Raw genomic sequence first — 115343 nt, forward strand, 5'->3', positions numbered from 1 at the left:
TCACCCATCCGGCTTGCCTTGCCGGCAGCGAGAATGACGATCGCGACCGACGCCTTAGGCATAAGCCACCAGTCTTGCCGCAGCGACATCAGCCAGAACCGACAGGGCGAGCGACGTTGCATCCCGCGTCGGGCCGAACATCCCGATGGGCGCCTTGATACGAGCGATGTCGTCGCGTCTGAAAGCCAGGGCTCTCAGCCGCTCGACACGCCGACGATGCGTCCGGGTGCTGCCGAGCGCGCCGATATAAAAGGCGGGCGAGGCAAGGGCGGTCTCGAGTATGGCAGCTTCGGCGTCAAGCTCATGATGCAGGAGCACGACGGCCGTGAAGGGGTCGATGATGTCGGCAACCGGCCGGACCCCGCCCGGCGCCACGGCAATCACGTCGTAGCCGGAAGCTTCGGCCAGTCGTGCGACGGCCTGCGCTTCGATCGTCTGCCCGGAAAGGAGGACGCGGGTGCGGGGACGATAGACGGTCAGGAAATCTCGCTCGAGCCAGCACGTCCGTGGCATTGGGTCTACCGGTTCGAGCGCCCGGCGCTCTGGCGAATATGCAAGGCCGGCTGCCTGCCTGCGTTCGAGACGCTCCACAACATGCCGCAAAGGTCCGACATCTTTCAGGACATGGATTGCAACGGAGATTCCGCCACCGCAGGGAAGGACGATGTCGAAGAAGGGCGAGCCGTCGCCGAACTTGACCATGCGGTCGCGCCCTTGCGCCATTGCAAGAAGCGCTTCGGAAGCGACGGCGGCTTCGACACATCCGCCGGAGACATAGCCGCAGAACCGCCCGTCTGCGGCAACCGCCATATGAGCGCCGAGCGCGCGTGCAGCCCCGCCCCGGATGTCGACGAGGGTGGCAAGTGCCGCCGCGCCACGACGATGGGCGTCCATCGCGAAGCGAAGCAGTTCCACAGGGTCGTCGGTGGACGAGGCTCTGACGGGAATTGGCGCCGTGATGGGCGCGAGTGTCTGATCCATCGGAAATCCTACAGGAAGCGACGGCGGTCCGGGCTTGAGACCGCGGTAGTACAAGATGTCTCAATTCAGCGAAAGCACAGTGCGGCCCATCCACTTGCCGTCTTTGTTGCGGAATAAATCCGCATCACGGCGACGGCCTGATAGCCCCACGTTTGAATCCTGTTGCTTCCAAACGTTCGCAAGTTTCAGTCGACCCGCCCGCGAAGCGACTGGCTCAGCATCGCGGCCGGAAACCCCTATGTCGGTCAAGCCGCGATCGTAGCGAAATCGGGTGCTAGCCGTCAATGGCGTGGCTGGCCTGCTTTAACACCCGCCTTGAAGGCGGTTTGAACCGCGGAGCCGGTTACAAGTCGCAGTGAGGGCATCATCCATGATCAGAGAGAGATCAACCAACGCCCTATATCGTCAGCATCCGTCACGTCTGCGTACTTCTGATGCATGTCGTAAAGATTGGCCTCATGCGGCGCCTGGGCCCGATCAGCGCAGCAATCGGCCGGGACCAGCACGTTGAAGCCTGACTGCACGGCATCAACGACGGTTGCCCGGACGCAGCCTGAGGTCGTCGCACCGGCGACAACCAGCGTGTCGACGCCGGCACCGGTGAGAAGGGCGGCAAGAGACGTCCCATGGAATGCGGATGCGCCCTTCTTGGTGATCACAGGGTCGCCGGGCTGGATACCGGTGGCCGCATCGATCTCCACAAGCCGGCTGCCCTCGATCAGCGCCGCCATGCCGGTTGCCTTGCGCAACCAGGGCAGTTTGTTCAGTTCACCCGGATGATAGGCAATGGTCGTATAGATCACCGGCATCCCCCTGACGCGGGCAATATCGGTGAGCTGCCGTGTGGCAGCAATAGCCGTCGTCATGTCGGCAGCCGTCGGATAGGTCGTGTCGGTGAACCCGTAGGTGAAATCAACCACGACGATTCCCGGGCGAATGCCCCGCGGGACGGGCTGCCCGAACCCCGCGGTCTTATAGGTTTCCTGCTGCGACATGTGTTACCCCTCAGGCTGGAAAGAGTGCTCGTCAGCCACGCACCATCTGGATTTCCTTCACAACAATGTCGCCGTCGATGACGACCGGTTCGTCGTCTAGGAACAGCGAGCATCCGCGCATGGGAATATCAAGGTGGCAGGCCGTATCGTTAGGGCCACCCAATTCGTTATTGGGGCCGGTGGAGAACATGACGTTGCCATAGAAGCTTCGCGGTTCCATGCCCATGCCGCCCGGGAAAGCGCCGGGGACCAGGTTGTGCCATTTCGCATGCGGATTCATGCCCCAGCCGACATGGCTCATGCCCATGCCACGCGGATCGTTGAAATCCTCCATGTAGGATTTGACCAATTGCGCGTCGAGCCCGCCACGGATGTCAGTCACCCAGCCCTTCTCGATGGTGTAGACGATCGGATCGCGGACGTAGATGTTCTGCGGCAGGAGAATGTCGCCGGGTGCCACCACGATCTGACCGTCCACGCCATCGTCGTCACCACCGGTGAAGACGAAGCCTGACGGCCAGTGGTCCCAACGGCCGGGCTCGTCAGTACAAGCATATTCGGTGATCGTCGGATAGGTGTTGAGTTTGTAGCTAATGTCGGTTCCATGTGGCGAGGTGATCCGCATGACCTTGGCCTTGGCCAACATGACACCGGCGATTTCAACCTTCTCGCGGATCTCCTTGGTCGGCAACATGCGAGCCAGCAGTTCCGGTGGCTCCACAGCGGTCAGGATGCGCGTTCCCGCCGCCTGGATTGCCATCTGCTCCGGCGAAAACAACAGGAAGATGCAGTCGATCAGCATATCGCAAGACTTCAGCGCTTCGACCGCATCGGGCATGGCGGCAAGGCCGGTGACGCCGACATTCCAGCCGCCAGTCGGCAAGGGAGCCGGCAGCCGCATATGATACATCAGAGCGCCAAGGCGCTGACCCGCTGCCATGAAAGCGTCGGCATATTCCAGACGGTCATTGCCCTGGGTGAGGACAATGAGTTTTTCGCCTTCACGCACGCCAGACATCTTCAGCTGGTGCAGGCAAATCTCGGTGAAGCTCGTGTGGTCCATTTCAAGGCCCTTTCGGTTCGGGTCGCGTTAGGGGAGGAATTTCATGGTGGCGGCAAGAAATCCCTCAAGGTCATCCCAGGGGATCATATGGCCCGCCTTCTCGACAATCCGGACATCGATGGTCGGAGCCAGTGCCCTGATTTCATCGATATCCTCCTTGGCGATTACGGCCGCACCGCCGGCGACAACGAGGCGCATCGGCAGGTTCAGATGCGGCAAGTCGGCGTGAATATCGTCGTTATGGAAGCCATCATAGGCGGTGCGGATCGCATCGAGCTGGCAAGTGTGCAGCCACTCGGCACGCAGGGCATTTTGCCCATCTGTCCAGCTCGGACAAAAACTGAGCATATCTTGTCCCGAACAGCCCTTCTGCGCCATCCGGATGGAGTCCTCGTACCAGTTCCAGGCGGAGGGATAGGGACGCCGTCCCGGGCCTGAAACCGGAGGATCGACGAGTATCAAGCCCGAAAATGCGTCGGGAGCCTGGCGGGCCGCACGGATAGCCGTGCGCGCACCCATTGAGTGGCCAAGCACGACCGGACGGCTGATCCCTGCCGTCGTCGCCAATGCCACGACGTCCGCTGCCATGGCATCCAGCGAATAATCAAGGTTGCCCGCCTCACTTAGTCCGCGACCGCGCACGTCGAGGACGTGCACATCGAATGCCGCGGCCAATCTCTCGGCCACAAAACCCCAGGTGATGGCGGGCGAAGTAATGCCGGGAACCAGCAACATTGTCGGCCCCTGCCCCGGGAAATGCAGGAGATGTTGGCGGATTCCATTTGCATGAAGATGATATCCCTTTGCCATCTGTCCGCCCTCCTCAATAGGCGCCGGACAGCAGGGTGCCGCCGCCCGGTACCCGCCTATTTAGATCAAGGGCCTGCAGCATCTGCCAGGTGGTGGCAATGGCGGCCGTCAGAACCGGCTTGCCCGTCATCGCCTCGACCATGGAAACGGCTGGCAGTGACGGCATCTGGACGCAAGCCGAAAGCACCACGATATCCACGTCGTTGGTTTTCATGCCCTTGACGATTTCCGGCAGGTTCATCGGGTCATGGGCGGCCACAGCCAAGTTGTCCGGGATTTCCAGCGCGCGCCAGTCGGAGACTTCGATCCCTTCGTTGCGAATGTAGGAAACGACCAACTCCGTGAGCGGCTTCATGTAAGGTGCCACCAGCGCGATGCGCCTGGCGCCGATAGCCTTGAGGCCGTCTACGAGCGCTCCGGCAGACGTCACCACGGGCGCCGGATTGCCGTTCGCGACCGTGAGGCCATGCAGGCGCGCCTGGCTTTGGCGATGATATCCGAGCCCCATCGCCATGATTGCCACCAGACAGGCATAACCCATCACATCGACCCGGGCATCGGAAAGTTCCAGCGCGCAGCGGTCGCTGTCTGCATCCATGGCCGCCAACTCCTCCTTCGTCACGTGCTTCATCCGCATGCGCGAGGAATGAAAGGTGAAGCGTTCGGGCGCGATCATTTCGCGTGCACGCAGCAGCGCCGGGATTTCCGTCTCCATCGTAACGTTCGAGCTCGGGACGATCTGGCCGATCCGATAGGTTCTCATTGCATGGCTCCATCGATCTGATGGAGAGATGTTAATTATTCATTTGAATAATAACAAGCACAAATTTTCGGCTGGCCTAGGATTTGGGCAGCCGCCGGCCGGTTTCTGTCTTGTCTAGACGGGTGCGCGCAGCCCCGCTGCGAGGAAGCGGACGAGCTGGTCGAGCATTTCGTCCTTGCCGAAGGATGTCAGGTGACCTTCGGTGAGATCGCTGATGCGCCCCAAGTCGTTGAGCATGAAAAGATATGCGCCGACAAGAAAGGCCATACGCACGCTGATGATGTCCTTGGGAATCTGCGGCAACACCTGTGAAAGCGCCGATATATAGCGCTTGACCGAAGCGTCGTAGACTTCCCTTCGAAGACGTAGCGCATGCTCCTCAGGCTCAGCATGCAGCCGCGCCTGCATCGCGACGAAGGCTGCGCCATTGGGTCCCGAATACTTCATGTCCCACTGCGGTTTGAGGTAGGCAAAAACAAGATCCTCCACCGATGGGTTTTCGCTGATCTCCAAAAGCCGATCCAGGTTGACGTGTCTATGTCCCGCCAAAACTCCGCCGCGCCGCCTGAAGCATTCATCGAAGAGGTCGGCCTTCGAGCCGAAATAATAGCGGATCAGCGCCTGATTGACCCCCGCAAGAGAGGCGATTTCCCGCAGATTGGCACCTTCGAAACCCGCTTCCGCGAACGCCAATTCGGCATGATCCAAAATACTGTCGCGCAAATCCGAGGCCTTCCCAAAGCTATCGGTTCTCGGAGGTCGCCCCGGACTGCGGTTTTTTGTTTTGAGCTTTTGCTCGACCACGCGATCGTCCTCGTCAGGCGCTTGCGCGCTTTTTCACTGGCAGTGTTTAGACCGTTTATTATCTTAATGTATAATTTTATATCAGACGTTTCAGCAACTGCAGAAGTTGCTCCCTTTCCGAAGGCGCTAAAGGGGCAAGCGTAGTCTCGCTGCTGCCTTTCACGTCCGGCAGCACTGCATCGAGCAGCCGGCAGCCGGTGTCGGTAATGAAGAGCGTGTAGCGTCTTCGATCTTCGCTGTCCTTCTCCACATGGATCAGATCTCTCGCCAGCAGGCGCGACACCACGCCCTTGGTGGTGGCGCCATCCATCCCGACAAGACGGCCGAGAGCGTTTTGCGAAAGCGGCTCCGACGCCTCACGCAGCCGGTAGAGTGTGGAGAATTGCGTCGGCGTCAATCCGCCCGTCATGCGCTCCATGAAGAGGGCCATATGCCTCTGATAGGCGAGACGCAGCAAGAAGCCGACCTGCTCGTCAAGGACGTAACTGTCGTTCGGGTCGGTCATGGGCGACTTCCAGTGCTTCTGAAGAAACAAGGTCGAACTGCAACATCCCAACGTCTGACGTCAAGCCGAAATCCCGCATGCGCTCTCGATGAAACGGCGGCTGGCGCAGCGAAGGCAATCCCGAGGCAGAGTCTGCTTAAAAATCCAACAACCCAGCTTATTGCCTGCCGATTATGCAAATAATCCGCACGCGCCGCGCAAATTCGTTTGCATACAAACGAGTTTTCTGCTGAATTCCCGACAAGGGTCAAAAAGAGAGCCCGAGGGAACCGATGATGAATACGCTCGAACTGACGGTGAATGGGACAGCGCGCCTCCTTCAGCATCCCGGGGAACGAACACTTCTCGACGTCTTGAGAGATGAGCTCGGTCTCAAGGGGGCAAAATATGGCTGCGGCAAGGCGCAATGCGGCGCCTGCACCGTGCTCATCGACGGTTCGCCGGCACGGGCTTGCGTGCTGCGTGCAAAACGTGCCGTTGGACATGACGTTACCACCCTCGAAGGCCTAGCCGATCCTGTGACCGGAGCTCTTTCTTTGGTCCAGAAGGCCTTTCTCGAGTGCGAAGGCGCGCAATGCGGATACTGCCTGAACGGAATGGTCATGACCGCTTCCGCTCTCCTGCGAAATAACCCGTCACCGACGCGGGAAGACATTCGCGCGGCTCTTCGCCACAATCTTTGTCGTTGCGGAACGCATCTGGAGATCATCGCTTCCGTCGAACGCGCGGCTGAGCTGATGCGTGGAGCCCAGCATGACTGAAAGTCTTCCCCCCGGCAGCCTCTCAATCTATGACGAATTCTCTGCCGGCCCGGCCGTCTTCCTGAGATTGGACGAGCGTGGTGTTGCCACTGGTTACAACGGACACGTGGATCTTGGCACCGGCATCGACACTGCGCTTTCCCAGATCGTTGCGGAGGAACTGGACCTGCCGTTGAGTGCGGTGCATATGGTGCTTGGCGATACGGCTTCGACCCCGGACCAGGGGCCGACCATCGCGTCCGAAACGATCCAGGTCGCCGCCATTCCGCTGCGCCTGGCAGCCGCGCAGGCACGCCTCTTCCTGGTGACGGAGGCTGCCCGTCGCTTCAACGCCCCGATAGATGGCATCGCGATCGAGGCAGGCTGCCTTGGCTGGCAAGACAAGTCCTGTGGTTATGGTGACCTGATTGCCGGACAGGATATTGCGCTCAAGCTCGACCGGACAACTCCTGTCAAGCCTCCGGCGAACTATCGCATCGTCGGCCAAAGGACCGGACGCCGTGACCTTTCGGACAAGCTGCGCGGGACACATCCTTACATTCATGATGTAGACATTGCGGGTATGGTGCACGGCCATGTCATCCGGCCGCCTTATGCCGGACGCGACAGCGGAGCCTTTGTCGGACACAGCCTCATCCGTTACGACGAGGCCGCCGTGCGAAACCTTCCCGGTTTCATCGCAGTCGTCCGCCACGGCGATTTCCTTGGTGTGGTGGCAGAGCGGGCCGACCAGGCCCAGGCAATCGCGGAGGCTCTGCCGGCGCATTGGCACCTGCCGCTTGACATCCCTGACATGGCCGATCTGCGCCAGACGCTGAAGGATCATCCCTCCACGCCGCGCAGTCTTGATCGTGCCGGCGATTTTGGCCGGGCTATTGCCGAATGCGACGTGGCCCGGCAACGCACCTATGTCTGGCCTTATCACGAACACGGTTCCATCGGCCCGTCCTGCGCCATCGCCGACTGGAACGGCGGCACGCCTCTCGTCTGGTCCGGCACGCAGAACCCGCACATGCTCCGCGATGATCTGGCCGTCCTTGCCGGAGTGCCGACTGAGCGGATCGAAATCCGCCGCTATCAGGCTGCCGGCTGCTACGGGCGCAATTGCGCCGACGATGTTTGCGGCGACGCGTTGCTTCTGTCGCGCGCCATCAGCCGGCCAGTCAGGGTCCAGCTCACCCGCGCGCAGGAGCATCTTTGGGAGCCCAAAGGCGCCGCGCAACTCATGGAGGTGAACGGCGGACTAAAAGCCGGCGCGCTGCATGCCTATGCCATCGACACCTGGTATCCATCCAACCGGGGGCCGAACCTGTCGCTGCTGCTGACAGGCCGCACCAGTTCGGAGGCGCGACCTTCTGACATGGGCGACCGCACCATCATCCCGCCTTATCGGGTCCCTCACAGACGCATCACGGTGCATGACATGGCGCCGATCGTGCGGGCTGCATGGATGCGCGGTGTTTCCGCCCTGCCCAACACCTTTGCCCATGAGAGTTTCGTGGATGAAATGGCTTACGAGGCGGGCGAGGATCCGGTTGCCTTCCGGCTGCGTCATCTCGACGATCCGCGGGAGGCCGATCTTGTCCGCCGCACGGCCGAACAGGCAGGATGGGCGGAGCGCGTCGGTCCGCGTCTGCGTCGCGAAGGTCGTATGGCCTTCGGTCAGGGTTTTGCCTTCGCCACCTATGTGCATGGCACCTTCCCCGGCACGGCGGCGGCTTCCGCCGCCTGGGTGGTGGATGTCGCTGTGGACACGGAAACCGGTGAGGTCGCGCTCACCCGCATCTTCATTGGCCAGGATCAGGGCCTCGTCATCAATCCGGACGGCGTGCGCCAGCAGATCCATGGCAACGCCATTCAGACGGCAAGCCGGGTGCTGCTTGAGGAAGTCACCTTCAACGAAATCTCTCCCACACCGCGAAGCTGGGCGGCCTATCCGATCCAGACTTTTCCCGCCGTGCCCGAGATCGAAACCATGTTGATCGCGCGGCCGGAGGATCCTCCCCTCGGCGTTGGCGAAAGCGCGGCGGTGCCGAGTGCTGCGGCCATCGCCAATGCTATTTTCGACGCAACCGGCGTGCGCATGCGCGAAGTGCCGTTTACACCGGAGAAAATGCGCGCAGCGCTCGCAGCTTCGGGGACCAAGCCCGCCCTCGCCGCTGCGGAGGCCCGCCCGCTCAGGAGCCGGAGCCCACTGCGCAAGAAACTGCTCGGGCTTGGCGCCGTCATCGGCGGCATGCTTGCGATGGGTACCATCGCCCTGCCGCTCAACCGGTCTATTGCTCCTTCCGCTGCGCCTGCGTCCGGCACGTTCTCCAAGGAGACACTCGAAAGTGGCCGCCAGGTATTTGCCCTTGGTAACTGCGCCACATGTCACACCGCCAATGATGGGTTGCCCAATGCGGGTGGACGCCCAATGGTCACCCCCTTCGGCACGGTCTATTCCACAAATATTACTCCCGAGCCGGAAACGGGTCTTGGCCGCTGGAGTTTCGAGGCGTTCGAGCGTGCGATGCGTCATGGCATCAGCCGCGACGGCCATAACCTCTACCCGGCCTTCCCCTACACCTCCTTTGCCAGGATCAACAGCGAGGACATGCTCTCGCTTTACGCCTACATCCAGACGCTGACGCCCGTGCGCCAGGAACCGCTACCGTCACGAATGATCGCGCCGACCAACCTGCGCCCGGCCCTCGCCGTCTGGAACTGGCTCTATCACGACGCCGCGCCTTTCACGCCCGATCCGGTCCGTAGCGAAGCATGGAACCGCGGCAAATATCTGGTCGAGGCGGCGGGCCACTGTTCCGCCTGCCATGCCCCCCGCAATATCGCCGGCGCAGAACTGCCCGAGCTTACCGGAGCCATGATCAAGGGCTGGTATGCCCCGGCCCTTGCCGGGCCGCTGGCCGCCGCCCGCGGCTGGAACGAGGACACGCTCTTTTCCTATCTGCGCCGCGGGCATTCCGAAGCAGCAACGGCATCCGGCCCGATGGCGGAAGTCGCCGCCAGCCTTACCGCCCTGCCCGATGGTGATATCCGCGCTATGGCCATGTATCTGGCCTCATTGAGCGGAATTGATACCGCACCCGCCGTGTCCGTTCCTGAGGCCAGACTTGCACCCTCGCGGGCCAGCCGGATCTACGAAAGCGCCTGCGCCGTCTGCCATGAGCCCGCGCTTGCCGGGACAGTCACGGCGGCTCTTGCGCCGATCAGCCGGTCCGCGGCACTGCGCGCGCCCGTGCCCGATGCTCTCTTCTCCGTTCTGGACGAGGGTCTGAAGGCGCCGGACGGGCTGGATCTGCGCGACATGCCGTCCTTCCACGGCGAATTCACAGACACGGAACGGGAAGCCCTCGCTAGCTATCTGCGGCAGCGCTTCGCCCCCGATTTGCCACCCTGGTAGCGCCGGAGGACCGCGATCGCGCTGGGTTCCCGGCTGATCAGGGTCCACTTCCGACGACGACAACGGCCGGTTCGCATTCGCATTGTTTGTTGGCCAACAATATGCCTGACAGAAGAAGGACAAAACCATGAGCATGAACATTGAGAAGGTCGAGATCGCGGTCATCGGAGCGGGCCTTGGCGGCGCTGCGGCAGCAGCCCTGCTGGCCGGCGCCGGGTTCTCCGTGCATAGTTTCGAACAGGCCCCCGCCTTCACGCGTCTGGGCGCCGGCATTCACATTGGCCCGAACGTGATGAAAATCTTCCGCCGCATCGGCATTGAGAAGAAGCTGGAGCAGATCGGCTCCCATCCGGATTTCTGGTTCTCCCGTGATGGCATGACCGGCGACTATCTCTCCCGCATTCCTCTCGGCGATTATGGCCGCAAGGAATACGGTGCCTCCTACATCACCATCCACCGCGGCGACATGCATGCCGTCCAGATAGACGCGCTGCCGCAGGACAAGGTCCATTTCGGCCACCGCCTGACCGGCATCGAGGAGCGCGAAACCGACGTGCTGCTCACATTCGAGAACGGACGGCGGGTTGCTGCCGGTCTTGTCGTCGGCGCCGACGGCATCAATTCCATGATCCGCGATATGCTGCTCGGGCCCGAAAAACCGCGCTTCTCCGGCTGGATCGGCCACCGCGCCCTCGTCAACATGGACAAGCTGCGTGGTTCCGGCCTCGAGTTCGAAACTTGTGTCAAGTGGTGGTGGGAAGCCTCTCGCCACATCATGGCCTATGCCACCAAGGGCAATGGCAGCGAATATTATTATGTCACCGGCGTGCCGGTGGACGGCTGGGAGCATGAAACCAGTTTCGTCGACAGTTCGCGAGAGGAGATGGAAGCGATATTCGGAGGTTCGCATCCGATGGTGCAGGCACTGGTCGATGCCACCGAAACCGTCACAAAATGGCCTTTCTGGAACCGCGACCCCTTAAACCTTTGGAGCCGTGGCCGTCTTGTCATGCTGGGTGACGCATGCCACCCCATGCGTCCGCATATGGCGCAGGGCGCCTGTATGGCCATCGAGGACGCAGCAATCCTGGTGCGATGCCTCGAAGAAAGCGGCATGGCTGATTACAGGGACGCCTTCTCGCTTTATGAGGCTACACGGCGTGAACGGGCCACCAAGGTGCAGACCATATCCAACGCGAACACTTGGCTGAAGCAGCCGGAAGATCCTGCTTGGGTCTATGCCTACGACCCGCTGACCGCCCCCCTTGGCTGAACCAGCGACCGTTCGCACTTGCGAAACAAGGCGCCGAGCGGGCCTGCCGGAAATAGTCCGGCGGCCATGCAGCTGTCTTCTGGTTCGGAGCGATGGCACGGGCATCAGGCGTTTGCGATAAACTCGACTTTTCCATCCACGACCAATTGCATGTGAGGGGCGTCCGGCCGCTCGATCTGACGCACCAGCCCCTCGACCAGGCTGCGCCCGACGGCCACCATATCGACGGTATGGGCGATGAGAGGGGCGGACAGGTAACGACACATATGCGTGCTGTCACGAACGACGATGTGAAAATCGCGACCAACGGTCAGGCTTTTTCGGCGCGCAGCACTCAGCGCTCCGAGAAGGCCTAGTTCGTTGGCGCAGACCAGGCCTGTCGGCGGTTCCGGAAGATCCAGCAGACGCGTGACCCAGCGTTCACTCGCCTCCATGGTGAAATCCTCGTGCCCGATCAGCTGAGGATCGATTGAAAGCCCCGCTCCAGTCATGGCCTTGGCATAACCGGCCATACGCACGGTGCTGTATTGGTCCTCGCGGGTCAGCAGTTGAAGCGCAATGCGCCGGCACCCTCGTTCGAGCAGCATGTTGACGGCTTGGAAGGCTATGCCCTCGTTATCGACATCCACGAAAGCGTAGTCGAGCGCACCGCCGCTACGGCCGAAGGCGATGAACGGAATGCTGCGGCCGAGGAGAAACGGTATGCGCGAATCTTCCGAGACCATTCGGGTAATCACTATCCCATCGGCACCGCCGGCATGGATCAGTCGACTGAGATTCTCCTGCGGATCTTCCTCAGGTGTGGTGGAGTATATTGAGAGACTATACCCGTGTTCTCGTGCGGCGAGCGTCAGCCCTTCAATCAATGGCAGTTTCGCGATGTCCGACAGGTAGTCGCGCGTTTCCATCGGCAGTATTGCGGTCAGCGCCTGTGTCAGGCCTGTGCGCAAAGCCCTGCCATGGAAGTTCGGGACATAGCCCGCAGCGTTGGCGACAGCCTTTACACGCTTGATGGTGTCTGGATGAACCTCCGGTCCGTCCTTCAATGCCCTGGAAACTGTCGTCACCGAAAGACCTAGCTCTGTCGCGATCTGCCTCAGATTGGGTCTCAAATTCACTGCCATCGCGTCTGTCAATCTTCTGTGGTTCGCTTTTTCAATACACTGCCCTTTCCGCCGGAAGATTGGAAGTGGGATGGTTGAGGAACAAGATTCCGCTTGACGAAGGCGCCGACATCTATCAATCGTAACGTTACGATTTCGGAAAATCGGGCATCAGACCCCAAGAATCGTCATTCAGAGGTGAACAAAGGAGATATCGAATGTTTCGTATGCTGCGCCTATCCGTGGCTGCTATCGCCATGACCGCCGCCGGCCCGCTGGCTGCACAGACACTGACCATCACAACCGCCGGCGGGGACTATGGTGCCGCCATGAAACAAGCAATGTGGGAACCTGCGGCCCGCGAGCTTGGCCTCGACGTGCGTGAAGAAACCCAGAGCGACGGCTTTGCAGCACTCAAAATGCAGGTCACTTCAGGTGCAGTCACGACCGACGTTATCCACCTCGGGTCGCCGGAAGGTGCGCAGGCTGCCGCCCAAGGACTGCTGGAGCCGCTGGACTATTCCGTCATCGACGGCAAATCACTGCCAGCAGGCGCGCAATCGGAGTACTGCTATCCCTTCAGTTCCTACGGCACTGTGATGGCGTGGAACACAAAGACCATCGGCAACAATCCGCCGAAGACCTGGGCCGATTTCTGGGACGTCAAGGCATTTCCCGGAACCCGCGCGCTACGCGCCAATGCGCAGGATCTCATAGAGATCGCCCTTCTCTCGCAAGGGGTGGCACCAAATGACGTTTACAACGTCCTGAGCGCATCAGGGGGACTGGAGCGTGCAATCGCCCGTCTCGAAGAGCTGAAGCCAAATGTTGCGATCTGGTGGACGTCGGGTGCGCAATCGGCCCAGATCCTGAAGGACGGCGAAGCCGACCTCGTCGTCACTTGGAATGGTCGCGCCCAAAGCGTCAAGACGGACGGCGGTGCTGCCGATTACAGTTTCAAGGGCTCGGTCATCGGTACGGACTGCCTTGCCGTTCCGAAAGGCGCGGCAAACAAGGATGCCGCCATGAAGCTCATCGCGGCGATGACGAAGCCAGAAAGAGGCGCGAAGCTGACGGATTTCATCGCTTATGGACCGGTCAACCCGAAAGCCTATGAGGGTGGATTGATCCCGGCGGAACGGATGCAACTCCTCGCCACCGCTCCCGGCAACGTCCAGACTTCCGTTTTCTCCAAGGCCGACTGGTGGCTGAAAAATGGTGAAGCTGCCCAGGTCGCCTTCGACGAAATGATGAACCGTTGACGGACAGGGAGCTGGTATCAAGATGGCCATAACCTCGCTTCCCATAACCATCGACACCGTAAGGAAAGTCTTCGGTTCCTACGTGGCGCTGAACGATGTTTCGCTGGAGGTTGCTGCTGGCGAATTCCTCACCCTGCTCGGTCCTTCTGGATCGGGCAAGACAACGCTGTTGATGGCACTTGCGGGGTTTGTCCGTCCGGATAGCGGCTCCCTAACCATCGGCGGCCGGGATGTCACCCGGCTGTCCCCGGAAAAAAGGGAAATCGGAATCGTCTTCCAGAATTACGCGCTCTTCCCACACATGAGCGTGCTTGCCAACGTAGCGTATCCTCTGATGCTGCGTCATGTCTCAAAGGTCGAGGCTCGCGAGCGGGCAATGGGCGCCTTGGCTAGGGTCGAGCTATCAGGTTACGGCGACCGCAACATCGCCGCCCTATCGGGCGGCCAGCGGCAGCGCGTTGCACTGGCGCGTGCCATTGTATTCGAGCCGCGTGTCATGCTGATGGACGAGCCCCTCTCCGCGCTGGACAAGAACCTGCGTGAACACATGCAGTTCGAAATCCGACGCCTGCACGACGATCTCGGTATCACGACGATCTATGTGACGCATGATCAGAGGGAGGCGCTGACGATGTCCGACCGAATTGCAGTCATGGATGCCGGCGAGATCCAGCAGATCGGCGCCCCCTCCGAGATCTATCATCATCCGACCAACCGCTTCGTCGCGGAATTTATGGGCGAAGCCAACATTCTTCCCGCAGCAAGCCTGACGCGGATGAACGGATCGACGCAAGCCCCTCAGGGATTTGCAATGATCAGGGCAGAAAGTTTCCATCTTGACGCCGCCGACGCGGAACCTGACGCGATCGCGATCACAGGCAGCCTCTCCGCCAAGGCTTTCCGCGGCGAGAATTGGCTTCTCAATGTGGAAACCGAGGCCGGCGCACTAGTCATGTTGAGCGTGCCCGCGACCCGCGCTGCGGGCTGCGCTGAGCTGAAAACCGGTCAGGCGATAACCGCCTACGCGGCTGCCGCAAGCGTGCATAGATTGCCCGAGGGGGCCGGGAAATGAACACTGCAGCTCTTTTGCAGGACGTCCGGCGTGAACGCCGCTTCTTCCTGTCGCTTGCCGTGCCGGCCTTGGTGCTTGTCGGTCTGGCGGCTATCCTGCCGGTCATATGGATTCTGCGCCAATCGTTCCTGACCATGGCGGGTGACTTATCGACCGCCAATTACGAAAAGATCCTTTCGAGCGGTCTCACCTGGTCCGCGGTCGGCACCACCCTCGCCTTGTCTGGCGCGACGCTGGTCATCTGCATGGTCCTCGGCATTCCTTTGGCATTGACGTTGGCCAGCACTAAAACACGCATCGCAAACAGGGTCCTGATCCTGATCATGCTGCCGCTTTGGACGTCCATCCTGGTCCGCACCTATGGATGGCTGGTACTTCTGCGGCGTGACGGTCTCGTCAATTCCACCTTGCAGAGCCTCGGCCTCACGGATACGCCTTTGCCGCTGGCCTACAATTTCACGGGCACGCTGATCGGCATGGTTCACTACATGCTGCCGCTCTTCGTTCTGCCGATCTATGCCGCGATGCGCGATATCGACAACAACGTGATCCGCGCTGCCGCCAGTATGGGTGCGAGCCTCTGGCATTGCGTGCGAACCATCATCCTGCCGCTTTCGGCGGGCGGAATCCTGTCAGGCTCAACCATCGTATTCATCTATACGCTTGGTTTCTTCATCACGCCTGCCATTCTTGGGGGCGGCAAAGTCAACCCGATTTCCGTCCGCATCGATCGCACCCTCTCGACATTTCAGGACTGGGGTTCGGCCAGCGCGCTTGGCGTCCTGCTCCTTGTTCTGGTGCTGCTAACTGGTGGCATGCTGTTCGGCCTCCGCTGGTTTCTGATGAAGGGTGCGCGCCATGCTTGACGCCTATTACGGCAGCCGACTGACCAGGGCGGCCCTTTGGATCTTCTCAGCACTCGTTCTCGTCTTTCTCATGCTGCCCACTTTGATCGTGGTGCCACTGTCCTTCTCGGCCTCGGATCTCCTGGAGTTTCCGCCGAGGGCCTGGTCACTTCGCTGGTACGATGCTTTCTTCTCGTCGGCCGTGTGGATGGCTGCGTTGAGAACCAGCCTGCTTCTGGCTGTGCTCACGGCCGCGATTGCGGTGCCGATCAGCTTTCTGGCATGTTTCGCCATCAACAGGCTCGGCGGGCGAAGCGCAGGAGCGATCTACGGTTTTCTCCTGTCTCCGTCGGTGACGCCCGGCATCCTGCTGGCGATCGGGCTCTTCTTTATCCTGGCGAAGCTCGGGCTCGTGGGCACCCTTACCGGCGTGCTTGTGGGACATGTGGTTCTGGCAATTCCGGTGGTGGTGATCGTGCTCTACCCCGCCATCAATCGGTTCGACTGGGCTCAGCCCCAAGCGGCCCGCAGCCTTGGGGCGGGCTGGTTCCGCACCATGGGGGGCATCATACTGCCGCAGCTGGGCCTCAGCTTAATGACCGCCGCATTGATGGCGTTCCTGACGTCCCTTGATGAGGCGGTCATCTCGATCTTCGTGGCCAACGGCCCAAGCAGCACCTTGCCAAAGCTCATGTTCATGTCCCTGCGGGATCAGATCGACCCCACCATTGCCGCCATTTCCACCTTTTGGACTCTTCTGATCTCCGTTGCGCTGTTGTTTTTCAACTTACGCGAGCGCCGTCAGACGCCGTGAAAGATAATCCATGACTGATCCTGCAATCACTCCCGTCATTCCAAAGACCGAGCTGGCGATCATCACCGGTTCAGCCAATTGGGGCCTGGCCTTTCCCGAGGATATCGCCATGCCGGGCGTTCGCGTGCTCGCCCGCGACCTATCGTTCGACACCCCCTATGGTGTGTCAGAGAACTGGAAACTCCTGGAATTCGACGCAAGCATTGTGCAGGATCGACAGAGCAAGCGCGCGCTCTGCATGTATTCCCATGGCAATCCCCGCGATCGTATAGACCACTCTTGCCATCAACGCGCCTTCTGGGTCCTCATGGAATCTGGTGTGCGTCACGTGCTGTCCTGCTCGACGCTTGGTGCTGTCAACAAGGCCATTCAGCCCGGTGATATGGTGATCAATGCCGACATCATCGAGTTGACCCAGACCCCATACTCGCTTCTTCCTGGCCGGCAGCGTTTCGATTGTTCCGGCAAACAGATCGTCTGCCCGAATTGCGCCGCCGTCTTGGCAGACACGGCCCGCAGCCTCTGGCCCTCATCCTGCCGCGTCCATGGCATCGAACAAGGGTTGGTTGCGGCGCACGCCTATGGCCCACGCCTGACAAGCCCCGCGGAGGCGCTGGCCTTTCGCTCGATGGGCGCAGATGTGATCAACCATTCGATAGCGCCCGAAGCGACGCTTTCCCGCGAGATCGGCGCGTGCTTCGTGCCGTGCGCATTCGTCACAGCCGGATTTAATGACTATATGGATCGGAGCCGCGGCACATTGCTCCAGGAAGGCGTGCTGCCTAGCTTGTCAATGCTCGCCTCGCGTGTCGCCCTGGAGACCGCGATACGCCTGCCGTCAGACTCGTCTTGCGGCTGTCACATGCTGAAATCCCCCCAGCCTGAAGAACGTTACATTCGCTTCTGAACGGTGCCTAGTGGTGATGGGCCATCAGATGAGCAACAACGGTTTCTTCAAGGTACCCATGTCCCATCAGATAGCGCGGGCGTGAGCGGCTCGGATTTTGACGAGCACTCAGGGATAATGTCGACACCACAGTGTCGGATAAAAGTCACTGCAATCGTGACGACAATGACGGATGCGGCATCCGTACCGAGCGCGGTCAATGCTGACCGCCGCACGAGCGGCACGTCGTCGAACTCGGCCAGCAGCTTGTGTTTCCCGCCCTTACCCATCCGGCTTGCCTTGCCGGCAGCGAGAATGACGATCGCGACCGACGCCTTAGGCATAAGCCACCAGTCTTGCCGCAGCGACATCAGCCAGAACCGACAGGGCGAGCGACGTTGCATCCCGCGTCGGCCCGAACATCCCGATGGGCGCCTTGATGCGAGCGATGTCGTCGCGTCTGAAAGCCATGGCTCTCAGCCGCTCCACCCGGCGACGATGCGTCCGGGTGCTGCCGAGCGCGCCGATGTAGAACCCGGGCGAGGCAAGGGCGGTCTCGAGAATGGCAGCTTCGGCGTCAAGCTCATGATGCAGGAGCACGACGGCCGTGAAGGGGTCAATGATGTCGGCAACCGACCGCACCCCGCCCGGCGCCACGGCAATCACGTCGTAGCCGGAAGCCTCGGCCAGTCGTGCGACGGCCTGCGCTTCAAGCGTCTGTCCGGAAAGGACGATACGGGTGCGGGGACGATAGACGGTCAGGAAATCACCCTCGCGCCAGCACGCCCGTGGCAGTGGGTCGACCGATATAAGCGCCTGCCGCTCCGGCGAGTAGACAAGACCGGCTGCCTGCCGCCGTTCGAGACGATCGAGAACATGCCGCAGAGCGCCGACATCTTTCAGGACATGGATTGCGACGGAGATTCCGCCACCGCAGGGAAGGACGATGTCGAAGAAGGGCGAGCCGTCGCCGAACTTGACCGTTCGGTCCCGTCCTTGCGCCATTGCAAGAAGCGCTTCGGAAGCGACGGCGGCTTCGACACATCCGCCGGAGACATAGCCGCAGAACCGCCCGTCTGCGGCAACGGCCATATGAGCGCCGAGCGCGCGTGCAGCCCCGCCCCGGATGTCGACGAGGGTGGCAAGCGCCACCGCGCCACGACGATGGGCGTCCATCGCGAAGCGAAGCAGTTCCACAGGGTCGTCGGTGGACGAGGCTCTGACGGGAATTGGCGCCGTGATGGGCGCGAGTGTCTGATCCATCGGAAATCCTACAAGAATTAACGGCGGTCCGGCTTTAGGACCGCCGTCGACGTGATCAGGCCACGTCCGGCAAGCCGCCGATGAGCTTGTCAAGCGTCAGCGGGTAATGCCGAACTCTGACGCCGGTCGCATTGTAAACGGCGTTGGCGATCGCCGCCGCGACGCCGCAAAGGCCGAGTTCGCCGACGCCCTTGGCTTTCATCGGCGACGACATCGGATCGGTCTCTTCCATGAAGATCACCTCCTGGTGCGGAATGTCGGCATGCACCGCCACTTCGTAGCTGGCGAGATCGTGATTGACGAAGAACCCGCGACGGGTGTCGACCGCCAGTTCCTCGGACAGCGCTGCGCCGGCCCCCATCGTCATCGCGCCGATGACCTGGCTGCGGGCGGTGATCGGGTTGAGGATGCGGCCCGCCGCGCAGACTGCGAGCATCCTGCGGATGCGGCTTTCCCCAGTGGCAATGTCGACGGCAACCTCCACGAAGTGCGCTCCGAAAGTCGATTGCTGATGGGTCTCTGTGAGCTCGCCCCACTTGATAGTGTCCTCGCCGACAAGACCATCCGGACCGGCAGCCTCGGCAAGAGGCACCGAACGATTGCCCGAGCGGACCTCTCCGTTCTCGAAGACGACGTCTTCGGAGTTGAAGCCGAGCTTCTTGGCGATGGCCTCACGCAGCTTGACGCAGGCGGCGTAGACGCCAGACGTGGAAGAGTTCGCACCGAACTGTCCGCCGGAGCCTGCCGAAACCGGAAAACGCGAGTCGCCAAGCTGGACGGCGATCTTATCGATCGTGGTCCCCATCATCTCGGCGGCCGTTTGAGCGATGATCGTATAGCTGCCCGTCCCGATGTCGGTCATGTCGGTTTCAACAGTCACGACGCCTTCCCGGTCGAGCTTCACCCTTGCTCCGGAAGGAAGCACGAGGTTGTTGCGGTAGGCGGCGGCAACGCCCATGCCGACCAGCCAGTTGCCGTCACGCCTGGATCCGGGCCTCCCCCGTTTATCCCAGCCAAACCGCTCTGCACCGAGGTTGAGGCAACCGACGAGATTACGCTGGGAAAAAGGCCGCTCCGGCTTCTCCGGATCGACCTGCGTGTCGTTGACGATGCGAAATTGCACTGGATCCACACCAACTTTCTCAGCAATCTCGTCGATGGCAATCTCGAGCGCCATCAGTCCGGGGGCTTCGCCCGGAGCGCGCATGGCATTGCCCTCGGGGAGGTGAAGCGTCGCCAGCCGCATCGCCGTCATGCGGTTCGCCCCGGCATAGAGAAGACGAGTCTGGTTGACCGCTGTCTCCAGGCCTCCGCCCGGAAGGTCCCCGGACCAGCTTTCGTGGGCAATGGCGGTTATCTTGCCGTCACGCTCGGTCCCGATGCGGATCCGCTGGATCGTCGCCGGCCGGTGAGTGGTGTTGTTCGGCATGAGCGGTCGTGGAAGAGCAACTTTCACCGGCCGCCCGACCGCCTTTGCTCCGAACGCGGCAAGCACGGCGTCGGCTCGCAGGAAGAGCTTGCCGCCGAACCCGCCGCCGATGAACGGCGACATGAGATGGACCTTTTCCTTGTCGATGCCGAGCGTGGTCGCCAGATCTGTGCGCCCCCAGTCGATCATCTGACTCGAGGTCCACACCGTCAGTTCGTCGCCGCTCCAGGCGGCGATGGAGGCATGCGGCTCCATCATGGAATGGGATTGGTCGGGCGTCGTGTATGTCGCATCCAGAGTGACGGGCGCTGACTTGAAGGCAGCCTCAAAATCGCCGACCGCGGTATCGGGCTGCTGCGATTCATCCGGCTTGACGGCTGTATCCTTTGCCTGGCTCAAGTCGTAGACACCCTTTTCTTCGGCGTAATCGACCTTGACCAGAGCGGCTGCGGCACGCGCCTGCTCGAAGCTCTCGGCAACGACCACCGCAACTGTCTGGTGATAGTGCTGAACCTCGTCGCCGCCGAAGAGGTTGGCGGTGTTGAACTTGCCCTTCTTCCGCTCGCCGACGTCGAGCGTCGTCACGACGGCAAGCACACCAGGAGCCCTCTTGGCAGCAGAGACGTCCATGGACGTGATGCGGCCCTTGGCGATGGCCGCGCCGAGGGGATAGCCATAGGCGTAGCGCATGTTCGGATCGTGCCACTCATAGGCGTACATCGCCCGGCCGGTCGTCTTGAGCTGGCCGTCGATCCGGTGGATCGGCTGGCCGACGAGCTTCAGATTGTCGATCGGATTGGTTGTCGCTGGCGTATCGAACTGCATGGCTCAACCCCTTGCTTCGGCAATGACCGCGCCGAGCGTGCGCTCGACCAGGTCGACCTTGAAACGGTTCTGTTCGGTCGGATGGGCGTCGGCAAGAAGCACGCCTGTCACCGCCCGCGCGCCTTTCGGCAGCTCGGCTTCGGCTGCCTCGATGCGCCACGGCTTATGGGCGATACCGCCGACGGCGATACGTCCCGTACCGTCTGGCTGGATCACGGCTCCGACCGAGACGAGCGCGAAGGCATAGGAGGCGCGGTCTCGGACTTTACGATAGATGTGCTTGCCGCCGATCGGGGGCGGCAGCAGGACCGCCGTGATGAACTCACCGCGCTCGAGAACGGTCTCCAAATGGGGCGTGTCGCCGGGCAACCGGTGAAGGTCGGCGATCGCAATCGAGCGACGACCGCCGTCGGCCTTGACTGTCTCTACGGCGGCATCGAGCGCTCGCATCGCGATGGCCATGTCACTCGGATGAGTGGCGATGCAGCTGTCGCTTACCCCGACCACTGCATGCTGGCGACTGAAGCCGCCGATTGCGGAACAGCCGCTACCTGGCTGCCGCTTGTTGCACGGCTGGTTCGGGTCATAGAAATAAGGACAGCGCGTGCGCTGCAGAAGGTTGCCGGCCGTCGTTGCCTTGTTGCGCAGTTGCCCGGAGGCACCCGCAACAAGCGCCCTGGAGATCAGGCCGTAGTCGCGGCGAATGGTTTCATGAGCTGCAAGATCGGTGTTGCGGACCAAAGCGCCGATGCGCAGCCCGCCCTGCGGCGTGGGTTCGATCTTGTCGAGACCGAGGCCGTTGACATCGATCAGATGCGTTGGCGTTTCGATCTCCAGCTTCATCAGGTCGAGGAGGTTGGTGCCGCCGGCGATGAACTTGGTTTCAGGATTTAAGGCAGCCGCCTTGGCCGCGGCCTCGACGGACGAGGCACGTTCATAGGTGAAGGCTCTCATGCTTTTATCCCCGCGACTTCCGAAATGGCATCGATAATGTTGGAATAGGCGCCGCATCGACAGATATTGCCGCTCATGCGTTCGCGGATCTCGGCCGCAGTGACGGCCGCCTCAGCCGTAAGATCGCCGGTGACGTGGCTCGGTATGTTCGCCTTGATCTCCTCGAGCACCGCCACGGAGGAACAGATCTGTCCCGGCGTGCAGTAGCCGCACTGGAAGCCGTCATGCTTGACGAAGGCCGCCTGGATCGGATGAAGGTTTTCAGGCTGGCCGAGGCCCTCGATCGTGGTGATTTGATCGCCTTCGTGCATGACCGCCAGCGTCAGGCAGGAATTGATGCGGTGGCCGTCGACGATGACGGTGCATGCACCGCATTGGCCGTGGTCGCAGCCCTTTTTCGTGCCTGTGAGATGCAGGTGCTCGCGCAACGCGTCGAGCAGCGACGTTCGGTTGTCGACCTCGAGATCGCGCTTCTCACCGTTAACCGCGAAGGAAACTTTGGATGTGTAGGCCATGTCATTTCCTGGGGACTGTGCCGCCGCGGGCGCGACGGCTCCGGTGACCGCAATCGTTGCGGCCGACGAGATAAGTAGATCTCGACGGGAAAGTTCCAGTTGTATCTGGCTTGTCATGAACTGTTCCACCTTGCTCGTTGGACATGGGCGCGCGTCAACGCCGTCTGCTGACGTAGTGCAACTCCGCTTCCTGATTAGACCCCTTCCGTTGCATACGGTTATCGATCTGGCTCATGAATTCCCCGAGCCACAACTTCAATGAAGTTGCCTTGGACGCGGAAGCGTCGGCGGAGTAACGCCCGACGATGCGCGCGAAAAAAAGCAGCGCCATGCGCAAAAAATGATGCTTTTCGGGCTCATCATTATTCCCTACCCCTATCGAAGCAGGTGACGAAAGGGGAAGACCGCATGCCCACGCCGTTTTACTGGAACGAGCTCAATACATATGATTTTGCCGGCCTCTCCCCCGAGACCACGATTGCCGTTCTGCCCATCGCCTCGACGGAACAGCACGGCCCGCATCTGCCGATCGCAACGGATGTCGCCATCGCGACCGGCATGCTGGCGGAGCTGAAGAGGCAGCGGCCGGAGGATCTGGACATGCTGGTCCTTCCGACACAGGAGATCGGCAAGGCCAACGAACACATCTACGGCCCTGGCACGCTGTCGCTCGGTGCCGAGCTGCTCATCCCCGTCTGGACGGCGATCGGCGCAAAGGTTGCCGAAGCCGGGCTGCGGAAGATGGTGATCGTCAATTCCCACGGCGGCAATGTCGACATCATGAGCATCGTCGCGCGCGAACTGCGCGTGCGCCATCAAATGGCGGTGGTCTCCACGCAATGGGGTCGTTTCGGCCATCCGGAAGGCATGGTCAGCGATCACGAGAGCAAATACGGCATCCACGGCGGCGATGTCGAGACGTCGTTGATGCTGCACTTCCGCCCCGAGCTGGTGCGGATGGACAAGGCGCAGAACTTCGCCTCGAAAGCCGAAGGGATGCGGGAGCAATCCAAATTTCTTCAGCCTCTACCGCCGCATTCGCTGGCCTGGATCGCGCATGACCTCAATCCCTTCGGCGTGGCCGGCGATGCCTCGATCGCCACGGCCGAAAAGGGCGAGGCGATCTGTCGCCATCAGGTCAAGGGGTTTGTCGAACTGCTCCAGGATCTCAAGGCCTATCCGCTTTCGAATCTCTATGTGAAATAGGCTCAGCCGCGGTTTTCACATCCGGTGGGATATGACCCTTGGTCTGCAATTCCTGCACCAGGCCGAGCAGTTCAGCGAGCAGATATTCGACGAAAAGGCTGGTGGCCGCGTCGAGGGGCGCGCGGGCACGGGCAAACAGCTTCATCTGCTGGTAACGCGCATGCGGCTCTGCGATCGGCCGGAAGACGAGTTCACCGCGCCGGCATTCGGTGATGACGTCAAGCGGATTGAGCAGCGTCAACCCGGTGCCGCATTTGACGAGCTGTTTCAGCATCTCCGATGCATTGGTTTCCAGCACCGGCTCGACCGAGATGGGCAGGCGCGCAAAAGCAAGGTTGATCACCTCGCGCAGGCTGGTGCCCGGCTGCGCCAGAACCAGTTTTTCCTGGGTGACATCGGCAAGGTTGATCGGCCCGGGGCCGATCAGCTGATGCCCCGGCGGCAGCACGACACCGATCGGGATATCGAAATTTCCGAGCGTGCGGATGCCGGGCATGGCGGGGATGTTGAAACCCAGACCGATATCCACCTCACCTGATACAACAGGGCTGGCCGTCGTGCCGCCGGTATCGTTGCGCAGCTGGACGAAGACGCGCGGATGCTCTGAAAGAAAGCGCGCGATGATTTCGGGCAGCGGCCCGGCGGCAAGCCCAACCGTCGTTACCATGCGCACCTTGCCTGCCTGCTGCATCTTGAGGCTGCGGATGCGCCCCTCCAGGCGCTCGTAATTCTTCAGCACGTCCCGAATATGCTCGATGCAGAGTTCGCCGGCAGCCGTCAACCGCAGGCCACGCGGCAGCCGCTCGAAAAGCGGCGCCCCGATCTCCTCCTCCAGCGCTAAAATCTGCCTGTTGACCGCCGACGACGCCACGTTGAGGCGCGCGGCCGCCTTGCGGATCGAACCGCAACGGGCGATCTCGTTGATGTAAAGAAGGCGTCTGGAGTGCAACATGATCTCTCCGATGCATAAATTTTGCGCAGGGCGCACAAATTATCTTCAGCTTTCCCAGAGATGCCGAAAAGGCATCAATGCGCACGAATTTTGATGCTTTTCAAAGCGCATGGCAATGGCTCAAATTCCCTCAAAAGGGAGCCGAGCAAGGTTTCCCTCGGCCACAAAAGGGGAACTGCCAACCATGTTGAAAGCACAGACGAAGATGCAATTCCTGGGCTGCCTCGGCCTCGCCTCGATGCTTGCCGCCGCCTCGCCGGCGCTGGCCCTCGACAAGGTGAGCTACGGGACGAACTGGCTTGCCCAAGCGGAACATGGCGGCTTCTATCAAGCCGTCGCCGACGGCACCTATGCGAAATACGGCCTCGACGTCACCATCGTCCAGGGCGGCCCGAATGCTGCAAACAGCGCGCTGCTGATTTCCGGCAAGCTCGATTTCTACATGGGCGGCCCGCAGGGCGAGATATCCGCCGTCGAACAGGGCATTCCGCTGGTCGATGTCGCCGCGATCTTCCAAAAGGATCCGCAGGTGCTGATCGCCCATCCGGATAACGGCGTCGACAAGTTCGAGGATCTCGCCAAGCTGAAAACGCTGTTCCTCAGCAAGGACGGCTACCTCACCTATTTCGAATGGATGAAGGCCAACTTCAAGGGCTTCAAGGACGAGCAGTACAAGCCCTATAACTTCAGTCCCGCCCCCTTCCTTGCAGACAAGGACTCCGCCCAGCAGGGGTATCTGACCTCCGAACCCTACGAAATCCAGAAACAGGCAGGCTTCGAACCGAAGGTCTTCCTGCTCGCCGACAACGGCTATTCGCCCTATTCGACGATGATAACGACGACGCAGACAATGATCGACGGCAAGTCCGACGTCGTGCAGCGCTTCGTCGATGCCTCGGTCGAAGGCTGGTACAACTACCTCTACGGCGACAACACCAAGGCGAACGAACTGATCAAGAAGGATAATCCTGAAATGACGGATGGCCAGCTCGCCTACTCCATCGCCAAGATGAAGGAATATGGCATCATCGAATCCGGCGACAGCCTCGAGAAGGGCATCGGCTGCATCACCGATGCGCACTACAAGACGTTCTTCAACGAGATGGTGGCGATCAAGGTCTTCAAGCCGGAGACGGATTACACCAAAGCGTTTACGACGAAGTTCGTCTGCAAAAGCACCGGCATGGCACTGAAGAAGTAGGCCGACTGACGGCTCTCTTGGTCCGCCATTGAGGACGTGGCGGGCCGTATCCTCCCGCATGAACGAGACAGCAATGCTCCCAGCAAACGCCCAGGCGGTATTCCCGAAAGAGACGCGCAAGCGGCCGCTTGTTGTCATGCAGTCGGTCTCGAAGGTCTTTTCCAGCGGCACTGCCGCCCTTTCGAACATGTCGCTCACGGTCGAAAGCGGCGAGTTCGTCAGCCTGCTCGGCCCTTCCGGCTGCGGCAAGTCGACGGCACTGCGTATCATAGCCGGTCTCGGCGATGTCACCTCAGGAACGATCGACTGGCCGAGTTCGCGCATCAATTCCAGAGGTCTGCCGGAGGGCGATATCGGCTTTGTCTTCCAGGAGCCGACGTTGATGCCCTGGAAGAACGTGTTCGACAATGTCCATCTGCCGCTGAGGTTGAGGCGCGTTTCGAAGGCAGCCGCGCATGATCAGATCATGGAAGTGCTGACCACCGTCGGCCTTCAGGATTTTGCCAAGGCCTATCCGCGCGAACTTTCCGGCGGCATGAAGATGCGCGTCTCGATCGCCCGTGCGCTGGTGACGAAGCCGAAGCTGCTGCTGATGGACGAGCCTTTCGCCGCGCTCGATGAGATCACCCGCCAGAAGCTCAACGACGACGTGCTGCGGCTGTGGAAGGCGAGCGGCATTACGGTGATTTTCGTGACGCATTCGGTCTTCGAGTCCGCCTATCTCTCGAACCGCATCGTCGTGATGAAGGCAAGGCCCGGGCGCGTGCATGCCGACGTCCCGCTGGTCACCAGCCTCGAACGCGACGCGCATTACCGCACCTCGGAAGAATACCGAAAGGCCTGCGAAACGGTATCGCATTCGCTGATCGGGGCGATCAATTCGGCAGGGGATCATTGATGAGCGACGAAACAGACACATCGCCGCTGCTTGTTAAGGGTACCGCAAGCGCAAGGCGCCGCGATCTTGCGCTGCGCATCGCCATCCCCTTCCTCGTCATCGCCCTGATGATCCTCCTCTGGTACGCCTATGTGAAACTGTCGGGCGTCCCGCCCTATATCCTGCCAGGACCGGCCGCTGTGGCAAACGCCTTCGTGACGGATTGGGGTACACTTGCCCCTGCCCTCTGGGTCACCACCAAGATCACCTTCATCTCACTGATGCTGGCGCTTGTCGGCGGCGTCGGTTTTGCGATCTTTCTCGTGCAGTCGCGCTGGGTCGAGCTTGCCTTCTATCCCCTTGCCGTCATCCTGCAGGTAACGCCGATCGTCGCCATCTCGCCGCTGATCCTGATTTACGCGCCCTCCACGCAGGTAGCGCTGCTGATCTGCGCCTTCCTCGTCGCTTTTTTCCCGATCCTGTCGAATATGGTGCAGGGCCTGAAGAGCGTCGACCACAATCTGATCAACCTCTTTGAGCTCTACGGCGCCTCGCGCTGGCAGACGCTGCTCTTTCTCAAACTGCCTGCCGCCCAACCCTATTTCATGACCGGTCTTCGCATCGGCGGCGGCCTTGCGCTGATCGCCGCCGTCGTCGCCGAATTTGCCGCGGGCTCTGCCGGTGCCGGCTCCGGTCTCGCCTTCCGCCTGCTGGAAGCACAGTACCGGATGAACATACCGCGGCTCTTTGCGGCGCTGTTGATGCTCTCCATGCTTGGGGTGGCGATCTTCGGCCTCACCACCTTTATCGCCTGGCTGAGCCTTCATCGCTGGCATGAAAGCAGCATCAAACGGGAAAACTGATGTCCTATTCCTTCATATCCCCGCCGAATGCGGCCCGCTTCGTGCTGAGCAATGCGACAGTGCCCGCCGTCACCGTCGAGCATGTCGACGTGCCGGTCACCGAAGGGCTGGCCACGGTCGATATCGTCATCAGCGACGGCATCATTGCCGCCATCCGGCCGGCCGGCGCCGCACCCGCCGACTATGCCAGGACCGATCTTAAGGACGGCATGGTCTGGCCGTGCTTTGCCGATATCCATACCCATCTCGACAAAGGCCATATCTGGCCGCGCCAAGCCAATCCCGACGGCAGCTTCATGGGTGCGCTCGATGCCGTCAGGGCCGACCGGGAAGCCAACTGGTCAGCCGCAGACGTCAAGCGGCGCATGGAATTCTCGCTCCGCTCCGCCTATGCCCATGGCACCAGCCTGATCCGCACGCACCTGGATTCGCTTGCGCCCCAGCATCGCATCTCCTTCGAGGTTTTTGCCGAAATCCGAGATGCCTGGAAGGACAGGATTGCACTGCAGGCAGTTGCCCTCTTCCCGCTGGATGCCATGGCAGACAGCACCTTCTTTGCCGATCTCGTCACAACAATCCGGCAGAACGGCGGCCTGCTTGGCGGCGTCACCAGGATGGGGCCGGAGCTTGTTTGGCAGCTCGACACGCTCTTCAGGACTGCCGCAGAGCATGGCCTGGATATCGATCTGCATGTCGACGAGACGGATGATCGCGGCGCCGAGACGCTGAAGGCGATCGCCGAGGCCGTGCTGCGCAACGGGTTCGAGGGCAAGGTGACTGCCGGTCACTGCTGCTCGCTCGCCCGGCAGGACGAAGACACCGCCGCGCGCACCGTCGAGTTGGTCGCCAAGGCGGGTATCGCGGTTATTTCACTGCCGATGTGCAACATGTATCTGCAGGATCGCTACCCCGGCCGCACCCCGCGCTGGCGCGGCATCACCCTGTTCAAGGAACTGGCCGCCGCCGGCGTCGCAACCGCGGTCGCATCCGACAATACCCGCGACCCCTTCTATGCCTATGGCGATCTCGATCCGGTGGAGGTCTTCCGCGAGGCCGTGCGGATTCTGCATCTCGATCACCCCCTCGATACCGCCGCCCGTGTCGTCACCACCTCGCCCGCCGCCATCGTCGGACGGCCGGACAAAGGCCGTATCGCCGCCGGCGATCCCGCCGATCTCGTGCTGTTCAGCGCGCGGCGCTGGAGTGAATTCCTGTCCCGTCCGCAGTCTGACCGCGTCGTGCTTCGCCGCGGCAAGGTGATCGACCGCAGCCTGCCGGATTACCGTGAACTCGATAACGTCGTTGGAGGCTGACATGGCCGATTATCAGAAGATCAAAAAGGAACTCGAGGGCATCGCCGTTGAGGATAATCCGGCGCTGGTTCGCCAGAAGAGCCGGGATTTCTACTGGTATTCGCCTGTACTCAAAGCTCAGCTCGACAATGTGACGGCCGATCTCGTCGTCGCGCCGAAGACCGAGGAAGAGGTCATCCGGACGCTGAAGGTCGCCTATGCCCATGGCGTACCGGTCACGCCGCGCGGTGCCGGCACCGGCAATTACGGCCAGGCCATGCCGCTTTCCGGCGGCATCGTGCTGAACCTTGCCGCCATGGACAAGATCAAGGAGATCCATCCCGGCCGCGTCATCTGCGAACCCGGCATCGTGCTTGCCCAGCTGGACAAGCAGACCAAGGCCCATTCCGGCCAGGAGCTGCGTTTCCACCCCTCCACCGCGCAGACGGCGACGGTCGGCGGCTTCATCGCCGGCGGCTCGGGCGGCGTCGGCTCGATCACCTGGGGCGGCTTGCGCGACCTCGGCAACATCCTGCGCCTGCGCGTCGTCACCATGGAGGCCGAACCGCGTGTCCTCGATCTCACCGGCTGGGATCTCCAGAAGGTGAGCCACGCCTACGGCACCAACGGCATCATCACTGAGATCGAGATGCCGCTTGCACCTGCCTATGACTGGGTCGATGTGCTCGTCGGTTATGACGACTTCATGGAAGCGGTGCGCTTCTCCGACGCACTGGCGAAATGCAACGGCATCCTCGTCAAGGAGATCGCGCCGATCGCCGCTCCCATTCCTTACGACTATTTCACCCGCCACAAGCCCTACATCCGTCAGGGCCAGTCGATCGTCGTGCTGATGATCGCGCCGCACTCCATGGATGCTTTTCTTGCCTTCACGGCGGCGCAGAAGGGCGAGATCATGTTCCGCTCCGACAGGGTGGAGAGCATGCGCGGCATCCCGCATGCCTATGAGCTTGCCTGGAACCACACGACATTGCGTGCGCTGAAGGTCGACCCGAGCTTCACCTATCTGCAGGTGCAGTATCCGGGACCGGATCACGTCGCCAAGGTTCGGAAGATGGTGGAGATCTTCGGTGACGAAGTGCCGGGGCATCTCGAATTCATCAAATTCGACGGCCAGATCCAGTGCTCCGGCCTGCCGCTGGTGCGCTATACCACCGAAGAGCGGCTGGAGGAGATCATCAAGATCCACCAGGACAATGGATGCCCGATCTTCAATCCGCACCGCTATACACTTGAAGAAGGCGGCATGAAGCGCACCGACGCCGTGCAACTCGCCTTCAAGCAGGAAACCGATCCGCAGGGCCTGCTCAACCCCGGCAAGATGATCGCGTGGGAAAATCCTGATTTCGATTTCAACGCCGGCAAGAACTATCTCTTCCCCGGCCTGGCGGCCCTGATGGAGGCCTCATGAGGGTTCTCGTCCTCCACTCTCACCCGGTCGAGGAAAGTTACGGCAAGGCGCTTTACCGGCAAACCGTCGAGAGCCTTGAGAAGGCCGGGCATACAGTGGATGGCTGCGACCTCTATGAAGAGCGGTTCGATCCGGTGCTCTCACGCCACGACCGGCTCGTCTATCACGACTATCCGGAAAATCTGAAGCTGGTGGGATCGCATGTCGAAAGGTTGAAGGCGGCCGAGGGGCTGGTGATCTGCACCCCGATCTGGAACTTCGGCTTTCCGGCGATCCTGAAGGGATATTTCGACCGAGTCTGGCTGCCGGGCGTTTCCTTCGAGCTGGTCAACGGCAAGGTGGAATCGCGGCTGCGCCACATCCGCAAGCTCGCAGCCGTCCTGACTTACGGCGCAACGCCCTTCCGGGCTTTCGCCGCCGGCAACCCGCCGAAGAAAATCGTCAAGCGCGTGCTGAGGGCGCAGATCAATCCGCTGAGGCCGGTGACGTTCCTCGCCCATTACGACATGAACAATTGCACGCCGGAGACGCGCGCAAAATTCCTCGCCCGCGTCGGAAACGCGATGGAGCGATTCTAGAAGATTTTCGCGGCCGTCACTTCCACTTCGACCAGGAACTCAGAGCGCGTAAAGCCGCCGATGACGAGCAAGGTGGAAACCGGCTTCGGATCGAGCGTATAGCGATCCCGTACAGCCATATAGGCCGGGAAATCCTCGCGGCGGGTGACGAAGCCCGAAATGCGGATGACATCGGCAAAACTCATCTCCGCCTCTTCGAGGATCGCCTTGATCGCCTCGAAGCAGAGTTCCGCCTGAGCAGTGATGTCGCTCGGAACAGTATCGTCGAGACCGATACCAAGCTGGCCCGACGTGACCAGGAGCGATGCGCCGGGCGGCACCAGCAGGCCGTGATTGTAATTTCCAAAAGGCCGGCGCACCGAGGTCGGATTGAAAGTCTTCTTCATCGATCGCTCTGAAATTTCCTATAGGTCCGTAGATGCCGCGACCCTACAGGATGCGGCAGGATATGAGAATATCGCTGCCGCTCATGATGCCTTGCGAGGAGTGATGTGGGACAACCGCCTTGGAGGGATCGAACCGACGATCGTCCGGGCGCCAGTTCGATATCTTTCGGTATTTGATCTGACGTCAGTCGCGCCTCATCTTTGCGTCACGCGCCGCGAAGCGACCAAGTGGATGGGCCTGTTGCCTTCGAAGGCCCGTCCGCTGTGCTGGCCGTCCGCCCCGCTTTTGTCGCCGTCCAATTGAAATTGGTTGACCAGATCTCGCAGGCGGCCTGCCTCGGAGGACAATGAGGCTACGGCAGCCGTCGACTGCTCGACCATCGCCGCATTTTGCTGGGTCGCCTGGTCCATTTGATTGACGGCTGTGTTGATCTCGGCAAGTCCAGTCGACTGCTCACGCGCCGATGTGGCAATCGCATCCATGAGCTGGTTGATCTGCACGACGTACTCACCGATCGACTTGAGAGACGTTCCGGTTTCGAGAACCAGTTTCACGCCATTTTGCACATCAGTGGATGACTTTTGAATAAAGCCTTTGATCTCCTTGGCCGCTTGAGCAGCACGCTGGGCAAGCTCACGGACCTCCTGGGCGACAACTGCAAAACCCTTGCCCGCCTCACCCGCGCGGGCAGCCTCAACGCCGGCATTCAGCGCCAAGAGGTTTGTCTGAAAGGCGATTTCATCAATTGCGCTAATGATATTCGAAATCTGCTGTGAACTGTCCTCGATGCGTCGCATGGCCTGTTCCGCCTGCGAGACCACAGTTGCCGACCGCTGAGCGCTGATATCGGCTTCCTTGGCCACATTGCGCGCCTCGTCGGTGCGTTTGGTCGACATCGTCACATTCGAGGTGATCTGGTCCAAGGCTGCAGCAGTCTCCTCGAGAGAGGCTGCTTGTTGTTCGGTACGCTTGGAAAGATCCTGCGCGGCAGATGCAATCTCACCTGTACCATTATCGATGCTGTGCACCGTCTCGAGCACTGCGCCGATCGTCGCACCCAATTGCCGGAGCGAGGCGTTGAAGTCTTCGCGCAACGCTTCATACTCGGCCGCAAATTGCTCTGAAAGCTGGAAGGAAATGTCGCCTGCTGCAAGCCGGCGGAGACCTTCGCCCAATGTCGTAGTCGCGAAGCGCAATTGTTCCGCCTCGCGTTCGGCGCGCTGCTGGGCTGCGGCGCGCGTTGCCTCGCTCTCGCTGCGGGATTCGGCCGCTTCCTTCTCCAACCTGACGATATTGAGGGCGTTGTTACGGAAGATTTCAACCGCACCGGCCATTTCGCCGACTTCGTCGGCGCGACCGGCATAGGGAATATTACTGTCAAGATCACCATCCGACAAGCGCCTCATGGCGGAGGCGATGCTTCGGATTGGGTTGGCGATGCCCGATATCGCAAAGAAGATGCCGGCTACGGCAAGAAGCACAGCCAGCGCTGCGATGGCGGCCGTCAGCATGAAAGCCGATTGTGCGGAATCACCGCTCGCAGCCACGAAGCCTTCGGCCTGGCTGAGAATGAAAGCGACCAGATCCGCCACCGCCTTGTTCACCAGCTCGGCTTGTGGCTCCATATTTTCCTTGAAGAGGCGGATTGCTTCAGGCGTCTTCCCGTCATTTTGAAACGCGATCATTTGTTCTGCCAGCGCGCGATATTTGGCGAGTTCCGGCTTGATCTGATTGATCAGTTGGCGTCCCCGCTCCGTGCGGACGCCTTTTTCGTATTCGCCGACAACCGTGTCCAGAGCAACGCCAGCAGCGTCGATCTCTTGCTGTCCGGCCATCTTTTGCTCCGGCGTGTCCTCCAGGAGATACTGGGCATAGACCAATTTCAGGTCGAGGAAGTTATCCTTGATCTCACGAGCCGTCACAAGCCGCTGCATCCAGAAGGTCCCGATCTGCTCAGTATTGGCACGAAGTGCCGAAATCGTGCTCAACGAGACATAGGACAGGCCAATCATGAACAGACTGATGATCGACAGCTTTAAGATCAGGGCTTGCTTGATACTCGGGCGTTTCATGCGGGTCTCCTCGAAGGTAATGGGACGACCGGTGTGCCGGCTGATGCAAGATCTCGCACCAGATTCAATAATTTAGTATTAACTAAACAATGATCCCGCTCTAAATCCCGAGATCTTCTGAGCCGACCCATACTTCCGCGATCAATTAAACGCCATGCGACTTAGAGTTCCTGGAAATCAAAGGAAATAGCAGCCACGGCGAGCGCAAACATCAACGCCATCTGGTCTCGATAACAAGAAGTGGATCGGTCGACATTGACCCGACTTTGGACATTGAGATCGGCACGATCTGGTCATCTTCGCCATGGAAAACGAGTCCTGCCGTCTGCGAGATCGGCAAACGCCTGCAGGCTTGCCAATCGGTCCACGGAACACATACTGGATCCATGCAGCAATCTGAAAACCAACCTGCCGGCATTGAAATCGCGCTCTGGCAGTATTCCGGGAACGAAGGCGACTGGAACCGCTGGATGCAATCGCTTTCATCGGATGAACGGGATCGCGCCTCGACCTATCGGTTTGAACGAGATCGGGCCACGTTCATTGCCGGTCGCTATCTCTTGCGGCAACTGTTGAGCGCGCATACCAGGACATCGCCGAGCAAGGTCCCATTGTCTCCAGACAAGCACGGCAAGCTGAGGCTTGAGGGTGATGACAGGCTGCAGTTCAGCCTCGCCAATACCGATGGGCTTGTGGCCGTCGCTGTCGCTCCAGGATGTGATCACCTGGGAATAGACTGCGAACGCGCCGACACCGAGATCGAAGCGGCGGCAGTGGATAGCTATTGCAGTGCAGACGAACGGCGCTGGCTCGCGGAATTGCCTGCGCGTGAACATGCGCGTGCGGCCATTGCACTTTGGACCCTTAAGGAGAGCCATCTGAAGGCACTTGGCGTGGGGCTGCGCGAGGATCCCCGCAACGTCGCCTTTTCCTGGAAGGATGGTATTCCCGTCATGGTCGATGGCGGCAATCGCGTTCGCCGATGGCATCACCGTCTGGTCGAAAGCGGCAGTCAGCACGTCGTCGCGCTGGCTGCTTGCTCTCAATCCGGGCTCCCCGGCATTTCGACACGACTATTTCAGGACGATAGCATGCCGTCCGAATAGCCGGCTCGGAGCTGATGAGGTATTGCGGAAGCGGTCTCCGTCGCCCAGACGAGTTGCCCATTGTCGGGTTCCGCATCGAAATGCTGCCGGCCGAGAAGCGAATTAACGATGGTTGCGCTGCGCCAGGCCATGAGGCTGAGCTGAGAGTCGGCGATACCGTGCGAGTATCGCCCCGCATTCTGCGCAAACAGCCGGCTGGCCCTCGGACCCGTCCACTGCATCGTGTAGTCGTCATTGAGAAGCGGATAACCGTTTCTGTCGAGCGTTATCCTGTCGCCCAGCGAGCCGAGAGCATCCGGCAATCGGAACCGGTATCCGGTTGCCAGAACCACCGCATCCGCATGAAGCACCTCGATTCCGCCGTCGAATTGGTTCCTGACGATGAGCCGATAGGCATTGCCGTTCCGCTCCATCTGGATCACATCGCGATTTGGCGCCAGAGATGCATTGAGCGTGCTCGGTTCGAGATAACGCAGCGCATAAAGGCGGCGATAGATCGAATGAATCGTCGAAATCGACAGGCCGTCGCTGGTCAGGATCGAGCTCCTCAACGCGGCCTGCTTCTGCTCGCCGCTAAGCTTCAGATAGGCCTGCACGTATTCCGGTGAGAAGACCTGGTTTGAAAACGGTGTATCGTTGATCGGCTCGAAATTATGACGCCGGCTGATCCATGTCAGCTCCTTCATGGAACCGGGATCGGCAAGCAAGGCTTCGACGACCTCGCCGCCGCTTTGACCGCCGCCGACCACGACGATGCGGGCGGCGCCGAGATCGCTGAGACGCGACTTGGCCTCGCTGTTATGAAAGCAATCGGCACCCAGGAACGGTTTTGCCCAGTCTGGCACGAAGGGCGACGACCCCGTGCCGATCACCAGGTTTCGCGCCTCCTCCTGACCGTTGTCGAACCGCAGGAAGAACCGGTCGTCGCGGTGCTCGACGTCGCGGATCTCCGTTCCAAAGCGCAGGCCGTCCACGCCGTTAGCGACCCAGGCGAGATAACGTGCAAATTCCTGCCGGGGAACGGCGTCATAATTGGCGTTCAGGAAGGCGTAGAGCCTCTTATGGGCAACCAGATAGGAGACAAATGACCAGCGGCTGGTCGGCAGAACCGGGGTGACGAGGTCTTTCAAAAAGGACGACTGCAGTTCGACGCCGGGCATCATCATGCCGGGATGCCAATCGAACGATGGGCGCCGCTCGAAGAAGCAGCTCCTGATCTCGGGCACCGACTCGAACAGGCAGGCGAGGCTCAGATTGGAGGGCCCGATACCGATGCCGGTAATATCGAGCGGCTCGCTCACGGCATCCCTGCGGGCAAAAGCGACGGTCATGCGATATCCTTCTCTGTTTCCTTGAGACGCAGGGCAAGCCTTGAGTGGAAGGCGGGAGACCCGATCATATGCAGATGGTTGGTGCCGGTGATGATTTCGGCCGCATGCGCCCGCGGCGACAGGCGGCGCCAATCGATTAGGTTGAGGCCGCGGTTGAGGCTGTCGTCGGCAGCCCAGGGATAGATCGGCACATCGTGAGGAACGAGCCGATGCTTGCGGAAGATCAGGGCATTGTCGATCAGCACCCAGAAGGTATGCTCCCGGCTGCTGATATCAGGCCCGTCGTTCGGAAGCGGGTCCTTCTCGTCGCCGACGAAACGCAGGAATTGATCGTAAGTATCCGCGTCCATCGTTGACAGCAGCCGGTCCCATTCGGGACGCATCGCCGTTTTTCCAAGCCACGCCTCTACGTCTCGATGAAGCTCGTCGCGCTCGCCCGGCCGGAACTTCGGCTTTGCGCCGATCGCGAATTCCGATCCGAGATCGCAAACGTCGACCATCGCCATCATCCTGACGTCGACCTCGTTGCCGAGGGTGCGGGCAGCCTCGTAGGCCAGCAGACCGCCCCAGGACCAGCCGAGGAAATAGCAGGGTGCTCCCTGACTATGTGTCCTGATATGGTCGACATAGCTCTCGATGATGTCTTCGATCGGAGCGCCAACCTCCTTCTTCTCGGAAAGCGAGTGGCAAATGAAGCCGGTCGCCGGCTGATCTGCCCCGAGATAGTCGACGAGTTTGACATATTCGCGGGTGCTGACGAGCAAGCCCGGGAAGCAATAAAGCCGCGGCTTGGCGCCGGAAGCGCGCAGCACGATCACCTCCGACAGATCCCGTTGGTCTCCCTGCTCCATCACGCCCGCAAAGGAGCGTATGGTCGGGTTGTTGAAGATATCGGCGACAATGAGCGGAATTTTCGGCCGGCGTTGCCGCAGCAGCGAAAGGATGCGGATCGCGCCGAGCGAATTGCCGCCGATCGCGAAGAAATTATCCTCGACGCTGATTGCTTCCAGCTTGAGAACCCGCCTCCAGACATCCAGCACCTCCTCTTCGAGCGCGGTCGCCGGCTCGACGATTGTGCGTTTGACCGGTTGTGGCGCTGGCAGCGCAAATCGATCGAGCTTGCTGTTCGGATTGGTCGGCATTTTCTCCAGTTCGACCACGGCCGCCGGCACCATGTAGGATGGCAGGCTGCGCTCGAGGCCGGCGCGGATCGTCTCGACGTCCAACCTCTCGTCTTTCTTGGGAACGACGTAGGCGACGAGCGCCTTGTCGCCGCTGGCATCGTTATCGCGCAGGACGACCAAGGCTTCGCCGACGCCGGGCTGCTGGAGCAGAGCCGCTTCGATCTCGCCGAGCTCGATCCGGTAACCGCGAAGCTTCACCTGATGGTCGACACGACCGACGAATTCGACGGTTCCGTCATCACGCCAACGCGTCAGGTCACCGGAGCGATAAAGCCGGCCGCCATCGCTCGAGAACGGATCGGGAATGAAGCGGTCTGCCGTCGTGTCCGGCTTGCCGAGATAGCCGCGTGCGATGCCTTCGCCGCCGATATAGAGCTCGCCCGTCACGCCGATCGGGCACGGATTGAGATCGGGGTCGAGCACATAGACGCGCCTTAACCCGACAGCGCGACCGAGCGGAGCATAGACCCCCTGGAATTTCGTGCCTGCCCTCACCTTCCAGACCATCGGCGTCATGATGGTTTCGGTCGGCCCGTAGCCGTTGATCAGCCATTCCGATTTCAGCGCCCGCGACAGAAGATCGAAGGTCGGCTGCGCCAGCCCCTCGCCGCCGAAGGAGTAAAGTCGCATCGGCGGCGCGCCGTCGGTTATGTCGGCCCATTCCGCCAGTTGCTGCAGATAGGTTGTGGGAATGCTGGCATTGTTGGCGCCGTGCTTGCGCATGGCGGTCAATGTCTCTTCCGGTGTCCAGAGCGGCTGGTCGGGAAGAATGATGCTGCCGCCCTCCATCAGCGGGTTCATCCATCGCTCATGCCCCCCATCCGAACTGAAAGGCAGGAACGGCAGCTCACGGGAGGCCGAACTCATGCCGTAGACACGCGAGGTGTTCTGCAGATGGTGCGTCAGCGGGCCGTGCTCGACGGCGACACCCTTCGGCAATCCGGTCGATCCAGAGGTGTACATGACATAGGCGAGCTGATCCTTGTGAGTGGGAATATCAAGCAGCGTATCCGGCTCGCCGTCGAGGTCGATCTTGTCGAGTTCGAGAATAATGGTGTCGAGCTCTTCCGGCAGCCGATGGCGAAGCCAGCTATGGGTCAGAACGATCTTGACGCCGCCGTCGCGCAGAATGTGATGGTTGCGGACCGGTGGATGGTCGGGCTCGACCGGGATATAGGCGCCGCCCGCCTTCAGCGTCGCGAGGATTGCGACGATGGCCTCCGGCGATCGCTTGATGAAGATGGCGACCGTCACCTCGGCGCGAACACCCAGATGCCGCAGCCGATGTGCGAGGCGGTTGGTGCTGGCTTCCAGCCAGCCATGGCTCCATTCCTCGTCACCGTAGACGATCGCCGTCTTCTCCGGCGTCTGGCGCGAATGGGCCGATATCAGTTCGTGGACCGGCCTGTCATCGTTGACGACCTCGTCTTCGTAGGGTGCCGACAACTGGTCGAGTTCGTCGCTCCCCACGAGTTCGATGTCCTTGATCCGCACGTTCGGCTGTGCGACGAATTGTTCGAGCACAAGGGTGAAATGCCGGGAGACACGGGCAATCAGCGCGCTGTCATAGAGATCCTGTGCATAATCGATCAGCCCGGATGCGGCCCCATCCAGGCCCGCCTCGATCACCAGGGATAACTCGCTGTCGGCGCGCGCCCCCAGCGGCTCCAGATTGGTTGCGTGCCTGGGGACCGGATACGGCTCCCGGAATTCGAACAGGGCCTTGACCACGGCTTCCTGGGCAGCGGCTTCGTCGACGACCAGTTCCTGCGTGATGCGCTCCAGCGGGACGAGCCGGGCAAGCCCCTCCTCCGTTGCCGATGAAATCGCTGCGATGACATCGTCGAGAGAGCTTCTTGATGTCAGCGACAAGATGAGGGGAAGGACCTGCTCGGCACGGCCGCGGTTCGCAAGGTGTTCCTTCTGCGGCCGCGCGACCAGGAGCCCGGTCAGCAAAGCATAATTGCCGCTGTAACGCGCCAGCAGCGCGCAAAAAGCGGCATGAAGCACGCGCTCGACCTGATATCTCTTTTGCTGCGCATGTCGATCGAGCTTTTCCCAGAGATCGGGCTCGATCGAAAATCGATGCTGAGCGCGCGCCACGCCTGCCAGCCCGCCGCTGTTGAAGCGGGTTGGAAAGGTCGAAGCCGCGTAGTCGAGACCGATCGTGTTTCGCCAGTATGAGAGGGATTCCTGCGCCTGCTCCGTCTGCAGCCACTCAGCCTCCCGCGCTCCGGCCAAGATCTCAGTCAGTTGCGTGTCGCCGGCGGGTGCGCCGTCGAGAATTCGCGTCAGGGAGCCGGCAAGAATAGACTTCTCGCGATCGTCCGAGATCACAGGATGAAGCATGATCGCCAGAAGCGACTGGCCATCAGCAAGCAAGACAATCTGAACACGCGCCGGCGGGCCGCTGAGGAGATCAAAGCGCGTGTCGCGGAAGGCTTTCTGGGCGGCGAACGCATCGGCCTCCGCAACAGCAGCGCCTTCACCGACAATCTCGATCGGTACCGCGTTCAATGCGCCGCTGTATTGCTCGACGCGGCCGCCCGCCAGCCGGCGGAAGCGAGTGGCAAGGGACGGATGTTGCGCCACGAGCGTCCGGCAGGCGCCGGTAATAGTCTTGACGTCGACGGCCGGGCTTAATCGCAGCGAAATAACCTGGTCGGGAAACACCGTGTCATTGCCGATCTGCTCCAGCGACCAGATACGCTTCTGCGCGATTGTCAGCGGGAAGCTCTCGAAGACCGCGTCCGTCGCGACATTGGTCGGGTAGGCATCTGCGAAGTTTGTGATCTGTTTGTTCATCCGTGCCATCCAGCCGTTTTCAGAGACGCGCATCGCCGGCGATTGCCGAGCGCAAGGAGAGGGGGCGCGGATCCGCCCAGACGTCAGCGATATGCGCTAGGCATTGCTGGCGCGAACCGGCAAAGCCCGCCGGCTCCCAGCCCAGGGGAATCCGCTTATCCTGCGGCCAGACCGAGTAGCGACGCTCGGTGTCGATGACGGCGATCCAGAGATCGTCGTGAGGTTCAAGATTGTCCATTCGCAGCTCCTGCGGTGATGATGGTCATGCGCAAGTGACGGATCCGGCAGTCTGCAGTTTAGAAAATTGATGAGAATTTTTTTCTTTGCTTACCCCTAAACCCAGCGGGAGATGGATCGTCATTCTACTAAATCGGCGCGGGAGCACGCTTCATGCTCGCAGCGCCAAAAGCGCGACCGGACCTCGACCGGCCAAGGAGAACATCATGGATTTCGACGCCGTCAAACAAAGGCGCGCTCTTCAGTCGCGCAGCTACGTCAGCCTCGCCCCCAATCTCATCCACCTCAAGACCGCTTACGGCCACCACGAAGCCGCATTCGAGGTCGATGCCGGCATCGCGTCGGTCACCTTCTACCATGGCGATCCGGTGCAATCGGCAGAGCTTCTCATGGCGGCCGCGGAAGCCGTGACGGCAGAAGATCGCTCGATCACCTCAGTCGTCTTCGAAGGGCATCAGACAAGCCTTCCCAGACACATTGCGGATGCAGGCGGAAGGCTCGATTCGGCGATCCTGTGGCAATGGCCCTCGCTCTGGCTGCCGCAGCTGTCCTATCCGCTGCCGCCCGTGCAGGAGATGACAGCGGGCCGCTATCATCCGCGCCGGCCGGCAAAGCCGAAGGGTACGGTCTACAGGCGTTTCATCCCCTGGCTGGAACGGGAAATCGCCTTCACGGTGGCCGATCCCGAGACCGATCTTGCAGCATTTCATCGCTGGATGAACGACGAACAGGTCAACACGATCTGGGAGGATGCGGGTTCGATCGACAAACATCGCGAGATCCTGGAAGAAAGGATCGCAGATCCGCATGTCCTGCCGCTGATCGGCAGTTTCGCGGACATTCCCTTCGGCTATTTCGAAGTCTATTGGGCGAAAGAGAACCGGCTCGGCCCCTTTTACGACGCCGACGACTATGATCGTGGATGGCATGTGGCGATCGGCGAGCCCGGCTATCGCGGCAAGAAATGGATCAGCGCATGGCTTCCTTCGCTGATGCATTTCATCTTCCTCGACGATCCCCGCACGCAGCGCATCGTCGGCGAGCCGCGCGCCAGTCACGAGCAGCAGATCCGCAACCTTGATCGTTCGGGTTTTGCCAAGGTCAAGCATTTCGATTTTCCGCACAAGCGGGCGCTCCTGGTAATGCTCGGCCGCGAACGTTTCTTCGGCGATCGTCTTTGGGTGCCTGCGTCATGAACGATATGAGCGACGTCAGCGGCAGCTTCCGGAAACGGCAGCGCCTCGGCCCGGAGGACCTTGCCAGTCCTGAGCTTCTCAGGCTGCTGCTTCGGCTCGGGCTGCCGGCCATGTTCGGGCTGTCGATCAACGCCGCCCATCATACGATCAACATGATCTTCGTCGGGATGATCGGTGAAGACCAGATCGCGGCGATCATGATCGTCCTGCCGATCCTCATGCTCATAGCCGCCTTCGGCGAGGGGATCGGCGTCGGTGTTGCAACGGAGGTCGGACGCACGCTCGGAGCCGGCAACCGATCCCGGGCCGGCGCCATTGCCTCGATCAGTCTTGCTGCCGGCGTCGTTTTCGGCGCGGCAAGTGCCATCGCAATCATCGCATTTCCAGATTTTTTGCTGTTCGGCGCCACGCCTGCCCTTCAGCCACTCGCGCAGCATTATCTGATGATCATTGCGGTCTCGGTGCCGCTGACGATAGCGCAGATCATTCTCGATTTCCTGGCGATCGCAGAGGGCAATGCCCGCTTCAGCATGTGGACGCTGGTCGCCTGCTTTGCGCTGAACATGATCCTCGACCCGATCATGATCTTCGGCTTCGGCCTCGGCCTGCAGGGCGTTGCAATCGCAACCATCCTGTCCCAGCTCATCGCGCTTTGCATCTATGCTGCCTACCACGCCAGGCGACTTGGGACGGTCCGGCTGACGTTTGGCTGGCGGTGGGGAGATATCGGCTTTCTCAGGCCTGTCCTTGCTGTGGGCGCACCGACGACGCTGACCAGTCTCGCAACCGCAGGCGCGATTGCGGCAATGGTATCGCTCGCCGGCACCTATCACGGAGAAGCCGGCATCGCCGGCGTCGGAATTGCCTTGCGGCTGCTGGCAATCGGAACACTCCCCGTCATCGGCATCTCACTCGGAGCCCAGTCGATCCTGAGCTTTGCCTGGGGTCGGGGCGATACGGCCCGGATGCTGTCGGCAGCCCGCATCCTCACAGTGGTCACAACTGCCGTGAGTGGCGCCTATGGATTGGCCGCGCTCGTTTTCTCCGAAGAACTTGCCTCGTTCTTCACCGACGATGCGATGGTGATCGGGATCGCAGGGCAAGCGATCATCGCGACCCATCTTCCCCTTCTGCTGTTCGGCCTACGGCAAACGGTGCTGATCCTCTTCCAGGCCCAGGGCAGACCGAAAGCGGCGGTTGCCATCGGTCTGGCGCAGAATGGCTATCTTCTCTTTCCGCTGCTTGCTCTTCTCCCGCCGTTCTTCGGCTTTTCAGGCTTGCTGGCAGCCATGTTCCTGGCCTCGGCCCTGACCGGCTTGCTGTCAGCCGTCTGCCTGATGTGGGCACTTCGCGCGCTGCGACAGCGTTCCGCCGACCATCTGACCTCCATCCGTCCATATTCCAGCTTTTGTCCATGAGAGGATGACCATGAACCAGTCGATCAACCCGCACGACCTTGGCGCCCATGCGGTCGCTGACGATCTCTTTACGCCTGTCGATCCGGCGGCATTCAACGCCGTGTCTCCGCCGATCTTCCAAACGTCGCTCTTCACCTACGACAGTTACGAGGCGATGGAGGATGTCTTTGCCGGACGCACGCGCAACTATATCTATTCGCGCGGCGACAATCCGACGGTCCGCGAATTCGAACTGCTGGTCGCCCGCCTCGAGGGCGCAGAGGATGGGCGTGCCTTCTCCAGCGGAACGGCTGCCATTACATCGACAATTCTCAGTCTGGTGCAGGCGGGCGACCGCGTCGTTGCGGTCCGCCATCTCTACAACGATGTCTACCGCCTTCTGGTGAAGCTGCTCGGCAGGCTCGGTGTCGCGGTGGATTTCGTCGATTCCGCCGACCACGACGAGGTCCGCAAGGCGCTGTCGGGCGCCAAGCTGCTCTACCTTGAAAACCCCACATCCTTCGTCTTCGAGCTGCAGGACATTGCGGCGCTGTCGGCCATGGCAAAGGAGGCCGGCGTTACCACAATCATCGACAATTCCTGGGCAACGCCGCTCTTTCAAAAACCGATCCAGCATGGCGTCGATATCGTCATTCATGCCGCCTCGAAATATCTCGGCGGTCACAGCGATACGGTCGCCGGCGTCGTCGTCGGCTCTAAGGAGGCCATCGCCAGGATCAATTCAACATCCTACCCCTATGTCGGCGCCAAACTATCACCGTTCGAGGCCTGGCTGCTGCTGCGCGGCATGCGCACGCTGCGTGTCCGTCTCAAGGAGCATGAGCGCAGCGGGCTTTTGCTGGCCGGGCGGCTGAAGGAGCATTCTGCGATCGCACGCGTTCGTCACCCGGCATTCCAGGAGCATCCGGGGCAGGCAACGCTGATGGGTTATGCCGGGCTGTTTGCCTTCGACCTCAATCCCGATATCGATGTCGCACGCTTTGTGAATAACCTTCGCGACATCCGCCTCGGTGTCAGCTGGGGGGGACCAGAAACGCTGGTGGTCCCCGCCAAGGTCGCGCTGCAGATCCCCGACCGGGTGACCTCCTTCATCCGGTTCGGCGTGAGCGAGCAGACGGTTCGTTTCGCCGTTGGCCTGGAAGAGCCGGAACGGTTGTGGAGTGATTTGCAGCAGGCGTTGCACGCGGCGAAACGGTAGGCTCCTGTCGGCGTGCATGATCGGAGCGGAAGGCAGGTTCGGCGATCGCCAGATGGCAATGTTCCTCCGCCGCCTTGATCATGAAGTTGACGAGGGTCCTTGAGACGCCGAGCTCGGCTGCAATATCCTTCTGCGGCACGCCGTTAAGGCGATGGCGAATGAAGGCGTCGTTGGTTCGCTTCGGCAGCGCCTCGAGCGAGGCAAGCACATTGCGCAGGGTCTCGGCAGCGACAAGCTGGTCGAGCACGGTGGGGATGGGGGCGGTGATCTCCTGAACCTGGTCTATCGACCTATGGTTGTTCATCTTCTGACGTCGCCGACGGCTCTCATCGAGTGCGAGATTGTAGACCATCCGGAAGGCGTAGCCGATCGGGCAACGAATGTCGTCGGTTTTGACCCCATAGGCCTTAATGACTCCATCCTGAAAGATATCTTCGGAAGATGCCTTTGATTTGATAACACTTTCAATCGTTTTAAGGAGCTTGTCCTTGTTTTCGATCATGGCGTTGACCACGGCATTTCCGTTCACATCACGATGCAATGTGTGCATTGTCCTGTACCCTTTTTACAAATGGAAAATCAGGCTCTGTCGTTGCTGGCTGGTTCGGTCTTGGCGTTCCCTTTTCGGGGAAAGTACACGATTTGATTGCAGTGTCTATTTTAAGATGACAACAAGAGTCAAGTTTAAATCGACCTGATGAAAGCGAGAGAAATGGGAAAAACAGTTGAGATCCTGACCGGCAAGGCAGAGCTCTGCCGATCGATCATGGGGGCTTTGCCGGACTGGTTTTCAGAACCTGAGGTCATCGAAGCGAGCGCCCAGGCGATCGAAGACCTGCCGGTGTTCGGCTATATCGAAGCAGATATCGTGACCGCGTTGATGGCCTTGAAGCCGCACCCGCCCGGCGCCGTCGAGATCGCGCTGATTGCGACACGACCCGAACATCACGGTCGTGGCGCCGGACGCCATCTCATCGATGCGGCCGAACGTTTCGGCCATGAATCGGGTGCGCGGCTGCTGACGGTCAAGACGCTCGCCCCGCGCGGCCTCGACGAACCGCAGTTCGAGGCGACTCGGCGCTTCTATGACCGGAACGGCTTTGTGCGGGCGGAGGTCTTTGCAAAGCTCTGGCACGAAGACCATCCATGCCTGTTCATGGTAAAGCCGCTCGCCGACGCCGAGGCAGCTGAGACCGCGCTTTGAGACGACGGGGCTTTCGCTTGGCGCGTCGGCATGACCAACGCGCTCCATCGGAGCGGTCCTTCTCGTCATCGGCGACTGCCATCCATAGTCTCTTCAAGACTTGGCGGGCCGATAGGAGCTAATGGCGCCCGTCCGGCAGCGGACAGGCTTCGCCGCAGCCAGCCACGCCCGGGAGATTATAGCGCAGGCAGCAGATTTTTCGGCGAGCGAACTCGAGGCCGCACTGCTGGCGCGCAATGCGGATCATGCCGAACATCCGATTGTGCCGGCCGCACGGCCATGCGGGCTCTTCAAGCAGCACCAGGCCGCCTTCGACGAGGCTGGGCTCTCGTGACGATGGGCGATTTCCTTGAGGGTCCAGGAGAGATATGCCGCAACACTGTTCCAGAGAAGCTTCGGAGCAACGCCGGCATTGGCAGCGATCGCCGCGATGACAGGCTCGGCGTAGTCGCGCATCAGCCGGTGAAGCTTAGCAGCGGCAATAGGAGAACGGGCCGTCGCCCACCAGACTGTCGAGGTCGACGGCCTGGTGGGCGACAGGATGGTCAGCGATCAAGGTCGGGCGCTGGAACGCCCCCGTTTGTCTCCATTGCCGTGCCTTACCACCGGTATTTCAGGGTGCCGGTCATGTTGCGGCCCTGGCCGAGATAGCAAAATCCCTCTTCGCAAACTGTTTCGCGCTCATCGGCGATGTTGCGGATGGCGAAGGCTGCCGTCAGGCCCTCGTATTTCTTGTCGACCGCGCCGAAATCATAGGAGGCGGACGCATCGACATAGAAGGTTGCAGGATTCTTCGAGGTATTGGCCACATCCGTCCAGGTCTCACCGATGTAGCGCGCGCCCGCGCCAACCGACAGACCGTTGAAGGGATTGCTTTCCTGGAAAGTGTAGTTCGCCCACAGGCTCGCAATGTGGGTCGGGGTGATGGCCGGAGTATTTCCGACGTTGTCGCCCCCGGTAACTTCGGAGTCGTTGTAGGTGTAGGCAGCAATGATATCGAGACCGTCGGCGATTGCCGCGCGGGCTTCAAGCTCGATACCCTTTCCAGTCACCTCGCCCTGGGAGTCGTAGGCAAAGGTTAGCGGATCGGCAAGCCTCGGCTTATTCTGCTCGACGATGTGATAGGCAACGGCCGATAGCAGGATGTCGGAGCCGGGAGGCTGGTACTTCACGCCGAGCTCGTATTGCTCGCCCTTCGTCGGCGGAAGAATTGTGTTGGTGGCCGATCGGTTGGTGACTGGATCGAAGGAGGTCGCGTAGGAGACGAACGGCGCGATGCCGTTGTCGAAGAGGTAAAGGGCGCCGGCCTGTACAGAGAAGGCATTCTTATCGACCGCCTCCGAGCTGACCGAGGGCAAGGTCGCATCTCGCGTCTGGTCCACCCAGGTCTGTCGGCCGCCGAGGTTGAAACGCCAGTTTCCGACCTCGATTTGGTCCATGGCGTAGATGCCGACCTGCCGCAAATCGGCATCGGAAGCCAAGAAATTATAGTCCGGCGTAGCGCCCGAGACTCCATAGGTCGGGTTGGCGATATCGAAGTCGAATGCCGGATCGGCGGCTCCGAGGCCATAGCCAAAGCTCGACTGCAGATTGGTGTAGTCGAGCCCGAACAGCATCGTGTGGGCAAGCGGGCCGGTATCGAACTTCGCCTCGAGCTGGTTGTCGACCTGGAAGACGTTCATCTCGTCGCGGATCGAATTCGGGTACCGATGCGCAACAGTGTCCGTCCAACTCAAAACGCCGAGGTAGCGAGCCCTGAGATCGAGATGCGAATAACGCAGATTCTGCCGGAACGTCAGGCCGTTGTCGAATTCATGCTCGAACTGATAGCCGACCTGCTGCTGCTTGACCTTCTGGTAGTCATAGTCGGGATCGCTCGCCCTAATGTCGAGGATCCTCCCGTCCGAGATCGTGATCGCGCCGACATTAGAGTCGGTCTCGTCGGCCTGCACCAGACCGTACAGCGTGAAGGTCGTGCCCACGTCAGGCTTCCAGGTAAACGACGGCGCCAGGAAATAGCGATCGTCGGCAATATCGAAATTGGTGTCGCCGCGCCGGGCAAGGCCGACGATGCGATAGAGGAAATCGTCGTTGTCTTCGCTGATCGGCCCGCCGAAATCGAACATCGCCTGAGCTCGATCCTTGGTGCTGTATGAAACACCCACCTCGCGGATCGGCTCTTCGGTCGGAAGCTTCGATATCTTGTTGACGAGACCGCCCGGCGAGCCCGAGCCGTAGAGCACGGACACCGGCCCCTTGATCACCTCGACGCGCTGCAGTTGATAGGGATCGGTGCGGAACATGCCGTAATTGATGTAGGGCTGGCGCAAGCTGTCACGATAGTCGCCGACCGTCGTAACGTTGAAGCCGCGAATGAAGATCTGGTCGAAGCGCGGATCGAAGCCGTTCGGTCCGGTCGTCACGCCAGCCGAATAGCGCACAGCCTCGATGATGCTCTGGGCGCCACGCTGCTCGATTTCCTTCTCGGTGGTCACCGAGACCGAACGCGGCGTCTCGACGAGCGGCGTGTTGATCTTGGTCGCGGCCGAACTGTTCTTGGCGGCAACGGACGTCCGGTCAGTCTTGCTATCGGAGGATGCGCCTTGGATGACGATCGGTTCCAGCGTTGTGGCACCGGCATCTGCGGATGCGCTCTGGGCTGAAGCCGGCGATGCTGCAATGCCGATCAGGACGATCGCTGTCGTGACAAATAGGCTATCTCTATAAATTCGCGGTACATTATTAGAAACATTCAAAAAAACACTCGCCATTGCTTGGTCCCTACGTCACGGATGCGGGCGGAACCTATGGAGCGAAATTGGCCCTGTCAACATAAGATGATTATTTCAGTCACCTTTTAATCGATAAAATTGCTGCGTTCGACGCTCCCGAATAGGTTGCACCCAGCAATCGAGCCCATAACGTTCTGTTCGGGTAAATTGCCAACGGAGCGGTTCTCTCGTGCGAGAGACCAAGTGCGGTCCGAGACGACTGTCAATCTGCCGGTTTTGATGGGAATCAAGCTGACGATTCCGCATTGCTGAAGGTGCAATCGATAGCTGCTTCACAGGACCGCTCGGCAATCATCTGACGCTTTGTCGCAGCAATGTTGGTGCGTACCAAGGGTTGATAACGTTAAGTCCTACGACTTCGAAGGGATTAGCGTCGCGGGTGGCGACAATAAATCCGTTGGATCATTCGAAACTCATAGGTTCCGCAGGCGCCTTATCTCGGACGAGCTGCAGACTATCCACGTCGTTGTTGGAAAGCCCTGCCTCGCGAATTACGGGATGAGACCGGTGGTCCGATAGGCTCGTATTGTCCGGTCATAGATGCCGATGTCCCGGCAACCGCGCGCCACCAGCTGCGCGCCTTCGATAGCAGCAAAGATCGCCATCGCGCACTCCTGCAGATCTTGCTCGCCCGTCGAGGGCCTTGCGCGTGAGAGGATCTGAGTGAGCCATCCCACGTTCATCTGTGCGAATCTATCGACCTCGGTTCTGACCTCCGCAGGAAGGTCGTCGAGTTCCGCGCTCATAATGCCGCACAGGCACATGCGATTATCGTTGGCCAGGGCAGCGCGAAAGATCGCCGCATATCTGTCCATACACCAACTCGCATCGTTGGAAGTGGCCAGCAGCTCCGCTAGGTAGGCTGCGCCCTCCTCCGTATAGCGACGCGCCAACGCGGCGCCGAGATCGCCCTTGGTCGGAAAATGATAGTGCACGCTGGCGCTTTTGATCCCGACTTCTTTCGCGAGTTCACGAAAGCTCAGCGCATTGTAGCCATGCGACTGCACCGTCGCTTTTGCGGCGGTCATGACCGCCTCGCGCATATCCGTTTTGGTTTTTGCCATCATCGATCCATACCTATCACTCGATAGATAGTTATTGACGGCCGAAAAGGGAAGAGATATCCGTGAATCGCAATCTATCTATCGATAGACAGATATAGGAGTCTCTCATGAAAATCTTCGATCGCCCCGGCTTTCCCAATCCGGCCCGCATCCGCGTCGTGCTCGCCGAGAAGAGCCTCGAACCGCAGGTCGAGTTCGTCTCCGTCGACCTCATCGGCGCCGAACATAAGCAGCCGGCTTTCCTCGATAAGAACCCGTCTGGCGTCCTGCCGGTTCTCCAGCTCCACGATAGCACCTACATCAGTGAGGCGACCGCTATCACCGAATATCTCGACAATCTCGACGGCGATCCACGGCTCACCGGCAAGACACCGAAGGAAAAGGCCGTCATCCACATGATGCAGAAGCGGGCCGAGGCCGAGCTGCTCGATGCGGTCGGCAACTACTTCCATCACGCGACGCCCGGCCTCGGCGCCGAGTTGCAGGTGTTCAAGAGCCCCGAATGGGCCGGCCGTCAGGACTGGGGCAACCGCCAGCGCGATAAGGCGCTAGCCGGCATGAGGTATTTCGACACGGTGCTGCAGGACAGTTCGTTCGTCGCCGGCGATGCATTCTCGATGGTCGACATCACGGTGTTTGCCGGGCTGATGTTCGCGGACGCCGCCGGCATTGCCATCCCTGAAGATCATTCCGCGCTGAAGTCCTGGCGCGTAAAAGTCTCCGAGCTGCCGAGCGTCAAGAATCGCAGCGGCCAGATGTTCGTCGCCGAGGATCTACGCAGGCTCGGCTTCTAATCCCCCCGCACGAAAAGCGATGCAAACACCGCACCGACGCCCAACCACAGTCGCCAATCGCGCCGCCCATGCGGCATAATTCTCACGGAGTTCTTCATGTCTACGATCTCAACACCCGACAGCGCTTCCCGGCGCAACCTGCTGAAAGGGGTCGCCGGCGTCGGACTGGCGGCGGCCGGTGTCAGCGCGAACTCGGCGGCAGCAAAAACGCCCGCGTCAGTCCATACCGGGAAGCCCATAGGCGACCGCCTGGTCACAAAAGACGGCACCATCCTCTACTTCAAGGACTGGGGCACCGGTCCGGCCGTGGTGTTCAGCCATGGCTATCCGCTCTCGTCCGACGCCTGGGAAGACCAGATGTTCTTCCTGCTGCAGAACGGCTATCGCGTCATCGCCCATGACCGTCGGGGCTTTGGCCGGTCGAGCCAGCCGTCCGGCGGTTACGACTACGACACCTTCGCCGACGATCTGGCGCAACTGGTCGAGGCGCTCGATCTGCGCGAGGCAACCTTCGTCGGCCATTCGATGGGCGGTGGCGAGGTCGCACGCTATGTCGCGCGTCACGGCCAGAGCCGCGTCGCCAAGGTCGCCTTCGTCTCCTCGGTGACACCCTTTCTGCTGAAGACTGCGACCAATCCGGACGGCGCTCCCAAGGAGCTGTTTGATACGTTCCGCGCCGCCGTGCAGGCAAACCGGTCACAGTGGAATCTCGACGTCACCATGCCGTACTACAGCTTCAATCGTCCGGGGGCGCATGTCTCGGAAGGCCTGCGGGAGAGCTACTGGCAGCAGGGACAGACGACAGGTTTTCTTGCCGCCTACCATGCGCTCCGGGCGTTTTCGGAAACCGATTTCCGCGACGACCTCAAGAAGATCACCGTTCCCGCGCTGGTGGTCCACGGCAGCGACGACCAGATCGTGCCGCTGGAAATCTCCGCGAAGGTAACCGCGGAGCTCGTTCCACATGCCAAGCTCATTGTCTACGAAGGCGGCTCCCATGGGCTGCTGCATGTCGATAAGGACCGCTTGAACGCCGACCTGCTGGCGTTCCTTCGCGACTGACGGCGTGCAAAGGCGGGGGCTGGCCGTAGCCCGCCCCCCGGGCTTTGCGTGCGATCGAATGCGGCTTCTAGCAGTGAGCCTCGGAACCGGGATGTGGCGAGTCTGCTATCTTGTCGGTCGAACGTCGAGCTTCGGACTTGACACTGTGCAATTGCACATTTACATGTACGCCATGCCGACACCCACTGGTCCCCATCTCTGTTACGCCCTTGCCGCCCGCCAGAACGCGCGGCATCTGAGCCGACTTTACGACAGTCATCTGGCGCCTGCCGGACTGTCGGTCTCGCAGTTCTCGATTCTGTCGCTGCTGCAAGCCTATCAAAGTCTCAAGATCACCAGTCTGGCCGAAATGCTGAGCATGGAGCGCACGACGCTCGTTCGCGCGCTGAAGCCACTGCAGGCAGCCGGATGGGTTGTCGCCGGCAGGGCCGACAGCGGCCGCTCCTTCGACGTCACCCTCTCTCCCTCTGGCGTTGCAAAAGTGGTGGAGGCCGTTCCTCTTTGGGAAAACGCCCAGGCCGCGTTTGAGCGGGAGGTTGGACAGGACCGCGCCGTGCGCATGCGCGATCAAATTCTGGAGCTGAACCTCGGCGGCTAGCTCCCCTTTTTTTACCGACAAGTGTGTAATTACACATGTTATGATCCAACTAGACAGGAGATGAAAATGACCGACACGTTCCTCGTTACTGGCGCGACTGGTGAAACCGGCCGCTACACGGTCCAGCGCTTGCTTGAGAAGGGCCACGCTGTCCGTGCGATGGTCCATAAGGAAGATGAGCGCGCTGACGCGCTTCGCGGCCAAGGCGCGGAGGTCGTGGTCGGCGACCTCTTCGAGCATGACGATGTAATCCGCGCCGCGGCCGGCGCCACCACCGCCTATTTCTGCTATCCCGTCCGTCCGGGTATCATCCAGACGACGGCATACTTCGCCGATGCGGCCAAGCGCGCCGGGCTGAAGGCCGTGATCAACATGTCGCAGATCTCGGCGCGCGAAGATTCCAAGAGCCATGCGGCGCGTGATCACTGGATCGCCGAGCGGATCTTCGACTGGTCGGACGTTCCCACCATCCACCTGCGACCGACCTTCTTCTCGCAATGGCTGCTCTATCCGTTTGCGCGCAAGACGATTGTCGAGCAGAGCACAATAGATCTGCCCTACGGCGCTGGCCGTCATGCCCCGATTGCGGCTGAAGACCAGGCCCGCCTGATCGCAGCGCTGCTGGCGGAGCCGGCCGCCCATATTGGCAGGACCTACACGCTCCATGGGCCGACGGAACTTGACCAGCCGGGCATAGCCGCGGCCATCAGCGAGGCGCTCGGTCGCAAGATCAGCTACCAGCCGCTGACCATCCCCGCCTATCGTGAGCGCCTGGAAAAGTTCGGCCTGCCGGAATTTCTGATCCAGCATTTCTGCGCGATCGCCGTCGACTACCAGAACGGTATCTTCTCGGGCGCCGACAAGATCATCGCGGAAGTGACGGGCGTGCCGCCGATGACCGTTCAGGACTTCGTCACCTCGCACCGGGCAGCCTTCAATACGCTGGATGCGGCGGCGTAAGCCGCTCCGGAGCCGACAGGACATTGGCAGCACCAGCTCGGAAGCGCCTGCTCGGTCCAACACGCTGGTGGCGGCGCGATGAATGCGCCGCCCGGTCAACCTTCCATGAGAAGCAAGTTGAACATCGACCTTTCAGGTAAAGTCGCCTCGGTTAGACGCGCGGCATTCTGGACGCGGAGGGACTTTCCCGACAGAAGCCAGGAGCCATTCTGGACAACACCGCGCGCGGAGAGCTGCTCGACGATCTCGATGCGCTCGAAGCCTCACTGCGAAATGGCCATCTCGCGGCGGCGGCAATCGACACATTGGCGCAGGAGCCGCCGTGCGATCATCCGCTGCTGACAGCATGGCGCAACAGAGATGAGTGGCTTGAGGGGCGGCTGGTGATAACGCCACACAACGCCTTTTACTCCGATCATGCAGCCATCGAGATGCGCCACAACGCAGCGCAGACGGTCAAGATCCTGCTCGACGAGGGCCGGCTGCGAAATCAGGTCACGGCGTGAGCCGCCGTCATTCGGAAACCAGACGCCAGTCGGGCGCTTGCTATCCCGCTCTGACCGAAGCGCAAATCACGCGTCGGTCGACCGACTGAAGGGTGATCGCCTTGAAGGGAATCGAACCTGGGGCCCATTTTCATCGACACCGTCGAATTTTCAGGAATGCTCGGGTCTGGAGACTAAAGCGAATTTCCCAGGCGCTAATGCCACAACGCCGAAATTGGCACGGCGGATAGGCGTTCGCCGAATGGAATCACCTTGTTATGATCGTACAAGACAATGCCCGAAACAAATTGTTCTCCGCATGCTTCGGCCAAAATTCTCAATCCGGAAAAATCGGAACTCGAGACGGACGCTGCCGCTTTTATCTCGATACCGACAACCCTCCCTCTTCTGTCTTCGATGACGATATCGACTTCGTTCTGCTGCTTGTCACGAAAATGCGAAAACTCGAAGCGGGTATGCCCGCCGCTGGCGAGTTTTAGGATCTCCCCAAACACGAAAGTCTCTAGCAACGCTCCGAACTGACCCCTGTCGTCGCGCAGGCGGTCGAGAGAGAGGTCCCGAAGAGACGCGAGCAGACCAGAATCGAGGAAATGTATTTTCGGTGTTTTGGTCAGGCGTTTCAGTTTGTTGGAGAACCAGGGCTGCACGGTTCGAGCGAGGAACAGGCTCTCGAAGATGCCGACATATTTTTGCGTTGTGATGTGGTTCATACCGATGGCCGCGCCAATTCCGGAATAGTTCACGAGTTGTCCCGAATGCTGTGCCAGAATGCGTAGCAGGCGCGGCATTTGAGCAATCTGCTCGATTTGCGCGACATCGCGAACGTCGCGTTGAACGATCGCCTGGATATAATCCGCATACCAGTCCTGCCTGCGGCTCAGGGTTTTGCGGCCCAATGCCTCGGGATATCCACCGGCCAGAACCGCCGCCATCAGGTCGTCTCCGACGATTGGTTCTCCGGCCTTGGCTTCGTTTTGAAAGGCGTCGCGCAGGAAGCTGCTGCCGGCTGTCCTGATCTCGCTTTGCGCAAGCGGGAGCAATCGTACGACCTCCATGCGCCCTGCGAGCGAGTCTGCCACGCGTGGCAACGTCATTAGATTGGCTGAACCGGTCAGGAGGAAACGCCCTGGGCGCTGGTCGGTATCCACGCTTTCCTTGATGGCCAACAACAGCTCGGGAGCGCGCTGAATTTCATCGATGATGGCGCGATCCATGCCTCTTACAAAACCAACTGGATCCTGTCGCGCTGCGTCCAGGGTCGTCGCATTGTCCAGCGTGTAATACTCCATCCCCTTGTTGGCCATCTTCTTGGCCAACGTCGTTTTCCCTGATTGTCGGGGACCGACGATCAGTACGACTCGTGTGTCTGACATGGCGTCGGCAACGCGTTGCTCAACGAGTCTTGGATACAGCGCCACAGCTTCATTCCTTGAATGACTGTTTGAAACTACGGTGATGACCAATTGAAAGTCAAGGCGTGACCACTTGAAATCCGCATGGCGGCTGATTGAAACGAGAAACCAAAAAGTGGGTAGCATGCCAGATTGCGGCATGAGGCAGGCGAGAGGCCACGCAGGCGCTGCTGAAGCTTTCGCGGCGGTCACCGGAACTGACCTGGCTGATCCTCAACGTAGGGGTACCTGTTCAGGAGGGAAGCGAAAGCAAATTTGCCAAGCCGACCAGCTTCTAACAAACGGAGGAATGCATTGCGGGTGAAAGGAATCGAACCTTAGGCACGCATTACCAGGTGAGCAAATACCTGATATGAAATCGAATTCACGCAGCATCGGGATCAAGCGAAACTCATCGAGAGAAACGCACCAGCCGGCGGCGGATTTCAGCTGCTGGCAATCGGCAACGCGGTTGATTTGCCAAACGACTTGAGCCCGCATACTAGTGGTCGAATTCCACATGATCGCCATCGGCGAACTGATCAAGTACCCAGCACACCATCCCCGAAGCAAGCCCCAACCGCGGGCCTGTGCTACTACACCTGCAAACGTTCCAGGCACGTAAGAGCGGGCGTGAGCCCGGCTCTGTTAACGAGCATGAAGTGGCGCGAACGTTTCAGTGTGCGGCGCCTGGTTCCTCGTGTGCCCTCACGATGGCGTCCGCTTCCTTGCCGTATAGCTCCTCAAAATGATCGAAGGCCTTGGAAAAATAACCAATGCCCTGCGTCGCCGAGCGCAGCGCCCGCGCCAGATCGTCAAGTGCGCCGCCCGGAATGAGTGCCCGGAAGATATCCCATCCCTTGGCGGTTTCATCCCGGTCGAAGCCGAGAACCTGCCCCTTGAGAGCGGAGACGATCTGGACGAGGCTGCCTGAAAAAACCGACGGGATGTGAATTTCGCTGCGGAAGACCGGTTGCATTAAAACGGCCGCCCCTTCGGAAAGCGCCTGTCGCACTCCCATTTTCGACGCAGTCCGAAAGGCGTGTTCCGAACTGTCGACGGCATGGTGCTGACCATCTAACAGCGTTACGCCGACATCGATGACCTGGAAGCCTAGCGGCCCTTTCTCCATCGCTTCGCGCGCGCCTGCTTCCACAGCAGGGATGTAATTGCGCGGAACAACGCCACCCTTGACGGTTTCGCTAAAGGTGAAGCCCCGGCCGCGCTCATTGGGGCGAATGCTCAGCTTCACATCCGCGAACTGTCCGGCACCGCCGGTCTGTTTGCGGTGACGGTAATGAACCTCCGAAGGTTTCGCAATTGTCTCGCGGTAGATCCGGCTGGGCATTCGATCGGTTACGTCGATGTGAAACACGTCGGACAGGGTTCGGCAGAGATCGCGCAGATGCACCGGCCCCTGGGCGCGGACGAGTTGAGCCCCCGTGCCTTCCTCCTGCAAGACTTTGAGACCGCGATCCGTCTCGGAAAGTTTTGCCAGCGTTTCGGAAAGCTTGTTTTCATCGCGCTCGCTGACCGGAACTAGGATCCTTTCAAGCATCGGCGTGGGTGGTTCCGTCCACTCAGGCGGGGCGACCACCGCGGCGGGGGTCAACAGCGAAGGGACGGACAGGTGGTCCGACTTGACCGTCGCGAAGACATCCCCCGGCGCAGGCACGACAGCCGAATTGGAGCGCCCGTTTGCGAGATTTTGTACGGCGCCGAGGCTGGAGCCGCCCAGTGATGCACCCTGCCGCAGTCCCTCGCCAAGTGCGCGCACGAGCACCGTCTTGCCGACATTCTGGCGATGATAGGCATGGAAGCTCACGGCGGCCAGCTTGTTTTCATCGACATTGCCCGCACGAGCCAGGCGCTGTCGAAGAACCCCGATCGGCGGCGCCTCGTGGCGAAGCGCCTTCATCAGCCTCATCATGCCGTTGCCGTGACTTGCGGCACCGATCAGGACTGGAATAATCCTGTTTTCCCTGAGAATCCGTGATGAAATGGCATAGAGCGCGTCGCTGGGCGGCTCGCGGTCCTCGATCAGTTCCTCGAGAAGCCAATCATCGAATTCGGACAGGTGCTCCAGGAGTTCGGTGCGCGCTTCGTGCTCACGCTCGGCGGCGCTTTCGGGGATCGCGATCAGCGCCGAAGTCTGGCCTTCCCGGTAGCGCCACGCCCGTTCCGAAATCAGATCGCAACTGCCTACGATCCTTTCCCCCTCGCGGATCGGGACCTGGCGAAGCAAAAGGGTGTGGTTGGCGTAGTCTTGAAGCGCTGCGATCACATCTCTCAGCCGCCCTCTCGGTTCGTCCATCCGGTTGACGAAGAGGATGCAAGGCGTCCCCGAGGCCTCGATTACGTGCAGATAGGGCGCGGCGAGCACAGCCTCCTCGGGTGCCGATGAAACGCACAGGATGCAGGCGTCGCTGGCAAGAAGCGCGTGCTGTGCATGCGCTAACGCTTCATTGGGTCCTGGCGCATCCAGCGCACACCACGCCTCGCTTCTAAAGGTGAATTCTGTGAGGTTCAATCCATAAGGGGAGCTGGATTTTCTCGGCGCCCCCTCCAGGGAGCCGAGCTTTTCCACGACTGTCGATTTTCCGGTCTGCGAGGGTCCAAGCACGGTAAAGCAGCGCATCGGCATTCCTCCAACTGCGATAAACACAACTTTCAGCCATCATAGGATGCCCTGAACCGCTGCAAGGCGCCAGAGGTGTTCAGTTTCACAACGCTTGATCTGGACTTGCATTTGAGGCTGATCCATTCAGTGGCTGAGAACGCATCGACGAATTTGCGACATCGACGTCTATGCGCGACGAACCACTGCCATTGTTTGCAGCCGCGGCCGAACAGATTGCTCAGGAGCGATTCCGGGAAACGTTTCTACGTGCGGCCGATGAGGCCGGTATTGCTATGTTGACCGTGGTTCACCAATGAGGAGGAAGCGCGACTAATCGTACTCATCTTGACCTTTGAACATCAGCGGTCTGTTCGCGCCGCCTGGGGTGGCCCACGCTGCGAACCGACTCAGATTGCTTTGCTACATTGATCGCCTTGACAGGAATCGAACCGTGAATTCGGCCTGGCATGTATGAGACTTTGCCCCGATATGACACGGCAACGGCATACTGTTGTCCTCTGGTCCAAAATCATTAGGACAAGCATATCGTCTTCTCGGGCGGAATTCGCGGACCGTCTTGCCTCCGGTCGTCTGCTCCCTAGATCCGACACATGGATACCGAGCGAACCACAGCTCCTATCAAACCGGTAAGGCCGTCTTCGCGGAAACCTCTTCAGAGGTTGAGCCCAGCCATTGTCGAGCAAGTCGAGCGCCTGCTCGGCGGACGGACGCGTGATATCCGCCTCGATGGGGAGCTGGCTCGGCTTTTTGGCGAACGCTCCTGGCCGCGGACTGCCAAGATCATTCGCGCGTGGATGGTTTGGGTTATCGTACTCGACGTCTTGACGTTAGGCCTCAACGCGATCTTGCTTCCGACTGAAACCGTCATGTCGATGCTTTGGCCAGCTTCTATCCTTCCCCCCGCGGCTCTTGTCGCCGCGATAGCCTTCCTGCGGCCGCACGCTTTATGGGTGCAGGGAGTTTTCCTCCTCTCGGCTGTTTTTCTGATCCTCCTGTCGGTCGCCTTGGTGGGCGTTAGCACCGGTGGGGAATTTTATGAGCGGCATTTGACCATCATGCTTTTTGTGGCCGTCACTGCCATTATCATATTTCCCATTCCACTCGGTTGGGCGATGGCGATCGGTGCATCTGCCCTCGGTATCTACCTTGTGTTTCAACTGCGCAATCCAGCCATCGAAGTGGGGAGTGCTCTGGCCGGGACGCTGTTTTTCGCAAGCGGTGTGGCTGCAACGGTCGTTGCCCGACGCACCGCAACCATCTTCGCTCAGAAGACTTTCTTACTTGAGTTACGAGATCGAAGTCGCCTCGCGGAGCTTACTGACGCCAACTCGCAGCTGGAATTGCTGGCGCGGACAGATCCGCTGACGGGTGTCGCCAACCGGCGTTCGATGATGGAAACGCTCCATCATTTCTGGAATGAGGACCTTAAACGAACGAGCGGCGCAGCGATGCTGATGTGCGATGTCGATGACTTCAAGCGTCTCAACGATAATCTCGGACATGCCGAGGGCGACCGCTGCCTGGTGAAAGTTGCCGGCATCATTCAGAGCAGCATGAGAGACGAGGGGGACAAGGTCGCCCGGTACGGAGGCGAAGAATTTCTCGTCTTTCTCGCAGGCTCAGATGAGCAAGAAGCCAAGGTCGTGGCTGAGCGGATACGCAGCCGCGTAGAAGCTGCGTCTCTTCCAAACCCTACCTCCCGCGTCGTTCCTTATGTCACTGTCAGCATTGGAGTGGCCACGATGATACAAGACAGTGAGCTGGTGTCAGCAGAGCACATGCAACGCCAAGCGGATGCGGCGCTCTACCTTGCCAAAAAGACCGGCCGCAACCGCGTGGTGGTCCATGCCTCAAAAGTCGACCAAGCCTCAGACTAAGGCCCTTCAGCTATCCAAGAAACGACTGCCTTAAACGGCCGCAAGCTGGCTCCTATGTCAGATCTTCCAACTTGACCATTTGACAGATATCCTACAAGTCGATATGTAATATTGCTCCTATCGGCGATGCGGGAAAGTGACCGGACATGACATTGAAATCGATGAAGCCGCTGATGCGCGCGCCGCTGCTGCATGTCTCCGTACAGGAAAGTCTGCGCGCCTATATCGACGATAACGGCTTAGCGCCCGGAACCTTGCTTCCGGCGGAAGGAGAGCTTGCCACCCAGCTCGGTGTCAGCCGCAATTCGCTGAGGGAAGGCATCAAGGCGTTGGAATCGCTCGGCGTGCTGGAGACGCGGCGCGGCGTCGGCATCTTCGTGAAGGCCTTTTCCTTCGAGCCGCTTCTCGACAACCTCGCTTACGGCCTCGGCGGCGCCCTGCGGCAGATCGAGGAGGTCCTCGAAATCCGGCGTACGCTGGAAGTGGGATTGATCGGCAAGACGATCGACGTGATCGGCGAGGAGGACATTGCCGAGCTGCGCGCCACCGTCAATCGAATGCGCGCCCATGCCGAGCGGGGCGAAACCTTTGCGGAAGACGACCAGCTGTTCCACCGCCTGCTGTTTCGCTGCCAGGACAATGAAACGCTGGTGCGGCTGATCGATGTCTTCTGGCTCGCCTTCTACAAAGCATCGGATTTCGTCAATCTTGAAAATGCCGATCCGATGGCGACGTGGCGCGACCATGCCGCGATCGTCGATGCGATCGAGGCAAAAGATCTGGAGGAGGCGCGCCGACGCCTGGATCGTCACTACGAAGGCATTGCCCGGGTGATTGCCAACAACAAGACAAGTTCAAACGTGGGAGGAACACATGAAAAGACTGTCTAGATTATCCGTTATTGCGCTTGGCGCCCTGCTGTCGACGGCTGCCGTTCCGGCTCTTGTCGTTTCGGGCGTTGCAGCTGAGGCTCAGGCAGCCACGCTGTCGGGCGGCTTCGATGTCGGCCCCGGAGGCTTCCAGGGCAACTTCAATCCGCTCGCCGCGACTGCCGGCTTCACCTGGCTCAGCGTCTACTACGAACCGCTGATCACCTATGACGAGAAGCTGCAGAAGGTCGTCGGCGCGCTGGCAAGCTCCTACGAGGTCAGCCCGGACCAGATGACCTACACGTTCAAGCTGGCGGACGCCAAATGGCATGACGGCAAACCGTTCACCGCCAAGGACGCAAAGTTCACCATGGGCCTTGCGATGGATGCGAAAACCGGCTCGGTGCTCGCTGCCCGGCTGAAGGGCATATCGTCGGTCGAGACGCCGGATGAGCACACGGTTGTCATCAAGCTCAGCGCACCCAGCAGCAGTTTTCCCGACACGATGACCAAGGTGATGATGCTGCCCGAGCATGCGCTCTCCTCGATCCCGGCCGACCAGCTGGCGAAGAACGCGTGGTGGTCCACAGCCCCGATCGGCACCGGTCCGTTCAAATTCACCAAATACGTCTCGGATCAATATGTCGAACTTGCCGCAAACACCGATTATCGCGTTGGCAAACCCGCACTGGAACGCGTCATCAATCGCTATTTCGCCAACCCGGCCGCAGCCATCGCGGCGCTGAGAGCCGGTGAAATCCAGTTCACCTATGTCGATTCCAACGATGTGCCGACCTTCAAGGACAACAAGGATTTCAAGGTCATCGAAGGCAACTCTTTCGTCGTCAACTATCTCGGCTTCAACCACGATTCCCCGCTCTGGAAGGATGTGCGCGTCCGCCAGGCGGTGATGTACGCGATCAATCGCGATGCCATCATCCAGAGCCTTTATGGCGGTGCGGCGAAGCCCGCCAACTGCGCCTATGTCGCCGACCAGCTGATACCCCCTTATATCGACAGCTATGCCTACGATCCTGAGAAGGCCAAGCAACTGCTCACGGAAGCCGGCTGGGACCAGATCAATGGCGGAAAGCCGATCACGCTTCTGACCTATTATACCACGCCGCTGGCCACCAACGTGCTTGCTGCAGTCCAGGCGATGCTTGCCCAGGTCGGCATCAACATCGTTCCGCGCGCCGTCGATGCCCCGACCTATAACAGCATCGTGCTCAATGCGGCACCGGATATTTCTCAGTTCCAGTTGGTTTATGCCGGGCTGCAGAACGGGCCGGATGCCGGAAGCATCAATGTCGGCCTCAACGAGAAGCAGATCCCTCCGGCCGGACCGAATGTCGCCAGGGTTCGCATGCCTGACCTCACCAAGGCGCTCGATAGTGCCTTGGCCGAGCCTGATAGCACCAAGCGGGATGCCGCCTACCAGGACGTCTGCAAGGTGATGAATGCGAACCTTCCCTGGGCGACGCTTTGGGTGGCAAACCGCTACGGCATCGTCTCGACCAAGGTGAAGAATTTCGTCTGGACGCCGGCGCCGGGCGGCGGCCCCTACCAGGCCAACCCGCAGAAATGGTCGATCGCCGAATAGGCGTTTTTCGCAAAGGCTTGAGGGTGGCTTCGGCCACCCTGACAAGACGGATGAACCATGTTCCAATACAGTCTCAGACGTCTGGTTATAGGGATAGGCATGCTCGTCGCGCTGAGCATGCTGATCTTCCTGTTGCTGCGCCTGACGCCCGGCGATCCGATCGATGCCTATATCGATCCGAACCTGCCGATGTCGCCGTCAGACCTTGCCGATCTGCGCCGAAGCCTCGGGCTCGATCAACCTTTGCCCGTGCAGTATCTCGGCTGGTTGCAGCAGGCGCTGACCGGCAATCTCGGCTATTCGATCAAGCGTCTCGATCAGCCGGTTCTGGGCCTGGTGCTGTCACGGATTGGCCCGACAGTGCTGTTGATGGGCACGGCACTTGTCTTTGCCATCGTCACAGGCATCACTTTCGGGGTGATCGGCGCCGTCCGCCGCAATTCGCTGGCCGATCTCTCATTGTCGGTGGTTGCGCTTGCCGGCATTTCAAGTCCGGCCTTCCTCAGCGCGCTGATCGGCCTTTATATTTTCTCCGTCCGCCTGCAATGGATGCCATCAGGCGGCATGCTGACGCCGGGCGAGGAATTCTCGGTGGGCGATCTCCTCCACCATCTGATCCTGCCGGCGGCACTTCTGTCTGTCGCGCAAGCCGCATTGATCATGCGCTACATGCGCGCTTCGCTGCTCGAAGTCCTGAACCAGGATTACGTGCGCACCGCCCGCGCCAAAGGTGTTCGCGAGTTCTGGGTCATCAGCAAGCATGCCTTGCGCAATGCGCTTCTTCCGATCGTGACGCTGATCGGCTCCACCATGGGACTTGCCATCGGCGGCGCCATCTTCATCGAGAGCGTTTTCAACTGGCCGGGCATGGGGCTATTGCTCGTCGATGCCGTGCAGACCCGCGACTACCCCGTCATCATGGGGGCGACGCTCGTCATCGGCACCTGCGTTATCGTCGTCAATCTTCTGACCGATATTACCTATGCGGTCGTCGACCCGCGCATCAAGGTGGGCTGATCATGCTGGCACGCTCTTCCGAACGTCACAGCCCCGGACCACTTGCCCGCGCCTTCAGTCGGTTTCTGCTCAACCGCGCAGCTGTTGCCGGCGTCTGCATTGCCGTTCCAATGCTGCTGCTGATCCTCTCTTATCCGCTATGGTGGGCTTTCCGGCCGAACGACATCGACCTTCTGGCGATGAATAGCGGCCCGACGGCAACGCACTGGTTCGGAGCCGACGGCGTCGGCCGCGACGTCTTCGCCCGCGTGCTCGAAGGCGGCCGGATCTCGCTGCTGGTCGCCGTCGCGTCGACCGCGCTTTCCGCGGTCATCGGGTTTCTTTTCGGGGCGATATCGGCGCTTGCCGGACGCTGGACGGACGCCGTCTCGATGCGCTTCGTCGATCTGGTGATGACCCTTCCGCCCGTCATCTTCCTGCTTGTGCTCGCCTCGATCGCCGGCACCGGCATCTGGCCGACCGTGCTCGTCATCTCGCTGCTCTCCTGGCCGCTGCTTGCGCGCATGATCCGCTCGCGGCTGCTGGAACTGCGTGAACGCGACTTCGTCATGGCCGCCCGCGGCATGGGCGCCGGCATCGGACATCTGCTCTTTCGCCACGGCCTGCCGAACTCGATCGATATCCTGGTGGTCTATGCAACGCTGCAGATTGCCAATGCCATCCTGCTCGAGGCCGGCCTGTCCTTTCTCGGTCTCGGCATCGCCCCGCCGGCGGCAAGCTGGGGCAACATGCTGAACGCGGCCCGCTCGACCGCCGTGCTCGAACAATATCCGTGGCAATGGCTCTTCCCCGGCGCCGCGCTGATCCTCGCCGTCCTGGCAATCAACTTCATTGGCGATGGCCTCAGAGATGCCTTCGACCCGCGTGCCGAACTGAACTGACAATCGAAAGAAGCGAAAATGACCAAATTCAAGGGTGTCGTCCCCCCTGTCGTAACACCGCTCAATCCGGATCTCACCATCGACTATCCGTCCTACACGCGCGTGCTCGAGCATCTGATCGATGCCGGTTGCCATGGCGTATTCGTGCTCGGCTCGACGAGCGAGGTGATCTTCCATGACGAAAAGACCCGGCGGGAAATCATCGAACATTCGGCCAGAGTGGTGAATGGCCGCGTGCCGCTCATCGTCGGCGTCATCGATCCGACCACCGATCGCGTCATCGCCCATGCGAAGGTGGCAAAGGCCGCCGGCGCCGATGCGGTCGTGGTGACGGCGCCATTCTATACAGTCACTAGCCAGTCCGAGATCCTCGACCACTTCCGTTATATCCGCGACGCGGTGGATGTTCCCCTGGTCGCCTACGACATTCCCGTCTGCGTGCACGTCAAGCTGCAGCGCCAGACCATCGTCACGCTTGCCAGGGAAGGCGCGATAATCGGCCTCAAGGATTCCAGCGGCGACGACGGCAACTTCCGCTATGCGCTCCTCGACCTTGCCGAACACAAGGACATCTTCCTGATGACCGGCTCCGAGATTGTCGTCGACACCGCCCTGCTGATGGGCGCCCACGGCGTCGTTCCCGGTATCGCCAATGTCGATCCGCACGGCTATGTCCGCCTTTGGGATGCTGCCCAGCGCGGCGACTGGGTTGCCGCGAAGAAGGAGCAGGAGCGTCTCTGCCGCCTGTTCGAAATCGTCTGGGTCGCGCAGGGCCGTGTCAGCGGCGGCGCAGCCGGCATCGGCGCCTTCAAGACCGCCATGCGCAGCCTCGGCATCATCGATTCCGCCGTCATGCCGCGGCCGCGTGCCTCCCTCAACGATGCCGAAACAGCGCGGATCGACGAGATCCTGCGTGTTACCGGCCTGCTGAACTGAGCCGGCTGATGGAACAGACCGCCGAACCCGTACTCGACATCAGGGGATTGCGAACGATCTTCCGCATCCGCGGCGGCGAGATCACGGCGGTCAACAATATCGACCTGACCGTTGCTGCCGGCGAGACGCTTGCGCTCGTCGGCGAATCCGGCTCGGGCAAGTCTGTCACCAGCCTGTCGGTCATGCGGCTGCTCACCCGCAACATCGGCGTGATCGCCGCAGGCAGCATCCGCCTTGCGACCAGCGACGGCGTGGTCAGAGATCTGGTCTCCCTCGACGACGAGAGCATGCGCAGGATCCGGGGCGACGACATCGGCATGATATTCCAGGAGCCGATGTCGAGCCTCAATCCCGTCTTCACCATCGGCGCCCAGATCGCCGAGCCGATCCGCATCCATCGTGGCGCCGACCGCAAGGCGGCGATGAACGCAGCCGTGGCGCTGCTTGAAAGCGTCGGCATACCGGATGCCCGACGCCGCGCCGGCCAATATCCGCACGAACTGTCGGGCGGCATGCGGCAGCGTGCGACGATCGCCATGGCGCTCGCCTGCGATCCGGCGCTGCTGATTGCCGACGAGCCGACCACGGCGCTCGACGTGACGATCCAGGCGCAGATTCTCGACCTGCTCCTCAAACTGCAGCGCGAGCGCGGCATGGCGATGCTCTTTGTCACCCACAATCTCGGCGTCGTCGCCGAAATCGCCCATCGCGTGGCGGTGATGTATGCCGGCCGGATCGTCGAAGAAGGGCCGGTCGGCGAGGTTTTCCGCAATCCCAAGCATCCCTACACGATGGGCCTTCTCGCCTCCATGCCGCGCCTTGGCGATGCCGCGCGGATGAAACAGGCCGGCGAAAAGCTCGCCGCCATTCCCGGAATGGTCCCGAGCCTGATGAACATGCCGAGCGGCTGCGCCTTTTCCCCGCGCTGCAAATTCGCGATCGAGGCCTGTCGCGTCGCGGTTCCCGCGCTCGAACAGGTCAATCCGCAGCACCGCAGCCGCTGCATCAGATGGCAGGAGATCTAGATGAGCGCACCGCTGCTTTCCGTCCGCGACCTTTCGAAACATTATACCTCCCGGGGCACGCGGCTGAACATTCTTGAGGGCATCTCCTTCGATATCGGCAAGGGTGAAGTCGTCGGGCTTGTCGGCGAATCCGGCAGCGGAAAGACCACGATCGGGCGTTCCGTCCTTCGCCTCGTCGAGCCGTCGTCCGGCAGCGTCCGTTTCGACGGGACGGAACTCACGGCACTTTCCGCCTCCGCGCTCAGACGGCAACGGCCGCGCATGCAGTATATTTTCCAGGACCCCTTCGCCAGCCTGTCGCCGCGCATGACGATCGGCGAGATCCTGACGGAAGGCCTGAAGATCCAAGGGATCGGCATCGCCCGTGACAGGCTCGAACGGGCGCAGTCGGCCTTGGCAAAGGTCGACCTGCCCGCCGATGCGATCAATCGGTACGCGCATGAATTTTCCGGTGGCCAGCGCCAGCGCATCGGCATTGCCCGGGCGTTGACATTATCGCCAGAATTCATCGTCGCCGACGAGCCGGTCTCGGCGCTCGACGTGTCGATCCAGGCGCAGGTGATCAACCTGCTGCGCGACCTGCAGCAGCAGCTTGGCCTGACCATGCTGTTCATCTCGCATGACCTTGCCGTCGTCGAATATATCTGCGACCGGGTGATCGTGCTCTATCTCGGCCGCATTATGGAAATCGCACCAAGTGCCGATCTCTATGCGAGACCGCAGCATCCCTATACGCGCGCGCTGCTCTCGGCGATTCCGTCGCCCGATCCGGATGCCCGCCGCAACAGGCAGATCCTGAAAGGCGATATTCCAAGTCCGGCCAATCCGCCGAGCGGATGTGTTTTTCGCACGCGCTGTCCGAGCGCGCTGGAGGCCTGCGCCGGCGCCGTTCCGCAACTGCGGGAAATCGCTCCCGGCCACTTCAAGGCCTGCATCCGCGACGACCTCAACTGACCGTCATCCATCGGAGAAACAAGAGATGAATGCGAAGACGCCGCGTCCCGCCATTGGCGGAAATTGGGCGAGCCTGCTTCTGCCGATCGCGCCCGATGACAGCATCGAATTCGACAAGCTCGGTGAAGAGATCGACATCCTCATCGATGCCGGCGTCGATGGTATTTACTCAAATGGCACTGCCGGCGAATTCCACAATCAGACGGAGGCGGAGTTCGACAGGATCCAGGCAATGCTGGCCGAGCGCTGCAAGGCATCTTCAACCCCATTCGTCATCGGCGCCTGCCAGCCCGACCCGCTGATCATGCTCAATCGCGTCCGCCGCGCCGCCGCACTCGATCCCCACGCCATTCAGGTCATATTGCCGGACTGGTGGCCGCTTACCGATGCCGAAGCGATCGATTTGCTGAAACGAGCGGCTGAGGCTGCCGACGGCATTCCGCTCATCCTCTACAATCCGCCGCATGCAAAACGGGTGCTGGCGCCAAGGGAGCTCGGCATGGTCTGTGCGACGGTGCCTGAGGTGATCGGCATCAAACTCGCCGATGGCGACGCCTGCTGGTATGCCGAGGCACGCCTGTATCTCTCCGGGCATTCGCTCTTCGTCCCCGGCCATCATCTCGCAACCGGTACTAGGGAAGGTGTGGCAGCAGGCTCGTTTTCCAACGTGGCCTGCCTTAGTCCCCGCGGCGCTCAGATCTGGACTATCTCGATGCGAAACGATATCGACGCGGCACTCGATCTGGAGCGACGCATCTGCACGTTTATGGACGCGCATATCGTCCCCTTTCGCCGGGAATTTGGCTATTCGAACGCCGCTCTCGACAAACTTTTGAGTGCGATCGGCAATTGGGGACCGGTGGGCACCCGTTTGCGATTTCCTTATCGCTCGATAGACATGGCGGAAGCGGTCAGGTTGCGACGCATTGCACGCTCCGAACTCCCCGATCTTTTCCCCTGAGTTTGCTGAGAGCAATCTGCGCCTGGGCTTGGTTACGAAATCAACTTCGTTGGCTAGCAGAAACGAGAATTATCCCGACATGGCAATCTCCCAGGCCAGTCGCAACACATTGGGGCTCTCGGCGTTCTCCCAAGATATGCGGCAAAAGATAAGGTCGCGACAGCTCTCGGCTTCCCGTCGAAAGCCGTACGGTTTGGGCGGCTCCCGGAGCGATTTGGCGTGAGATTGAGGTGCAAACGAACGCGACACGCCGAGTCGCAGTCGATTTTGATGGGGTAATTGCTGAGCCCGCGCAAGGAGGATGCGATGGCGGATGATAGCAATGGTGCAAAGCAAATCCTGCAGTGCATGACAACAGAGCATTTCGTGCTGCAGACTGCCCGCGCAGCCACGATTCAGGAGGCCAATCAGCGCGCCAATCTGTTCCTGACATCGGTTTCGAGCGGCACGATCGCTCTGGCCTTCGTCGCGCAAGTCACTCAGATGGGCACGCCTTTCGTGCTGTTCAGCCTGATCCTGCTGCCCTGCCTCTTCTTCATCGGACTTGTCACTTTCGTGCGCACTGTGCAGGTCGCCATCGAAGACATGGTGCACGCCCGCGGCATGGCCCGGATCCGGCATTATTATGCCGAGTTAGCGCCCGCCATGCGGAAGTACCTCATTCATTCCACCCACGATGATCGCTCGGCCGTGCTCGTCGACAAGGGATTGAGGCCGTCGCCGTGGCAGTTCTTCGTAACGACGGCCGGAATGGTAAGCACGATCAATGGCGCAATCGCAGGCGTCTTCACAGGCATAGCGGTCACATCGCTCATCCATGCAGGGGTGGCTCCCGGCGTGGTTTCCGGAGTTTCTGTCTTCGCTCTAAGCGTCTTGCTTCTGCGGCGCTATCACGTTCGAGCTTGGGCAGCGGCCGAGCACAGATTGAAGACGTTGTTCCCGGGGGAAGCCGGGGAATGACATCCTAGCGGCCGTCCGGGCGAAGGAATTGCGGGAACTTTGAACAGCAATCGGCGTTCGTGACGAAACACATGCGCCCATCCGCCGATCCATCAAAGAGAGGGTCTCTTGGTCAGTTCACACGCATGGAGTGCGCAATGGCTTCAGCAGAATTCGAGTTCAGAGCGCTTTTGGACAGTCGAGTCGAGGCATGCCGGACAAAGGACATCGATCGGCTCATGTCGCTCTATTCTCCCGAGATTGTGTATTTCGATGTCGTGCCACCTCTCCGCTTTATCGGATCTGAGGCGGTCCGGAGTAATTTTGTGCGGTGGTTCAATGAATACGAAGGCCCGATCGGCTTGGAAACCCGCGATTTGAACATCGCCATAAACGCCGATGTCGCCTTTGCGCATATGCTTCACCAGGACAAGGGCAACACCAACTTGTCGGGACCGCAGGAATTTTGGCTGCGTTCGACCGTCTGCTGCCAACGCGCAAACAGCAAATGGCTGATCACGCACGAACATATCTCTTTGCCCGTCGATTTCAGGAGCGGAACGGTGCTCATGGACCTTACCCCCTGACATCTTCGATCGAGAAGACGACGCTAATACGATGCTGCCATCTTTCTGCTTAATGCAAAGCGATATCAACGCCGAATTCGATCTGGAGCGAGGCATCTGCACGTTCATGGACGCGCAGATCTTGATGAGAATCGAACCGAAGACCTCGTGACAAGATCCGATATGGCACGCCGAAAACCCGCTACCATCCCAGCCGGACCGATATCTTGCTAGAGGCCTCCTTCAGCAGAACGATGAAGCGGTCGACATCGCTCTTTTGCGTGCGGAAGGCCGGGGCGCCGACATTCACCGCGGCGATCACGGATCCGTCGAATGCCAGAACCGGCACCGAGACGGAGACGAGTTGATCGCTCACTTCACCGTAACTCACACAAAATCCCTGACGGCGGATTTTATCCAATTCAGCAACCAACTTGCCGCGATCCGTGATCGTGCGCTTGGTCAGCCGCGGCAAAGTCTCGGGGATCATCTGCAACTGCACCTGGGGCTGGAGATAGGCGAGAAGCACCTTGTACGAGCCGGCCGTGAGCGGCCGTCTTCGACCGATCATCGCCTGCACCCGCAAGTCGCGCATCGGTTCGAACTTTGCAATACACAGTGATTCCCCATTGTCGATGATCCTGAGCTGGGTCGTTTCGTTCGCCTTCTGGCCGACTTCTTCAAGGATAGGATTGGCTATTCGCACCAGATCAACCTGTGTCGAGGCAGCGGTCCCGAGAATGATCGCAGTCGTCCCCAGCCGGTAAGTGCCTGTATCGCTCTTCCGCACCAGGCCGCGCCGTTCCAGTGTGCGTAACATGCGCAAAATTCTCGGCTTGGTTTCCCCGAGGTCCTGCGCCACCTCAGTCAGTCTGATATCCGGGTTTTTGGCGACATTCAGCAATACCTCGATGCAGACATCAACAGATTGCACGATATTGCTTTTTGATGGTTGTCTTTTGTCCATGGGACCAGAATTTTCTCCGCGACCAAAGCTGAAGGAATGGCATAGTTTCGGGTTACGCCTATCGTAACGCGCTTGTTTTCCGTTTGACAGCCCCCTTGAGGCCCCCTTACCAATTTGTGTCAAGAGTGGACGGGAACCTGCTCGTACCGACCAAGCAAGGTCGGCCCAAAAACGCTAAACCGGGATGGAAGAAATGGCCGCAAAAATATTGACGCGGGCAGCGATCGGGCTGCTCGGAACGATTGCTATTCCTGCAATGGTCGCCGCACAGGAAACTCCGCTGACGATCGGGATGTCGACGACGCCGACGACGCTGGATCCTCATGAAGACAGTTCGGCGCCAAACAATGCGACCTCGCGCCATATCTGGGACAGCCTCATAAACCTCACCGGAACGTCGGCAAACGCGCCGGAACTCGCCACCGAATGGAAGGTCGTCGACCCGACCCACTGGGAATTCAAGCTGCGGAAGGGCGTGAAATTCCATGACGGCAGCGAGTTCAACGCCGATGACGTCATCGCTTCGCTTCTGCGTGCCCGCGACAAGCCCAGCCAGAGCTTTGCTTCCTACACCCGCAATATTGTCAATGTCACGGCCACGGATCCCTATACCATCGTCGTCGAGACGAAGGTTCCGGATCCGATCCTGCTGAATTCCGTCAGCCGAATTCGCATTATCAGCGCCGGTTGCAAGGAGGCGCCGGTCAAGGATTTCGACAACGGCAAGTGTGCAATCGGAACCGGGGCCTATTCCTTCGTCTCCTATTCGCCAGGCAGCAACCTGACCTTGAAGCGCAATGACAGCTATTTCGCTGGCCCCTCGCACTGGTCGAACGTCACGCTCCGCTTCCTGCCCGATGACGGCGCCCGTCTGGCATCGCTTCTTTCTAACGAGATCGACATTGTCGAAACCCTTCCTGCCGATGGAATGGCACGCGTGGAAGCGAGCGATAATCTGCAAGTCATCAACGGCCTGTCTTCCCGCTTCGTTTATCTTGGCCTCGATGTCAGCCGCGATGTTTCGCCTTTCGTGAAGGCTGCGGATGGTTCCGATCTCGACAAGAACCCGCTCAAGGATGAACGGGTGCGTCGGGCAATGCTGATGTCGATCAACCGGCCGGCAATCGTCGACCGCGTCATGCAGAAGAACGGCACGGTGGCCGACCAATTCGTCACCCAAGGCTATGCGGGCTATTCCGAAAAAGTCGAGAAGGTGGGTTATGATCCCGCCGCCGCCAAGGCGCTTCTGGCCAAGGCCGGTTATCCCGATGGCTTCAGCCTGACCCTGCATGGTCCCTCTGGCCGTTACGTCAAGGATGCCGAAGTTCTGCAGGCGGTCGGCCAGATGTTCACACGCATCGGGATCAAATCGAAAGTCGAGGTCCTGCCCTGGTCGATGTATTCGGAAGCCTATTCAAAGGGCACCTACAGCACCTATTTCGGCTCCTGGGGTGTGAACACCGGCGAAACCACCAATCCGACTGTCGCGCTGGTCGCGACGCGCGACGAGAAAAAGGGGACCGGCAGATATAACGGCGGCGGCGTGTCCGATCCGAAGATCGACGAGGTACTGGCCAAGGCGAGTTCGACGCTCGATGAAGCCGGACGCGCGCCCCTTCTCGAGGAGCTGTCGACCGAGACCTTCAACAACCTCTGGCTCCTCCCAATGCATTACGAAAACGTCGTGCTGGGTGCAAAGAAGACCGTGTCCTACACCCCGCGCGGTGACAAATATACGCTCGCTTACGACGTGAAGCCGGCGGACTGATGCATGTCGTCCAAAAGCGTACAGCGGTTTTGGGACAAATAAAGATTTGAAGTGCGTCGCATCGATCCAATCGATGCGGCGCGGTTTAAAACAGCAGCATGGGGCCGCACCAGGGCCGTCCCTTTCTTCATCTCCCAGGAGACATTCATGCAGGAACTTGGAACGGGCGAAGCCGTCGCCCGGGCGAAGGCCACCTATGACTATGGCCAGACGGCCATCTTCGCCTCTCAGATCGACCCCCGCCTCCATATGGTGCTTTATGTGCCGCCGACGGCGGCAGACGGCCGCAAGCTCGACCTCGTGGTCGCGGTCCACGGCACCGGGCGCACGTCAGCCATCGACTTCCGCGACGGTTTTGCCGAATTCGGGCTCTACAACGACTGTGCCATCCTTTGCCCGATCTTCCCGGTTGGCGTTCTCGGCGATGGGGCTCGTTCCGGCTACAAGTTCCTTAAGGAAGGCGACATCCGCTATGATCAGGTCGTCCTGGCCATGGTCGCGGAGATGGCCGACAAATACCGCCAGGACTGGTCCAAATTCGCCATGTTCGGCTTCTCCGGCGGCGGGCATTTCGTGCACCGTTTCACCATCCTGCATCCGGAAAAGCTCTGGGCGGCATCGATCGGCGCACCTGGTTCCGTCACCCTTCTGGATCCGACGCGTGACTGGTGGGTCGGCATTCGGGATCTGGAGGCGCGCTTCGGCAAGGCCTTCCGGCCCGAAGATCTCGCCAAGGTGCCGGTGCATATGATCGTCGGCGACGCCGATCTGGAGACCTGGGAAATCACCCACAAGCCGGGCGGCAAATATTATATGGATGGCGCAAACGACGCCGGCAAAACGCGGCCCGAACGCCTTGCTGCCCTGGCGAGCTCATTCCGCAAAGCGGGTGTCGACGTGACGTTCGATCGTGTTCCGGGCGTCTCTCACGACCGGATGAAAGTTCTCGGTCACGTCAAGGCCTTCCTGGCAAAGGTGCTCGAGGAGCGGCGCGCGAAATGAGAAATGCAACGATCGTGGCGCCTCAGCCGGAGGCAGTCGAAGCCGGCGCGGAAGTTCTCGAACGCGGCGGCAATGCCATCGACGCAGCACTCGCCTGTGCTTTCGTCCAGGGCGTGGTCGACCCGCAGATGGCCGGCATCGGCGGCTTCGGCTCCATGCATGTCTACATGCCGAAAAAGGGCGTGCACGAGATCCTCGAATTTTATGCGCGCGCTCCGTTGAAGGCCGCGCCGGACATGTGGCTCGACAAGATCAAGCACCAGAGCCGCGACGGCTTCGGCTATGTGCTTGAAGGCAATATTTCCGATATCGGCTACCTTGCTGTCTGCACCCCCGGCTCGCTAAAGGGCTATGAGACCGCGCTGCGCGACTACGGCACATTCGATTGGGCCGATCTCGTCAAGCCGGCCATCCGCCTGGCCCGTAACGGTTTCATGACCCGAAACCACATGCACTGGTATTGGGCCAAGGACCAGTCGAATGACGGTTTTGCCAACACGCTCGACAAGCTGCGCTTTTCCGAAACGGGCCGGAGAACCTATTTCCACGACGACGGCACGCTCAAGAATGTCGGCGACCTGCTCGTCAACAAGGACATGGCACAGACCCTCGAACGCATCGCGCGAAGCGGCGGCTCGGACATCTTCTATCACGGCGAACTGGCCGAACAGATCGCCGACGATTTCAAGGCAAATGGCGGCTTGATCGATCGGGAGGATCTGGCGCGTTACGAATTGTCGAAGGTAGAGCCGGTTTGGGGCGAGTACCGCGACAACCGCATCGCCACCTCGCCTCCGCCAGGCTCGGGCTTCCCGATGCTGGAACTCCTGCATATCATGGAGCAGTTCGATGTCGGCTCGCTGCAGCATGGCAGCGCCGAACATGTCCGCATCTTGTTTGAAGCGATGAAGCGAATGACGATCGACAAGGACGCGCATATGGGCGATCCCGCCTATGTCGACGTGCCTTATGAAAAGCTGCTGTCGAAAGAGCATGCAAAGGCGCATGCCGGCGCGATCAAGGCGGGTGAGATCGCCAGTGTATCGCGCCTTGATGGGTCGCAACGCGACACCACGCATATCTCGGTGATCGACAAGGACGGCAATGCCGTCGCGATGACCCATACCCTCGGCAGTCCGTCGGGCGCGATCACCGATGGCCTCGGCTTCATGTATAATGGCACGATGAGCCGCTTTAATCCGCTTCCGGGCAAGCCCGGCTCCATCGCGCCCGGCAAGCGGCGTCCCAGCTCGGCGGCGCCGACGATCGTCTTCAAGGGCGATGAGCCCAGCATCGTCATCGGAGCTCCAGGCGGCAGCTATATCGCGCCGGCCGTTGCGCAATGCCTGATGAACATGATCGATTTCGACATGTCCGTGCTCGAAGCCGTCTCGGCGCCGAGGATCGTAGGGGTGTCAAACACGATCGACATCTGCAATCGCATTCGCCACTCTGTCGAAGACGAGCTGCGGGCACAGGGTTACCCGGTGGCGCGGTCGCCGCAGACATACGCGTTCGCCGCAGTCCATGCGATCAAGATTGACGGCGGCATCTCGAAAGGCGCGGCCGATCCGCAGCGCGACGGGATGGCGATCTCCGTCGCCTAGATTCAAAAATGTTACAGCGTCCTTTGCGGCTCTCGAAAAGGCGCGCGGTGCTGTAGGGAGAGGTTCAATGGTCACATCCATTATCAGGCGGTTGATACAGGCGCTGTTCGTCGTTGTCGCGATGACGATCATTGTCTTCATCGGCGTCAATGTGATCGGCAACCCGGTCGACATCCTCATCAACCCGGACGCCAACCAGGCGGAGCGGGCACTCGTTATCGCGCATTACGGCTTGGATCAGCCGCTGTGGAAACAATATCTGCTGTTTCTCCAAGGACTTCTGCACGGGGATTTCGGCAACAGCTTCGTCTATGGGCGGCCGGCGCTGGGTCTGATCCTTGAACGCCTCCCAGCGACACTCGAACTGGCGATCACGGCTCTCGGCATCGCGCTGCTGTTCGGTCTTCCGCTTGGGCTGTATGCAGGGCTCTACCCCAATCGGATCTCCGCCAAGCTCATCATGAGCGGCTCAATCCTGGGCTTCTCGCTTCCGACCTTCTGGGTCGGTCTCATGCTGATCATGGTATTTTCCGTCGAGCTCGGCTGGTTGCCGACGAATGGCCGCGGCCCGACGCAAGAACTGCTTGGCGTACAATGGTCGTTTCTGACCGCAGACGGCATCAGGCACCTCTTATTGCCCGCCTTCAACCTGGCTCTGTTCAAGACGTCGCTCATTCTTCGGCTGACCCGCGCCGGTGTGCAGGAGGTCCTTCCCCAGGACTATGTGAAGTTTGCCCGCGCCAAGGGATTGCGAGAGCGGCGGATCATTTCCGTGCACGTTCTCAAGAACCTGATGATCCCGGTGGTGACCATCATTGGTCTCGAGTTCGGCTCACTGATCGCCTTTTCGGTCGTCACCGAAAGCATCTTTGCGTGGCCGGGCATGGGCAAGCTCATCATCGACTCGATCAACCTTCTCGATCGCCCCGTCATCGTCGCCTATCTGATGATGATGGTGCTGCTCTTCGTCGTCCTCAACTTCATCATCGATATCTGTTATACCCTTCTGGATCCGCGGGTCCGGCTGGAAGGAAAGGCTTGACCCCATGGCCGAACCACAAACGCAAGACACCAGCGCTCCAACGCCCGAACCCGGTCGTCTGTCGAAAGGGATCGCGGATTTCTTCAGCTCTCCGGCAGCTGCGATCGCCTTCCTCACGCTGGTGATCATCTGCTGCCTGGCGCTGTTTGCGCCATGGATCTCTCCGCAAGACCCCTATGATTTGATGCAGCTCGACATCATGGATGGACGGCTGCCGCCGGGGTCCGAATCCATGAACGGGCTCGTCTATTACCTCGGTACCGACAGCCAGGGCCGCGATATCCTGTCCGGTATCCTCTATGGGCTGCGCACCTCGTTATTGGTGGGCGTTCTGTCGGCTTTCGCCGCTGCCATCATCGGAACCTCAGCCGGATTGTTCGCGGCTTACATGGGAGGGCGCACGGAAACCGCGATGATGCGGCTCGTCGACCTGCAGCTCTCGTTTCCGACCATATTGATGGCGCTGATGATGCTCGCCGTGCTCGGCAAGGGCGTGCCCAACGTCGTGATCGCACTGATCATCGCCGAGTGGGCGACCTATGCCCGCACGGTCCGCGGCACCGCTCTGGTCGAGCGCGAGAAGGAGTATATCGAGGCGGCCCGGATGCTGCGCCTGCCCGGATGGCGCATCCTCTTCAGGCACCTGCTGCCGAACTGTCTTGCGCCGGTCATCGTCATCGCCACCATGCAGATCGCCAGGGCAATTGGCCTCGAAGCAACCTTGTCCTTCCTCGGTCTCGGTGCATCCGTAACCGAGCCCTCGCTCGGCATGCTGATCTCGACGGGCTACCAGTATCTTCTGACGGGCCTTTACTGGATCAGCTTCTTCCCCGGCATTGCACTTCTGGTCACGATCGCGGCGATCAATCTCGTCGGCGACCGGTTGCGCGATGTCCTCAACCCGAGGAACATGTCATGACCCCATTGCTGCAAGTGAGCAATCTCGTCACCGAATTCGGCGACGGCAGGGGTCGCCCAAGCCTTTGCGCCGTCAATGATGTGTCGTTCACGGTAGAGCGCGGCAAGGTCCTTGGTCTTGTGGGCGAATCCGGATCCGGAAAGTCGGTGACCGGTTTCTCGATCATGCGGCTCCTCGATAAGCCCGGCCGGGTTGCCGGCGGCCGGATCATCTTCGACGGCGCCGACATCGCGAAATATTCGGACGAAGAGATGCGGCAGCTGCGCGGCAAGCGGATCGCCATGGTATTCCAGGATCCGATGATGACGCTCAATCCGGTCCTGACGGTCGGAACTCAGATGGTGGAAGCCGTCCAGGCACACGAGCGGGTCTCGAAGGATGCTGCCCGGCAGCGGGCGCGGGATGCTTTGGCACTGGTCGGAATACCAAGCCCTGAAGAAAGGCTTGCCGCCTATCCGCATCAGTTTTCCGGCGGAATGCGCCAGCGTGTGGCAATTGCCATCGCGCTTCTCCACAGGCCGGACCTCATCATCGCCGATGAACCGACAACGGCGCTGGATGTGACGATCCAGAGCCAGATCATCTTCGAATTCCAGAAACTTACCGAAGAGGGAAATACGGCGGTGATCTGGATCACCCACGATCTGGCGATCGTTTCAAGATTGGCCGACGAGATCGCCGTCATGTATGCCGGCCGTCTCGTTGAGACCGGACCGGTGGGCAAGGTTCTGACCGATCCTCACCATCCCTACACCGCCGGTCTGATCGCGTCGGTGCCTTCGCAAAACAGACGCGGAGAACCCCTTCACCAGATCCGCGGCATGACGCCGGCCATCAACCGGCTCCCACAGGGATGCAGTTTTCGTACGCGCTGTGATCGGGCAACCGACGGCTGTCTGGTCATGCCGGCGCTCATGCCGGAAGGCGATCGCTCCTTCCGCTGCATTCATCCCGTAACGAAAGAGGTAGCATGATGACGGCGACCGCCGCGCCCCTGATCGAAGCGAGGAACGTGTCGCAGCGCTTCGGGGCCAAGCCCGATCTCGCCGCCAAGATCGCGCTCAAGCTCAAACTGGCCAAACCGGCGCCTGTCGTTCACGCGCTTGATAATGTCAGCCTCAGCATTCGGCCCGGAGAGGTTGTCGGCCTCGTCGGTGAAAGCGGCTGCGGGAAGTCGACGCTCGGCCGCGCCATTGCAGGGATCACCTCGCCGAGCCAGGGCCACATTCTCTGGAAGGGAATGGACCGAAGCGCCATGTCGAAAGGCGAGCAGCATCAGTTCGGTCTCGCCAGCCAGATGATTTTCCAGAATCCGATGGCGGCTCTCAATCCGCGCATGACCGTCGAGGAGCTTATCTGGGAGGCGCCTCGAACACATGGGCTAGCCCGCTCGACGGAACGCGACGTCTATGTCGACAGATATTTGATGCTGGCCGGTTTCGACCCGGCCATGAAAAAGCGATACCCGCACCAGTTTTCCGGTGGCCAGCGGCAGCGCGTCAATATTGCGCGCGCGCTTGCCGTGCAGCCGAAATTCCTCGTCTGTGACGAAAGCGTCGCCGCACTCGACGTTTCCATCCAGGCCCAGGTGATCAACCTGTTCATGGAACTTCGTGACAAGCTCGACCTGACCTATTTGTTCGTCAGCCATGATCTCGGCGTCGTGGAACATATTTCCGACCGCGTTGCGATCATGTATCTCGGCCGCATCGTCGAAGAGGCGCCCGTCGAGGAGGTTTTCAGGCGGCCAAATCATCCCTACACGAAAGCGCTCTTGGCCGAGGTGCCGCGCATCGAACCCGGCAAGCGACAGTTCAAGGCCGTGGATGGCGAACTCCCCAGCCCGATAAACCCACCGAAAGGCTGCCACTTCCATCCGCGATGCCCGCTTGCGATGGACCGCTGTCATATGGAAGTGCCGGTGAAAAAGGAAATTGCACCGGGGCACCTGTCAGCTTGCCACCTCAACGATGAATGATCTCAAACGATAGGATCGCTGATTGCTTCAGGCCTAAATCATCCCTGTTCTAATGTGCATGAGCCCCGCCCGGACGGGAAACTTTCTTCAATCCGGCTCCCGCGGCGGCGGTGTTCGCCAGGGACGCATCGCCGAGCGAAATGACGCCTGTTAGGCGTTTGTCACGATTGACGACGGGAAGGCGGCGGACCTGCACCTGCCCCATATTGCGGGTCAAGTCGTCGACATCGTCGTCTTCGAAACAATATTTGACATCGCGCGTCATGACTTCGCGCACCTTTGCATCGCCCCCTAGTCCGTCGGCAAGCCCGCGCACGACGAGATCGCGGTCGGTGATGGTTCCGACGAGCCGATCGTTGTCGCCGACCGGCAGGAAGCCGATCTGCCTGTCGGCCATGCACCTCGCGATTTCGGCTATCGTCTGATTAGGGTTGGCGATTTCTACATCGCGCGACATGATCTCTGACACTTTCATGGTCTTTCCTCCTGTCTTTTACGGCTAATGGACGTCGAATGTTCCGGTGCGAGTCGTTTCCGAAACGATGTGGTTGCGGCTCCTGCCACTCTCGAGGCCCTAATGGCGCATATCCGGATCCGGCCAGAGCGCCTGGACTTCTGCCGGCAGTCCGTGGCGGACTTTCCGCACCTCGCCCGGATCTATATAGTGGGAAAGCACCCGGAAAACCGATCGCACGGCCTCCTTCGCGTCTACCGGACGCGTCGATGAAAGCTCGTCGTTCACCTGCTCCAGGAACTCATCCAGGGAACGTGATCGGACGGGTTGTTTGGAGGGATCGTAGCGGTCGTAATAGGCGCCGCGCACAAGGAGTGGCAGCTGTGCCGACAGATGCGCAGCCAGATCGATCGGCAGACGATCTCTCAACGTATGAAGAACCGCGCCAAGCACATGCCAGGCAAGCTGCCGATCAGGTCCCTGGTCGGCCATCAGATCGTCGAGCCATATATTTGTGGTTTGAAGCGTCTTATCGAAGACGGCGACACCCGAAGCGCTCATGGCTTCACCTCCATGATGATGGTTCGAATCTGTTGAACCACTCAGGGAGATGAAAGTTCCGGAAGCAATCGTTAAATGCACCGGCCGCTTCGTCAGGAATCCGACGTGCCCTCCTCCTCGACGAAAATTCCCCAAGCGGCGATGAAGAGAGCGGCTATCAACGGCCCGATCACGAAACCATTTATGCCTACGAGAGAAATGCCGCCAATGGTGGAAATGAGGACGACATAGTCGGGAAGCTTGGTCTCCCTGCCGACCAAGGATGGCCTCAGAAGATTATCGACAAGACCGATGACGAGGGCGCCGACCGCAACCAGCACAATCGCCTTCACCCAAAAGCCGGCCAGGGCCAGGTAAATGGCCGTGGGCACCCAGATCAATGCGGCGCCGACTGCAGGCAGCAGCGAAAGAAAGCTCATCAGTACGCCCCACAGAAGAGCCGGCTCGACGCCGAGGGCCCAGAAGGCGATCCCGCCGATCGAACCCTGGATGATGGCGATGATAATATTGCCTCGCACGGTCGCGCGAACGACCGAAGTGAATTTGGAGGTGAAGCGAAGTGTATGAGCATCGCTGAGAGGCAGCGCTCTTCTGATGGCGCGGGCAATGGCGCGCCCATCCCGGAACATGAAGAACAGGAGATAGAGCATCACGCCGAAGGTGACGAAGAACCGCAGCGTATTCTGACCGAGGCTCAAGGCGCGTCCGGCAAAAAAACCGCCGCCCTGCATCAATGCCGAGGAAACGCGGTCCTGAAACGTATCGACGCCGTTCAGCTCGATGCTCCGGAGCCAGTCGCGGAGGAACAAGGGCAATGCTTCCTGCAGATTATGAATGAAGCTCCGGACGTCGATCTCGCCGCTGTCCATACGTTGATAGAGATGGTTGCCCTGCTGGACGAGTGAACTGAGGACGATCAGCCCGGGAATGATAACGACACAGAGACAGATCAACACAGAGAGCGCTGCAGCGAGGTTTCCCCGCCCACCCAGCCGAGCCTCCATACGGGCGTGAAGCGGGAAGAAGATGATAGCGAGGACGACTGCCCAGAATATCGCCGAATAGAACGGTAGCACGACGGCGACGAACGCAATGGTCACGAGGACGAGAAGCACATAGAAACTGACACGCTGAAGGAGCATTCGATCTTTCCGCTTCGAGACCGCGATGATGGTAGCACAGATAAGGCGGCAGCGCGGGGCCTCCCTTCCATCCTACTCTAACGGCTCGATGCCGCAGGCGCCGTCCCGCAACCGGCCGGAACTTCTTCTTCCGATTTTAGTTATGCGGCTCATGTTAGTGAAGCCAGGCCAGCCGACACTCGGAACAACAATTCACGTCGAAGATCAGGATGTTCACATCCTTGACGGTGGCAACTCACATGGCATTCCAGTCCTCCTCCTGCATGGCTGCGGCAGCCTTGCGCAGGAAATTTTGCTTCCCTTCGACAACAGCGATTTCCGGATCATTGCTCCCGACCGGCCTGGCTATGGACTGAGCACGCCGCCTGCACCGGCTGAGCGTGGACCTGAGGGACAGTCCTTCTGGCTTGAACGCCTTCTCGCGTCCCTTGACCTGCCGGAGGTGAGGATCGTCGCTCATTCGATCGGCAGCGCAGCGGCGTTACACCTCGCTGCAAGAAGACCAGACCTCGTCAGGGGACTTTTTCTGATTTCCCCATGTTGCGCGCCTGTGCCATCGAAGCCGTTGATTGTGCTTAGATCGGCGGTCGCTCCGGTGGTCGGGCCGTTGATCCGCCAGCACGTCATCGGCCGGTGGCCCGCGTTTTTTCTCGATCGGGGCCTGAGGTCGTCCTCTTTTCCCAATCCCCTGCCTTCTCATCTCTCGGACCTGCCGGCCTCTCACGTGGTCAATCCCGTTACCATCCGCACGATGGCCGATGAGTTGCGCGCCTTCAACCGAGACATGGAGCGCCTTCCGGATCTGCCTGGCGATCTTCCCCTGCACGTTCTCTTCGGGATGGCGGACCGCGTGATTTCACCGAACTGGCATATTGATTGGCTTCGCAGGAAGCATCCGGGGCCGATCGTCAGATTGCTGGAAGGTGTCGGGCATTTGCCCCATCATGTGGTCCCTGGCGTTGCGCGAGAGATGCTTTGTGATGTTGTGGAGCTATCGGCACAAGAATCGAAACTCCCGCGGGTGGTGAGGAGCATCGGCTCACAGGCGGTTGCAGAAGCGAGTGCCGGTCTCGAGAGGAGATGAATCCCCGGCCCTCCAATACGAGGCGCCGCGGCATTCCAGAGTAACGATGGGGCAATACCAGACACAGGAGGCTCGTGAACCGATCTCCGCCTTCGGGGCGGAGATGATTTTTCTGTTGTGGCAAATGAAAAATCTGATTTACTGACGCTTCGCTGCTTGGCTTTAAGGGGGGATATTGCCGATGCCGTGGACTCGCAGAAATATTGTGCTGGGTGGATTGGCGTTACTTGGTGCCGGTGCAGTCCGGAAACCGGCATTTGCCGCGGCGTCTTCCTATTTCGACGGCACTACCGTCGATAATGGCGTGACGTTCCGAAGGACCAACTTCGCCAAGATCGACAGACAGTGGCACCGCCAAGTCGTCAAATATTTCAGCAGCGAACCGATCGGCACTGTTGTCGTCGATACGAGGCACCATTTTCTCTACGTGATCATGGAGAACAAGACGGCCATCCGCTACGGCGTCGGCGTCGGCCGCGAGGGCTTCAAATGGTTTGGCCGCGCTACGATCGACGATAAATCGCTGTGGCCGCGCTGGACGCCGCCGCCGGAGATGCGCAAACGCCATCCGGAACTGCCCGAATTCGTGGCGGGAGGCTCACCGAAAAATCCACTCGGTCCCCGCGCCATGTACCTGCATCGCGACGGCGTCGATACCGGCTATCGCTTCCACGGCACGCTGGAGCCGTGGAGTATCGGCAAGGATGCCTCCAGCGGCTGTATCCGTATGTTTAACGAAGACGCCATCGATCTTTACCAGCGTTGCCCCATTGGCACCGCGGTGCAGGTTCTACCGCATATTGCCGATCAGGCTGAAACTGCCGCCCAGGTCAGCCAGACAACCACGGTCGAATAAGGAATGTCCCCTTGATGTCTATTGCGACCGGATTTACCAGGCGCCTTCTCGCCGCGACAATGCTATTGGCGCTTGCCGCCTGCTCCACCACCGAACTCGCCTCGCTGGAAGAACCTGCGGCGGTGCCAATGACCGGGCAAACGAACGATCCGGCGCCTGGTTTCGAAAACGTCGCGGCTGGCAGCGAGCAAGATTTTATCCTGAATGTCGGCCGACGGATTTATTTTACACAGGACTCCGCCAAGCTCGATTCCGTCGCCATGGCGACCTTGGACAACCAAGCCAACTGGCTCAACAACAACCCCTCCTGGATGCTCAAGCTACAAGGATTCGCCGACGATTCAGGGTCCGCGTCCAACATGGAGACGCTGTCGCAGAAGCGTGCCGACGTGGCAATGGCTTATCTGATCTCAAAGGGCGTGGACGCAAAGCGGATGTGGGCCAAGGGTTACGGGAACGAACGCGAAGTCCGCGACTGCACGGAGCGGTCCTGCAAAGTGCAGAACCGGCGCGTCGTCTCCAACCTCCGCAAGCAGCCCGACGCCGTCTGATCTCTTCGCGCCCATCGTGCAACAGGAGAAGCCACGAAGTTCGCGGCAAAACGACGCCGCGTAGGACCGCCAGACTAAGGGCCGGCCACCAAGCCGGCCCTCCTGCATCCAACTCAATTCAGGATCGCGCTACCGGAACAGAGGCTCCGGAGCGGAGCTTGTCAAGAAGCTTCGAGAACACACGCTTTCCCGCGTCCTTTGCACCTGCCCCGCGGCGTTTCCTGATTTCGACCGTGAACGGCTTTTTTCGGGACTTCATCGAGAAGCCCTCATTAAGCCACCTGGCGCTCGGCTTCGATCTGAAGAGGCGCCTGCTGAAAGGAGCCGTCTCCAATGGCGATTTTGCGCGGCTTCATAGCTTCCGGCACCTCACGCTTCAGCGCGATCGAGAGAATACCGTTCGTCAGCGAGGCATTCTCGACCCTGACGTGGTCCGCGAGTTCGAAGCGACGTTCAAACGCGCGCCCGGCAATGCCGCGATGCAGATATTCGCCATCCTTCCCTTCGGCCTTCTGGCCTTTCACCACAAGCACGTTCCGCTCCTGGGTGATCTCGAGATCGGCCTCGGCGAAACCGGCGACTGCCATCTGGATCCGATAGTCGTCTTCGCTCGTCTTGACGATGTCATAGGGTGGCCAGGTCTCGATCGCCTGCAGCCGCTGCGCATTGTTCAAGAGGTTGAAGACCCGGTCGAAGCCGATGCTGGACCGGTAAAGGGGTGCGAAGTCAAGTTCGTTTCTCATAGCCATATCCTCCGTAAAGCAACATGGAATGGAGACGCGTCGGAAACGCGTCCCCGGTCTGGTCGACCCGCCTTTGCGCTGTCGACGACAATGATCTGGTTTCGAGCATTTTTCGATTCAAGAGGACATCTAAAAAAATTTTTGGTCGAGGCTTCAGGCAGACCGCAAGCCTCTTGAACGCTGTTTTCCTTCACCTAAATCGAATGGTGCCTGAAGATGTTCTTCGCTTGTGTGGGAATTTTTGGGAGAAGTTCATGACCAGCAAAAGCATCAGCACGACCACTCCGGATGGCGTCATCGAGGCGATCTCCGCCTCGCACATTCTTCATCCCAATCTCCATTTCACCTCTCCGAACGAGGTTCTCGCCGCCGACATCTCTGCGCAGGAGAAGAGAGCGATCCTGGCGTCGTGGGCTTCGGATCTCTATGCGGTAGAGTCCGTTCCGCAACTGCGGAAGCCGCCTGGCGTGCCGTCTCCGGTTCGTTATGCCGATATCATTACCGCGCTCAAAGCTCTGGATAGCGGAGGTGGTACGGCAGGCCATGTCGGGAAAGGGCTCCGACGCTCTCGTCCTTGGATGACGAGCCATATCCGAGCTCGTTGAACTCTGGTGGAGCGATAGTCGCGCTCCTATCGCCTTATCGAACGCGCCCCTTGTCGATCGAAAGCGACCGCGACGATGACATGGCGGACTATCCGGTGTGCGACTACGGCCTACTGCGAAGTCGGCAGCAGATAGGCGGGTAGCGACGGCAGATCGATGACGAACCTGATATCCGCGGCATTGGCCGCCACGACCAGTTGGTAGTCGCCGGGCTCAGTGCGGAAGGCGCCGGCCTCAACGTCGAAATAAGCGAGATCACGCGGCAGGATCTTCATCACGGCTGTCCCTGTTTCACCGGGCAGCAGCGAAAGCTTTGAAAAGGCGCGCAGTTCCTTGTCCGGCCGCTCCACCTTGGATTTTGGCGGGCGCACATAGAGCTGGACCAGTTCCGACCCGGCCCGGTCGCCGATATTGGTCAGATCGACTCTGACAGTCACGCCTTCGGCACCCATTTCGCTGGCTGAGAGCCGCGGCTCGCCCCAGCTGAAGCGCGTATAGCCAAGGCCGAAACCGAAGGGGAAGAGCGGCTCGACAGCGTGTGTATCGTGGTGACGGTAGCCAACGAACACGCCTTCGGCGTAACGCACATGCCCGTGCTTACCCGGATAGACGGCTGGATCGTCTGTTATTGCGGAATTGTCGGCAAGCGCCTTCGGGAATGTCTGCGGCAAGCGTCCGCCGGGCTCGACATCGCCGAACAGGACATCGGCGACGGCATTGCCCAGCTCCTGTCCGGGATACCAGATCTGCAGCACGGCGCGAACCTTGCCGAGCCAGGGCATTTCCACCGGGCCACCGGTCTGCAGCACGACCACGGTGTTGGCGTTGACGGCCGCAACACGCTCGATCAGTTCCTCCTGCCGGCCGGGAAGCCGCATGTCGGGCAGGTCCAAGCCCTCGGTATCCCATTCGCCGTCGCGGCCGACGAAGAGCAGCGCCACATCGGCATTCAGCGCCGTCTCGACGGCTTCCTGCATATCGGCCTCGCCCAAGGGCCTTTCGACGCCGAAGCGAATGGCCGTGAGGTTGATCCCCTCCCCGGTCGCCACCGGCGTGTCGTATTCGACGGTGACGGTATAGGTCTTGCCCGCATCGAGCGCCACCTTGCCGCGCTGTTCATTATTGGCCGTGCCGAAATAGTTCTCGCCGCGTGTCCAGCCGTCATGGCCGTCGACTGTGAGCCTGCCATCGACGAAGAGCCGCGCCAGTCCGGCATTGGTCATGCCGAAGACATGATCGCCGCTCTCTTCCGGCGCGAATTGCATCGTCATCCGCGCCGAGAAATCGGTGGGGTCGAGTTCGCCTGATGGCAGCTCGAACCAGAAGAACTCGCCCTTGTCGACGGTCTCGACATGGAGCGGATTACCCCGGCAGCCGCGTCCCTTGAAATATTCGACGGTGATCTTTCCCTCGGCCACCTCGATCAGACGGTTATGGCGGCAGCCGACGGCGTGGCTGATGCTGTTGGCATTGGAAAGGGCGGCTCGAATGCCTTCGAACGGGCTGACTGTGTAATGCGCCGCGATCTGCGCGCTGCCACCGCCCATGACGCGCGCGCTCGCAGCGTTTGGTCCGATGACGGCGATCCGGTCGAGCGACGTCTTGGCAAGTGGCAGGATGCCGTCGTTCTTCAAAAGGACTGCGCCTTCCGCGCCGAGACGCCGGATCAGCGCCCGGTCTTCCGGCAGGTCGACCGCCTGCTCCGTGAGGTCGGGCCTCTTCTCGAACGCGACGACCCGCTCTAGCAGAAGCAGGATGCGTCGCGCCGCCGCCCGCACCGTTGCGGCTTCCACCCTGCCTTCGCGCACGGCCGCGACCAGCTTCTCGCCGCGATTGCGCGCCGGGCCAGGCATCTCGAGATCGAGACCGGCATTGATCGTCTCGGCCGTCGAATGCGAACCGAACCAGTCGGACATGACGATGCCGTCGAATCCCCATTCCTCGCGCAGCACCTTGGTCAGCAGCCACTGATGCTCGCTGGTGTAGGTGCCGTTGAGGCGGTTATAGGAGGACATGACGGCCATCACGCCGGCGCGCCTGACAGCCTGTTCGAAGGGCGGAAGGTAGATTTCACGCAGCGTCCGCTCGTCGATATCGGAAGACATCGTCTGCCGCTCGATCTCGGATTCGTTGCCGGCGAAGTGCTTGATGGTTGCGGCGATCCCCTGGCTCTGTACGCCCTTGATATAGGCAACCGCGAGTTCCGCGGTCAGCATCGGATCCTCGGAATAACATTCGAAATTTCGCCCGTTGAGACCGGAACGATGGATATTCACCGTGGGCGCGAGCAGCACGGCGGCACCCTTGCTCTTCGCCTGGTGGGCAAGCGCCACGCCCATGCGCTCGACGAGATCTGGATTCCAGGTGGCGCCGAGCGCGATGGCGACAGGAAAGCAGGTCGCCTTGACGCCGCCGACCAGCGAACCCGCGCCGCGAGCCCCATTCGGCCCGTCCGTCACCTTGATCTTCGGCACATCAAGACGTTCGACGGGAACGGTCGTCCAGAAATCGGCGCCGGATAGCAGCGAGACCTGCTCTTCGAGCGTCATCTTCTCGAGAATGGAATCGATCATGCAAACCTCTCCTTCAATTGAATTCGGCATTGCGAAGCGCTGGCCGAGCATGCCAGGTGCCAATTCCGGTGACGCCAACGTCTCCACGCGCCACGCAGTTGTTAAACCTACCGATTACTCGGTATTTTTAAGATGTCAACTGCCGAACCGTGATGTATGGATGGAGGGCGCGAGAAAGAGGAGGTGGAAGAGGCGATGGCAGAATTTCTCGAATCGAAGACCGGACAGGACGAAAAGCGATGGCGCCGATCTCGCAAGGGCGAAGCGCGCCGCGCGGAGATCCTGTCGGCTGCGATGCGACGCTTTGCCGAAGACGGCTACCAGAATGCTGCCATCGGCGATGTGGCTCGCGACGTCGGCCTGTCGCTGCCCGGCCTGCTGCACCATTTCCCGACCAAGGTCGATCTCCTGCTTGCCATTCTGGACAGGCGCGATCTCGAATGTGAAAGCTTCATCGGGCCCTACCGCTCCGATCTCCGCGGGCTGCTCAAGGGCATGGTCGAGGTCTTCCGCCGCAACGCCGAAATGATCGAGGTTCTCAGGGCGTTCGCCATCCTGAATGCCGAGAGCCTTATGAAGGATCACCCCGCCAAGGCATGGTTTCTCGATCGTGCCACCCAGCTGCAGAACGACATCGCCGCCACCTTCGAACTGGCCGTCGCCGATGGCTCGATCGACGGCAAGATTAATGGCAAGGCGATGGCGGCTGAACTGATCGCCGTGATGGATGGCCTTCAGATGCTCTGGCTGCGCGATCCCACCCGCTTCGATATGGTCGGCGGCTTGGAAGCTTATGTCGGCCGCCTGCTGGCGAGCCTTGGTTTAGAGGGCTGAGCTTGGTTGCGCGCCGCGGATCATTCCGCGGCACCGAAACGAAGGAGCCATCTGCCAAGACAAGGCGTCAGCCATTCTGCAACTTCCAGGTCCGGATTTCGAACGGCATGATATCGGCAGGTCCCTTTCGCTCCATCGGCTCCTCGAGAATGTTCAGCGGCTGCGATGCTTTCCATCCGGAAGGCAGGCCGAGGGAGAGCCTGCCACGCCGACCGGCCGGTTCGTAAAGGCGCAGGATAAGACCATCGCCCTCTTCCGCCGGCTTCAAGCCTGAGAACGCGACGGGGATTCCGGTGACCGCTAGCGGCGCAAAAGTGCCGGCGGAGAGGCCGCTGGCTTCAGCCGAGACAAGCGGTTGGTTGAGATCGATCGCCTCGTCGAGAACGCCGCCTTCATGCCAGGCGCCCTCATGCGGCATCAGCGCATAGGTGAAGCTCTGCTCACCTTCGTCTGCGAGCGGATCCGGATAGATCGGCCCGCGCACGAGGCTCATGCCGATCACGTTGCCGCGCGCGCTATGGCCGTATTTGGCATTGTTGAGCAGCGCGACCCCGAAATCCGGCTCGCTGATATCGACGAAGCGGTGCGCGACGGCCTCGAACATCGCCTGCTCCCAGGACGTGTTCGTGTGCGTTGCCCGCTCGACGATGCCGAAGGCGCATTCGAACGTCGCCTTGCGGGCCTGCGCGGCGACCGGGTTCAGGGTGCGCAGAAGCGTGCGGCGATCATGCCAGTCGATCGTCGTTTCGATGTCGAGCCGCCTGGCGTTGGCCGTCAGTACATAGGTCTGCGTGACGCTCGAATTCCGGTAACGGCGAACGACGCGGATCGCCGCGCGGTGTGGCCCCTTTTCCACGAGGGTTATACTGTCAGGCGCGTCGAGGCGGACGGCCTTTTCGGCATAATCCGCATCGATGTCCCAGGCGTCCCAGTTGCGCGGCTTGTCGGCCGGATAGACCCAGAGCTGGTTTGCGGAACCATCGACGGCTTCGCGGCCGGTCGCCTTGTGGATAAGGCTCGCAACCGCTCCGTCCTTGCCAATGACGACCGCGAGGTGGTCGTTTTCGAGACGGTCGGGGCCTGCCTTCAGCCCGCCCGCCGGCTTGAGTGAGCCCTTGTCGAAGACCGCGACGGATAAGGGCGCGACGAGATCGGCGGCCGCGATGACCGTGCCGTCGGAGAGTGTCGCGTTGAGCGGCCTCGGCGCAAGAGACGGATTGACGACGACGAGGGCATCGCCGACCCCGCCCTTCGGCAGCTTGGCCGACAGCGCTTGCAATGCCATCGCCTGTTCCGCCTTGGCACGTTCGATGACGCCTCCCAGTTCCTGCTCCGCATCCTGATAGACTTCACGGATGCTCGAGCCCGGCAGAATGTCGTGGAACTCGTTTTTCAGAACCACGCGCCAATCCGTCTCGAGGCTTCGGGGCCTGCCTGCTCCGAGCATATGCGCCAGCGAAGCAATTGTCTCGGCGGTGATCAGCGCCCGTTCGGCCTGGCGATGCTTGCGCTTGACGCCGCTTTGCGACGTTAGCGTGGCACGGTGCAGTTCGAGATAGATTTCACCGTCCCACACGGGAAGGTTCTTTTCCCCTGCGGTGCGGTGCGCCTGCTCGTAAAAGCTTTTGACTGTGCCCCAGCGCGCCTGCGGGATAGCCGGGAAATCGCGCAGCTGCACCTCGCGTTCGACCATCTCCGGCGTGACGCCGCCGCCGCCGTCGCCGTAGCCGACGGCCAGCAGCGAGGTATCGTGCTGCGTCTTGCCGCGGAAATTCTTCCATGTCGGCACGTAGCAATCGGCTTGCACGAAGCCGTTATAACCCTGCATCGGATTGTCGAACGTGTGGGTCAGCACCCGGCTGCCGTCGAGGCCCTTCCACCAGAAGAGATCGGAGGGGATATGGTTGGTCTCGCTCCAATTGACCTTGATCGTAAAGAAGCTGTCGATGCCGCCCTGTCTCAGGATTTGCGGCAGCGCGCCTGAAAAGCCGAAGCAATCCGGCAGCCAGCAGACCGTATGGCGTGTGCCGAAGGTCTTTTCGAAATAACGCTGGCCATAGAGAACCTGACGGGCGAGGCTTTCGCCGGTCGGCATGTTCGTGTCGGGCTCCACCCACATGCCGCCGACCGTTTCCCACTTTCCGTCCGCGACTTTCTTCTTGATGCGCTCGAGAAGCTCCGGGTCTTCCTCTTCCATCTGCGCGTAATAATGGGCGGTCGATTGATTGAAGCGGAAATCGTCGGAGCGCTCCATCAGCGAGAGCGCCGTATTGAAGGTGCGCCGCATTTTCCGCCGCGTTTCGCGATAGGGCCAAAGCCAGGCGAGATCGATATGCGCATGGCCCGTCAGCAGCAGCTCTCCATTCGGCGGGAAGCGCTTCTGCAGTTCCTTCAGCCGCGCCGTCAGAGCCTCGAAGGCCGTGGCTGCCGAACTGCTCTGCTCGTCGGTCAGGCCTGCCGGATTGACCTCAAGCTCTGGCAGTTCCCAGATCTTCTGCTGCATGACAGCGCTAGATGTGCGGGAGATATAAGTCGCCGTATCCGACGGCCAATCGAGGCTGCGCAACGCATGCTCGGCGGCATCCATCAGATGCGGCACGACTTCATGCTCGCCTAGCACATCGATTGCCTCGGCAACCTGCTTTAACAGAAGATGCAGGCGGTGAGCTGGGCCATCGAGCCAGATAAACCGGGCCTTGTTGAGCCGTGGAGCGCGATTGGGCTCGCCGAACGGAAAGCGGGCGACGGTTTCCGTTGCGATCGAAAAGCGGCGGCCCTTCAGCGGGAATTCCTGATGATAGGGATCGAGACCGAATGTTTCCGTCTCGCCGTCGGGGTAGCTGAGCGTAATCAGGCTCTCGCCGCCGAGGTCGAGCTGCAGGCGAATATCGTCGAGAGGCCATGCCTTTGGCGCTTCAGCGGTCGCGGCAAAATGCACCACTCCCTGGCGGTGCGGCCAATCCTGGTGATGGCCAATCGGCTCGCCCTCGAAAGTCCAGCCGTCTATCGCAGCACTTTGTCGATCTCGCCAATGGGCCAACTCGGCAATGCGAACTTTGAGACGATCGAGGCGCTGGGCAATGGTCAGAGGCATAGCTTATCCTGTTGAAAATCGACGGAGAACGATCCGGAGTCATCGCTTTGGGAGATGAAGATGGTGCGACAAGGATCGCGTTTTGCCGGCCCCTCCTCCCAGTGGGTCCTTTTTGGCGCTTAGATTAAGTAACTTTGATTTGCCGTCAAGTGCGAAAGAAGGACTCCCGGGTTTGCGAGAGTCCCAGCCGTTCCCGATCGGAAACCGGTGATCGGACCTTCACCGAATAACGAGATCTTGATCGACAACAATAGTTATCGAAAACCCCGTCGGCCCTATTTGACGGAGAATTGCCCTGATATCGCAGATTTCAGGCAGCGCTGGGGAGGGTGGGATGTTTCAAGTCCGCAAATTATTGACAGCCACGATAGCCGTCATCGTGGTTGCCGTATCGTCGTCATCCTGCACGACGACCTCGAATGACTCGATGCAAACTGGCTCGGTTGGATATAGCAGCGTCGACTATGGGCTCAGACCTGCCTGCCGCGACGGCTTCGGCAACGATCGTCCTTGCAGCTATTAACGACCGATAGCTATTAACGACCGATAGAGTGAAGCTCCGATTGCTGTGTCGTTTCGAGGGTCTGTTGACGCATTTTGCGGCATTCGCCCCGCCGCGCGTCGTCAGCCGCCGTGATGGCCCTGACCCCGATTAATAGGACGTTCAGCCAAAAAGCGGCTGCTAAGCCCAGCTTTCCCATAGCCCGTGGATGAAGTACACCACCGAGATGGTGCTCTAGGAAAGACAGTCATGCGGTATCTTCGGTCAGGGCCGCGTCGGCTTCAAACCCAGGACATTGGCGCCCCGCGCGCCAAAACAATCGGTCTGCGGTCCGGCGAAATCGCCGATCGAAACATTCGCGTCATTCTGGAAGCCATCCGCCGCCATGGCCCGTTGACGCGGATGGAGCTTGGCCGGCATTGCGGCCTGACCGGCCCCGGCATCACCAATATTCTCCGCCGATTGGCTGAGGAGAAGCTCGTGACCTCCAACCGCCGCAATGGCCTTGGCGGAGGGGCCACCGCTACCGAGTTTGCCTTGCGCCCGGAAGGTGCTTTCTCGATTGGCGTCAAGCTTCGCCAAAGGCGTGGCGAGGCCGTGCTCATCGATCTAAGTGGCCAGGTCCACGATCGGGTCTATATCGAGTTGGATCCCGCTGACAAAGTCGGCCTGCTGCATGTGGCCGTCAGGGATATGGTCGATCGCCACGCCGCATTGCCGATCATCGGGCTCGGCATCGCCGCCAACGACTGGACAGAGGATCAAAGCGAGCAGATCGCCGCGATGTCGACGATCGCGCGTCCCTATGTCGAGAATGAGTGCACGGCGAGCCTCCTCGCCGAACGCACGATCGGCAGCTCCGGCAGGGAAGGCGGACTTGCGATGATCATCATCGACGACGACGTTCAGGCCGGCTTTCTCATTCGCGGCGTTCCCTATTCCGGCGTGCATGGCCGGGCCGGCAGCATCGGCGAAATGCTGACCGGTCCCGACAATGTCCAGCTCAATACCGTCGTCGGTTTCGAGTCCTTGCGATCACGGATCGGCGACCGAGACTTTACCCGCCTGCTGCAAGGGGAGGAATTCTCCTCGCCGTCACTGTCGCAATGGATCCGGGAAGCTGCCGGCCATCTGCTCGACCCGATCATCGCTATGGCTGGTTTCCTCGCCCCGAGCGTCGTCATGATCGGCAGCGATCTGCCGCAGCGCGTGATCGAAGCGCTGATCCATCAGCTTTCGATCGAGCGGCGCGACACCTCCACGAGACCGCTGCTGACCCCCTGGATTTCGCCGATGAAACCCGCAAGCTTCAGCGGCGGCGGCGTTGCGCTCGGTGCAGCCCTCCTGCCCTTCCTCAACACTTTGCTGCTGCCGCCCGCTTCGGCGTGATGCATGTTGCCTCAGGCGAGCGCTTCATCGGTGTGGCTGAGATCGGAGGCCAGCGCCTTGTCCAGGACTTTCTGGATATTGGCCGCCCGCCGGAACGAGGGTTCCTGGGTCCTGCCCGCCCGCACGGCCTGGACGAAACGTTGGTAGTTCGTCTCGACCGGATCGAACGGGACGTCGCGCCAGGTTGCCGTGTGTACGTCTTCTCCAAGACAGGCGCGAAGCGTCGATTTTCCGGTGTCGTAGATCGTCTCGATCGATCCGGTTTCGCCATAGACCCTGAGGCGCAGCTGATCCATCTGTCCGGCCGCCGTGCGCGTCGCCTGGATCGTCCCGATCGCGCCATTGGCGAAATCGACATTCATCGTGAAACTGTCGTTGGCGTCGAGATCATATTCGCCGATCCTATGGCCCGGTACCTTGTCGAAGGTCTTCAACCGCGCGAAGACATGGGCGATGTCGAGCCCTGAACCGTAGGATGCGAAATCGACGATGTGGATGCCGATGTCGCCGAGCGCGCCATTCGATCCATGTTTTTTGCTCAGCCGCCAAAGCCATTTGCTCTCGCTCTTCCAGTCGCCCCAATGGCGGCCGACCAGCCAGCTTTGCAGGTGTGAGGCCTCGACGTGCCTGACCTCCCCGATTTCGCCGGCGAGTACCATTTGCCGGCCCTTCTGAAGGGCGGGCGAATTGCGATAGGTGAAATTGACCATGCCGACCTTGCCCGATCGCTCGATGGCCTCGGTCATCTCCACGGCCTTGATGGCATCGGTGGCGAGCGGCTTTTCACAGAAGATGTGCTTGCCGGCGGTAATCGCCTGAAGCGTCGTCGGGTGGTGAATGCGGTCCGGCGTGACGTTTGCCACCGCGTCGAACTCGCCCCAGGCGAGAGCATCTTCGAGGGTCGTGAAATGATTGGCGATGCCATGTTCGGTGCAAAAAGCCGCGAGCCTTTCCGGGACGACATCGACGCCGCCCACGACACTGACGCCTTCGATCGCCTTGAAGTTGGCGGCATGCTGGTTGGCCATTCCGCCGGTACCGAGAATGAGTAGACGCATCCTATCCTCCATGGAATTAACTTCCCGCGGCAGTTCAGCCGGGCAAAACCGCACTCGCGCCATCGCAGCCATCCGCGATTGCCTCGTGCTCTTCTTCAGGAAAATTGCGGTGGATGCGCCGCGCGTGCGCGCGGGACGCTCCATCCACTTTCACGGCGCATGTTCTTTTCCGGAAATCGATCTCGATTTTCCGGCACTGTGCGCTAGCTGCTGTTGATTGTCGCCAGCATCTCAACCTCCCAGGTCTGGCCTTCCAAGCTGTGGCTTGACATCAAATCAAAGTAACTTAATCTAATTAATGCAGCACGGAAATGAGGAGAGGTCAACTGACCGCCAGGCTGTATCCGTTCAAAATGGGGAGGAGACCCATCATGAAGAGCGCCACCGTCAGCGCATTTGCGCTGAGCACCATGCTATTTTCAGCATCCGTTTCATTTGCCCAGGAACTTGCCACGAAGGACAGGATCGGCCTTGCCGAAGCGCCGAAATCCCTCGTCGTCCGTCTGACGAACGATAGTCCCAACAATTCGGATCCGGCGATCGCCGAGGGCTATCAGAAGCTGTTCGTCGATTTCATCAAGAAGCATTCGGACTGGAAATTGCAGATGCAATTCATGTCCTCGGACATCGGCACCGAACAGGCCAAGATGCTGGAGCAGGCCAAGGCCGGCAACGCGCCCGACTGCGCTGCTGTCGACTCCTTCGTCCTCTCGCAGTTCATGGTCAATAAAGTTCTTGCGGACTTCACGCCGTATTTTTCGAAGGAGGAAGTGGATGACCTGTTCCCCTTCATCCGCAGCGGCATCACCGACAAGGACCAGACGGTCCGCGCCTGGTGGTGGGATACGGACCTTCGTGTGCTCTACCGCAACAAGTCGATCGTTGCCGATGCGCCGCAGACATGGGACGACCTGAAAAAGGCCGCGCTCGCCTCCACCAAGGAAGGCATGGAAGGCGTTCTCTTCAATGGCGGGCGCTGGGAAGGGACGACGTTCGACTGGCTCGCGAATTATTGGGCGTTGGGCGGCAAGCTCGTCGACGACTCGGGCAAGCCAGTATTCGGCGAAGGCGAGAACAAGGAGAAATTCCTAAAGGCGCTGAATTATTTCAAGGATCTCGTCGATTCGGGTGCCGCGCCCAAGCGCGTCAGCACGATCGCGAATTACGACGATATGAATGCTGCGGCCGCAGCGGCGACGACAGCGCTCTTCATCGGCGGCAACTGGCAGTATGCGCAGCTGAAGGCAACGCTCGACGAGGATGAATTCAACAACTGGACCTTCTCGCCGATCCCCGGCCCCAGCGCCGATCAACGTTCGACCGGCACCGGCGGCTGGACGATCGCCTCCTTCAGTAAGGACAAGGACAAGGTTGAGATGTGCGCCAACCTCGCACGCGAGGTTTATATGGGGCCGGCGAACGCGCTGCAGCAGCAGTTGCCGACCCGCAAATCCCTGTTCGACAAGTATGAGGTCTTCTCCACCGAAGCCAACAAGACCTTCGCCAAGGCTCTGGTCAACGGACAGGCCCGCCCGGGCGTGCCGATCTATCCTGAAATATCCAACCAGATCCAGATCATGATGGGCGACGTGCTCTCGGGGACCAAAAAGCCGGAAGACGCCTTGAATGCCGCCTTCAACGCAGCATTGGAGGCTTACAAGCGTCTGTGATGCCACGGCTGAGCCCAGCAAATCGCGACATGCCCCTCATCCGGCTGCCGCCACCTTCTCCCCGCTTGCGGGGAGAAGGAATGTGCCGCGATCTCTCCGTCCCCATCTACCTCTCGCAGGGCACGTCCCCTCTCCCCGCGAGCGGGGAGAGTGTTAGGCTGAGGGGCAGCCACCGGCGCGAACCGGCCAATCATGCCAACCCCGCACAGAGAAGCCAATGAGCCCCATTGCCATCGAGGCTGACAGCCCGCCTCAAAGCAGAACGTTCATGCGCCGTTTCGCCGGTGCGCCCCTGCCCTGGATCATGCCTGTGATCGTTGTCATCGGCATTTTCTACCTTTATCCCGTCATCGACGTTTTCAGGCTTTCATTCACCAATGCCACGCTGATCGGCGACAATCAGGACTATACGCTGGGGTCGATCACCAATGCCTTGAGCTCGCCGCAGCTGCCCGACATCTTATGGGCGACCTTGATCTTCGTCGGCGGCAGCGTCATCGGTCAGCAGATCTTGGGCCTTGCGGTCGCTGTCGTGGTCATCCGCGGGGAAAAGCGCGGCCTGTTCGGCACCACCATCCTGAGGACGACGGCGCTGATTGCCTGGGTCGTTCCAGGAATTGCCGGCGGCATCATCTGGCAGATGCTCTTTTCCGAAGCGCCTTATGGTGCGTTGAACAGCATTCTGCGGTTGATGCACATGCCGACGGTCGCCTGGCTCTCGGACCCCGCAATCGCTCCGTGGTCTACCCTCATCTCCAACATATGGCGCGGCACGGCATTTTCGATGGTTGTCATGTATGCGGCGCTGAAGTCGATCGATCCCTCGCTCTATGAAGCGGCGGAGGTCGACGGTGCGACGGCATCGCAGCAGTTTTTCTTCGTCACGCTTCCGCAGTTGCGCGCGGCAATCCTCGTCAACATGATCCTCATTACGATCCAGACGGTGAATACCTTCGATGCGATCATCACGCTGACGGGCGGCGGTCCGGGGCGCGCGACCGAGGTCATCTCACTCTACGTCTTCAATATCGTCTTTAGAAACTACGACCTGTCCGGCGGCAGCGTGCTCTCCGTGCTCATGCTGATCATCAGCCTCGGGCTCGCCTTTATCTATGCGTCGTTCCTGCCGAAGGAGGATGAGCAATGAACGGACGAACCGGAACGCGGCTCGGCGATGCCATGAGCTATCTGTTCATGCTGGTAATGTTCGTATTCTTCGCCGGCCCCCTCACCTATCTCCTGTCGATGGCGATGCGCGATAAGCGCGAGATCTATCGCGGCGCGGCGCGGTATATCCCAAACAATCCCACTATCGACAACTTCATCACCGTTTTGAACAACAGCTACTTTCCGATCTATCTCTGGAACGGTCTCAAGCTTGCCGCCTTAAGCGGACTGGGCGTCCTGATCGTCGCACTGCCCGCAGCTTACGCCTTTTCTCGATTTCAATTCCGGGGCAAGGGCCTGTCGATGATGGGGCTGCTGCTTTTCCAGATGATCTCGCCGCTCGTCATCATGGTGCCGCTTTACCGCTACATGAACCGCCTCGGCCTGCTGGATACGCATTTTGCCGTCGTCATGGTGTATATCGCGCTTGGCGTTCCGCTGGCGACCTGGCTCCTGAAGAGCTCGGTCGACGGCATCCCGCGCAGCCTCGATGAAGCGGCCATGATCGACGGCTGCAACAGGTTTTCCGTCTTCTGGCGGATCATTCTGCCATTATCGGCACCGGGCATAGCCTCAGTCTTCATCATCACTGTGATTGCCGGCTGGTCGCAATTTCTGGTGCCTTTTTTGTTGCTCACGAAAAATGATCTGATGCCGATCGGCGTCGGGATCTTTAACTTCCGCGGCATGCAAACCGACTCGTCCATCCAACTGCTTGCCGCTGCCTGTCTGATCGCGGTCGTTCCGGCGATCGTCGCCTTCCTGTCGCTCCAGCGGCTGATCCTCGGTGCGATGACCAGCGGCGCCGTCAAGGGATGAGGAGCGGTTCAGGCTATGCGCAAGGAAGGATTTCGGGCATGAACCAGACACTCGGCGCCAGGCTGTCCCCGGATCTGACCGGCGCCAATGTCGAAGATGCAGGTGAGCACAACAGGGCCGTCGTGCTGCGCTGCATTCATCGCCAGGCGCCGATTTCGCGCGCCGAAATCGCCAGGCGGACGGGTTTTACCAAACCGGCAATCGCCCGGATCGTCGATCGTCTCCTCGACGAGGGCCTAATCATGGAAGCCCGGCGGCGGCATGGGCTGAGAGGTCAGCCGGCGATTGAACTCGAAATCAATCCGGATGCCTGCTTTGCCATCGGCATTAACATCGATCGCGACCATCTGACGATCCTGGCCGTCGATGCCGTTGGCAATGTCCGCGCCCGCGTGCATCACGAGAAACGTTTCATCCTGCCGACGGAATTCCTGCAGCTGACGGCCGATGCTATTTCGCATTTCCAGCGCAGCCGGCTCATCGACGACGCGCGCCTGGCCGGTATCGGTCTGGCGATGCCGGATTGGCTTGGCGAAATTTCGCTCCTCGGCAAGCCCGAGGCTTATCAGGAATGGACGGCATTTGATGTGCGCGCCGCACTGGAGAACCTGACACAGCATCCCGTCTTCATCGAAAACGAAGCCAATGCCGCAGCCCTTGCCGAACTCGATTACGGACTGGGTGCTGAAAGCAGCAGCTTCTTCTACATCGCCATCAATCCATGCCCGGGCGGCGGCCTCGTGCTCGACGGCAACGGTCATCGCGGCGCCATGGGCCTCAGCGGTGAAATCGGCTGGCTGCCGATCGCCGACGGCGGGGACGGGAAGGCCCATAAGGTCCAGCTTCTCGGCGAGATATTCTCGTTGTTCTTCCTCTATGATTTCCTCGCGCGGAACGGCGTCGAGGTGAGTGTTCCGCACGATCTCCTGACGCTGGATGCGCATGGTAGGCGCCTCGTTTCGCAGTGGCTGAAGGAAATGAGCGCGCATCTGGCAGTCGCCGTCAAGCATATCGGCATGGTGGTCGACCCCGACGCCGTCCTTGTCGGCGGCCGATTGCCGATTCGCATCGTCGACGAGTTGCTGCGTTATGTGCACGAGCATCTCGATGCCGAGGACCCCAACCTTCCCTCGCTTCATCGCGCCTCGCTCGGAGAGGATGCCTCTGCCATGGGGGCGGCGGTCATGCCGATGGCAGCGGCCTTGATGCTCGCATCGGCTGACCCTGCTCAACGCACACGCTCGCCACTCAAGAACATGGATCGCCTGAACAGTTGAAACGGTCGGCAAGGCCCAGGGATTTTGGTGAAGATCGGGATTTTGGTGAAGATGGGAGGATTTGGTGAAGATCGGCTTTTACACCTCGACTTTCAACGATCGTCCTCTTGAGGAAGTGGTGGATTTCGCTGCATCGGCAGGTTTCGACGCCATCGAGATCGATGTCGGCGGCCATATCAAGACGCCAGATCGGGTGGACGCCGCCGTAGCACTCGCACGCAGCCGCGGCCTCTTCGTGTCGTCGATCACCTATTTCGGCAATCAGCTCGATGCCGACCGGGCAAAACGAACGGCACTTCGCGAGGCGACCGCCGAATTTGCGAGCGCGATCGGTGAAGCAGGTGTCCCGATCTTCGTGATCTTTCCGGGCCGGGACGACACTGCAAGCGACCAAGCCAATTATGATGACTTCGCCGATTTCGCCAACGGGCTGATCGCGAAGGCGCAACCTTATGGCCTCACCATCGCAATCGAGAACTGGCCGGGTCCGAAGGATAATTTCATCGGAGCGACACCCAAAGGATGGCAGGAGCTTTTTCAGCGGATCAGGGATCCTCGTTTCGGGCTGGAATTCGATCCCTCCCACCTCATTCGCATCGGCGTGGATCCCTATCAGGCGATGGAGGCGGTGAAGAATCGCATCGCCATCCTTCATGCCAAGGACACGGCAATCGATCCGGAGAGGCTGCAGGCTGTCGGCTATCACGGAAAGGGCTGGTGGCAATACAAGCTGCCCGGGTTCGGCCTCATTGATTGGCCGAGGTTCCTGCGCCAGGCCCGCCGGGCTGGCTTCGACGGCACCCTGTCGATCGAACATGAGGATGCCGCCTATGGCTGGCCGGGCAAGGAGTTAGCCGCGCGCAAAGACGGCGAGCGCCTCGGCCTTGATTATTTGAGAAATGTCCTGAGCGGACTTTGATGGTAATTTCGGGAGGACGGTAATGGCCCATGTTTCGGTCAACAATGCGCGCAAGGATTACGGCTCGTTCAAAGCCATCAAAGGCGTGTCGGTCGATATCGGCGACGGCGAGTTCGTCGTTCTGGTCGGCCCCTCGGGCTGCGGCAAATCCACGCTTTTGAGGATGATTGCCGGCCTCGAGGGCATCACCTCGGGGCAAATCCAGATCGGCAAACATATCGTCAACGAGCTTGCCCCTAAGGACCGGGACATCGCCATGGTGTTCCAGAATTATGCGCTCTATCCGCACATGACCGTTGCCAAGAACATGGGCTTTTCACTGCGGCTGAAACGGATGCCGAGGACGGAGATCGATCAGCGGGTCGGCAACGCCGCGAAGATCCTCGGTCTCGAAAGTCTCCTCGAGAGATACCCCAAGCAACTGTCGGGTGGCCAGAGACAGCGTGTGGCGATGGGGCGGGCGATCGTGCGCGACCCGGCGGTCTTCCTCTTCGACGAGCCCCTGTCGAACCTCGACGCCAAGCTCAGAGTGCAGATGCGCTCGGAGATCAAGGAATTGCATCAACGGCTGCAGACGACGACCATCTATGTCACCCATGACCAGATTGAAGCCATGACCATGGCCGACAAGATCGTCGTCATGAAAGACGGCCTGATCGAGCAGTCGGGTTCTCCGCTGGAATTGTACGATCGTCCGAACAATCTTTTCGTCGCCGGTTTCATCGGCTCACCGGCGATGAATTTCATCAGCGGCAGCATGACGGAAGATGGCTTTCGAACCGCCGACGGCCTGCTCCTGCCGAGCGAGCGCCGTCCGGCAGATGCCGTGATCTACGGCATTCGTCCCGAACATATCCGGTTGGAGCCGGGCGGCATCGAGGTCACGACGGTGGTCGTCGAGCCGACGGGTTCGGAAACGCTGGTCATCGTCCGGCTGGGGACGCAGACGCTGACCTGCGTCTTCAGGGAACGGATCAGGGCCGCCCCCGGCGAAGTGCTGAGGATCGCGCCGATCGACGATACCGTCCATCTGTTTGGCGCGGACGAGCAGCGGATCACATCAGGCGAAGCACCGTTGAACTGACCCGGCCGATTGCCCCTCCCCGTCGGTCGGCGCCGGCCGGGGGCGCGTTTTCCGCGCCCCCGATGCGGCCAAGCAGAGAGCGACTACGTCGCCCTTGTGAATGAGGGTGCACGACGCAAGACCGCGCAATGACTGCAAGCCGGATATGAGACGCCGATGTCATCCTGCTCTAACTGGCGGCGTTCCCTTTGCCGAGGAGGGCTGCGCGGATCTGTTCGCTTTTGCTTAACAGCGGAGCGGGGATCGGTGCTGTCTGCTCGGGCGCGTCTGTCTTACCGGTGGCCTGCTTGAGGCTCAGAAAGCGTTTTTGCGCGACCAGCCGATCTTCTAACGACAGTGGTTCGACGGGTTCACCGTCAACACTATGGCGCATGGAATCGGGCTGGGCGCTGGCGAAATAGTAGCGCCGGCAGTGGACATAGGCCGCGGTCGCGCGCCGCAGTGTCGTGACGCCGGCATCGGGCTTCAGGAGCGGGCGCAGTTCATTGAAAAGGCCGACGGCAAAAGGAAGGACCGGATCTCCCGCCTTGGCCGGAAGCACCCCGACCGGCCGGATCAACAGCATGTTGATCGCGTTTGCCTTCTCCACGTCGAGCTCGGTTGCCGCAATCGGTCCGCGGCTGATCTTCCAGGGCTTGTCCATGCGTCCTCCATGTAACGTCCATAGCGACCGACTGTGATGGTATCTTGACGAACAGGGCGAGTAACGGAAGTCGCACATCGTCGGTTCCACTGCAAGCAGATGAGACGCGGAACGGGAGCCGAGTGGCGAAAAGCCGTTCCCGGGAGCTGATTTGGCCCGGCGTCATCGGCCGGCGTTGCATCTAATCGTTTTTATCGAGGATTATGCATTGACCTGCCGCATCGATTACACTTCTTATCCGCGCCCAAGATGGAGTGACCGGTCCAGGGGAGGATATATGCGGGTTTTCTCGAGCATTGACGAGCTGCGCCACACGCTCGACGCGCTGAGGCGGCAGGGGCGAACCGTCGGCCTTGTTCCGACGATGGGCTATCTCCATGCCGGCCATATGGAGCTGGTCTCGCGCGCTCGCGCCGAAAACGACATCGTCGTCGTTTCGATTTTCGTCAATCCGCTGCAGTTCGGCCCGGCGGAAGATCTCAGCAAATATCCGCGCAATCTGGAACGCGACGCCGCCATGCTGAGGCAAGCCGGCGTCAATTTCCTTTTTTCGCCTAGCGTCGAGGACATGTATCCCCGCCCGATGTTGACGGTCGTCGACGTTCCCGACCTCGGGCGCGAACTGGAAGGGGCGGTACGGCCTGGGCATTTTGCCGGCGTTACCACCGTCGTCTGCAAGCTTTTCAACATCGTGCAGCCGCAGACCGCCTATTTCGGAGAGAAGGATTACCAGCAGGTCGTCATCGTCAAGCGCATGGTGGACGATCTGGCCTTGCCGGTGCGCGTGATATCGGTGCCGACGGTCAGGGATAGCGACGGCCTCGCATGGTCGTCGCGCAACGTCTATCTCAGCGAGGCGGAGCGGCGTGCCGCGGTGATCGTCCCTCAGACCCTTGACGAGGCCGAGCGCCTGGTCGCCGGCGGCTTGACCGATCCGGTGGAACTCGAGGCAAAGCTCACGGCGTTTCTTGGCCGCGAGCCGCTGGCAATACCTGAAATCGTCGCCGTCAGGGATGCCTCGACACTGCAGCCGGTCACGTCGATCGCAGAGCCTGTCGTCGTGGCGCTCTTCGTTCGGGTCGGCTCGACACGGCTGCTCGACAACAGGGCTATCGGCCGGCCGGGCTTGCCGGGAAAGGGAGTGACCAGATGAGTGCCGTCGGAGTTCAGAAGCGCCTTACGCCAAGGCACATCTCAGCCATGAAGGGCGGCAAGCCGATCGTCTGCCTGACCGCCTATACGACACCCATGACGCGGCTGCTCGACGAGCACTGCGACCTCCTGCTGGTCGGGGATTCGCTCGGCATGGTGCTCTACGGCATGGAGACCACCATCGGCGTCACGCTCGATATGATGATCGCGCACGGCAAGGCGGTGATGCGCGGCGTCGGCAAGGCCTGCGTCGTCGTCGACATGCCGTTCGGCAGCTATCAGGAATCGAAGGAGATCGCCTTCCGCAACGCTGTCCGCGTCCTGCAGGAAACCGGCTGCGATGCCGTCAAGTTGGAGGGCGGCGAGGAGATGGCCGAGACCATCGCCTTTCTGACGAAGCGGGGGATTCCGGTTATGGGCCATATCGGCCTGATGCCGCAGCAGGTCCAAACCGCAGGCGGCTATCGGTCCGTCGGGCATTCCGAACACGAGACGTCGAAAATCCGTCGCGATGCCCACGCCATTGGCGGCTCGGGCGCCTTTGCCGTCGTCATCGAGGGCACGGTGGAGCCCCTCGCCCGGGAGGTGACGTCCGCCATGCACGTCCCGACCATCGGCATCGGCGCTTCTTCCGCCTGCGACGGTCAGGTTCTAGTTTCCGACGACATTCTGGGGCTCTTCAACGATTTCACCCCGCGCTTCGTCAAGCGCTACGACGAACTCGGCAAGAGGATTTCGGCCGCGGCTGCCGCCTATGCCGACGAGGTCCGATCGCGACAGTTTCCGGCAGCGGAGCATACGTTTAAACGGCGATCCTGAGGCGAGGCGATGTGAGCTCCATCACCGCGCGATATACTGTTCGCGCATGCTGTCGGCTGACCGGCGAACCGCCTCTGAAACCTGCACGAGCTGTTTGGCCATAGGCGTCGAATGGCGCCAGATCATCCCGATCGTTCGCGACGGCTGCGGAGATTGGAAGCGCGAAATCGAAACATGCGCCGAGCGCGTTTCGAGGGGAACGGCCATCTCCGGAATCAAGGTGATGCCGATACCGGCGCTGACCATCTGAACCAGGGTGGATAAAGAGCTGCCTTCCATGACCTCCCGGGGGCGGGCCGGCCCTATCTTGCAGAACGACAAGGCCTGATCGCGAAAGCAATGGCCTTCCTCAAGCAGCAGCAACCGCATTTCGCGCAGCGCCTCGCGTTCGGGCACCGGCTTACCGTCGTCTTCGGGCCGCCGGACCAGCACGAACTCTTCCTTGAAGAGCTCGAGTTCGGCCAGGGAGGGTTCCGACACCGGCAAGGCAACAATTGCCGTGTCGAGCTGACCTTGCGCCAGCTCCTGAACCAGCTTCGACGTCTGCGTCTCGCGCACCTCGATCTGAATGCCTGCAAAGCTCCTGTTCAGATCGTTGATGATTGCCGGCAACAGATAGGGCGCAATGGTCGGGATGATGCCGATGCGCAGCCGCGTCAGAAAAGGATCACGCGCGGCGCGCGCCAGTTCCGCCAGTTCGTCCACGCTGCGCAGGATATCGCGGATCCTGAGAGCGACGGTCTGACCGAAAGCGGTCAGCTTCACCTCACGCGCGTTGCGCTCGAAAAGCTCACCGCCCAACTCTTGCTCAAGTTCTTTGATCTGCATTGACAATGCCGGCTGGGAGATCGCACAGGCGTCGGCGGCACGTCGGAAGCGGCCATCTCTTGCCAGTGCTTCAAAATAACGTAGCTGTTTCAGGGTAAGGTTCTTCATAACCTAAGCTTATCGCAGCGATCAGTAAATCCAACTTAAATTTATGAAGCGCTTCCGATATGAAGACTGCAGGGAGAGAGTGGGGCGCCAGCTCGGCTCATCTTTTTGGACCGAAGACAGATCAAGCAATCAAGGAGACGATCATGGACAACCCCACCGACAGCGCAGGCAAATGTCCTGTTGCACATGGCAATACGCCTCGAGGTAGATCCAACCGCGACTGGTGGCCCAATCAGTTGAATGTGCAGATTCTTCACCACAATTCCGGCCGCGCCGATCCGCTCGGCCAGGCCTTCGATTATGCCGAGGAGTTCAAAAAGCTCGACCTCGACGGCCTGAAGAAAGATCTTCACGCTCTGATGACGGATTCGCAGGATTGGTGGCCGGCCGATTTCGGTCATTATGGCGGCCTGTTCATCCGCATGGCCTGGCACAGCGCCGGCACCTACCGCATCACCGATGGTCGCGGCGGCGCCGGGGCCGGCCAGCAGCGTTTTGCGCCGCTGAATAGCTGGCCTGACAACGTGAACCTCGACAAGGCCCGCCGCCTGCTGTGGCCGATCAAGCAGAAATACGGTAACAGGGTCTCCTGGGCTGACCTGTTGATCCTCACCGGCAATGTCGCGCTCGAATCCATGGGTTTCAAGACCTTCGGTTTTGCGGGTGGCCGCGCCGACGTCTGGGAGCCGGAAGAACTCTACTGGGGTCCTGAGGGAACCTGGCTGGGTGACGAACGCTACAGTGGCGAACGCGAACTGGCAGAGCCGCTTGGCGCCGTGCAGATGGGCCTTATCTATGTCAACCCGGAAGGCCCTAACGGCACTCCGGATCCGCTGGCATCCGCCCGCGACATCCGTGAAACCTTCGCCCGTATGGCGATGAACGACGAAGAAACCGTGGCGCTGATCGCCGGCGGGCATACCTTCGGCAAGACCCATGGCGCTGGCGATCCGTCGTTTGTCGGTGTCGACCCGGAAGGCGGCGAGCTCGAAGCGCAGGGCTTGGGCTGGGCCAGCAAGTTCAACACCGGCATCGGTCGCGATGCCATCGGCAGCGGCCTCGAAGTGACATGGACCCAGACGCCGACCCAGTGGAGCAACTACTTCTTCGAAAACCTGTTCGCTTTCGAATGGGAGCTGACCAAAAGCCCGGGTGGCGCGCATCAGTGGCAGGCTAAGAACGCCGATTCCTCCATTCCGGATGCCTATGATGCATCGAAGAAGCATCTGCCGACCATGCTGACCAGCGACCTGGCACTGCGTTTCGATCCCGTCTACGAAAAGATCTCGCGCCGCTTCCTGGAAAACCCCGCCGAGTTCGCCGACGCCTTCGCCCGCGCCTGGTTCAAGCTGACCCACCGCGACATGGGACCTAAGGTGCGCTACCTGGGTCCGGAGGTTCCGGCCGAAGACCTGATCTGGCAGGACGTCATCCCGGCCGTCGATCATCCGCTCGTCGATGACAAGGATATCGCCGACCTCAAGGCAAAGGTGCTTGCAACTGGCCTCACCGTGCAGGAACTGGTCTCGACCGCCTGGGCATCCGCCTCGACCTTCCGCGGCTCCGACAAGCGCGGCGGCGCCAATGGCGCGCGCATTCGCCTTGCCCCGCAGAAGGACTGGGAAGTCAACCAGCCGGCGCAGCTCGCCAAGGTCCTCGGTGTTCTCGAAGGCATCCAGAGGGAGTTCAACGCCGCCCAGACCGGGGCGAAGAAGATCTCGCTCGCCGACCTGATCGTCCTGGCCGGCGCAGCCGGCGTCGAGAAAGCGGCAGCGGCCGGCGGTCATGCCATCAGCGTGCCGTTCACGCCAGGCCGCATGGACGCCTCCGAGGCACAGACCGATGCGCATTCCTTCGCGGCGCTGAAGCCCCGCGCCGACGGTTTTCGCAATTATATCGGCGGTCGGCAGTTCATGAAGCCGGAAGAAGCGCTTGTCGACCGTGCCCAGTTGCTGACGCTGACCGGACCTGAAATGACCGTTCTCGTCGGCGGCCTGCGTGTGCTGAAGGCCGGCGCGCCCGAACATGGCGTCTTCACGTCGCGTCCGGAAACGCTGACGAACGACTTCTTCGTCAACCTGCTCGACATGGCCACGCAGTGGTCGCCCGTCACCGGCAGGGACGGCGTTTACGAAGGGCGTGATCGCAAGACCAACGACGTCAAGTGGACCGGCACCCGCGTCGACCTGATCTTCGGCTCGCACTCGCAACTGCGCGCCTTTGCCGAAGTCTACGCCCAGTCCGACGCCAAGCAGAAGTTCGTCAAGGACTTCGTCGCGGCCTGGACCAAGGTCATGAACGCCGATCGTTTCGACCTCGTCTGATCGGCAGCATTTTGCCCGGGTGCAGTTTCGGCTGCGCCCGGGCATTTTTTTTGGAGACCGGACCTACCGCCCGACCGTCCAGTCCTCGACACGCAGTCCATCGACGCGGCGGAATTCCCCGACATTGTTGGTGACGAGAACCAGATCCCGGGTCCTGGCCTGAGCGGCGATCAAAACATCATAGGGACCGATCGGCGTTCCCTTTGCCGCCAATGCGGCACGGATCTCCCCAGCTGCCAACGCATCTTCCTGCTCGAAACCGACAACTGAGAAATCCGCCACGAACAGGCGCAGGGTTTCGAGATTGTAGGAAATTTTCGCGCTTTTATAGGCGCCATAATAGAGCTCGTGCATCACCACGGTCGACAGCCCGATCGATCCCTCGTCGCTGTCGATCACGCGCTTCAAAAGTGTTTCGGATTTCCTGCCGATCAGAGAGATCACCGCATTGATGTCGATAAGATGCGTGATCACTTGAACAGGTCCTGCATACCCGGTCTCTCCTCATCCTCCGGCTGCTCTCGCCCTTCTGCCATGAAATCGTCGCTGAGGCCGCGCTCCAAGGCGCTATGCAACGATGCCCACCGCATACCGCGATCGGCCCGTGGCCGAAGGATCACAGCATCGCCTTCCCGCGTCACCTCTACCTGGTCGACGTCGAAGCGGAACTCCTTCGGCAGCCGGACGGCTTGCGAATTGCCAGATTGGAATACGCGCGCATATTGCGGCATGGTGCTCTCCGAGGCTCGTATATATGTCACTGTATATACGCGATTGACGGAACTCATTCAAGATTTTTTGCTGCGGCAGGACGGTGCGCAGCACCGTCTCTGCGCCTTCTACTGGCGAGGCAGAATGCCGAAAGGCGAAAGTGACAGTAGATCGGGATCGGTCGTCGCCGTTACTGTCGCCACCTGGGCGTGGCTTATGCTGTAGCCGTAGGTGAGGACGCGGTCACCGTCGATCATGAAGAATTGCGCCTGATCCAGGCCGGGCCGCAGGGTACCCGTCACGGTGACGGTCTCATACATTCTTGCCAGGTGCAAAGGCTCTTCCGGAACGACACGAACCAGTTGGTTGGGCGGAGGGGAAGGCATGTGGCTGCAGGCTCCGGCCCAAGGCACCAGCATGAATTCGTAGACAAGATCGCCATCCTGGTCGATCGGCAGAACGAAGCCCGTCAATTCGATCGGATGCTCCTCGCCATGCCAGGCGAGTGTTTCGCCCTGTGGGCCGCTCACCGCTTTGCCCGACAGCGGCACCGTCGCTTTGACCTGATCGGCCGGCCGTAAAGCGCTCCAGAAGATAGGTTGCGCGGCAGCGAAGGCGTTGGGTGCTGGCCACACGGAACAAAATGCCAACGCCGCGAACGTCAGGAGGAAAGGTTTGTGTTTCGTCATTGTATCTCCACCGGGCCCACGGCTTTGACCACCTTGCCGCTGCCAAGGATGCTACTTCTAATCTCGCTTAGCCGTCAAAACGTTGTCGCGGCCTGCTCATGTTCGTTAGGCCAGCAGCACTTTGCCGCCCGTCCGAAACGGAACGGCGGATCGCAGTGCTTCGCTGACATTTTCCAGAGGAAACACCTCCCGTACCTCGGTCGCGATGACCTTCGAAACGATCTGCGCCGCGACCTCGGAATAGGCGCGCTGGACGTCGCTCATGGCTTGCGAATGAACCCATTCCCGGAGGTGAAAATAGGAAAAGGCGATATCGGGATGGGAGGCCCAGAAGGAAGCCGGAATGCTTTGGCCCGAAAGCAGGCCGTAATGCACGAAATGCCCGCCGGGCTTCAGCGCATCGGCGAGGGTCGCGGCGCGCGCGCCTCCGACGCAATCAAGCACCGCGTCGAGCCCATGCCGGCCGGCGAGCCCGGCGACCAGATCGCTTTCGCTTTCCTCCCTATCGACGATGACAGCCTCAACCCGGCCGCGCAGGCGCTCAAGTGATCCTTCGCTGCGAACGATGGCGACCGGTTCCACGCCTGCGGCATTGGCGAGACCGATCAATATCGCTCCGATCGACGAGGCGGCGGCATTGATGGCAATGCGCATACCCGGCCTCAGTCCGATCTTGGCATGCAGCATCAACCAGGCCGTCATCGGATTGACGTAGCTGGTCGCAGCCTCGAAGTCGGTGAGCTCGTCTGGAACACGCAGGCACCAGCCGGGATCGGTATCCTTGAATTGTTGCCAGCCACCGGCGCTGCGCACCGGCAGCACGCGTGCCCCGGGGGAAAGCCCATGGACCTCTTCACCGCACTGTTCGACCACGCCGAACGCTTCGAAGCCGGGAATGAAGGGCAATGTCGTGCGTCCGCTATAGGCCCCTGATATGGTGATGATATCAGACGGATTGATCGCCCGCGCCAGCAGGCGCACCCTCACCTGGTCGCGCGCCAGCGGCGGCAGCGCAGCCCGCTCGAGCTCGACGACATCCTGAGCCGGGCCGAATTTTCGCACGACCGCCTGATATTGCATTGCATCCCCCACACACTGCGGTTAGATCACCCCGTCGAATTGGTGATCGAATGAGCGTTGACGACAGGCCTTTAGCATCGTTCAGGGTCTCGATGCGAGACATCGACATCTATGGTCATGTCCACAATTCCCGTTATCTCGACTATTGTGAGGATGCGGTCGTCGAGTTCCTGCGGCAGCGGCAAATTCTCAGCCATTTCCGTCACACCTCCTCCGGCGTCGCCTATCACGTGAAGAAGGCGGAGATCACCTTTCACAGCCCGATCGATCTTGACGATGTCGTCGAGGCGAAGGTGGACGTGGAGAAAATCGGGCGCACGAGCCTGTCCTTTGCCATAGAACTCTTTCGCCAGCGCGATGGCGCTCATTGCGCCTCGGCGCATTTCGTCTGGGTCTGCGTCGGCCTCTCGGACAGCCGCCCGACGCCGATTCCGGAAGCGACCAGAGCCGCTCTGTCTCCAGGCTGACGGCCGATCATTTAAACCCGCGGGTGTCCATGCCGATCCATGCACAGCTTCTTCGACATGCAACGGAGACACCGGACAAGCCTGCACTGGTGATCGACGGGCGTTCGCTCAGCTATGGCGAACTCTATGTGCGCGCCAAGGCAATTTATCGGTTTCTCCAAGATCTCCCTCGCTCGAACCGCCGTATGCTCGATCTGCCCGGTGTGGAGAAGCTTGCCGCTCTCAGCCTTGGCAACCATATCGGCTTTGCCGAGTATTTTGTGGCGGCCACCGCTTTCCCGAATGCCTGCGCGGTCATCGACCCGATGATGCCGGCGGAAAGGATCGAACGCATAATCGAGCGGCTGGCGCCTGATATCTTGATCGCCGACGACAATGCCGGGCCGAGCGCCGAAATTGCCCGAAGACTCGGCATTCCCGTTGTCACCGCCGGAGCCGAGGCCTTCGACCTTGCCTCGACAGAAGGTGAAGCCGAGCTGCCGCTCGATGCCGACAAGATCTTTCTGATCGGCTTCACCTCAGGGACCACCGCCGAGCCGAAGGCCTATTATCGCTCGCGCGAACAATGGCGCCGGAGCCTCGATCGCGGACGCGTCGTTTTCGAACTCGAAGACGCGCCGTCGACAATGTGCCCGGGAGCCCTTGCGCATGGCCTGGCGCTTTATGCATTGGTCGAAGCTTTGGACGCCGGGGCAACCTTCCATTCGGTCCGGAAATGGGATCCGGTTGCGGTCGCACGCACTCTCTCCTCCTGGCACGTCAAACGGCTGGTCGCCGTGCCCACCCATATAGCCGGGATTGCAAGGGCGTGGGCGGGTGAACCGGTCCTGACCTCCCTGCGTGATGTCCTCACTGCCGGCGCAAAGCTCGACGTCAACGGTGTCGAATCCATGCGCCGCCTGTTTCCGAAGGCCCGCATCCGGGAATATTACGGCGCATCCGAAATTGGTTTCATCACGGTCTCGACCCTCGTCGGCGGCGAGATCGATTTTCCGATCGAGCGGGTGGGGCAAGCCTATCCCGGCGTGGCAATCTCCATTCGCGACCCCGATGAGAACGACGTCGGGTCCGACGTGCCGGGAGCTATATTCGTCGACAGCGACCTGATCGCGGATGGATATCTTTGGGGCGACGACGGTCAGGCCTTCCGGGTCACGGAAGCGGGAGCAACGGTCGGAGATCTCGGAGAACTCGACGCCAATGGCATGCTGCGGGTGATCGGCAGGGCGGGCGGCATGATGATATCAGGCGGCAACAACGTTTATCCCGCCGAAGTCGAGAGTGCGCTCAAGGCCTGCCCCGGCGTAGAGGATGCCGTCGTCTTCGGGCTGCCGGACGCCTATTTCGGTCAGCGGATCGTCGCCGTCGTCTCGGGAGAGACGATGGACCCGAAAGTCCTGGCTGATCATTGCGCGCAGATGCTCGGGAAGTACAAGATCCCCAAGCAATTCTACCATATAAAGTCCTGGCCAATGACGAGCAGCGGGAAGATCTCGAGGGGGCAAGTGGAGCGGGCCGTGGTTTCTGGAGACGATCTTGTCCTACGCCTTTCAGCCTGACGAGGATTGGCAGCCAGTCGTGGTTGCCGCCTACCGGTCCCCGATTGGCCGGGCTTTCGGGTCGCTTGCGACTGTCGCGGCGGAAGACCTGCTTGTGCCGATCATTCATCGCATCCTGTCCGAAACGGGAATTGCACCCGACACCATAGACGACGTTCTGGTGGGTAACGCCGCAGGTGGCGGCGGAAACATCGCGCGGCTGGCAGCCCTCACCGCAGGTCTGCCCATGGCGGTTCCGGGCGTTTCGATCGATCGGCAATGCGGCTCGGGCCTGGAAGCGATCATCATGGCAGCCCGGCTGATCCAGGCGAAAGCCGGTTCATGTTTTCTGGCCGGCGGCGTGGAGAGCGTCAGCACGGCGCCATGGCGCGTCGAAAGACCAAAAGCGAATGGGTTGCCGCCGCGATTTTACGGGCGCGCCCGGTTTTCGCCTGACGCGATCGGCGATCCGGAAATGGGGATTGCCGCTGAAAACGTCGCGCGGCAGTTCGGCATATCGCGGCAGAGACAGGATGAATTCGCGCTGCGCAGCCATAGGCTCGCCGTAGCGGCGGCCGAGGCGGGCATCTTTCGGCCCGAGATCGTCGACATTTCCACCGGCCATGGTCAGATCGAACGGGACGAATGCCCACGCGCGTCCACATCCCTAGAGGCGCTCGCAAACCTCCGGCCGGTCTTCTTGGCCGACGGTTCGGTGACCGCCGGCAATGCCTGCCCGCTGAACGACGGCGCCTGCCTGGTGCTCGTCATGAGCCGCGGCATGGCGAAAAGCCTCGGCATCGAAAAGGGCCTTGCCTTCATCGACAGCGCCGCTGCCGGCGTGGATCCCAACCTGCTCGGCATCGGCCCGGTCGCCTCGACCAGGAAGCTGCTGCAGCGTCAGCCCGGGCTCTCGCTCTCCGACATCGATGCCATAGAATTCAACGAGGCCTTCGCCGCCCAGGTTCTGGCATCGCTGGATCAGCTCGATATCCCGGCCGACGCGATCAATAGGCACGGCGGGGCCATTGCCTTGGGCCATCCGTTCGGGGCCTCCGGCGCAATCCTCGTTACCCGGCTGTACAGCCAACTTATCCGCGACACCGGGGGAAGTTGGGCATCCGGCGCGATTGGCCTGGCAATGATCGGCATCGGCGGAGGCATAGGGCTGACCGCCATGTTCGAGGCTACCCAGCTTTCCTGATCCGCCGAAGGCGCAGACCGTCAGGCGGCGGCGCGTTCGTGATCGGCCGGATGCTGAAGCCGAAAGCCGATCGCCAGCCTGTTCCAGGCGTTGATCATCGCAACACCGATCGAAAGGGCCACCAACTCGTCATCCGAGAAGTTGGCGTGCGCTTCTTCATAGACATCATCCGGCGCATGGCTTTTCGCGATCTCGGTGAGAGCCTCGGCCCAGGCGAGTGCGGCCCGCTCCCGGGTGGTGAAGAGCTGCGACTCCCGCCACGCGTTCAGAAGCAGCAGCCTGTCATCCGTTTCGCCGAGCTTCAGAGCGTCCTGGCGGTGCATGTGCAGGCAGTGAGCGCATCGGTTCATCTGGGAAACCCGCACTTTGACGAGTTCGAGCAGCTTCGGATCGAAGCTTTCAGCAATCCAGCCTTCAACGGCAACGAGACTGTCGATGCCGCTGTTCTTATGGGCCATGAAGTTCAGGCGCTTGATCATTCTTATCTCCATCGTGAGAGGATTGATGGCCGAAGTCACCGGCTTGCAGACCAGTGGATACGCCTTGCCTTCCTGGTCGGCCATCTGCCCCGACGGTACATCTGGCCAATGCCCGTCGATGTGAGTTCCGCCATTTCGGCCGAATGCCCCGACCGCAGAGCCAGCTGGCCTACTACGTTCGCATAGGCCGATAGCGACCGAGGAAGAATAGTTTGGGGCCGCGATCCGGCGCATCCTCCTGCCCATCGGTTTACACCGGTCGCACCAGCGACGGTCCCGATGAAGTCGCTTCGCTCATCGAGGAGGCGGGGGCATGCCGAGCAGTTGCCTGCTCGCTTTCAAGTCAACAACGGCAAGTCACCAGAGGATATCCTCGTAAAGGACAAGGAGACTACCCATGAAAATCGTCGTTATCGGCGGCACTGGCCTCATCGGCTCAAAGACCGTGGAAAGATTGCGCAAAAAGGGGCACGAGGTATTGGCGGCTTCGCCGAACTCGGGTGTGGACACGATCACCGGCAAAGGCCTGGCGGAAGCGCTCACCGGGGCACAGGTGGTTCTCGATCTCGCAAACTCGCCCTCGTTCGAGGACAAGGCCGTCCTGGAATTCTTCCAGACGTCGGGCCGCAATTTGCTCAAGGCAGGGGCTGCCGCCGGGGTCAAGCATCACATCGCGCTCTCGATCGTCGGCATGGAGCGGCTGCAGGGCAGCGGCTACATGCGCGCCAAGATGGCCCAGGAAGCGCTGATCAAGAGCTCCGGCATACCCTACACCATCGTGCACTCCACCCAGTTCCATGAATTCATGGCTGGCATCGCCCAGTCGGGCACCGTCGGCCAGACCGTGCATCTGTCGCCGGCCTACGTGCAGCCGATCGCCTCGGACGAAGTCGCCGACGTTATGGCCGAGCTGGCGCTCGGGACGCCTGTGAAGGGCACGATCGAGATCGGCGGGCCGGAGAAAGTCCGCCTCACCGAAATCGTGACGCGTCTCTTCAAGGCGACGAACGATCCGCGGCAGGTGATGGCGGATCCGCACGCCCGCTACTTCGGCGTGGAGCTCGAGGATAATTCGCTCGTGACCGGCGCTAAGGCGCGGCTCGGCAAGATCCGCTTCGACGATTGGCTGAGCCGGCAGCCGCCCCAGAAAAAGAGCGCCTGATACCGGGCGCCCGACCCATTCCCATCAACGCAGGAGACCAGACATGCTCAGAAAAATGATCTCGGCGGCGGCGCTCGCCATTGTCCTTGCCGCCGGCACTCAGGCTCACGCCGCAGGCGGCGACGCGAAGGTAAGCGTCGTTTTCGACCAGAAGCTTCCGAATGTTCCCGGCAAGAGCATGCGGGGGGTGCTCGTCGAATATGCGCCGGGCGGTTCCTCGCCCGGCCATACGCACCCGGCTTCGGCCTTCATCTATGCCACCGTTCTCGAAGGTGCGATCACCAGCAAGGTGAATGACGGGCCAGAGAAGGTTTACAAGGCCGGCGAAAGCTTTCCCGAATTTCCCGGCGATCATCACAGCGTCAGCAAAAACGCCAGCAAGACAAAGCCGGCGCGCCTGCTTGCGGTCTTCGTGCTGAATACCGACGAGACGGAACTGACGACCGACGACAAATGACGTCATGAACGCATCAATGCCCGGCGCCGTCGGGCATTGATATCAATAACGCCCTGCGATTGGCGTCAGGCCGCTTGCAGCGCCAGTTCCAGGTCGGCGATCAGATCGCCCGGATGCTCGATACCGATCGAAAGGCGGATCGTCGATTCCAGAACGCCGATGCGCTGGCGGACATCGGCGGGCACGCCGGAATGCGTCATGGTGGCCGGGTGGCTCGCAAGCGATTCTGTGCCGCCGAGGCTGACCGCGAGCTTGAAGATCTGCAGCGCGTTCAGGAATTTGAACGAGGCTGGCTGACCACCGCGGATGTCGAAAGAGAAGGTCGAACCGGCGCCGGTGCATTGGGCGATGAAGGTCCGGCCGGCCGGCGATTCCGGATCGTGGTAGGACAGGTAGTGAACCTTTTCGACCTTCGGGTGATCACGCAGAAAATCTGCGACGGCCCACGCATTGCTGTTTGCCCGTTCCATGCGCAGCTGCAGCGTTTCCAGCGAACGGCCGAGCATCCAGCAGGAATGCGGATCGAGTTGGGTGCCGATCGCGCCGCGCAGGGCCTTGATCTGCTTGATCACCGCCTTGCGACCAAGAACGGCGCCGGCGATCAGGTCGGAATGACCGCCGACATATTTCGTCAGCGAATAAAGCGAGATATCGGCGCCGTGCTCGATCGGCCGCTGGAAGACCGGTCCGAGCAGGGTGTTGTCGCAGACGACGATCGGCATATGGCCCTGTCTTGCACCAATCATGTCGGCCTCACGCCGGATCATCGCGACATCGACCAGACTGTTGGTCGGATTGGCCGGCGTCTCGACCAGGATGACGGAGACGCGGCCCTTGGCCATCGCCTCTTCTGCCGCCTTTTGCACCGTTCCTTCGCTGACGCCGTCGGCAAACCCGACGGCGGCGGCGCCGAGGTTCAGGAAGGTCTTCGCCAGCAATGTTTCCGTTCCCCCGTAGAGCGGCTGCGAATGCAGGATCGCATCGCCGGGCCGGACGAAGGCGAGCAAAGTGGTGGCGATCGCCGCCATGCCGGATGAAAACAGCACGCCGCTTTCCGTCCGTTCGTAGACGGCGAGCCTGTCTTCGACGATCTCGCTGTTTGGATGGTTGAAGCGCGAATAGACGAGGCCGGCCCCTTTCCCCTCGGGAGGCTCGCGACGCCCCGACACATAATCGAAGAAGTCGCGGCCATCCTCGGCCGTCGCGAACACGAAGGTGGAGGTGAGGAACACCGGTGGCTTGACCGCTCCTTCCGAGAGTTCGGGATCGTAGCCGTAGTTCAGCATCTGTGTTTCGGGATGCAGGGCATGATTGCCGATATGGGTTTTGGAAGGATGCGGGGCGGTCATCATCATCTCCTGTGTCGGACTGGCGAATGTCAGAATACATCAAAACTGTAGGAGAGGAGCAATCTTCGCGGTCAGCTCCTGGTCTCGCCCAAAGTATCCGCGACATAGGCGCCTCGCGCTCCCATTGGCAGCGGCGTTCCCGTCGTCGTGTCCTTCGCGGTCTGATGCTCCAGTTCGGCGTTGAGTTCTCCTCCGACGATGAGAATGACGACGGAAAGCCAGATCCAGATGAGAAAGCCGATCAGCGCTCCAAGCGTGCCGTATGTCGCGTTGTAGTTGGCGAAATGATCCAGATAGAAGGAGAAGCCGATCGACATGATGGCCCAGCCGACCGTAGTCGAAGCCGCGCCCCACGTCATCCACCGGG

General features: G+C 60.6%; 105 protein-coding genes and 2 pseudogenes (1 of these 107 cut by a window edge). 65 read left to right on the plus strand and 42 right to left on the minus strand.

Annotation, left to right across the window (positions count from 1 at the left end):
- Window positions 1-54: 54 nt before the first annotated feature.
- The 7 genes from HFO99_RS02455 to HFO99_RS02485 all read right to left on the minus strand — a co-directional run bounded on the left by HFO99_RS02455 (window position 55) and on the right by HFO99_RS02485 (window position 5921).
- Window positions 55-981 (minus strand): XdhC family protein, encoded by a 927-nt coding sequence (locus HFO99_RS02455; protein ID WP_222358982.1) that lies wholly within the window; start codon window positions 979-981, stop codon window positions 55-57.
- A 374-nt stretch (window positions 982-1355) separates the two neighbouring features.
- Window positions 1356-1976, minus strand: coding sequence for an isochorismatase family protein (locus HFO99_RS02460; protein ID WP_222358984.1), 621 nt, complete (start codon window positions 1974-1976; stop codon window positions 1356-1358).
- A 31-nt stretch (window positions 1977-2007) separates the two neighbouring features.
- A complete protein-coding gene (locus HFO99_RS02465) occupies window positions 2008-3039 on the minus strand; it encodes a leucyl aminopeptidase (protein ID WP_222358986.1) in 1032 nt (343 codons plus the stop codon).
- A 27-nt stretch (window positions 3040-3066) separates the two neighbouring features.
- A complete protein-coding gene (locus HFO99_RS02470) occupies window positions 3067-3849 on the minus strand; it encodes an alpha/beta fold hydrolase (RefSeq protein ID WP_222358988.1) in 783 nt (260 codons plus the stop codon).
- Window positions 3850-3862: 13 nt separating this feature from the next.
- Window positions 3863-4564 (minus strand): Asp/Glu racemase, encoded by a 702-nt coding sequence (locus HFO99_RS02475; protein WP_222359249.1) that lies wholly within the window; start codon window positions 4562-4564, stop codon window positions 3863-3865.
- Between the two features lie 162 nt (window positions 4565-4726).
- Window positions 4727-5416, minus strand: coding sequence for a TetR/AcrR family transcriptional regulator (locus tag HFO99_RS02480; protein WP_222358990.1), 690 nt, complete (start codon window positions 5414-5416; stop codon window positions 4727-4729).
- A 76-nt stretch (window positions 5417-5492) separates the two neighbouring features.
- On the minus strand, window positions 5493-5921 hold the full coding sequence (locus HFO99_RS02485) for a MarR family winged helix-turn-helix transcriptional regulator (protein ID WP_222358992.1): 429 nt from the start codon (window positions 5919-5921) through the stop codon (window positions 5493-5495).
- 275 nt (window positions 5922-6196) lie between these two features.
- Between HFO99_RS02485 and HFO99_RS02490 the strand changes: the two genes are divergently transcribed.
- The 3 genes from HFO99_RS02490 to HFO99_RS02500 all read left to right on the plus strand — a co-directional run bounded on the left by HFO99_RS02490 (window position 6197) and on the right by HFO99_RS02500 (window position 11358).
- Window positions 6197-6682 (plus strand): (2Fe-2S)-binding protein, encoded by a 486-nt coding sequence (locus HFO99_RS02490; RefSeq protein WP_315860463.1) that lies wholly within the window; start codon window positions 6197-6199, stop codon window positions 6680-6682.
- Entirely contained in the window at window positions 6675-10085 is a 3411-nt protein-coding gene (locus tag HFO99_RS02495) for a molybdopterin cofactor-binding domain-containing protein (RefSeq protein WP_222358996.1), read from the plus strand. Before HFO99_RS02490 ends, HFO99_RS02495 begins: the two co-directional genes overlap by 8 nt.
- Window positions 10086-10218: 133 nt before the next feature.
- On the plus strand, window positions 10219-11358 hold the full coding sequence (locus tag HFO99_RS02500) for an FAD-dependent monooxygenase (RefSeq protein ID WP_409994925.1): 1140 nt from the start codon (window positions 10219-10221) through the stop codon (window positions 11356-11358).
- A gap of 104 nt (window positions 11359-11462) precedes the next feature.
- Here the strand turns inward: HFO99_RS02500 and HFO99_RS02505 are convergent, their stop codons facing one another.
- Window positions 11463-12482 carry a LacI family DNA-binding transcriptional regulator gene (locus HFO99_RS02505; protein WP_222359000.1) on the minus strand — a complete coding sequence of 340 codons (1020 nt, stop codon included), beginning with the start codon at window positions 12480-12482 and terminating at the stop codon, window positions 11463-11465.
- A 197-nt stretch (window positions 12483-12679) separates the two neighbouring features.
- Here HFO99_RS02505 and HFO99_RS02510 point away from each other — a divergent pair, with 197 nt between their 5' ends.
- From HFO99_RS02510 to HFO99_RS02530, 5 genes are read left to right on the plus strand one after another with little or no spacing between them, the layout of a single operon-like run.
- Complete coding sequence (locus HFO99_RS02510; protein ID WP_222359002.1) at window positions 12680-13723, plus strand: ABC transporter substrate-binding protein; 1044 nt, start codon at window positions 12680-12682, stop codon at window positions 13721-13723.
- 22 nt (window positions 13724-13745) lie between these two features.
- Window positions 13746-14795, plus strand: a complete 1050-nt coding sequence (locus HFO99_RS02515) for an ABC transporter ATP-binding protein (protein ID WP_222359004.1) — start codon at window positions 13746-13748, stop codon at window positions 14793-14795.
- Window positions 14792-15661, plus strand: a complete 870-nt coding sequence (locus HFO99_RS02520) for an ABC transporter permease (RefSeq protein WP_222359006.1) — start codon at window positions 14792-14794, stop codon at window positions 15659-15661. Before HFO99_RS02515 ends, HFO99_RS02520 begins: the two co-directional genes overlap by 4 nt.
- Window positions 15654-16454, plus strand: a complete 801-nt coding sequence (locus tag HFO99_RS02525) for an ABC transporter permease (protein ID WP_222359008.1) — start codon at window positions 15654-15656, stop codon at window positions 16452-16454. The genes HFO99_RS02520 and HFO99_RS02525 overlap by 8 nt, the downstream gene beginning before the upstream one ends.
- 10 nt (window positions 16455-16464) lie before the next feature.
- On the plus strand, window positions 16465-17361 hold the full coding sequence (locus HFO99_RS02530) for a 5'-methylthioadenosine phosphorylase (RefSeq protein WP_222359010.1): 897 nt from the start codon (window positions 16465-16467) through the stop codon (window positions 17359-17361).
- A 47-nt stretch (window positions 17362-17408) separates the two neighbouring features.
- Here HFO99_RS02530 and HFO99_RS33235 read toward each other — a convergent pair whose 3' ends face one another.
- Genes HFO99_RS33235 through paoA form a run of 5 tightly spaced genes read right to left on the minus strand, consistent with a single transcriptional unit; the run spans window position 17409 to window position 22455 of the window.
- On the minus strand, window positions 17409-17684 hold the full coding sequence (locus tag HFO99_RS33235; protein WP_261322952.1) for an NTP transferase domain-containing protein: 276 nt from the start codon (window positions 17682-17684) through the stop codon (window positions 17409-17411).
- Window positions 17677-18603, minus strand: a complete 927-nt coding sequence (locus HFO99_RS02540; RefSeq protein ID WP_222359012.1) for an XdhC family protein — start codon at window positions 18601-18603, stop codon at window positions 17677-17679. Before HFO99_RS02540 ends, HFO99_RS33235 begins: the two co-directional genes overlap by 8 nt.
- Window positions 18604-18658: 55 nt before the next feature.
- On the minus strand, window positions 18659-20857 hold the full coding sequence (gene paoC, locus HFO99_RS02545) for an aldehyde oxidoreductase molybdenum-binding subunit PaoC (protein ID WP_222359015.1): 2199 nt from the start codon (window positions 20855-20857) through the stop codon (window positions 18659-18661).
- A 3-nt stretch (window positions 20858-20860) separates the two neighbouring features.
- Window positions 20861-21811 (minus strand): FAD binding domain-containing protein, encoded by a 951-nt coding sequence (locus tag HFO99_RS02550; protein WP_222300444.1) that lies wholly within the window; start codon window positions 21809-21811, stop codon window positions 20861-20863.
- Window positions 21808-22455, minus strand: a complete 648-nt coding sequence (gene paoA / locus HFO99_RS02555) for an aldehyde dehydrogenase iron-sulfur subunit PaoA (protein ID WP_222359017.1) — start codon at window positions 22453-22455, stop codon at window positions 21808-21810. The genes HFO99_RS02550 and paoA overlap by 4 nt, the downstream gene beginning before the upstream one ends.
- 279 nt (window positions 22456-22734) lie before the next feature.
- On the opposite strand from paoA, the gene HFO99_RS02560 reads away from it, so the two are divergent.
- Window positions 22735-23532, plus strand: a complete 798-nt coding sequence (locus HFO99_RS02560; protein ID WP_222359019.1) for a creatininase family protein — start codon at window positions 22735-22737, stop codon at window positions 23530-23532.
- On the opposite strand, the gene HFO99_RS02565 is transcribed toward HFO99_RS02560, so the two are convergent.
- The gene (locus HFO99_RS02565) at window positions 23495-24484 is read right to left on the minus strand and encodes a LysR family transcriptional regulator (RefSeq protein WP_222300438.1); all 990 of its coding nucleotides are present in this window, start codon (window positions 24482-24484) and stop codon (window positions 23495-23497) included. The two genes, HFO99_RS02560 and HFO99_RS02565, sit on opposite strands and share 38 nt — an antisense overlap.
- A gap of 184 nt (window positions 24485-24668) precedes the next feature.
- On the opposite strand from HFO99_RS02565, the gene HFO99_RS02570 reads away from it, so the two are divergent.
- The 6 genes from HFO99_RS02570 to HFO99_RS02595 all read left to right on the plus strand — a co-directional run bounded on the left by HFO99_RS02570 (window position 24669) and on the right by HFO99_RS02595 (window position 30727).
- Complete coding sequence (locus HFO99_RS02570; RefSeq protein WP_222332112.1) at window positions 24669-25685, plus strand: ABC transporter substrate-binding protein; 1017 nt, start codon at window positions 24669-24671, stop codon at window positions 25683-25685.
- Between the two features lie 73 nt (window positions 25686-25758).
- Complete coding sequence (locus HFO99_RS02575; RefSeq protein ID WP_222359021.1) at window positions 25759-26583, plus strand: ABC transporter ATP-binding protein; 825 nt, start codon at window positions 25759-25761, stop codon at window positions 26581-26583.
- Entirely contained in the window at window positions 26583-27425 is an 843-nt protein-coding gene (locus HFO99_RS02580) for an ABC transporter permease (protein ID WP_222251999.1), read from the plus strand. Before HFO99_RS02575 ends, HFO99_RS02580 begins: the two co-directional genes overlap by 1 nt.
- Window positions 27425-28738, plus strand: coding sequence for a cytosine deaminase (locus HFO99_RS02585; RefSeq protein WP_222359023.1), 1314 nt, complete (start codon window positions 27425-27427; stop codon window positions 28736-28738). The genes HFO99_RS02580 and HFO99_RS02585 overlap by 1 nt, the downstream gene beginning before the upstream one ends.
- A 1-nt stretch (window position 28739) precedes the next feature.
- Window positions 28740-30149 (plus strand): FAD-binding oxidoreductase, encoded by a 1410-nt coding sequence (locus tag HFO99_RS02590; protein ID WP_222359025.1) that lies wholly within the window; start codon window positions 28740-28742, stop codon window positions 30147-30149.
- Window positions 30146-30727, plus strand: a complete 582-nt coding sequence (locus tag HFO99_RS02595; RefSeq protein WP_222359026.1) for an NAD(P)H-dependent oxidoreductase — start codon at window positions 30146-30148, stop codon at window positions 30725-30727. The genes HFO99_RS02590 and HFO99_RS02595 overlap by 4 nt, the downstream gene beginning before the upstream one ends.
- Here HFO99_RS02595 and HFO99_RS02600 read toward each other — a convergent pair.
- Window positions 30724-31113 carry a RidA family protein gene (locus tag HFO99_RS02600; RefSeq protein WP_222359029.1) on the minus strand — a complete coding sequence of 130 codons (390 nt, stop codon included), beginning with the start codon at window positions 31111-31113 and terminating at the stop codon, window positions 30724-30726. The genes HFO99_RS02595 and HFO99_RS02600 overlap by 4 nt on opposite strands.
- Before the next feature lie 195 nt (window positions 31114-31308).
- Window positions 31309-33186 (minus strand): methyl-accepting chemotaxis protein, encoded by a 1878-nt coding sequence (locus HFO99_RS02605; RefSeq protein ID WP_222359031.1) that lies wholly within the window; start codon window positions 33184-33186, stop codon window positions 31309-31311.
- Window positions 33187-33572: 386 nt separating this feature from the next.
- On the opposite strand from HFO99_RS02605, the gene HFO99_RS02610 reads away from it, so the two are divergent.
- Entirely contained in the window at window positions 33573-34292 is a 720-nt protein-coding gene (locus tag HFO99_RS02610; RefSeq protein ID WP_222359251.1) for a 4'-phosphopantetheinyl transferase family protein, read from the plus strand.
- Here HFO99_RS02610 and HFO99_RS02615 read toward each other — a convergent pair.
- The 3 genes from HFO99_RS02615 to HFO99_RS02625 are packed head-to-tail and all read right to left on the minus strand — an operon-like array spanning window position 34265 to window position 39850.
- Window positions 34265-35623 (minus strand): lysine N(6)-hydroxylase/L-ornithine N(5)-oxygenase family protein, encoded by a 1359-nt coding sequence (locus HFO99_RS02615; RefSeq protein ID WP_222359033.1) that lies wholly within the window; start codon window positions 35621-35623, stop codon window positions 34265-34267. The genes HFO99_RS02610 and HFO99_RS02615 overlap by 28 nt on opposite strands.
- On the minus strand, window positions 35620-39612 hold the full coding sequence (locus HFO99_RS02620; RefSeq protein WP_222359035.1) for a non-ribosomal peptide synthetase: 3993 nt from the start codon (window positions 39610-39612) through the stop codon (window positions 35620-35622). The genes HFO99_RS02615 and HFO99_RS02620 overlap by 4 nt, the downstream gene beginning before the upstream one ends.
- Before the next feature lie 19 nt (window positions 39613-39631).
- Window positions 39632-39850, minus strand: coding sequence for an MbtH family protein (locus tag HFO99_RS02625; RefSeq protein WP_017991742.1), 219 nt, complete (start codon window positions 39848-39850; stop codon window positions 39632-39634).
- Window positions 39851-40055: 205 nt separating this feature from the next.
- Between HFO99_RS02625 and HFO99_RS02630 the strand changes: the two genes are divergently transcribed.
- From HFO99_RS02630 to HFO99_RS02640, 3 genes are read left to right on the plus strand one after another with little or no spacing between them, the layout of a single operon-like run.
- Entirely contained in the window at window positions 40056-41045 is a 990-nt protein-coding gene (locus tag HFO99_RS02630) for a GNAT family N-acetyltransferase (RefSeq protein ID WP_222332100.1), read from the plus strand.
- Window positions 41042-42463, plus strand: coding sequence for an MATE family efflux transporter (locus tag HFO99_RS02635; RefSeq protein WP_222359037.1), 1422 nt, complete (start codon window positions 41042-41044; stop codon window positions 42461-42463). Before HFO99_RS02630 ends, HFO99_RS02635 begins: the two co-directional genes overlap by 4 nt.
- A 10-nt stretch (window positions 42464-42473) precedes the next feature.
- A complete protein-coding gene (locus HFO99_RS02640; RefSeq protein ID WP_222359039.1) occupies window positions 42474-43661 on the plus strand; it encodes a PLP-dependent transferase in 1188 nt (395 codons plus the stop codon).
- Here HFO99_RS02640 and HFO99_RS02645 read toward each other — a convergent pair.
- A complete protein-coding gene (locus tag HFO99_RS02645; RefSeq protein ID WP_222359041.1) occupies window positions 43552-44211 on the minus strand; it encodes a sigma-70 family RNA polymerase sigma factor in 660 nt (219 codons plus the stop codon). The two genes, HFO99_RS02640 and HFO99_RS02645, sit on opposite strands and share 110 nt — an antisense overlap.
- Before the next feature lie 162 nt (window positions 44212-44373).
- Between HFO99_RS02645 and HFO99_RS02650 the strand changes: the two genes are divergently transcribed.
- On the plus strand, window positions 44374-44865 hold the full coding sequence (locus tag HFO99_RS02650) for a GNAT family N-acetyltransferase (RefSeq protein ID WP_222332096.1): 492 nt from the start codon (window positions 44374-44376) through the stop codon (window positions 44863-44865).
- A 118-nt stretch (window positions 44866-44983) separates the two neighbouring features.
- On the opposite strand, the pseudogene fhuF reads toward HFO99_RS02650, so the two are convergent.
- The 3 genes and pseudogenes from fhuF to HFO99_RS02665 all read right to left on the minus strand — a co-directional run bounded on the left by fhuF (window position 44984) and on the right by HFO99_RS02665 (window position 48724).
- A pseudogene (gene fhuF, locus HFO99_RS02655) lies at window positions 44984-45421 on the minus strand (siderophore-iron reductase FhuF).
- Window positions 45422-45464: 43 nt separating this feature from the next.
- Entirely contained in the window at window positions 45465-47636 is a 2172-nt protein-coding gene (locus HFO99_RS02660) for a TonB-dependent siderophore receptor (RefSeq protein ID WP_222359043.1), read from the minus strand.
- Window positions 47637-48148: 512 nt separating this feature from the next.
- The gene (locus HFO99_RS02665) at window positions 48149-48724 is read right to left on the minus strand and encodes a TetR/AcrR family transcriptional regulator (protein WP_222300401.1); all 576 of its coding nucleotides are present in this window, start codon (window positions 48722-48724) and stop codon (window positions 48149-48151) included.
- Window positions 48725-48828: 104 nt separating this feature from the next.
- Here HFO99_RS02665 and HFO99_RS02670 point away from each other — a divergent pair, with 104 nt between their 5' ends.
- The 5 genes from HFO99_RS02670 to HFO99_RS02690 all read left to right on the plus strand — a co-directional run bounded on the left by HFO99_RS02670 (window position 48829) and on the right by HFO99_RS02690 (window position 52641).
- Window positions 48829-49515 (plus strand): glutathione S-transferase, encoded by a 687-nt coding sequence (locus HFO99_RS02670; RefSeq protein ID WP_222359045.1) that lies wholly within the window; start codon window positions 48829-48831, stop codon window positions 49513-49515.
- Between the two features lie 96 nt (window positions 49516-49611).
- A complete protein-coding gene (locus HFO99_RS02675) occupies window positions 49612-50577 on the plus strand; it encodes an alpha/beta fold hydrolase (RefSeq protein WP_222359047.1) in 966 nt (321 codons plus the stop codon).
- A 145-nt stretch (window positions 50578-50722) separates the two neighbouring features.
- Window positions 50723-51175, plus strand: coding sequence for a MarR family winged helix-turn-helix transcriptional regulator (locus HFO99_RS02680; protein WP_315860464.1), 453 nt, complete (start codon window positions 50723-50725; stop codon window positions 51173-51175).
- Window positions 51176-51241: 66 nt separating this feature from the next.
- Window positions 51242-52135 (plus strand): NmrA family NAD(P)-binding protein, encoded by an 894-nt coding sequence (locus HFO99_RS02685; RefSeq protein ID WP_222359049.1) that lies wholly within the window; start codon window positions 51242-51244, stop codon window positions 52133-52135.
- A gap of 167 nt (window positions 52136-52302) precedes the next feature.
- Window positions 52303-52641 (plus strand): NAD(P)-dependent oxidoreductase, encoded by a 339-nt coding sequence (locus HFO99_RS02690; protein WP_261322977.1) that lies wholly within the window; start codon window positions 52303-52305, stop codon window positions 52639-52641.
- Between the two features lie 194 nt (window positions 52642-52835).
- Here the strand turns inward: HFO99_RS02690 and HFO99_RS02695 are convergent, their stop codons facing one another.
- Both HFO99_RS02695 and HFO99_RS02700 read right to left on the minus strand, forming a co-directional pair.
- Window positions 52836-54059, minus strand: a complete 1224-nt coding sequence (locus HFO99_RS02695; protein WP_222359253.1) for an ATP-binding protein — start codon at window positions 54057-54059, stop codon at window positions 52836-52838.
- A gap of 649 nt (window positions 54060-54708) precedes the next feature.
- Window positions 54709-56670, minus strand: coding sequence for an elongation factor G (locus tag HFO99_RS02700; RefSeq protein ID WP_222359255.1), 1962 nt, complete (start codon window positions 56668-56670; stop codon window positions 54709-54711).
- Between the two features lie 200 nt (window positions 56671-56870).
- Here HFO99_RS02700 and HFO99_RS33240 point away from each other — a divergent pair.
- The 12 genes and pseudogenes from HFO99_RS33240 to HFO99_RS02755 all read left to right on the plus strand — a co-directional run.
- Window positions 56871-56969 (plus strand): annotated as a pseudogene (locus HFO99_RS33240) (DUF982 domain-containing protein); the annotation flags it as partial.
- 294 nt (window positions 56970-57263) lie between these two features.
- Window positions 57264-58550, plus strand: a complete 1287-nt coding sequence (locus tag HFO99_RS02705) for a GGDEF domain-containing protein (protein WP_409994924.1) — start codon at window positions 57264-57266, stop codon at window positions 58548-58550.
- Window positions 58551-58696: 146 nt separating this feature from the next.
- On the plus strand, window positions 58697-59440 hold the full coding sequence (locus HFO99_RS02710; RefSeq protein ID WP_222359053.1) for a FadR/GntR family transcriptional regulator: 744 nt from the start codon (window positions 58697-58699) through the stop codon (window positions 59438-59440).
- A complete protein-coding gene (locus tag HFO99_RS02715; protein ID WP_222359055.1) occupies window positions 59424-61022 on the plus strand; it encodes an ABC transporter substrate-binding protein in 1599 nt (532 codons plus the stop codon). The genes HFO99_RS02710 and HFO99_RS02715 overlap by 17 nt, the downstream gene beginning before the upstream one ends.
- Before the next feature lie 57 nt (window positions 61023-61079).
- Window positions 61080-62039, plus strand: coding sequence for an ABC transporter permease (locus HFO99_RS02720; RefSeq protein WP_222359057.1), 960 nt, complete (start codon window positions 61080-61082; stop codon window positions 62037-62039).
- Window positions 62040-62041: 2 nt separating this feature from the next.
- Entirely contained in the window at window positions 62042-62920 is an 879-nt protein-coding gene (locus HFO99_RS02725) for an ABC transporter permease (protein WP_222359059.1), read from the plus strand.
- An 18-nt stretch (window positions 62921-62938) separates the two neighbouring features.
- Window positions 62939-63856 carry a dihydrodipicolinate synthase family protein gene (locus HFO99_RS02730; protein ID WP_222359061.1) on the plus strand — a complete coding sequence of 306 codons (918 nt, stop codon included), beginning with the start codon at window positions 62939-62941 and terminating at the stop codon, window positions 63854-63856.
- Between the two features lie 8 nt (window positions 63857-63864).
- Window positions 63865-64881 (plus strand): ABC transporter ATP-binding protein, encoded by a 1017-nt coding sequence (locus HFO99_RS02735; RefSeq protein WP_222359063.1) that lies wholly within the window; start codon window positions 63865-63867, stop codon window positions 64879-64881.
- Complete coding sequence (locus HFO99_RS02740) at window positions 64882-65835, plus strand: ABC transporter ATP-binding protein (protein ID WP_222359065.1); 954 nt, start codon at window positions 64882-64884, stop codon at window positions 65833-65835.
- A gap of 25 nt (window positions 65836-65860) precedes the next feature.
- A complete protein-coding gene (locus HFO99_RS02745; protein WP_222359067.1) occupies window positions 65861-66796 on the plus strand; it encodes a dihydrodipicolinate synthase family protein in 936 nt (311 codons plus the stop codon).
- Between the two features lie 306 nt (window positions 66797-67102).
- Window positions 67103-67756, plus strand: coding sequence for a hypothetical protein (locus HFO99_RS02750; RefSeq protein ID WP_222359069.1), 654 nt, complete (start codon window positions 67103-67105; stop codon window positions 67754-67756).
- Between the two features lie 137 nt (window positions 67757-67893).
- On the plus strand, window positions 67894-68322 hold the full coding sequence (locus HFO99_RS02755) for a YybH family protein (RefSeq protein ID WP_168281315.1): 429 nt from the start codon (window positions 67894-67896) through the stop codon (window positions 68320-68322).
- 181 nt (window positions 68323-68503) lie between these two features.
- Here the strand turns inward: HFO99_RS02755 and HFO99_RS02760 are convergent, their stop codons facing one another.
- On the minus strand, window positions 68504-69268 hold the full coding sequence (locus tag HFO99_RS02760; protein WP_222359071.1) for an IclR family transcriptional regulator: 765 nt from the start codon (window positions 69266-69268) through the stop codon (window positions 68504-68506).
- 193 nt (window positions 69269-69461) lie between these two features.
- Here HFO99_RS02760 and HFO99_RS02765 point away from each other — a divergent pair, with 193 nt between their 5' ends.
- From HFO99_RS02765 to HFO99_RS02795, 7 genes are all read left to right on the plus strand, one after another.
- Window positions 69462-71036, plus strand: coding sequence for an ABC transporter substrate-binding protein (locus HFO99_RS02765; RefSeq protein WP_222359073.1), 1575 nt, complete (start codon window positions 69462-69464; stop codon window positions 71034-71036).
- A gap of 147 nt (window positions 71037-71183) precedes the next feature.
- Window positions 71184-72038, plus strand: coding sequence for an alpha/beta hydrolase (locus tag HFO99_RS02770; protein WP_222359075.1), 855 nt, complete (start codon window positions 71184-71186; stop codon window positions 72036-72038).
- The gene (ggt, locus tag HFO99_RS02775; protein ID WP_222359077.1) at window positions 72035-73645 is read left to right on the plus strand and encodes a gamma-glutamyltransferase; all 1611 of its coding nucleotides are present in this window, start codon (window positions 72035-72037) and stop codon (window positions 73643-73645) included. The genes HFO99_RS02770 and ggt overlap by 4 nt, the downstream gene beginning before the upstream one ends.
- Before the next feature lie 67 nt (window positions 73646-73712).
- Window positions 73713-74687, plus strand: coding sequence for an ABC transporter permease (locus HFO99_RS02780; RefSeq protein ID WP_222359079.1), 975 nt, complete (start codon window positions 73713-73715; stop codon window positions 74685-74687).
- A gap of 4 nt (window positions 74688-74691) precedes the next feature.
- Window positions 74692-75606 carry an ABC transporter permease gene (locus HFO99_RS02785; RefSeq protein ID WP_222359081.1) on the plus strand — a complete coding sequence of 305 codons (915 nt, stop codon included), beginning with the start codon at window positions 74692-74694 and terminating at the stop codon, window positions 75604-75606.
- Window positions 75603-76580, plus strand: coding sequence for an ABC transporter ATP-binding protein (locus tag HFO99_RS02790; RefSeq protein ID WP_222359083.1), 978 nt, complete (start codon window positions 75603-75605; stop codon window positions 76578-76580). Before HFO99_RS02785 ends, HFO99_RS02790 begins: the two co-directional genes overlap by 4 nt.
- Complete coding sequence (locus HFO99_RS02795; protein WP_222359084.1) at window positions 76580-77584, plus strand: ABC transporter ATP-binding protein; 1005 nt, start codon at window positions 76580-76582, stop codon at window positions 77582-77584. The genes HFO99_RS02790 and HFO99_RS02795 overlap by 1 nt, the downstream gene beginning before the upstream one ends.
- Before the next feature lie 49 nt (window positions 77585-77633).
- On the opposite strand, the gene HFO99_RS02800 is transcribed toward HFO99_RS02795, so the two are convergent.
- The 3 genes from HFO99_RS02800 to HFO99_RS02810 form a co-directional block, all read right to left on the minus strand.
- Window positions 77634-78059 carry a CBS domain-containing protein gene (locus tag HFO99_RS02800; RefSeq protein ID WP_222359087.1) on the minus strand — a complete coding sequence of 142 codons (426 nt, stop codon included), beginning with the start codon at window positions 78057-78059 and terminating at the stop codon, window positions 77634-77636.
- Window positions 78060-78158: 99 nt separating this feature from the next.
- Window positions 78159-78599: a DUF2267 domain-containing protein gene (locus HFO99_RS02805; protein ID WP_064250491.1), complete on the minus strand. Its 441-nt coding sequence runs from the start codon at window positions 78597-78599 to the stop codon at window positions 78159-78161.
- Window positions 78600-78691: 92 nt separating this feature from the next.
- A complete protein-coding gene (locus HFO99_RS02810; RefSeq protein WP_222359089.1) occupies window positions 78692-79741 on the minus strand; it encodes an AI-2E family transporter in 1050 nt (349 codons plus the stop codon).
- A 25-nt stretch (window positions 79742-79766) separates the two neighbouring features.
- Here HFO99_RS02810 and HFO99_RS02815 point away from each other — a divergent pair, with 25 nt between their 5' ends.
- From HFO99_RS02815 to HFO99_RS02825, 3 genes are all read left to right on the plus strand, one after another.
- A complete protein-coding gene (locus tag HFO99_RS02815) occupies window positions 79767-80825 on the plus strand; it encodes an alpha/beta fold hydrolase (protein ID WP_261322956.1) in 1059 nt (352 codons plus the stop codon).
- A gap of 181 nt (window positions 80826-81006) precedes the next feature.
- Window positions 81007-81681, plus strand: a complete 675-nt coding sequence (locus HFO99_RS02820; protein WP_222332230.1) for a L,D-transpeptidase — start codon at window positions 81007-81009, stop codon at window positions 81679-81681.
- 14 nt (window positions 81682-81695) lie between these two features.
- Window positions 81696-82232: an OmpA family protein gene (locus HFO99_RS02825; protein WP_222359091.1), complete on the plus strand. Its 537-nt coding sequence runs from the start codon at window positions 81696-81698 to the stop codon at window positions 82230-82232.
- 272 nt (window positions 82233-82504) lie between these two features.
- On the opposite strand, the gene HFO99_RS02830 is transcribed toward HFO99_RS02825, so the two are convergent.
- A complete protein-coding gene (locus HFO99_RS02830; protein WP_025396923.1) occupies window positions 82505-82975 on the minus strand; it encodes an Hsp20 family protein in 471 nt (156 codons plus the stop codon).
- A gap of 254 nt (window positions 82976-83229) precedes the next feature.
- On the opposite strand from HFO99_RS02830, the gene HFO99_RS02835 reads away from it, so the two are divergent.
- Window positions 83230-83580 (plus strand): hypothetical protein, encoded by a 351-nt coding sequence (locus tag HFO99_RS02835; RefSeq protein WP_222359093.1) that lies wholly within the window; start codon window positions 83230-83232, stop codon window positions 83578-83580.
- A gap of 110 nt (window positions 83581-83690) precedes the next feature.
- Here the strand turns inward: HFO99_RS02835 and HFO99_RS02840 are convergent, their stop codons facing one another.
- Window positions 83691-86153, minus strand: coding sequence for a beta-glucosidase (locus tag HFO99_RS02840; RefSeq protein ID WP_222359095.1), 2463 nt, complete (start codon window positions 86151-86153; stop codon window positions 83691-83693).
- 195 nt (window positions 86154-86348) lie between these two features.
- Here HFO99_RS02840 and HFO99_RS02845 point away from each other — a divergent pair, with 195 nt between their 5' ends.
- A complete protein-coding gene (locus HFO99_RS02845; protein ID WP_222359097.1) occupies window positions 86349-86987 on the plus strand; it encodes a TetR/AcrR family transcriptional regulator in 639 nt (212 codons plus the stop codon).
- 67 nt (window positions 86988-87054) lie between these two features.
- Here the strand turns inward: HFO99_RS02845 and HFO99_RS02850 are convergent, their stop codons facing one another.
- Entirely contained in the window at window positions 87055-90081 is a 3027-nt protein-coding gene (locus HFO99_RS02850) for an alpha-mannosidase (RefSeq protein WP_222359100.1), read from the minus strand.
- A gap of 334 nt (window positions 90082-90415) precedes the next feature.
- Between HFO99_RS02850 and HFO99_RS33245 the strand changes: the two genes are divergently transcribed.
- Window positions 90416-90604 carry a hypothetical protein gene (locus HFO99_RS33245; protein WP_168271934.1) on the plus strand — a complete coding sequence of 63 codons (189 nt, stop codon included), beginning with the start codon at window positions 90416-90418 and terminating at the stop codon, window positions 90602-90604.
- A gap of 228 nt (window positions 90605-90832) precedes the next feature.
- On the plus strand, window positions 90833-91972 hold the full coding sequence (locus tag HFO99_RS02855) for an ROK family transcriptional regulator (protein ID WP_222359102.1): 1140 nt from the start codon (window positions 90833-90835) through the stop codon (window positions 91970-91972).
- Window positions 91973-91983: 11 nt separating this feature from the next.
- Here the strand turns inward: HFO99_RS02855 and HFO99_RS02860 are convergent, their stop codons facing one another.
- On the minus strand, window positions 91984-93030 hold the full coding sequence (locus tag HFO99_RS02860) for a Gfo/Idh/MocA family protein (RefSeq protein WP_222359104.1): 1047 nt from the start codon (window positions 93028-93030) through the stop codon (window positions 91984-91986).
- A 371-nt stretch (window positions 93031-93401) separates the two neighbouring features.
- Between HFO99_RS02860 and HFO99_RS02865 the strand changes: the two genes are divergently transcribed.
- The 6 genes from HFO99_RS02865 to HFO99_RS02890 all read left to right on the plus strand — a co-directional run bounded on the left by HFO99_RS02865 (window position 93402) and on the right by HFO99_RS02890 (window position 99966).
- Complete coding sequence (locus HFO99_RS02865; RefSeq protein WP_222359105.1) at window positions 93402-94700, plus strand: ABC transporter substrate-binding protein; 1299 nt, start codon at window positions 93402-93404, stop codon at window positions 94698-94700.
- Between the two features lie 217 nt (window positions 94701-94917).
- Window positions 94918-95847 (plus strand): carbohydrate ABC transporter permease, encoded by a 930-nt coding sequence (locus tag HFO99_RS02870; RefSeq protein WP_222332058.1) that lies wholly within the window; start codon window positions 94918-94920, stop codon window positions 95845-95847.
- On the plus strand, window positions 95844-96686 hold the full coding sequence (locus HFO99_RS02875; RefSeq protein ID WP_012755199.1) for a carbohydrate ABC transporter permease: 843 nt from the start codon (window positions 95844-95846) through the stop codon (window positions 96684-96686). Before HFO99_RS02870 ends, HFO99_RS02875 begins: the two co-directional genes overlap by 4 nt.
- A gap of 38 nt (window positions 96687-96724) precedes the next feature.
- Window positions 96725-97963 (plus strand): ROK family transcriptional regulator, encoded by a 1239-nt coding sequence (locus tag HFO99_RS02880; protein ID WP_222359107.1) that lies wholly within the window; start codon window positions 96725-96727, stop codon window positions 97961-97963.
- 64 nt (window positions 97964-98027) lie between these two features.
- A complete protein-coding gene (locus HFO99_RS02885) occupies window positions 98028-98882 on the plus strand; it encodes a sugar phosphate isomerase/epimerase family protein (RefSeq protein WP_222359109.1) in 855 nt (284 codons plus the stop codon).
- Between the two features lie 22 nt (window positions 98883-98904).
- The gene (locus HFO99_RS02890; protein ID WP_222359111.1) at window positions 98905-99966 is read left to right on the plus strand and encodes an ABC transporter ATP-binding protein; all 1062 of its coding nucleotides are present in this window, start codon (window positions 98905-98907) and stop codon (window positions 99964-99966) included.
- Between the two features lie 169 nt (window positions 99967-100135).
- Here HFO99_RS02890 and HFO99_RS02895 read toward each other — a convergent pair whose 3' ends face one another.
- The gene (locus HFO99_RS02895) at window positions 100136-100609 is read right to left on the minus strand and encodes a ProQ/FINO family protein (protein ID WP_222359112.1); all 474 of its coding nucleotides are present in this window, start codon (window positions 100607-100609) and stop codon (window positions 100136-100138) included.
- A gap of 277 nt (window positions 100610-100886) precedes the next feature.
- On the opposite strand from HFO99_RS02895, the gene panC reads away from it, so the two are divergent.
- A complete protein-coding gene (gene panC / locus HFO99_RS02900; protein ID WP_222359114.1) occupies window positions 100887-101762 on the plus strand; it encodes a pantoate--beta-alanine ligase in 876 nt (291 codons plus the stop codon).
- A complete protein-coding gene (gene panB / locus HFO99_RS02905; protein WP_222359116.1) occupies window positions 101759-102580 on the plus strand; it encodes a 3-methyl-2-oxobutanoate hydroxymethyltransferase in 822 nt (273 codons plus the stop codon). Before panC ends, panB begins: the two co-directional genes overlap by 4 nt.
- A gap of 21 nt (window positions 102581-102601) precedes the next feature.
- Here the strand turns inward: panB and HFO99_RS02910 are convergent, their stop codons facing one another.
- Complete coding sequence (locus HFO99_RS02910) at window positions 102602-103516, minus strand: hydrogen peroxide-inducible genes activator (protein ID WP_222359118.1); 915 nt, start codon at window positions 103514-103516, stop codon at window positions 102602-102604.
- Between the two features lie 143 nt (window positions 103517-103659).
- On the opposite strand from HFO99_RS02910, the gene katG reads away from it, so the two are divergent.
- Window positions 103660-105840, plus strand: coding sequence for a catalase/peroxidase HPI (katG, locus tag HFO99_RS02915; RefSeq protein ID WP_222359120.1), 2181 nt, complete (start codon window positions 103660-103662; stop codon window positions 105838-105840).
- A gap of 63 nt (window positions 105841-105903) precedes the next feature.
- On the opposite strand, the gene HFO99_RS02920 is transcribed toward katG, so the two are convergent.
- From HFO99_RS02920 to HFO99_RS02935, 4 genes are all read right to left on the minus strand, one after another.
- A complete protein-coding gene (locus HFO99_RS02920) occupies window positions 105904-106314 on the minus strand; it encodes a type II toxin-antitoxin system VapC family toxin (RefSeq protein ID WP_222359123.1) in 411 nt (136 codons plus the stop codon).
- Window positions 106311-106571, minus strand: a complete 261-nt coding sequence (locus HFO99_RS02925) for an antitoxin (protein WP_222359124.1) — start codon at window positions 106569-106571, stop codon at window positions 106311-106313. Before HFO99_RS02925 ends, HFO99_RS02920 begins: the two co-directional genes overlap by 4 nt.
- 108 nt (window positions 106572-106679) lie before the next feature.
- Entirely contained in the window at window positions 106680-107240 is a 561-nt protein-coding gene (locus HFO99_RS02930; RefSeq protein WP_222359126.1) for a DUF3299 domain-containing protein, read from the minus strand.
- A gap of 105 nt (window positions 107241-107345) precedes the next feature.
- Window positions 107346-108320: a zinc-dependent alcohol dehydrogenase family protein gene (locus HFO99_RS02935; protein WP_222359128.1), complete on the minus strand. Its 975-nt coding sequence runs from the start codon at window positions 108318-108320 to the stop codon at window positions 107346-107348.
- 50 nt (window positions 108321-108370) lie between these two features.
- Here HFO99_RS02935 and HFO99_RS02940 point away from each other — a divergent pair, with 50 nt between their 5' ends.
- The 3 genes from HFO99_RS02940 to HFO99_RS02950 are packed head-to-tail and all read left to right on the plus strand — an operon-like array spanning window position 108371 to window position 111529.
- On the plus strand, window positions 108371-108787 hold the full coding sequence (locus tag HFO99_RS02940; RefSeq protein ID WP_011649139.1) for an acyl-CoA thioesterase: 417 nt from the start codon (window positions 108371-108373) through the stop codon (window positions 108785-108787).
- 29 nt (window positions 108788-108816) lie between these two features.
- Complete coding sequence (locus HFO99_RS02945; RefSeq protein ID WP_222359130.1) at window positions 108817-110346, plus strand: class I adenylate-forming enzyme family protein; 1530 nt, start codon at window positions 108817-108819, stop codon at window positions 110344-110346.
- A complete protein-coding gene (locus HFO99_RS02950; RefSeq protein WP_222359132.1) occupies window positions 110324-111529 on the plus strand; it encodes a thiolase family protein in 1206 nt (401 codons plus the stop codon). Before HFO99_RS02945 ends, HFO99_RS02950 begins: the two co-directional genes overlap by 23 nt.
- Window positions 111530-111549: 20 nt before the next feature.
- Here the strand turns inward: HFO99_RS02950 and HFO99_RS02955 are convergent, their stop codons facing one another.
- Window positions 111550-112008 (minus strand): carboxymuconolactone decarboxylase family protein, encoded by a 459-nt coding sequence (locus HFO99_RS02955; RefSeq protein ID WP_222359134.1) that lies wholly within the window; start codon window positions 112006-112008, stop codon window positions 111550-111552.
- 397 nt (window positions 112009-112405) lie between these two features.
- Between HFO99_RS02955 and HFO99_RS02960 the strand changes: the two genes are divergently transcribed.
- Together HFO99_RS02960 and HFO99_RS02965 are read left to right on the plus strand one after the other, a co-directional pair.
- Complete coding sequence (locus HFO99_RS02960; RefSeq protein ID WP_222359136.1) at window positions 112406-113170, plus strand: SDR family oxidoreductase; 765 nt, start codon at window positions 112406-112408, stop codon at window positions 113168-113170.
- 43 nt (window positions 113171-113213) lie between these two features.
- Entirely contained in the window at window positions 113214-113627 is a 414-nt protein-coding gene (locus tag HFO99_RS02965; RefSeq protein ID WP_017967765.1) for a cupin domain-containing protein, read from the plus strand.
- Between the two features lie 65 nt (window positions 113628-113692).
- Here HFO99_RS02965 and HFO99_RS02970 read toward each other — a convergent pair whose 3' ends face one another.
- Together HFO99_RS02970 and HFO99_RS02975 are read right to left on the minus strand one after the other, a co-directional pair.
- Complete coding sequence (locus tag HFO99_RS02970) at window positions 113693-114976, minus strand: cystathionine gamma-synthase family protein (protein WP_222359138.1); 1284 nt, start codon at window positions 114974-114976, stop codon at window positions 113693-113695.
- A gap of 71 nt (window positions 114977-115047) precedes the next feature.
- On the minus strand, window positions 115048-115343 hold the 3' end of the coding sequence (locus HFO99_RS02975) for a YihY/virulence factor BrkB family protein (protein ID WP_222359139.1). 784 nt of this gene lie beyond the right edge of the window; 296 of the gene's 1080 nt are visible here — the last part of the coding sequence; its start codon lies beyond the right edge, outside the window; its stop codon occupies window positions 115048-115050.

The organism is Rhizobium leguminosarum, assembly GCF_019798305.1.
GTDB lineage: Bacteria > Pseudomonadota > Alphaproteobacteria > Rhizobiales > Rhizobiaceae > Rhizobium > Rhizobium leguminosarum_U.

Coding starts and splice junctions, on each gene's coding strand:
- HFO99_RS02650 (WP_222332096.1), top strand. CDS start 44,374: ATGGGAAAAACAGTTGAGATCCTGACCGGCAAGGCAGAGCTCTGCCGA.
- paoC (WP_222359015.1), bottom strand. CDS start 20,857: ATGCAGTTCGATACGCCAGCGACAACCAATCCGATCGACAATCTGAAG.
- HFO99_RS02800 (WP_222359087.1), bottom strand. CDS start 78,059: ATGAAAGTGTCAGAGATCATGTCGCGCGATGTAGAAATCGCCAACCCT.
- HFO99_RS02515 (WP_222359004.1), top strand. CDS start 13,746: ATGGCCATAACCTCGCTTCCCATAACCATCGACACCGTAAGGAAAGTC.
- HFO99_RS02465 (WP_222358986.1), bottom strand. CDS start 3,039: ATGGACCACACGAGCTTCACCGAGATTTGCCTGCACCAGCTGAAGATG.
- HFO99_RS02840 (WP_222359095.1), bottom strand. CDS start 86,153: ATGATCGATTCCATTCTCGAGAAGATGACGCTCGAAGAGCAGGTCTCG.
- HFO99_RS02735 (WP_222359063.1), top strand. CDS start 63,865: ATGGAACAGACCGCCGAACCCGTACTCGACATCAGGGGATTGCGAACG.
- HFO99_RS02965 (WP_017967765.1), top strand. CDS start 113,214: ATGCTCAGAAAAATGATCTCGGCGGCGGCGCTCGCCATTGTCCTTGCC.
- HFO99_RS02970 (WP_222359138.1), bottom strand. CDS start 114,976: ATGACCGCCCCGCATCCTTCCAAAACCCATATCGGCAATCATGCCCTG.
- HFO99_RS02625 (WP_017991742.1), bottom strand. CDS start 39,850: ATGGACAATCTTGAACCTCACGACGATCTCTGGATCGCCGTCATCGAC.
- HFO99_RS02925 (WP_222359124.1), bottom strand. CDS start 106,571: ATGCCGCAATATGCGCGCGTATTCCAATCTGGCAATTCGCAAGCCGTC.
- HFO99_RS02710 (WP_222359053.1), top strand. CDS start 58,697: ATGACATTGAAATCGATGAAGCCGCTGATGCGCGCGCCGCTGCTGCAT.
- HFO99_RS02810 (WP_222359089.1), bottom strand. CDS start 79,741: ATGCTCCTTCAGCGTGTCAGTTTCTATGTGCTTCTCGTCCTCGTGACC.
- HFO99_RS02530 (WP_222359010.1), top strand. CDS start 16,465: ATGACTGATCCTGCAATCACTCCCGTCATTCCAAAGACCGAGCTGGCG.
- panC (WP_222359114.1), top strand. CDS start 100,887: ATGCGGGTTTTCTCGAGCATTGACGAGCTGCGCCACACGCTCGACGCG.
- HFO99_RS02795 (WP_222359084.1), top strand. CDS start 76,580: ATGACGGCGACCGCCGCGCCCCTGATCGAAGCGAGGAACGTGTCGCAG.
- HFO99_RS02685 (WP_222359049.1), top strand. CDS start 51,242: ATGACCGACACGTTCCTCGTTACTGGCGCGACTGGTGAAACCGGCCGC.
- HFO99_RS02770 (WP_222359075.1), top strand. CDS start 71,184: ATGCAGGAACTTGGAACGGGCGAAGCCGTCGCCCGGGCGAAGGCCACC.
- HFO99_RS02590 (WP_222359025.1), top strand. CDS start 28,740: ATGGCCGATTATCAGAAGATCAAAAAGGAACTCGAGGGCATCGCCGTT.
- HFO99_RS02765 (WP_222359073.1), top strand. CDS start 69,462: ATGGCCGCAAAAATATTGACGCGGGCAGCGATCGGGCTGCTCGGAACG.
- HFO99_RS02700 (WP_222359255.1), bottom strand. CDS start 56,670: ATGCGCTGCTTTACCGTGCTTGGACCCTCGCAGACCGGAAAATCGACA.
- HFO99_RS02575 (WP_222359021.1), top strand. CDS start 25,759: ATGCTCCCAGCAAACGCCCAGGCGGTATTCCCGAAAGAGACGCGCAAG.
- HFO99_RS33245 (WP_168271934.1), top strand. CDS start 90,416: ATGTTTCAAGTCCGCAAATTATTGACAGCCACGATAGCCGTCATCGTG.
- HFO99_RS02630 (WP_222332100.1), top strand. CDS start 40,056: ATGGATTTCGACGCCGTCAAACAAAGGCGCGCTCTTCAGTCGCGCAGC.
- HFO99_RS02540 (WP_222359012.1), bottom strand. CDS start 18,603: ATGGATCAGACACTCGCGCCCATCACGGCGCCAATTCCCGTCAGAGCC.
- HFO99_RS02945 (WP_222359130.1), top strand. CDS start 108,817: ATGCCGATCCATGCACAGCTTCTTCGACATGCAACGGAGACACCGGAC.
- ggt (WP_222359077.1), top strand. CDS start 72,035: ATGAGAAATGCAACGATCGTGGCGCCTCAGCCGGAGGCAGTCGAAGCC.
- HFO99_RS02620 (WP_222359035.1), bottom strand. CDS start 39,612: ATGAACAAACAGATCACAAACTTCGCAGATGCCTACCCGACCAATGTC.
- HFO99_RS02825 (WP_222359091.1), top strand. CDS start 81,696: ATGTCTATTGCGACCGGATTTACCAGGCGCCTTCTCGCCGCGACAATG.
- HFO99_RS02865 (WP_222359105.1), top strand. CDS start 93,402: ATGAAGAGCGCCACCGTCAGCGCATTTGCGCTGAGCACCATGCTATTT.
- HFO99_RS02560 (WP_222359019.1), top strand. CDS start 22,735: ATGCCCACGCCGTTTTACTGGAACGAGCTCAATACATATGATTTTGCC.
- HFO99_RS02955 (WP_222359134.1), bottom strand. CDS start 112,008: ATGATCAAGCGCCTGAACTTCATGGCCCATAAGAACAGCGGCATCGAC.
- HFO99_RS02730 (WP_222359061.1), top strand. CDS start 62,939: ATGACCAAATTCAAGGGTGTCGTCCCCCCTGTCGTAACACCGCTCAAT.
- HFO99_RS02505 (WP_222359000.1), bottom strand. CDS start 12,482: ATGGCAGTGAATTTGAGACCCAATCTGAGGCAGATCGCGACAGAGCTA.
- HFO99_RS02610 (WP_222359251.1), top strand. CDS start 33,573: ATGCAGCAATCTGAAAACCAACCTGCCGGCATTGAAATCGCGCTCTGG.
- HFO99_RS02935 (WP_222359128.1), bottom strand. CDS start 108,320: ATGCAATATCAGGCGGTCGTGCGAAAATTCGGCCCGGCTCAGGATGTC.
- HFO99_RS02615 (WP_222359033.1), bottom strand. CDS start 35,623: ATGACCGTCGCTTTTGCCCGCAGGGATGCCGTGAGCGAGCCGCTCGAT.
- HFO99_RS02910 (WP_222359118.1), bottom strand. CDS start 103,516: ATGAAGAACCTTACCCTGAAACAGCTACGTTATTTTGAAGCACTGGCA.
- HFO99_RS02845 (WP_222359097.1), top strand. CDS start 86,349: ATGGCAGAATTTCTCGAATCGAAGACCGGACAGGACGAAAAGCGATGG.
- HFO99_RS02870 (WP_222332058.1), top strand. CDS start 94,918: ATGAGCCCCATTGCCATCGAGGCTGACAGCCCGCCTCAAAGCAGAACG.
- HFO99_RS02890 (WP_222359111.1), top strand. CDS start 98,905: ATGGCCCATGTTTCGGTCAACAATGCGCGCAAGGATTACGGCTCGTTC.
- HFO99_RS02720 (WP_222359057.1), top strand. CDS start 61,080: ATGTTCCAATACAGTCTCAGACGTCTGGTTATAGGGATAGGCATGCTC.
- HFO99_RS02470 (WP_222358988.1), bottom strand. CDS start 3,849: ATGGCAAAGGGATATCATCTTCATGCAAATGGAATCCGCCAACATCTC.
- HFO99_RS02880 (WP_222359107.1), top strand. CDS start 96,725: ATGAACCAGACACTCGGCGCCAGGCTGTCCCCGGATCTGACCGGCGCC.
- HFO99_RS02760 (WP_222359071.1), bottom strand. CDS start 69,268: ATGGACAAAAGACAACCATCAAAAAGCAATATCGTGCAATCTGTTGAT.
- HFO99_RS02660 (WP_222359043.1), bottom strand. CDS start 47,636: ATGGCGAGTGTTTTTTTGAATGTTTCTAATAATGTACCGCGAATTTAT.
- HFO99_RS02940 (WP_011649139.1), top strand. CDS start 108,371: ATGAGCGTTGACGACAGGCCTTTAGCATCGTTCAGGGTCTCGATGCGA.
- HFO99_RS02725 (WP_222359059.1), top strand. CDS start 62,042: ATGCTGGCACGCTCTTCCGAACGTCACAGCCCCGGACCACTTGCCCGC.
- HFO99_RS02495 (WP_222358996.1), top strand. CDS start 6,675: ATGACTGAAAGTCTTCCCCCCGGCAGCCTCTCAATCTATGACGAATTC.
- HFO99_RS02550 (WP_222300444.1), bottom strand. CDS start 21,811: ATGAGAGCCTTCACCTATGAACGTGCCTCGTCCGTCGAGGCCGCGGCC.
- HFO99_RS02475 (WP_222359249.1), bottom strand. CDS start 4,564: ATGGAGACGGAAATCCCGGCGCTGCTGCGTGCACGCGAAATGATCGCG.
- HFO99_RS02670 (WP_222359045.1), top strand. CDS start 48,829: ATGAAAATCTTCGATCGCCCCGGCTTTCCCAATCCGGCCCGCATCCGC.
- HFO99_RS02565 (WP_222300438.1), bottom strand. CDS start 24,484: ATGTTGCACTCCAGACGCCTTCTTTACATCAACGAGATCGCCCGTTGC.
- katG (WP_222359120.1), top strand. CDS start 103,660: ATGGACAACCCCACCGACAGCGCAGGCAAATGTCCTGTTGCACATGGC.
- HFO99_RS02585 (WP_222359023.1), top strand. CDS start 27,425: ATGTCCTATTCCTTCATATCCCCGCCGAATGCGGCCCGCTTCGTGCTG.
- HFO99_RS02675 (WP_222359047.1), top strand. CDS start 49,612: ATGTCTACGATCTCAACACCCGACAGCGCTTCCCGGCGCAACCTGCTG.
- HFO99_RS02595 (WP_222359026.1), top strand. CDS start 30,146: ATGAGGGTTCTCGTCCTCCACTCTCACCCGGTCGAGGAAAGTTACGGC.
- HFO99_RS02860 (WP_222359104.1), bottom strand. CDS start 93,030: ATGCGTCTACTCATTCTCGGTACCGGCGGAATGGCCAACCAGCATGCC.
- panB (WP_222359116.1), top strand. CDS start 101,759: ATGAGTGCCGTCGGAGTTCAGAAGCGCCTTACGCCAAGGCACATCTCA.
- HFO99_RS02745 (WP_222359067.1), top strand. CDS start 65,861: ATGAATGCGAAGACGCCGCGTCCCGCCATTGGCGGAAATTGGGCGAGC.
- HFO99_RS02960 (WP_222359136.1), top strand. CDS start 112,406: ATGAAAATCGTCGTTATCGGCGGCACTGGCCTCATCGGCTCAAAGACC.
- HFO99_RS02815 (WP_261322956.1), top strand. CDS start 79,767: ATGATGGTAGCACAGATAAGGCGGCAGCGCGGGGCCTCCCTTCCATCC.
- HFO99_RS02805 (WP_064250491.1), bottom strand. CDS start 78,599: ATGAGCGCTTCGGGTGTCGCCGTCTTCGATAAGACGCTTCAAACCACA.
- HFO99_RS02645 (WP_222359041.1), bottom strand. CDS start 44,211: ATGCACACATTGCATCGTGATGTGAACGGAAATGCCGTGGTCAACGCC.
- HFO99_RS02830 (WP_025396923.1), bottom strand. CDS start 82,975: ATGAGAAACGAACTTGACTTCGCACCCCTTTACCGGTCCAGCATCGGC.
- HFO99_RS02460 (WP_222358984.1), bottom strand. CDS start 1,976: ATGTCGCAGCAGGAAACCTATAAGACCGCGGGGTTCGGGCAGCCCGTC.
- HFO99_RS02605 (WP_222359031.1), bottom strand. CDS start 33,186: ATGAAACGCCCGAGTATCAAGCAAGCCCTGATCTTAAAGCTGTCGATC.
- HFO99_RS02490 (WP_315860463.1), top strand. CDS start 6,197: ATGAATACGCTCGAACTGACGGTGAATGGGACAGCGCGCCTCCTTCAG.
- HFO99_RS02510 (WP_222359002.1), top strand. CDS start 12,680: ATGTTTCGTATGCTGCGCCTATCCGTGGCTGCTATCGCCATGACCGCC.
- HFO99_RS02930 (WP_222359126.1), bottom strand. CDS start 107,240: ATGACGAAACACAAACCTTTCCTCCTGACGTTCGCGGCGTTGGCATTT.
- HFO99_RS02525 (WP_222359008.1), top strand. CDS start 15,654: ATGCTTGACGCCTATTACGGCAGCCGACTGACCAGGGCGGCCCTTTGG.
- HFO99_RS02875 (WP_012755199.1), top strand. CDS start 95,844: ATGAACGGACGAACCGGAACGCGGCTCGGCGATGCCATGAGCTATCTG.
- HFO99_RS02635 (WP_222359037.1), top strand. CDS start 41,042: ATGAACGATATGAGCGACGTCAGCGGCAGCTTCCGGAAACGGCAGCGC.
- HFO99_RS02455 (WP_222358982.1), bottom strand. CDS start 981: ATGGATCAGACACTCGCGCCCATCACGGCGCCAATTCCCGTCAGAGCC.
- HFO99_RS02600 (WP_222359029.1), bottom strand. CDS start 31,113: ATGAAGAAGACTTTCAATCCGACCTCGGTGCGCCGGCCTTTTGGAAAT.
- HFO99_RS02790 (WP_222359083.1), top strand. CDS start 75,603: ATGACCCCATTGCTGCAAGTGAGCAATCTCGTCACCGAATTCGGCGAC.
- HFO99_RS02850 (WP_222359100.1), bottom strand. CDS start 90,081: ATGCCTCTGACCATTGCCCAGCGCCTCGATCGTCTCAAAGTTCGCATT.
- HFO99_RS02740 (WP_222359065.1), top strand. CDS start 64,882: ATGAGCGCACCGCTGCTTTCCGTCCGCGACCTTTCGAAACATTATACC.
- HFO99_RS02895 (WP_222359112.1), bottom strand. CDS start 100,609: ATGGACAAGCCCTGGAAGATCAGCCGCGGACCGATTGCGGCAACCGAG.
- HFO99_RS02665 (WP_222300401.1), bottom strand. CDS start 48,724: ATGATGGCAAAAACCAAAACGGATATGCGCGAGGCGGTCATGACCGCC.
- HFO99_RS02750 (WP_222359069.1), top strand. CDS start 67,103: ATGGCGGATGATAGCAATGGTGCAAAGCAAATCCTGCAGTGCATGACA.
- HFO99_RS02640 (WP_222359039.1), top strand. CDS start 42,474: ATGAACCAGTCGATCAACCCGCACGACCTTGGCGCCCATGCGGTCGCT.
- HFO99_RS02705 (WP_409994924.1), top strand. CDS start 57,264: ATGGATACCGAGCGAACCACAGCTCCTATCAAACCGGTAAGGCCGTCT.
- HFO99_RS02715 (WP_222359055.1), top strand. CDS start 59,424: ATGAAAAGACTGTCTAGATTATCCGTTATTGCGCTTGGCGCCCTGCTG.
- HFO99_RS02855 (WP_222359102.1), top strand. CDS start 90,833: ATGCGGTATCTTCGGTCAGGGCCGCGTCGGCTTCAAACCCAGGACATT.
- HFO99_RS02785 (WP_222359081.1), top strand. CDS start 74,692: ATGGCCGAACCACAAACGCAAGACACCAGCGCTCCAACGCCCGAACCC.
- HFO99_RS02820 (WP_222332230.1), top strand. CDS start 81,007: ATGCCGTGGACTCGCAGAAATATTGTGCTGGGTGGATTGGCGTTACTT.
- HFO99_RS02835 (WP_222359093.1), top strand. CDS start 83,230: ATGACCAGCAAAAGCATCAGCACGACCACTCCGGATGGCGTCATCGAG.
- HFO99_RS02755 (WP_168281315.1), top strand. CDS start 67,894: ATGGCTTCAGCAGAATTCGAGTTCAGAGCGCTTTTGGACAGTCGAGTC.
- HFO99_RS33235 (WP_261322952.1), bottom strand. CDS start 17,684: ATGCCTAAGGCGTCGGTCGCGATCGTCATTCTCGCTGCCGGCAAGGCA.
- HFO99_RS02580 (WP_222251999.1), top strand. CDS start 26,583: ATGAGCGACGAAACAGACACATCGCCGCTGCTTGTTAAGGGTACCGCA.
- HFO99_RS02570 (WP_222332112.1), top strand. CDS start 24,669: ATGTTGAAAGCACAGACGAAGATGCAATTCCTGGGCTGCCTCGGCCTC.
- HFO99_RS02485 (WP_222358992.1), bottom strand. CDS start 5,921: ATGACCGACCCGAACGACAGTTACGTCCTTGACGAGCAGGTCGGCTTC.
- HFO99_RS02520 (WP_222359006.1), top strand. CDS start 14,792: ATGAACACTGCAGCTCTTTTGCAGGACGTCCGGCGTGAACGCCGCTTC.
- HFO99_RS02780 (WP_222359079.1), top strand. CDS start 73,713: ATGGTCACATCCATTATCAGGCGGTTGATACAGGCGCTGTTCGTCGTT.
- HFO99_RS02500 (WP_409994925.1), top strand. CDS start 10,219: ATGAACATTGAGAAGGTCGAGATCGCGGTCATCGGAGCGGGCCTTGGC.